Origin of the sequence: Desulfosporosinus youngiae DSM 17734, assembly GCF_000244895.1 — a bacterium.
GTDB classification, from domain to species: Bacteria; Bacillota; Desulfitobacteriia; order Desulfitobacteriales; family Desulfitobacteriaceae; genus Desulfosporosinus; species Desulfosporosinus youngiae.
Genome location: NZ_CM001441.1, coordinates 3,590,219 through 3,705,561, shown reverse-complemented (window position 1 = coordinate 3,705,561; position 115,343 = coordinate 3,590,219). Strand labels below are relative to the sequence as shown.

The following is a 115,343-nucleotide window of genomic DNA, read 5'->3' as shown; positions in this document are numbered from 1 at the left end:
CAATGCCGGTATTTTTGTAGGTAAAGAATCGGAATACCTTCAGTGGCTCGTCCAAACGGTCCAAGAAGCTACGGATGCTCCCTGTTGCTTAGATAGTCCGGACCCGGCGGCGATTCAAGCCGCGCTTTCTGTGCACAAAGGCACAGCAATGATTAACTCCATTTCGTTAGAAAAAGCTCGCTACGATGTGTTGCTTCCTGTTATCGCAGGAACTGATCTTAAAGTTATTGCCCTTTGTATGAGTGATGAGGGAATGCCTGAAACGGCGGATCAGCGGCTTAAGATTGCAGACCGCCTTATTAACGGATTAGTGCAAAACAATGTTCCCATCGGCAATATCTACGTTGATCCCCTAGTTCAGCCCGTTGCCACTAACAAAGATTTCGGAATTGAATTCCTCAATGCCATTGAAGCAATTTCTACTCAATTTAAAGGGGTCCATACCATGTGTGGATTATCGAACATCTCTTATGGATTGCCCAATCGTAAATTTATTAACCAGGCCTTTGCTATTATGGCTGTTGCCAAGGGCCTCGATGGACTGATTATTAATCCTTTGGATAAGCGAATGATGGCCAGCCTTATTACTGCGGAAACTTTGAACGGCCGGGATGATTATTGTATGAGCTATCTAAAGGCCCATCGTGCGGGATTAATGGAATTCTAGACCTCAATCTAAAATTGAAAAAACCACCAAAGAAATCGAGCGGTTCTTTGGTGGTTTAGTATTGCTTCCTTAAAATTTTTGAATGGGGTGATTCGATGTCCGGCAGTGCGTGGTTTTGGTTGCTCGTCGTAATTCTTGTCTTATGGGTAGTACCTATTGCTCTATTTCTTTACCAACCAAAACGGGACCCCGTTGGTCAAGAGGAATGGCAAGGCGTTCCCTATGAGCATTTAAAATTTGGAAAGCGGAAAGAAATCTTAAGCATTGCTTCAGTCTGTGTATTGACCAGCTGGGTTATTTGGTTCTGTGTCAAGGCAGGACTATTGGCTTGGAAATAATTCGAAACTTGCTTTCATTACTTTCTGTACTATCTGCAGGATATGAAAGGGGGGGATTACCATAGACAATAAACATGAGCGGGAGGCATTTACTTCCCGCATTGGCGGCCTAATGGTGGTAATCATGACCAGTCTGGGATTAGGAAACATCTGGCGTTTTCCCTATCTCTGCGCTGAATACGGAGGCGCTGCCTTTGTTGTCGTTTATCTGCTGGCTATTGTATTTGTGGTTAACATTGGAAATCAGTGTGAAATCTGTATGGGTAAATTTTCCCGGCGGGGAGTTATTGGTGCCTTCACCGCCATTGGCCGGCGCCGGATCTGGCGGATTTGCGGTATTATTATCCTATGCCTGAATGTAGTTGTGCTCGTTTATTACAATGTCATCATATCCTGGGTTGTCCGCTATTTCTTCACCAGTTTTTCCGGAGCAGTTTGGCAGGCGGCCTCACCCCAGGCTTTTTTCGATGTGTTTATTGATTCACCCCAGGTTATTTTTTGGGCCGTTTTGGTAAATGCCATTGCCTTCGGAGTATGCTGGTTTGGTATTGTCAACGGAGTTGAAAAGGCGGCTAAAGTCATGGGACCCGTCTTATTTTTAGTTATTCTGGCCCTGGTAATGAAGACCTTAACTCTGCCAGGTGTCGGGAAAGGCCTGGAATATTATCTGGTTCCGGATTGGAGCTATTTGTTCAGATATGATACCTGGATGCAGGCCATTGGCCAGGCACTTTGGTCGGGCTGTTTTGGCTGGGGGATAATGACCGCTATGGGCAGTTATATGAAGAAAGGCGAAGATACTTTTTCGACAATAACCCAGGCCGGTTTATTGGATGGAGCCATCTCATGGCTGGTCGGACTGGCAATTATTCCTGCCACTGTGGTTTTCAATGTGCCTTTGAATTCGGGCAGCAGTCTTTCCTTTTTGGTTCTGCCGGAGATGTTTAAGACTATGGCCTATGGACAAATCTATATGGTTTTGTTTTACGGCGCATTAGCCTTGTCGGGGCTGGGAGCGGCTATCGGTTGCCTGGAAGCCATCCTCACCCCCTTGATTGAAGAGTGGGGATTCAGCCGTAAGCAGGTGATTTCAGCAGTTTTTGTCTTATGGAATTTGGCAGCCATCCCTTCCTGTCTGAGCAAGAATACACTGGATTGGCTTGATCAGACGATAGGTACTTATGGCATTGACCTTGGCGGATTATTTATCTTAATCTTTGTAGGTTGGGCCTGGGGAGCTGATAGGGTCAGAAGGAATGTCTTGAATTATGGAGCGGTGATTCCGGTTGGCCGGTGGTGGAATGTCCTGGTTAAGTATATTGCTCCGGGATTTATAGTTTTTGCTTCCTATGGCTTTTTTAAAGCATGGCTCTTGCCTTCGGTACCGGCTTCTATTGCCTGGACCTTTATTATAGGAATTGCTGTCCTTAATCTGGTCATCATTTATTCGGCAATTAAATATCCTGTTCCGCAAGATATTGATGATGTGTCTCTTAAAACACCATTACCCTCTGATAAACTTAAGGTATAATGTAAGAAATGTAAGGCTGTCATTAACGGGTTACTTAATATCCCAAGCGGAAAGGAGTCTGTATGAAATGGAACCTGTAATCCTTCATCTTCCTTTTGAACTCTCAGAGGAAGAATTAATGGAAAAGCTTCGCTTAAAGGAAGGTCATCCCTATCGGAATCGGGTCCTGGAATTAGCAGAAGAAGCAAGAAAGATTGCTGCACCTAAGGTGATTTATAAGCATGCCTATGTGGATTCAAATGATGAACATAAGGTTATTATCGATGGAATAACCTTCAAAAGCCGGATTTTAAGTGTTAACCTGGAAGCTATTCATCGGGTCTTTCCCTTTGTGGTAACTAGTGGTGTGGAATTAGAAGCATGGGGAAAGGGAATTACAGATATGTTTGAAAACTTCTGTGCTGATACAATCCAGGAAATAATTCTTGAATCGGCTTCAGAAAATTTCAAGGGCATCCTTGATCAGGAATGCGGATTAGCGTCAGCTTCGAATATGAATCCCGGTTCGTTGCCCGATTGGCCCATCACCGAGCAAAAACCTCTTTTCCAATTGCTCGGTCAAGTTAAAGAACAAATCGGTGTGGAACTCACAGAAAGTTTTCTTTTGCTGCCGGTGAAATCCATTTCCGGGATTCGTTTTCCTAAGGAAGGAACCTTTGAAAATTGCCAGCTCTGTCCACGGGAAAAATGCCCCGGGCGAAAATCCCCTTATAACCCGGAGCTTAAGGCAAAGTATCAGTAAGATTTTTTGTACTGTCAGAAAGCATAAGGGCAACTTTAATTGGAGGGATTAAATTGGGGTGGATTTTAGGGATAGATACTGGCGGAACATATACCGATGGAGTTATTATCGATCCGGCTTCAAAGGAAATTATAGCTAAATCAAAAGCTCTTACAACACGTGAGGACTTAACCATTGGAATTCGCAACTGTCTGGCTAATTTAGGCGCAGCTGCCCTGAAGACATTGTCAATGGTTTCTCTTTCAACAACTCTTGCTACGAATACAATTGTTGAAGGCCGCGGTTGTGAAGTTGGACTAATCCAGGTTGGCAGCAAACCTGACGGAATTCTGCCGACTGAGCACGTCATCCTGACTCCCGGCGGACATGATATTAAGGGATGGCCCCTGGAGGATTTGGACCTGGACTTATTGCGGGAGCAGCTTCTTTCCTTTGAGGGTAAGGTTGAAGCCGTTGCGGTTTCCGGATATCTTAGTATACGTAACCCCGAACATGAACTTCAAGTTCGGGCACTCGTCCAAGAAGTGCTTCAAATACCTGTTGTGTGTGCCCATGAATTGACCACAACCCTAGGTCTATATGAGCGTACTGTGACCGCGGTACTAAATGCCCGGCTTCTCCCGGTCATCGCAGAACTTATTCAATCCGTTAAAAAGGTTCTTGCCGAATATGAGATAAACGCTCCCGTGATGATTGTTAAAGGGGATGGCAGTTTAATGGGTGAACAAGTGGCTCGGGAGAAACCCATCGAAACAATTCTGTCGGGTCCGGCTTCAAGTATTATTGGAGGCACATATCTTACGCCTGCGGATAATGCTTTAATCGTTGACATAGGGGGAACAACGACCGATATCGCCCTTGTCGAGGAAGGTATTCCGCGTTTAACCCTAGAGGGGGCCGTCGTAGGCGGGTGGTTCACTCGTGTCCATTCCGCAGAAATAAATACTTATGGACTAGGCGGGGATAGCCAGATTCAGATGACTAAAGACCGGAAGCTTCTCGTGGGACCCCGGCGTGCCATTCCTCTTTGCTATGTGGCTACCCAATATCCTTATCTGGAAAGGGAGCTCCTTCAATATGCATCAAAAATAGAAAACACTTCAATAATTCAGTCCGTCGATTGCTTTTTAGCGTTTCCTTGTCAAAACCGTGAAACGCTGTCTCCTTCAGAGCTTAAATTGCTTGACTTACTGGAAGCGGGTCCCCATTCTTTCTACTACTTAGCTGAGAAAATGGAAATAGACCCCTTTCTTTTCAGTACGGAGTCCTACCTTAAGAAACTTATAAATCTCGGGCTGATTGCCCGTGTCACTCTGACACCTACAGACATCCTCCATGTACGCGGAACGTTTACAGCTTGGAATGATAAAACTGCAAGGCTGGGATGCGAGCTTTTAGCTCGAAAAATGGGGAAATCTTTAGACGATTTTTTGGAGGAAGCCTCTGAAAAGATCATTGATAATCTTTGTTTTACAATAATCCAAAGTCTCCAAATGTATGAAGGCAACAGCAGCAATCCTCTGAACAATGAACAGGTTATGTATTATTTAAATAAGGCCCTTCATCCTAAAGAGAATGGTTTGCTTCATTGCCGGCTTCATGCGGGTATGCCGATCATTGGAATTGGTGCTCCGGCACATGCCTGGTTACCCCAGGTCGCTGAGCGTTTAAATACGCCATTGCTTGTCCCCGAGCATGCTGAAGTAGCAAATGCCGTAGGAGCAGCCGTTGGAAAAATTGTTGTAAACGTTGAGTCAATGATTCGGCCGGAATCAAATTTTGGCGGGTTTGTGGTTTATTCTTCAAAAGGACACCAACATTTCGATGAATTTGAGGAAGCGGTTGATTATGCTGAAAATGAAGCCCGGAAGCAGGCTGCGCGAGAAGCAGAAAAAGCCGGAGCCAGTCACTTCGAGCTTATGGTAAAACGTGAAGACATCTGCGTTGATATCAATTATTCTCCGGATCATCCTCTTTTTATTGAATGCAAGATTAAAGCTACAGCAATCGGAACTTCGGCTTGGTCATAAATTATAGGTTCCAAACAAGTGAAATGGTATTCTTTTCCTAAATAATTATCCGCGAAACAGCCATGAATGTTACTTCATGGCTTTAATTTTGCAAAAACAAATATCCGAACTTTATCTCGTCTGCACCTGTTCTGCATCTTGCTGGGGTAATATCTGTGTATCCAAACAAGAAAAGGGGCATGTTTAGATGAAAAAATTAATGATGGGTTTCCTGATCGGCATTCTTTTGGTGGGTCTGACTGCCTGCGGGAATACAACCGCGGAAAAGGATGTAAAACTTAAGTTTGAAAACAGCGTATTTATGGGAGATTCCATTACCGGAGGTTTTACCGTTCATGAAATCCTGCCGGAAGAACGGGTAATCGCTGGGGCGGGAGCCACAGCTGGTTTTAGCTATGATGACCTTGGTGCTTTGGCTGCCAAGAAACCGGATAAGGTCTTTATCATGTTGGGATCAGATGACATGCTCATGCCTGTGGATGATCCTCAGGAATTATTCAGACATGATTTAACCAAACTGATTAACAAGATAAAGGAAGAGCTGCCTGGCTGTGAAATCTATCTTCAATCCATAACTCCTGTAACCCGGGAGGCCTTACAACGAGAACCCCGCTATGCAGGAATAGAGAAATATAACGAGCTTTTGCAGGAATTGGCGGGCAAATTATCCGTTCATTATGCAGACATTGGAGTATTGGCCAAGGAAAACCCTGCTTTATTTGCCGAAGATGGTGTTCATTTTAAGAAAGAATTTTACCGGCTGTGGCTGAAGAAACTCTCTGAATCATTTTAGCGGAGGGACCTATGGTTTTCAGCAGCCTGTTTTTTACTTTTGCTTTTTTGCCGGTCACAGTCATGCTCTATTATTGCTTAGGAAAGCAGTTGAGGAATATTGTCCTGCTTACGGCCAGCCTGTTTTTCTATGCCTGGGGAGAACCTGTTTATGTGTTATTGATGGGCGTTTCTATCATGATTAATTACTGTCTGGGCACTCTCTTAGGCAGGGATGCTGCCGGCAGACGGAACCGGCGGCTTCTTTTAAGCATAAGCCTGGTTTTTAATTTAGGCTGTCTCGCTTATTTTAAATACTTGGGCATGATCATCACTACCATAGCAGCCCTGGGCGGCTGGAATTTGCAGGCGGGAACACCAGACCTTCCCCTGGGAATTTCCTTTTACACTTTTCAGGCACTGGCTTATCTGATTGAGGTATACCGGGGAAACATAAAAGCGCAGAAAAGCCTGATTCTTTTTGCTCTTTATATTGCTATGTTCCCCCAGTTGGTGGCCGGGCCGATTGTCAACTATGCAGACATTGAATCCCAGTTAGCGGACCGGAGGATGACTTTCAGAAAGTTTTACACCGGGCTGAGGCGTTTCCTGTGCGGTCTGGCGAAAAAAGTGCTTCTTGCCAATAATATCGGCCTGCTCTGGTCCGAAGTCAAAGCCATGCCCGGGACAGAAATTTCAGTGCTCATGGCCTGGGCCGGGATTGTGGCCTTTACCTTGCAGATTTATTTCGATTTCAGCGGGTATTCGGATATGGCCATCGGCTTGGGAAAAATGTTTGGCTTCCGGTTCAAGAAAAACTTCCGCTATCCCTATAGTTCTCAAAGTATCTCGGAATTCTGGAGGCGGTGGCATATCTCCCTGGGTGCATGGTTCAAGGAATATGTCTATATACCTTTGGGCGGGAGCCGGGCCGGCAAGTGGAAACTGCTGAGGAACCTGTTCGGCGTCTGGTTCCTCACCGGGCTCTGGCATGGTGCCAGCTGGAATTTTGTTGTATGGGGGCTTTATTTCGGAACGTTAATCTATGCAGAAAAAGTGTTTTTGCAGAAAAGCATGGCACGCTGGACAAAGGCTCTCCGCCATATATACGTATTGCTGCTGGTTGTTATAGGCTGGGTGTTTTTTGAATTTGCCAATCTATGGGATGGGCTGAGTTTTTTAGGGATTATGTTTGGAGTGAGCGGGAACATGCTTATGGATCACCAAGGAATCGGGAAGTTGCAAGCTTATGCTCACTTATATGTTGTTTGTATCCTTGCCGCTTCACCATTATTCTTAAAGAGAATGGCCTGCTATAGTTACAGATTAGCAGTAAACTTGTACTATTGTGCAATTATCATTTTATCAACCGCCTATATGGTTGCTTCAACCTACAACCCCTTTATCTATTTTCGATTTTAACGGGGAGGATTGATATGGGAATCAATAACCAAAACTATTGGGCTGTTATCCGGAATGTCTGGGGTCTGTTGCCGTTTTTATTGATACTTGCTATGTTTATATTGCATCTGGCCCTGCCGGATAAAATCTTTTCCCAAGAGGAGCGGCGTTATTTAGCGCAATGGCCTGTTTTTCATATTGAGACAGTCTTCAATGGCAGTTATGAGGCTAAAGTTGAATCCTATTTTTCCGAGCAGTTCCCTTTGCGAAACCTTTGGGTCCATATTCAGGAAAGCTTTAATCAGATTTTATTTAATAGGTGATTTTTAGTACGTCGCTCTGAACATCCTTCGGATTAACAGGCCGTTTGCAGTACGATTTTAATCCGCATTCAGAGGGTTAAAGTGCTCCAATTCCATAATTCTACCTGGTATTGCTGTAAACGGTGCTGTTGTACCGGAAGAGGTCGCAAATTGGCTTGAGACAATTGGATACGAATTATAAGGTGTTCCCATTAGTCGCTTGGATTCCCATTCTGGCCATTGTGCTAAAAGAATTGCTAATCATCGTTCGATATAATATAATTATCGTACGGAGTGATTGGAATTATGAACGATATAAACCATAAAGAACATCAAAAACCGGACAATATAATTACAGCCACCGAGCTTAAAAGCAATCTCGGGACATATTTGGATTATGTCATCAATAATAATGAAGTGGTTATTACCAAAAACGGTAAAAAAGCAGTGAGGCTTACACCTTACATTACAGACAGCGATCGCTATTTTCTCATGAAGGAGAAGGCCTTGGAGTACCAGTACAGAGGCCAGATAGTTTCCTATGAGGAATTTAGGGAAATCTACGAAAAAAGCGATTTGCGCATGGAATTCATCAACGGTGAAATTGTGCTGTTAAGCTCGCCAAGCATTATCCATCAAGAAATCTCGGGAAACTTATATGTCGGATTCAAGGAGTATCTCAAAGGGAAAGGATGTAAGGTATTTTATGCCCCTTTCGATGTACATTTCCGGAAAGAAGGCTTCCCAGACCCTGATGTAATGCAGCCCGATCTGCTTGTTGCTTGTGATGTGGCTGAGACTACCGATGAAAAAGGCCGGTATATGGGCACGCCGGTTTTGGTTGTTGAGATCTTATCGCCAAGCACCAGGTCCAAAGATATGGTGGATAAGCTGAATACCTTTATGATTTCCGGGGTCAGTGAGTTTTGGATTGTCGATCCTGATCAGGAGATTATACTGGTTTATGGTTTTAAAGATCTGGATATTGATCATTTTAGGATCTACAGGAAGCAGGAAACAGTTCGGTCGTATTGGTTTCCTGATTTGGAAATTGCAGGGGCTATGGTTTTCCCTTAAATCCTTTTATTACAGCACCATCTATCCGGTTTTGACTGGATAGGTGGTGCTGTGTTTCATGGGATTGGGTTCGGTAATAATCACCAGAAGGTTTGTCCACTGGACACCTATTACCGATCAAAGATCAAAGACTTTACAACGGCAAAATACTCCCTTAAGTAAACATTTGGTCTTAAATACCAAGGAGTCGCTGAAGGAACGCCTACGGGATTCAGTCCATTGCGCTTGGCCAGAATCTTCGAACGAAACATATGGAAATCATTCGTGATGACCAGCACAGGCTCAGCAGGTTCATAACCTGGCTGTTGCCCAAGAAGCTCCCGCGAATAACGGAAATTTTCCATCGTGCTTGTCGCCCGTTCTTCCTTGATAATTCGTTCCTTGGCGATGCCCTGCTCAACCAGGTAGCGCTGCATAGCTTCGGCTTCTGTTATCCACTCTCCTGGTCCCTTCCCGCCAGAAACCACAACTCTCATATCCCGATTATCCTGCAGAATTTTCAAACCCCTATCAACCCGTTCCCAAAGAGTCCAAGAGAGTTTATCTCCATTTAGCCCCGCCCCAAGAATAATTAGGTAATCCACTTGATTGGGTACCGGGTCTTGGGTATTATACAGAAGCAAACTCTCAATAAGAAGAAACGAAGCAAGGAGAGTCAAGATACCCAAACGAACGAACCGGCGAAGCCATATAAAGCGATCTTTAAGAAAATGTCGCTTTAAATAGTTTCCTTTAAATCTCCACAAGAGCATGGCAGCGCCAAGGATACCAGGCAAAAGGGTTCCAAGATTGATACCTCCATTAAATCCAAGAACGAAAATCGTATCTAGAATTCCCACCCATCCCAATAGAACAAAAACTATCGAAGCTCGCTTGTTTTCCAATTCCCCAGCCTCCCTATAATATCGTTTAATTTCCTTTGTTTTTCTATATAACCGGTACTTTTTTGCACCTGCGATAACCTCATTTCAAATCTGAATTCCCAAGGCAGATACACTGTCCAGGATCTCTTTCCACTCGGCCAGCATCTGGCCTAAATATTCCAAACCCGCCGGGGTGAGGCTGTAGTATTTGCGGTCCGGGCCGGTTACTGATTTTTTGGGGGTAATTTGGGTATGGCCTGTGGCGTTTAAGCGGCGGAGAATGGTATAGATTGATCCCTCATAAACATCAGGAAAAACCTGACGGATCGATTTCATCAGCTCGTACCCGTAAAGCTCCTTATCTTTCAGCCGGTACAGGATGCACATTTCCAGTATCCCTTTTTTCATTTGGGTATCCATAGTGCAGACCTCCTAGACATTGACGACAATGGTATCGGCCAGCATGTCGTGGAGCGTTTTATGCTCTTCGCTATATAAAATCGTCACCAGCGAGATCAGCGGTACCAGAGGAATGGAATTGATCACAGTTTTCATCAATAGTTCGCGGAGAAAAATACTGCCGCTGCTTACCGGACCGGTATCCGAACGGCGTACTTTAAGGCGCAGCAGTTTTTTGCCGACAGTTTGTCCTCGGAAGAGAAGAGTGGCCACCAAAGAATAAAGCAAATAAAAGGCCAGGGCAAACCAGGCGGCGGCAATTTTAACCGCAGTAGGTTTGGGGAAGTCCTTTTGGACCCTTTCAGGATTAGAGCCGCCTTCCCGGACGATTTCCCGGTTGGTTTCCGGTTGCACTTGGACTTCAACAGGATAGCTCTCAGTCGTTTTATATTCGCCATAGGCGGCATAGCTCAAAAAAACGGAGGCTCCGGAGAGGGGAGCGGGATAGAAAATAAACATATAAAAGGACATAATGGCGCTTCCTAAGAAAGATGTGAGAACCAGAACCGGCAGGAAGGCGATGGCAGCATCAATCAAGTAAGCACACAAGCGGCGGCCCGGATGGGCAATGTGTTTATCAGGCTTAACCGTCAGTCCATTTTCAGTTGCCGCTTGCCCCTCAAGTAATGATTTCGCCAAAAAAGCAGGCGATCCAAGTCCATCGGATATTTCATCATCCGTTTTTCCCTCTTCTCTGCCGGCGAGGAAAAAACTTTCGTAATCAGCCAAAATGTCCTTTACTGTTTCCGGTGCCAGTTTCCCCTCAAGGTTTTCCTTCAGCTCCCGCAGGTATTCGGATTGTTTCATGGTGAATCCCTCCTCTACGGATTATTAAATAGTATAGAATTAGGTTTAGTATATAGAACTACTGTTTAATAAACAATAGTGGGAGGATAAAAATTTTCTCTTTTATGGCAGAAAGAAGAGTACACGTGTAACTTTTCACAGCAAATCAGCACTAAAGGAATAAGAGAAAGAGCTTTACCTTTTATCCAGATATCACTGAGGTTGCAAGGCAAATTAACATTGAAGTCGAGGATGAAGGGCAGCTAAATATTTCCCAATGTTTCAAAGGGGACTTATCAAATCATGTCGAACTAATAATAATATTCGTTTTTCGGGGTATGCCATGAAACAGTTCTTGCTGCCCCTTCCCCACAGGGGAGCCCAAAAGATTTTCACTTTTTTCGCGAACGAGCAGCTGGGAAGCCTGCCGCTTTTCGTCAAGAGGATTTTGGTTAGGAGGTAAAACGATTGCTTAAAGAAAATATGCACAGCGAAGCAGGAGGCTCCCAACCATTGGATATCCGTCTGAGTCTATATAGAACGATTATTGCCGCAGGTGCAGGTTTAGCTATTTTTAGTATTGTTGGGAATTATATAGGGGGCTTCCCAGCGATCATCAATTATAAATGGGTATTTCTTTTTTTGATCTGTACCATTGCTTTTTTATTTTCAAAGAGCCCAAAATACACGAGCCATATGTTCGGAGTGTTCATATTTATAATTGGCTGTTTCCTGCCTTTTGCCTTTATAGATTCAGGCGGCAGCAAGAATAATGCTGTTGGCTATATTTTTTTGCTGCTGATTTCCATCACCTATCTTTTCTCGGGATGGAAACGTATTTTTCTGGTAATTATGCTGATCACAGTATTTATAAGCCTTTACATGCTGGAATTTTGTTTTCCTGATTTGATTCCCGTGTACGCCGACTCAAGTCAATTAATTGACAGCATGTTTCAGATCCCCCTGTTGATTTCTGCCTCCTTCTTGATTCTGCTTCGATTTGCCAAGGAATATGAACGGGTTAACCAAAAACTCGTTTTTTTCGCCAACTATGACGAACTGACGGGTTTATGCAATCGCAGAATGTTCAATAAAGCGATGGAGAAGGCTATGGAATGCAGAGACCAGCCCACTTACCTGGTACTGCTGGATCTCGATCACTTTAAAATAATCAACGACAATCATGGCCATCATAGAGGAGATGAAGTGCTGGTAGAATTGTCCGGACTTTTAAAACAACATTTTGATCTGAACCGGCAGGTGGTCAGCCGTTGGGGAGGGGATGAATTTGCAATTATTTACTCTGGTCCAAAAGATGAATTGGTTGGCCTTTTAGATAATGTCAGCGCTTTATTTTATACTTATGTCAAACGCTATGAAGAATCTGCGGGAGTCAGTACCAGTATTGTTTCCTTCAGCGACTTTGAATCAGAAACAGAGGCCCTGATTGCGGCAGACCATTTGTTGTATGCTGTAAAAAATGAAAAAGCTCAGCCTATCATCAACTGATGATAGAGGATCACTGCTTGATTACAGCTCAAATTCGGAATCGATTCCGAATTTGAGCTACACCCAGCATAGCTTACAATTAAAAGGGGTGTCGCAAAGCTATTAGATAGTGATTTGCGACACCCCTGGTTTGCCTGAAATTAGGAAAAAACATATTGACAAGAACAAAAACCTAGTGGTAATATTTACTTATTAAATGATATTGATAATCATAATCAAGTACTATACATAGTCGTTTGCTTTAAACGGCATCTAGCCGTCTGGAAAGATCAACGTGGACAGTATTTCAGGTAATCGAAACGATGGGGAGGAGACAAGAATGAAAGAAGAGTTGACTTGCTGGAATAACATGGTCACTTAGAAAGGCATAGCCGCCTGAAGGGAACAATCCTTCAGGCGGCTTTTCAGGCTTTGAAGTATTGGAGTGCAGATAAGGAGTTGTGACATGAGTTTAAGTAAAAAAATAATTATCCCCGTGGTTGCCGTGGTAGCTGCAGTGGTTTTTCTTCTAGGATACAGCATTCACGGAAGTATTAATGGAAACCTTTCCGGGTTTTATCAGGAGAATTTAAACAAAAAAGCAGATGCTTTTCAATCAGAAATAGACACAATGAAAACAAAGGCCTTGAATGGTGCGGACTGGTTTGAAAGTTCCGCCGATCTGCTCCAGGCCTATCAGGCGAACGATCGCCAGACGGCTATTGAACTCGGACAATTGGCAATGGAGTCTTTCGGACTGGACTATTTTCTGATTACGGACTTAGAAGGCAACGTTTTTGTCAGGGCTCATGAACCGGAGAAATTCGGGGATAGTATTGCCGGTCAAATCAATATTCAGAAGGCCGTCCGGGGAGAAAAAAATGTTGGGATCGAAGAAGGAAAAGAGGTCGGGCTTTCTATCCGGGCGGGTTGTCCACTTAGAAATGCCAACGGTGACATTACCGGAGTTATTTCCACCGGCTATGTATTTGCCAGCGAAGCCTTTGTCGACAGGTTCAAGAAATTGTTTAATTCGGAAATTACTGTTTTCAGTGGTGATGAGAGGTTAATGACGACATTGCTGGATGAAAAAGGGGAGCGGATTATTGGAACCAGACTGCAAAGCCAGCAAATAACAGATCAGGTGCTGAAGAAAGGACAAATATATTATGGTCAATCCAATATCGGAGACATCGAATATAGTGCTCTTTACCTGCCCGTGGTCGATGTAGACAATAAAATTGCCGGCATGATGTTCATTGGTGATAATACCGGATTGATCAATAGCCTGGTAGGGGAGACAACCCAAAAAATAGGACTGGCTTCTCTAGTTTTAGCTGTTTTCCTTATTCTTGCCCTGGCTTTGATTGTCAGGAGAGTGGTTATCAAGCCGCTCGGGGGGATACTGGCTGTTCTGAAAGGGGCAGCCGAAGGAAAAGGAGATCTTACCATAAGAGTTCAGGAGCAATCCAAAGACGAACTTGGTGAATTGGGCAAATATTTTAACCTGTTTGTAGGAGAAATGCAAGGATTGGTTAAGAGCATTGGCAGCTCCACAGGCCAAGTAAGCGCTTTTACAGAGCAGATGGCGGCTAATGCTGATCAAACCAGCAGGGCTGCTGAAGAGATTGCTGTAACCATCTCTCGTTTGGCCGAAGGTGCCAATACCCAGGCCTTGTCCGTAAAACAAGGAACAGATATGATTGAAGCAATCAATAAGGCAATTATAGCGATAAAAAATAGTACGGGCCATCTGGTTAAGGTCAGCGGGGAAACCCATAAAACCATGGAAACAGGATTCCAGGCCATTGCTACCCAATTTGATGCCATGGAAGAAAACAAAAAAGCTTCGACGGGCGTGGTTAATAAAATTAATGCTTTGGCCAATAAATCCGATGAAATCGGACAGATCGTCAATGTTATTAACGATATTGCTTCTCAAACTAATCTGTTGGCCTTGAATGCGGCTATTGAGGCGGCCAGAGCAGGGGAGCAAGGAAGGGGTTTCGCAGTCGTCGCCGAAGAAGTGCGCAAACTGGCGGAAAAGTCCACGGTTGCTACCCAGGAAATTGCCGGTCTGATCCAGGAAATCTTGAAAGGGATTTTTGAAACCGAGCAGGAAGTGTTGCTGGCAAGTCAAGCTGTGAGCGCTCAGGAATCAGCGATTAATGAAACCCAAGATTCCCTTCGCGATATCCAAGGAGCCGTCGAAAAGATTATGACGGAAACGGGCAGCATCTCTTTGGCCGCGATTGGGCTTGGCCGGGAAGTTAAAAACGTGGTACAGACGATGAACAGCGTTGCCGAAGTAGCGGAAGAGAGCGCCGCTTCTACCCAAGAGGCTTCAGCAGCTACACAAGAGCAAACATCCTCGCTGGAAGAAATAGCTGCCAACGCCCGGCAGATGAATAATGCGGCGGAAGATCTTAAAAATAAGGTAAAAAGATTCACCGTAGCTTGACGACCCCCAATATTCCGAAATTATCGAGATATTGTTGCCGGCCCACTGGAAGAAGAAGCATTTGCCTTTAATTGGTCGCCAATGGCGACTAAGCAAAAGCCAATAACGCTAATGATATTTCCAACTACAGAATATTTTCCGCCCTTTAATGTTAAAGGAGAAACATCAGGATCATCAGTTGCAATTTGGCAGTACCTGGCGACCGACACATAAGTAAAAATGATGCTTCCTATAAAGAATGTCCAGCTTGAGGCAGCAATAGTATAGGCAGAATTATCCGCTATGGATTCTTTATTAAATTCCTTAGCAATTATTTCCTTCTCAGCTTGGTAAGTTGAGATTAAGGCTATTATTGAAGCAATAACAAAAAGAATATCGCTTATTCGTTCATCTTTGACCAAGCTTAAATCCAACTCAAATTTATTGATAGCGGTTCTATCGTTTAAAGCAATCATTTTAAGAATTACCCTTCTGTTTTGATAGTCTATATTATGCTGAAGAAGGGAAGAGTGTTTGTTTTTCACAAAGAATTGAGAATCCGGGGACAGCGGAATGAGAAAATCCGGAGAATCAAAACCCTTGAGTTGGCAAGATACAAAGCAAAAACTTATAACCTTTCCGAAACGTTATTGTTAGGGAAGGTTTTTGTTTTGTTTAAGCTAGGTTACAATACTGAAATCAGGACCCTTGGAATAGTCATGATTTCAGTATTCATTTCCTATATAATAAAAGAAGAGGATTGAAAAGCTACTTCCTTTGAGGACATGACGGAAGCAGGTCAAACTAATGAAGTTATACCGTAATTATTTCAGAAGGTACAAAGTGCCCTTTTTGGCAGGGGTTTTGTGTGTAACCCTGGAAGCAGTCTGCGATTTGCTGGGCCCTACCCTGATGGCCCATATCGTAAACAACGGAATTGAACAAGGCTCTCTGAGCGGGGTTTATCACTGGGGCACCCTGATGCTGGCTGTAACCTTGATCGGGGCTTGTTTTGCCGTGACCAGAAATATTCTAGCCAGCCATGTTTCCCAAAGAATGGGGGCGAATTTACGGTCAGACTTATTCAAGAAAATCATCTCTTTTTCAGAAGACAGTGCGGATAAAATCGAAGCGGGTTCCCTGATCACCAGAATGACCAATGACACTGCCCAAATCGTCCAGTTCGTCAATGGCATTATGCGTATTTTTCTGAAGGCCCCCCTGACCGGCTTGGGCAGTATTATCCTGGCCAGTTTGCTGAACTTCCGGCTCAGTCTGATTATCTATGGGGTGGTAGCTGTGGTTACCCTCTTGATTTATATCAGTATGAAACTCAGCTATCCCAGATTTTATCAACTGCAAATGGCTATGGATCAGGTCAATTTGAAGGTGCAGGAATATTTAATCGGGGTCCGGCTGGTCAAGGCCTTTGGTACTTACGGTAAGGAGATCGAAAAGTTTGACGAGGAGAATCGGAACTTAAGGCAGCGGGGAATATCCTCTCAAATGGTGATTACCCTTATCACGCCTTTTTTAACCCTGGTCGTCGGGGTCGGAACCACGGCAGTGATCTATCTGGGCAGCAGATTGTTTATGAGGGACCTGGCCAATGTTGGGGATATGACGGCCTTTACCATCTATATGGCTCAGATCCTGATCTCCCTGATTATGATCACCAATGTTTTTACCATGTTCGTGCGTACCAAGGCTTCGACGGCCCGCATCAGGGAAGTCCTGGACAGTGGGGAAGATTTCGCCCCCAGCCAGGCAACCGGAAAACTGCAGGGCCGGATCACCTTTGATCAGGTGACCTTTGCTTACCCCAAGGGCAGCGGAGTTCCGGCAATCCGGGAGCTTTCCTTCACGGTGAATCCCGGAGAAAGCCTGGCGATTATCGGCCCGACGGGAAGCGGCAAATCAACCATTGCCTGGCTGCTGCTCCGCTTCTACGATGTGGACAGCGGTGCAATCATCCTGGACAATTCTAATCTCAAAGAGCTGGGCAGCGACGTAATCCGCAGCAATATAGCCATAGTTCCTCAGAAACCCATGCTGTTTTCCGGCTCTGTGGCGGAAAATCTCCGCTGGGGGAATCAGCATGCCTCTCCGGATCAGCTTAAGCAGGCCGCAGAAAAAGCCCAGGCTGACTTTATCGTGGAGATGGCGGAGGGGTATGACAGTCTGCTGGGCAGCGCAGGGGTCAATTTATCGGGAGGCCAGAAACAGCGGATTTCCCTGGCCAGGGCTATCTTGAAAAAAGCTCCGGTCCTGATTTTAGATGATGCCACCAGTGCTTTGGATGCCGTAACCGAAGCCAAAGTGCGGGAAAACCTGAAGCATCAAGAGGATCAGCAGACCGTCATTATCATCACCCAGCGCTGCGGAACAGCCATGTCCGCAGATCAGATTCTGGTCATGGAGAATGGCCGGAAGGTGGGCTGGGGAACTCACGAAGAATTGCTGAGGTCCTGCGAAGTTTATCAGGATATTTATCATACCCAGATCGAAAGCAGCAGGGAGGGATAAGCTATGGCAGAGCAATTTCGCAGTCGGCAGCCCAAAGCTCCGGCCCTGATTAACCGGCCGGGAGCGGGAGGCAGTCGTTTCGCTCCGACTGCCAAACCCAAGAATGCCAAAAGAACCCTGCTGCGGATTGTTAAAATCTATCTGCGCTGGGCTAAAACCATCTTCGCGGCGGTTTTTCTCACGGCCGTCTCTTCCTTGGTCGTCGTGGCGATTCCCTATTATGTGGGTAAAACCTTCGATACCTTCCACATCTCAGCCAGAACTGTGGATACGGACAGACTGGTTTCCCTGCTGCTGATTATCCTGGGTTTGTATCTGAGCAATTGGCTCCTCAATCTGATCAACGGGGCCATGATGCTGCGGGTCTCCCAGAAGCTGGTTTATACCCTGCGCCAGGAATTCTTCGCCAAGATGCAGAAGCTGCCCCTGGGCTTTTATGATACCCGCTCCCATGGGGATACTATGAGCAGAATTACCAATGACGTGGATAATATCAGTTCCACCATCGCCCAGACCACCACCCAGCTCATCTCCAGTATCTTAACTCTGGCGGGTTCGCTGGCAGTGATGATCCATCTGAATCTGCCCCTGACTTTCGTGGTTTTGCTGTGTGTGCCCCTGGTTTCCTTATTAAGCAAAACCATTGCCTCCCGAAGCCGGGCTTACTTTTTGGCCCAGCAGAGAAGCCTCGGGGCCCTGAATGGGGTCATTGAAGAGACTATTTTGGGTCTGAAAATGGTGAAAGCCTTTAACCGGCAAGAGGATGTCATCCGGCAGTTCGGGGAAATCAACGGAGGTTTAGCTGAAAGCAGCCAAAAAGCTCAGGTATGGTCCGGCTATATGATGCCGTTGATGAATGTCATCAATAATTTCATCTTTGCTGTGGTGGCCATCGTCGGCGGGGTCTTGTCCCTCAGCAATGGCTTGACCGTAGGGACCGTGGTCAGTTTTTTAAGTTATGCCAAGCATTTCGCTCAGCCCCTCAATTCCGTGGCCAGTATGTTTAATACCATCCAATCTGCTCTGGCGGGAGCTGAGCGGGTTTTTGAAATTCTGGATTATGAAGAAGAAACAGCGGATCAGGAAGATTCTCTGGCAATGAAAGATCCTGCCGGAGGGGTTGAGTTTCACCAGGTTAGTTTTTCTTATGATAAGACCCAACCGATTCTGAAAAATGTCAGCTTTCAGGTCAAGCCCGGTGAGGTCATTGCCTTGGTGGGAGAGACCGGCGCCGGAAAGACCACGATTGTCAATCTGTTAACCCGCTTTTATGATGCGGACAGTGGGGAGATCAAGATTGACGGGGTGCCGATTACCTGGATCAAACGGGCCAGCCTGCGCAGCTTCTTCTCCGTTGTGCTTCAGGATACCAGCCTGTTCAGCGGAACGATTATGGACAATATCCGTTACTCAAACGATGACGCCACAGAGGAAGAGGCGATTAAGGCGGCGAAAATTGCCCATGCCCATGATTTTATCGCTAAACTCCCCCAAGGGTATGAGACTAAAATCTCGGCAGCCACGGATAATTTAAGCCAGGGGCAGCGGCAGCTGATCGCCATTGCCCGGGCGGTTCTCTGTGACAGTCCGATCTTGATTCTGGATGAGGCCACCAGCAGCGTGGATACCAAGACGGAAAAAGCTATCCAGAAAGCTCTGGTCAGTCTCATGCAGAACCGGACCAGTTTTCTGATCGCCCATCGTCTCTCGACGATCCGGGATGCGGATCGCATCCTGGTGATTGGGGACGGACAGATTCTTGAATCCGGCAATCATCAGAGCCTGATGAGGGAACGGGGCCGCTACTATGAGATGGTCATGAGTCAGCTGAACAATAAGATATTAAAGAATTGTTCTCATACAGAACACATGAAGCTAACAAATCCAATTTATCAATGAATGGACGAAGCTGGAAGTGATGGTGAGGATTCTCTGGATTAGGCCCTCGCCATGGAGTTTGGTATTCAAACCTTGATGCTGGGTGGCTCTTCGTATGGCAAAAGAGGTTTATAAGCTTTAAATTCGTCACCAGTGTCGAATTTGACTTACACCCAGGCTCTCTTCCTGCTCAGCTGACAACCACCGAAACATTGAAATCACCGGGTGACGAAAACAGGCATCCTTCACAGCATGAAGGATGCCTGTTCTTGCATAATCCAGAGGTATTCCTTCTGTTTTTTTGCCTGAAATATGGCATAATATTAGAGGATTCCCAATTCTATCTAAGGAGACTGAATATGGAACATGAGTGTATCGAAATCATCGGGGCTCGTGCCAATAACTTAAAGAATATCAGTTTAAAAATTCCCAAAAAGAAGATAAGCATTTTTACCGGCGTGTCAGGCTCGGGCAAGTCATCCATTGTCTTTGAAACCATCGCCCAGGAAGCCGGCCGGCAATTGAATGAAACCTTCAGCAAATTTATTCAGGGTTTTTTGCCGAAGTATGGTCATCCCGATGTTGATGCCATTGAAAACCTATCCTTAGCGATTATTGTGGATCAAAAGAGAATAGGCGGCAACTCCCGCTCAACCCTTGGCACAATAACGGATATTAATCCCTTGCTCAGGCTGCTGTTTTCACGAATCGGGGAGCCCCAGATAGGGCCTTCCCATTATTTTTCCTTTAATGATCCCAATGGAATGTGCAAGACCTGTGAGGGTATCGGCAGGATGGTTACCCTGGATCTTGACAAAGCCTTGGATCAAGAAAAGTCGTTAAACGAGGGAGCGATTTTGCTGCCGGGCTTTACCCCCGGTACATGGCTGTGGAAAATGTATGCCGAAACCGGCTTTTTTGATGGCGATAAAAAAATTAAGGATTATTCGCCGGAGGAATACCACAAGCTGGTCTATCATCAACCGGAAAAAATCAAATCGGCCATCGTTGAAGGAATGAACACCACTTATGAAGGTCTGGTCGAGCGGTTTATCAGGCAGAATATCAAAACCCAGTATGAAAAATCCGAGGCATCACAGAAGAAAATTGCACCGTTTACAACGGAAAAACAATGCCATGACTGCGGGGGCAAACGCTATAACGAAAGTACGTTAGCGTCGAAAATCATGGGATATTCCATTGCCGATTTGACAGCTCTGCAGGTAGATGAGCTGCTGGAATTAATCCGAACGATCAATGATCATAAGGTAAAACCGATTATCAAAAATCTAACGGAGCGGCTGAATGATTTAATTCAAATCGGACTTGATTATGTCAGCCTGGATAGGGAAACATCCACCTTATCCGGCGGGGAATCCCAACGGGTTAAAATGGTCAAGCATCTGACCAGCAGCTTGACGGATGTTATGTATATTTTTGATGAGCCAAGCATCGGCTTACACCCCAGAGATGTGCACAGGCTTAACGAACTGCTGGTCAAATTGCGGGATAAGGGCAATACGGTGATTGTGGTTGAGCATGACCCTGATGTGATCAAGGTTGCCGATTATATTGTCGATGTTGGGCCTAAAGCGGGTACAAACGGCGGGAGGATCATGTTTGAGGGCAGCTATAGCGACTTGCTGAAATCCCAGACCCTGACAGGCGAATATATGGGCAGGAGCCTGCCGGTTAAGAGTAAGCCAAGGAGAAGCCAGGATTTCTTTGAAACGCAAAAGAGTACTTTACACAACTTGAAAAACGTCAGTTTAAGAATACCGAAAGGGATTTTCACGGTTGTGACAGGGGTTGCCGGTTCAGGCAAGTCGACCCTCGTCAACGGTGTCTTTGCCAAAGAATATCCTGAGGCCGTTATTGTTGACCAGTCCGCGGTCAGCGCCAATTTGCGTTCCAATCCGGCGACCTATACGGGAATCATGGATCAAATCCGTAAATTATTTGCGGATGAAAACAAGGTCAGCGCCGGATTATTCAGTTATAATTCGGAGGGTGCCTGTGAGGCCTGTAAAGGGCGGGGTTATATAGAAACCGATCTTTCCTTTATGGATTCAGTCGCAACCACCTGTGAGGAATGCGGCGGCAAACGGTTTAAGCAGGAGGTTTCAGCGTATAAGTACAATAACGGGTCTATTGTTGAAGTGCTGGCAATGACCATTGCCGAAGCCGTTGAGTTTTTTAGCCAAAAAGAAATCAAAAACAAGCTGAAGTATATCGTGGATGTGGGCTTGCATTATATGACCCTGGGGCAGCCTTTGGACACCCTTTCCGGCGGAGAGTGCCAGCGCTTAAAGCTGGCCAAGGAGTTAAGCAAAAAGGGCAGGATCTATATTCTGGACGAGCCGACAACAGGTCTGCATATGTCCGACATTACCGGCATTTTGACCATTATTGACCGTCTGGTTGACAAGGGCAACACCGTGATTGTCATAGAACATAACCTGGATGTCATTCGCAATGCCGATTGGATTATTGACGTAGGGGTTGAGGGCGGCAGCAAAGGCGGACAGATTCTGTTTGAAGGACCGCCGGGAGACTTGAGAAACTGCCGGGAGTCCATTACGGCAAACTACTTGTAACGAGTGGGGGTTTACGAATTACAAGACTAGGGACCAACAAGTTTTAGGAGGACTATAAATGCCTGATACCTATTTGAATTTTCAGGAGTTGAACTTGCATGAGCAAGAAGGACGGGATTATCAGATAAAAACCAGCGATAATTGGCATTCAGTCTTGATCATTGCTCCCCATGGCGGGAACATTGAACCCTATACATCTGAAATTGCACAATGGATAGCAGGGGATGATTTCGCGTGGTATGCTTTTGAAGGCATTAAGGATGCAGGTGTTCGGAAACTTCACATTACAAGTCATAACTTTGATGAACCTTCGCTGCTAAAAGGTTTGCGGCGAGCCCAAATAGTGTTGACTATTCACGGCTTAAAAAATTCTATTGACGAATTCATAATGATTGGCGGCTTAGATTTAACATTAGGTAACGAATTGCGAATTGCACTTCAACGCAGCAGTTTTCAGGTAAAAGAAAGTGAGCAAAAATATAGTGGTGTACGAGCCACTAATATATGTAACAGAGGATGTACCGGTAAAGGTGTACAATTAGAAATTAGTTTTGCCTTGAGAAAAAGAATCGTCCAAGATACGGAATGCAGAATTCGGTTTATTGATACGATCAAATCAATGATTAAAACCTGGGAACAAAGTACAAAAGTGGCCAAGTGCTAAGCACTTGGCCATTCGATTTAGGGAAGGGGGTAACGCAACCATCAACTTAAGAAGAGATTAAGAGTAAAGGCATCTCAAACTGTTATTATTGCATGCGGGCAATTGCTCAGGTTGCCGGTGATGTCTCTATTTTTGTGATGCTGTGGTTATGGAACGATAACGTTTTTATAAAACGAACTTTGCCTTTCATAGCCGGAGGGCTTATTTTGCAGCCAAAATCGAATTGGCCACCAAAGCCTTGTATTGAGCCTCCGTCAATTTGGAGTGATAGAATAACTCATAATAACGGGCCGCTTCTTTATAGAGATCATATTGGGCTTGTTCGGGATAGAGCAGCTGAGTAATCCAAATCATGCCCATATAGCGGTTGACTGAGGGAGGAAAGCCCATCCAGTTATAAGGTCCAAGGGGCACTTCGTAATACTTGCCATTCTGGATTGCCTTTAATGTCTGCCAGGACTTTTCCTGGGCAACAGTGCTGTAAATGCTGTCGGGAGCAAAGATGATCACATCCGGGTTCCACAGGATGATCTGTTCCAGATCCACCGGATTTCCTGTCCCTTTGCTGGAAATATCGTTTACCACTGCCACATTGTTGCTGATCTGATCAAGGATCTCGGCGTGGAATGAGTCTTTGGCCAGGACATTAAGTCCTTTGTCACCCAAACAATAGATGAGATTGGCTTTGCCGTCTTCCCCGACCTTTTTCATAATATCAGCGGTATTTTTCTTGATTTCTTCGCAGTACTGAGCAAGAACTTCGGCTTCTTTCTCCCTGCCCAGCAGCTTGCCCAGCATCCGGTAAGCATCGCCCATGGTTTCTGTAGTTGCGGTGATATGGACGGCGGGAATGCCCACCTGTTTCGTGAGAGCATCCATATCTTTCACGATGGTGGATTTGGGATCCCCCACGTCGATAATAACCTGAGGATTAACCTTGGCGATTTCCTCAAGATTCAGATCCTCGCTTCCGTACAGCTGGCCCAGAACGGGAAGATTGTAGTATTGAGTATCAAGATAGGGCTCGGCTGCCGGGGCCCATTTCCCGGAAAGCCCGACAAACATATCCGGGGCTAAGGCAAAAAGGACGATTTGAGCCATAGAGCCGGAAGGGACAACGCGGGTAATATTCTTAGGGATCTCAACGACCCGCCCGGCTGAATCCGTAAAAATGACCGTTGCTTTATCAGCCTCAGCGTCATTGACGGGCGCGGAGGCTGGCTGGCTGGGCCCGCCGGTGAGTTTGCCGCAGGCGGTTGTCATGGTCAGGGTCAGACAAACAGCCAGAAGCATTGCGACAAGTTTCTTTTTCATGGGAAGTCCTCCTTAATCTTCACTTTTTTAGGTTAAGAGCAAAACCGCTGCTGATCATCCTCTGCGATAATGCTCTTGGGAATACAGACTCTGGCTTTGTCTTCGTAGAGGCTCTGCAGCTCAACTTCTATTCCGTAGAGCCGCTGAATCAGCTCCTGGGTAAACACCTGGCAGGGGGGGCCCAGAGCCAGAATCCTGCCATCCTTCATCGCCATGACTCTGTCCGAAAATAAAAAGGTCTGATCCGGATTATGAGTGGATTGGATAATGGTATACCCTTCTTTAGTCAAGGATTTTATCTGAGTGAGGACCCGGATTTGGTTGCCGAAGTCCAGATTGGCAGTAGGTTCATCCAGGATCAGAATTCTGGCTTCCTGGACCAAGGCCCGGGCCATTAAAACCAGCTGCCGTTCTCCACCGCTGATCCGGGTGTAGCCCCGCTCCTTTAAATGAGCGATGCCAAGGCGTTCCAAGGCAGACTCCGCAAGTTTGCGCTGCTTGCTGCCGGGGCTGGAAATAGCGGATACCTGAACGGTGGTGCCCATGAGAACCATATCCAGGACCGTATAGTTAAAGGAAGGATAGTGGGATTGGGGGATATAGGCAATGACCTTGGCCATTTCCTTGATTCCAAAACTGCGAAGATCAATGCCGTTCAAAAGGGCTTGCCCTTGATACTTGCTAAGCAACCCGAGGATACAACGAAACAGGGTGCTTTTTCCTGTACCATTCGGCCCCAGGATAGATAATAATTCCTTGTCCCTGGCAACAAAGCTGATCCCATCGAGAATAAGCCGGTCCCCGTAGCTGAAACTTAGATTGGCAACTTCAATACTCAAAAGCTTTCCCCCTTTCGGGTAATCAAATAGATGAAAAAGGGCGCCCCGATAAAAGCAGTGAGTATTCCCAGAGGAATTTCGGTTGTAAAGAGATTTCTTGAGAAATTATCCACAAGCAAGAGGAAGATGGCGCCGAATAACATGGTGGCCGGCATAAGATGGTTAAAATTGTTTCCCACCAGCTTTCTGGCCAAATGAGGGATGACCAGGCCTACCCAGCCGATTACGCCGCTTACGGATACGCTGGCTGCCGTGACAAAGGTGGCGCAGATGATAATCAACAGGCGGATTTTCCGGGCATTGACGCCTATGGTCCTGGCATCATCGTCCCCTAAAGTGAGAACATTCAGCCGCCAGCGCAAGAGAAGCAAAGGGATAAGCCCCAGACTCATGGGGATTATGGAGAATAAAACATCCCTGAACTTTGCCCCTGCCAGGCTTCCCATCAGCCAATAGGTGATGGCGGGAAGCTGATCGGTAGGATCAGCCACCAATTTGATAAAGGATGTACCTGCGGAGAAGAGTGAACTGATCATGATCCCCGACAGAACTAAAGCCAGAATGGTTTTTCCTCTGGTACGCTGACTGATCAGATACACTAAAGCCACCGTCAAAAGTGAGAAGAAAAAGGCGCTAAGGGTAATAAGGGTGCTGTTGCCGTAACAGAGGATCGCCAAAGCAGCTCCAAAGGCAGCTCCCTGAGAGGCGCCCAAGACATCCGGAGCCGCCATAGGGTTTTGAAAAACCCCTTGATAGGCTGCGCCCGCAGCGGACAGACAGCAGCCTACCAGGCAGGCTAAAAGGATGCGCGGCAGCCTGATGTTGAGCAAAACAATTTCAACTTGTTCGGGCCAAAATTTCTCTATGGGGTAAAATTTCGAAAGCAGGATTCCCAGGAGTTCCTGGACAGGGATAGGGTAGCGGCCAAGCCGAATGGAGATGATGATTGAGAAAATAAGCAGAATGCCCAGACTCAAGACCACTACGTTATTCCGATTTAGTTTCCCCATATGTTTACCGCCTTCTCAAAAATCTGTTCTAAAAATGCACATGCAAAAGTAACATGCAGGGATTGGGTCCTTATAGAAGAAAGACGGCTGAAGATAAGGGATCGTCTGATTTGTTAAAAATTATACAAGGGGAGGAAAACTTTGTCAACCAACATAAGTAAATATAAACAAAAATAAACAAATAAAAACAAATATAAATAAACTGGACATGGGGCTGATAAATGTATAAATTAAATATAATGAATAACGACATAATAAAAACAAACATAACTAAATTGACGGAAACGGCAGGAGGTTGTTATGAAGCTGATCACAGTTGCGGGTCCGCCTTCTTCAGGCAAGACATCCGTCATACTTAAGCTGATCCAATGTATGAACCGTGCCCGAGGCAGCATCGGGGTGGTGAAATTTGACTGCCTGACTTCCTTTGACAATCTCAGCTATGAAGAGGCAGGAGTCCCTGTGCAAACCGGGTTTTCCGGAAAGGTATGTCCGGATCATTATTTCGTAAGCAATATTGAAGATGCGGTACAATGGGGAGTCCAGTCTGGTTTTGAGCTTCTCATTACGGAGAGCGCAGGTCTTTGCAACCGCTGTTCCCCTTATATTCAAAGGATTCCGGCGGTCTGTGTGATTGATAATTTGTCCGGAGTCAATACTCCCCGCAAAATCGGTCCAATGCTCAAATATGCGGATATTGTGGTTGTGACCAAAGGGGATATTGTTTCTCAGGCAGAACGGGAGGTCTTTGCCTTCAATATCCGGCAGGTGAATTCAGGGGCTAAGGTGATTTTTGTCAATGGGATAACCGGGCAGGGGGCCTTTATTCTGGCGAAATATCTGCAGGAGGCCGGAGAGATCCGGAGTCTCAGGGATATGAAGCTGCGCTTCACCACCCCTGCCGCCATCTGCTCTTATTGCACCGGGGAAATTAAAATCGGAACCCCTTATCAGATGGGAATGATGAAGAAGATGGAGTTTAAAGAAGTATGACGGCACAAGATTTTATGACCCTCCTCGACAGTAAATCCCTGCAGGAGGTTTTGCAGGAATACCCCATCGGCCGGGACTTCCTGGCGAATTTCCGGCTGAATAATTTAGCGAAAGAGCTGACTTTCTCCCAGGCCTTGCTGGAGGTGGACGACGAAGTCCTGGCTGAATTCGGCTTGGACCGGTTTGGGGCCTTACAGGATTTTTGTGTATTTCTTGAGCAGTTTACCCCCAAAGAGAATGTGCTGGAAGGGGTAAAGTCCCTGACAATCATCGGCGGCTGGAATAAAGCCAAGGCACCGGAAACGGTCAGTCTTACCATCTCAGCCGGGGAAATCATCAGCATTGTGGGGCCCACCGGCTCAGGGAAAAGCCGGCTGCTTAATGACATCGAGTGCCTGGCCCAGGGAGATACCCTCACCGGCCGGAGAATCCTGGTCAATGGGGCCGAACTGGAGGATCTTCAGCGCTTCGAGATGGAAGGGAAGCTGGTGGCCCAGCTTTCCCAGAATATGAATTTCGTCATGGACCTGACGGTTCGTGAATTTCTGGAAATGCATGCCAAATGCCGGCTTACTCCCAATGTCAGGGAAGTGGTGGAAATCTGTTTTCAGTGTGCCAATCAGCTGGCCGGGGAAAAATTCTCCGAAGATACGTTGGTAACCCAGCTCAGCGGAGGCCAATCCCGGGCCCTGATGATCGCGGACACCGCTTATATGAGTGACTCTCCCATTATCTTGATCGACGAGATTGAAAATGCCGGAATCAACCGGCGGCAGGCCATTGCTCTGCTGGCCAAACGGGAAAAGATCATTTTTGTTTCCACCCATGACCCGCTTTTGGCCCTGAGCGCTCATAAGCGGATCATTATTAAAAACGGGGGGATCGCCAAGGTCATCGAGATTTCCGATGAGGAAAAGGAGAGTTTGGGAATCATTGAAAATCTCGATAATACCATGCAAAAGCTGCGCAATGCTCTGCGGGCCGGGGAAGTAATCTATAAGAAGGATCTCAGCGAGTCACCTGGGGCGTGATTTTTCTGAGTAACTTAGTAAGTGGCTGAATCAATTTCATAATGACTTAAACCGCATTTACAAAGCTATATAGAGGAACTTTCAGAGAGACGCCATTATATAGTAGCCGTCCCATGCCGCTGACGCAGCACCAGAGGATGAAAAATATTGATAAAGGAGGTAAACAGATGTGGGAGTTATATGACGCCTTAATCCGAGGGATACCCGAAGATTATCGGGTGGATGAGCTGGTTTGCGGGTACCACTATACCTATGTCCGCAGCGGAGAAGGTTCCGGGGTGGCTGCGGGACGGCCTTATGATCAGCGGATGCCCATGTTCAACAAAAATCTCTTGGGATCGCCCCTGCGTGAGGTGGCGGCCTGTGTAAAATCATGGAACCTGATGGAGGCCGCTCTGGGTGCTGCAGCCCTGAACGCTTACTATAACAATCCTCAGGTGGCCAGAGCCAAGGGTGTGGAATTTTCCGATGCCAGACGCGTGGAAGACCGGCGCTATGATCCCTTTATCATGTCTCAGAATGAAGTCAAAGGAAAAAGGGTTGTGGTGGTTGGCCATTTTCCTTACCTGGAGAATCTTCTTGAACCGGTCTGCGACTTTTCCATCATTGAATGGGAGCCCTTAGCCGGGGACTACCCGATGCCGGCCTGTGAATACCTGCTTCCCGAAGCGGATTATGCCTACCTTACCTGCACAGCCCTGGTAGACAAGACTCTGCCCCGGCTTCTGGAACTGACGAGAAAGGCTGCCCGGGTCAGCCTGGTGGGGCCTGGGACCCCTTTAGCCTCGGAGCTGTTTGATTATGGGATTGATGAGCTGTCCGGATTTATCATTAAAGACAATGCTCAAGCCTTCAGAGTGGCCGCCGGGGCAGAACAGGTGAAGATCTTCAGGGCGGGGCAAAAGGTGGCTTTCAAAGCGGAAAGGCAGCAGGATCATGAATTTTGAATGGAATTCCCAAACCATCCGCTGGTATGAGGAGGCCAACGCCTATTCAGGGTTTTTCGGGAAGGTGGCGGGACTGATTGCTCCTATGCTGCAAGGTTATTCCACTCTCTGCGACATCGGCTGCGGCCTGGGTCTCTTGGATCTGGAGCTCAGCTCAAGCATCGGCAGCATCACCTGTCTGGATATTAACCCGAATGCGCTGGCGGCTTTACAGAAAAATATAGAGGCCAGGCAGATTGGCAACCTTGAGCCTCGCCTTATGGACTGCCGGGACTTGGAGGGGGAGTGGGATGTCATCTGTATTAGTTTTTTCGGCAGCAGAGAGATTGAAAATTTCCTCCCATACTGCCGTGAGCTGATTGCTGTGGTGGGGAAACAGCAGCAATCAGAGCTGTACCCGGAAAAATACCGGAAATTTTCTAAGAATACCGCTGAAAAGGTTGAGGAGGTTCTCAAGGAGAAAGGGATGGACTATGTTCTCAGGGAAGCCGCCTTTGAATTTGGTCAGCCCTTTCATTCCCAGGCTGATGCTGAAGATTTTGTCAGGACCCATTGCCCGGCAATCAGTCCCGAGGACTTGAGCAGTTTTCTGGAGGAGTCCCTCAAAGCAACCGGGGACTCTCAGTTACCCTGGGTCATTCCCCGCTTGAAATCCTTTGGGGTGTTCGAGATTAAAGGGGGTCTGTGAGGAGTGCATATTTTTCTGACCGGCGAAATCCAGATCGGCAAAAGCACAGTCATTAACAAGACCTTGGATTTATTAAAGATTACCCCTCAGGGTTTTCGGACTTACTTCGGACCTGACCGGGCTAATTCGGATAGGCTGCTTTACCTGAATTCTGCAGCTCAGCCCCAGACGTTTAATGAAGCAAAGGCTGTTGTGCGTTTTCGGGCAGGGCGTCCGCCGGAGGTTATAATCGAAAGGTTCGACAGGTATGGGGCCCAGCTGATTCGTGGGGCCAGGGCTGACTTGGATTCGCCCTTGATTTTAATGGATGAATGCGGCAGTCTGGAGAGCAGAGCTCTGGTATTTCAGCAGGAGATTTTGGCTGCCCTGGATGGTGCCAAGCCCATACTCGGTGTCATTAAGCTGGCCAGCAGCGGCTGGACGGACCAAATCAGAGAGCACGCCAAGGTGGCTCTGCTTACCGTAACCCGGGAAAACAGAGATCGGCTGCCCCGGCTGTTGGCTGATTCGCTCAGTAATTTTATAGAGCGTTCTGAATTATAGGGCATGAATCCAAGCCAGGGGAGGGGATTCATGTCCTATGGCTTTGTGGAGGGTAGAGGAGCATCCCCTGGAATACAGGAACTTTGAGGGGACGATTCCCAAAGGGGAATACGGCGGTGGTGTGGTCATGCTCTGGGATGAAGGCCGCTGGGAACCCTCCGGAGATGTGGCTGAAGGACTCCGTGCAGGGATGCTGAAGAGTCCAAAGGGCATAATCGTAGTTTCTGAAGATGCTCACGTACTCTAATCTTGTTTTAATAACGGTTTGGATATAGATATGTAGGTCTGTTTTGTTCTTCGTGTTAATTTTGGGAATGAGAAAAGACCCCTTCAAGAGAGGTCTTTTAAAAACATGCTAAGGATTATCGGATGGGCGGTGTATCCATCATCTCAGGTACTCTTTCGAGTGTGTCGGGAACCATTTCCGACCTCGATAATCCTATACAATCATTGTATTCACTTCCTATAATTATAATACATCAGTTGATGTATATCGTCAATATTGATATTTAGTAGTCAGTGATTTTTATAATTCTTCCACTATATAGTCTTCTGTTGAGTTTGGATTTTTGAATTTCATGCATTGTAGAAACATATAAATAATTTTTATCAGGGTCTAATTTTATTCCTATCAATATATTTTTATTGAACACTTTTATTAATTCAATGGTAAAGCCCTGCTCATTAGGATTAATTCCAATATAATCAGGATTATTAATAATAGCAGGAATATCATCTATATGTTTTAAGCAATTAAAGTGACTTCTCCTTATTAAATGTGCTAGTAAACCTTTTGAACGATATATCTTTTTCAATGGGATATTTGATCCTATTATATTATTTAACTCTTGATAAAACACTCCAACTTCAATGAGTTTTTCTTCATCCAAGATAACTCCCCCATTCCACCAACTTAATTTTCGACAGAAGAGAGGAAAATCCTTCATAACATGGAAATATTAATTATTGGCAAGACATTCCGCAAAAGGTGAGCTTTTCCGCCTTGCTGCTAAAGATAGTCTAACTACAGATATGTAATTTTGAAAAGCGGATATCGGATACATATAATTCAATTGGAAACAATAAGCCCAGAATTGTTTTTACTAAAGTCAAAGTGACCGGTCTCATGGAGGCCCTCAAAGCCGGCATCGAAAAGGCCAAAAAAGAGAAAGAACCGGAGTAATTTTATGACCGCAAAACTCAACGAGTACAACCAGAAAAGAAACTTTGCCAGAACCTTAGAACCGGAAGGCATAACAGAAATAGCCGAAGCGGATCTAAGGTTTGTCGTCCAGCACCATATAGCCCGCAGAGATCACTACGATTTCCGCCTGGAATGGGATGGGGCTCTCTTGAGCTGGGCAGTGCCCAAGGGCCCTTCCTATAATACCCGGGACAAGAGGCTCGCCATACAGGTAGAAGAGCATCCCCTGGAATACAGGAACTTTGAGGGGACGATTCCCAAAGGGGAATACGGCGGCGGTGTGGTCATGCTCTGGGATGAAGGCTGCTGGGAACCCTCTGGGGATGTGGCTGAGGGACTCCGTGCAGGGATGCTGAAGTTTGTTCTGAAAGGAGGACGGCTTAAGGGAAAGTGGGCTCTGGTGCGCTTGAAAAGAAAAGCGGGGGAGAAGCAGGAAAACTGGCTGTTGCTTAAAGAAAAAGATGAGTATACTAAAACTGACGATGGGATTTCCGGGTTTAACACCAGCATCAGAACCGGACGCACTATGAGGGAAATTGAAGAAGGGGAAGACGAAAAGATCGTGCGGAACCCCTTCAGCAGTACGCTTGTGCAGCTGGCTAAACTAGTCCATAGGGTTCCTGTGGGTGAGGATTGGCTCTATGAGCTGAAATACGACGGCTACAGGATACTGGCGTATCTTGAAGGCAACAGCGTCCGGCTGGTTACCAGGAACGGCCATGATTATACAACGCGGTTTCCGGATGTGGCCTCTTCCCTCAGGGATTGGGCTGAGGGAAGGGCGATGATTCTGGACGGCGAAATGGCCATCACGAACCCAGCGGGCAAGACGGATTTTCAGGCTCTCCAGAACTATATGAGAAACCCCCAGGCTCAAAACCTGACTTATATCCTCTTTGATCTTCTGGCCCTGGATGGAGCGGACCTCCGGGGACACCGTCTGATTGACAGGAAAGAGACCCTGGCAGCCTTGATGCAGGATGCTCCCAAAAATCTCCATTACAGCCGGCATATCAGAGGAAAAGGCAAGGAAAGTTTCGTTGCGGCCTGCAAGGCGGGCCTGGAAGGGATCATTGGTAAAAAAGCCGATTCCGTCTACAGCGGAACAAGAAACGCCGACTGGATCAAACTTAAATGCGATCAAAGGCAGGAATTTGTGATCGGAGGCTATACCCTTTCCCATAAAAAGACCGGCGGAGTAAGTTCCCTGCTCCTGGGTGTCTATGAAAGCGGGGAATTAGTCTATGCCGGCCGGGCCGGTACCGGCCTGAAGGAAGCCGACATGAAAGAGCTGGAGAAAAAATTTGCGGGTTTAAAGAGAACGGAGCCCCCTTTCCAACTCGCGCCCAAGCCCAGGTCCAATGAAAAGATCACCTGGCTTGAACCTGAATTAGTGGCGGAAATTAAATTTGCTGAGTGGACCGAAGATAATCTGCTAAGGCAGGCGAGCTTCAAAGGCCTGCGGAGGGATAAAAATCCTAAGGATATAAAAAGGGAAAAAGCGGACGATGAAATATCGTCCGCTAAAGAAGCGGGGAGACCTATGAAAGCCGACGCCAACAGCCTCATTATCGAAGGAATCAAGATCAGCAACCCGGACAAGGTGATCTTTGCCGACCCTGAAGTCACCAAGGGGGATGTGATCCGGTATTACGCTCAGGTAGCGGAGCGCATGCTGCCCTATGTGAGCCACAGGGTCCTCAGCATTGTGCGCTGTCCCAAAGGCATCTCCCAGACCTGTTTCTATAAGAAACATCCCGGTCCGGGCAGCCAGGGAATTGTCACAATTCCTGTTTCCTCCAGTAACGGAGAAACGGATGACTACTTCTATATTGAGAACTCAACCGGTCTGATTGCCGAAGCGCAAATGGGCACCCTGGAATTTCATATCTGGGGAAGCCGGGTAGATGAGCTGGAAAAGCCTGATCTGATGGTCTTTGATCTGGACCCGGATGAGGGAATGGATCTGAGCAGGGTGCGCCAGGGTGTGCGGGATATGAAGAATATTCTCAGCGAACTTTCCCTGAATTCCTATCTCAAAACCAGCGGCGGTAAAGGGTACCATGTGGTCGTCCCTTTAAAACCGGCTGTCTCATGGGATGGGTTTTACGATTTTGCCAAGCGCGTTGCCCAAGTGATGGAGCAGAAGTGGCCTGACCGCTACACAAGCAATGTAAGAAAGGCCAAGCGCACCAATAAGATCTTTATCGACTGGATTCGCAACGGCAGAGGCGCTACCAGCATTGCCCCTTATTCTGTCAGAGCGCGAAAAGGGGCCGGGGTGTCCATGCCCATTGGGTGGGATGAATTGGACACAGTGGCACCCGACGGCGTCAATATGGCAGAAGCGTTCCGGAGGATCGGCGGCAATGATCCTTGGCAAGGGTTTTTCCGGAATCATCAGCAGCTTAAATGAGCAGGTTCGTCCTTACGGTTTATTGACTCTCAAAAGGCTTTTTCTGCTTAGGGTTTTTATACAAATTTTCTAGGCTGTTCGTAGTTACCTTATAATTTAGAAGTTGCCTTATAATAAGGAGGTGAATCGATTGAATCGTTTGATAACTGTTTTGAAAAGTGCAATGTTCAGAAATGGCATGATTTGTTTTATTGCGTTGGTTCTAATTTTCTCAAGCATGAGATTACTTGCTGTTAATGTCCATGCTGAAAGACAAAATCCAGTTGATTCTCATGCAATATACAAAGATTACTTCTATAATCATTACCAGGATAATAGCTGCTCCGTAATATTCTCTGACTTAACCCATGATGGCAATGACGAAATGATTATACTGCAAATGCTGGAGGAAGACTCAACGCCTAAAAACATTCGCGATCCTGCCGTTACTGCTGAAGACTTTAAGGCCGCTGAACTCATAGTTTTACGGGCAAAACCTGATAACCGGATAAGTGAATTATCGAAAACCTATATTGCTTCTCAGCATAGCAATTGGGGACAAATCTATTTATATAAAGATAACGCCAACTATAACAGGGCTTATTTATTGAATTTCAATCCATATACCATGGGAGGTTCTTCCCACTATAGCTACAGCTTATATTATTTTTCTGAAAAAGGGAAACCGGTTATTTTCGATGAAAATAAGGTCAGCTTCGTTGCCGGCGAGAAGGATCGTGCTGGAAACAGGGAGAAGATCATGGGTTTTGAGCAGAGCGTGCAGGAATATATTAAAGTGTCAAAGCCACTCATTGTGTACGCTGAGGATGAAAACGGAAAAACCGTCTTTGATTATTTTGATAATGCACCAGAAAGTGCTTTTACAGAATAAAAGTTAATGGTTCAGCCTGAGAGAATAATGGATGAAAGATTATGGAGAGCTCAAGATGATACAAATATTAATTAATAAAATTTGTAAATTGACTTTTTTAAAAATTTAATGCTATAATGAGTCGAACTCAAGAAGCATGCTAACTTGAGAGAGGTCATCGGAGGGCTTGTAATCGTAATTACAATGCTGGATAAGATGTCGGGTGCGCCCGGTATTTTGTTCGGCATTTTTACGTTCAGGATGGTTTGGCGGAACTTCTTTTTACAAGAAAGGGGAGTACCTTAATAATATGAATTGGAAAAGAACAAATTTAGTTACAGCAATCATGTTGGTCATGTTTTTAGCAGCAGTTGAAGGAACAATTATTACTATGGCAATGCCTACCATTGCCAAGGAATTGCAGGGATTTGAACTGATCAGCCTGGTTTTTTCGGTTTATCTATTGACCTCAGCCATATCGACTCCTATTTACGGTAAGCTGGCAGACTTATATGGCAGGAAATATGTGCTTTCGATCAGTATCCTGCTGTTTTTAGCCGGCAGCTTTTTATGCGGTTTATCTCAGAGTATGGTTATGCTGATCGCTTTTCGCGCTGTTCAAGGGCTGGGCGCCGGCGGTATATTCACAGTCTCCTACACTATCATCGGAGATGAATTCCCGCTGGAGGAACGCTCAAAGATCCAAGGCGGGTTAAGCACGGTGTGGGGAGTCGCGACTCTTGTGGGCCCGTTCCTGGGAGGATTTTTAATTGACTTGCTTTCCTGGCACTGGATATTTTTCATCAATATTCCTTTTGGACTGGTAGCGGTTGTTCTACTGCAAAGATCCCTGCAGGAAACCTTTGAAAAGAAAAAACAGAGCATTGATTATGGGGGAATTATTACTTTATCCTTGGCGGTAATTGCACTTTTGAGTATTTTTATATTTGATCAAAACTCGAATTCCCAGGCTTATCCCCTCTTTGCCGGAACTGCAGTCACAATCGCTATTCTGATGATGCTGCTATTTTACAAAATTGAAAAAAAGGCAAAAGAACCGATTTTACCTTTTGGCATTTTTACCAAAACAAGTACCATCGTGAATCTGTTATCCTTCCTGATTTTCGCCGTATTGATGGGTATTGATGTTTATATACCCTTATACTTACAGAATGTTTTGGGATACCGTCCGACAATATCAGGACTGGCAATGCTGCCGATGTCGGTTTCCTGGCTGATCGTTTCGATCATCCTTGGGAAATTGCTGGTTAAGTATGGCGGAAAAGCTGTAACAGTGACGGCTAATGTCGTTATACTCATAGGCGCATTATTGCTGACCACACTGGGAACCGCTTCTCCGATCCTATTAGTATTAATCTATTGCTTCGTCCTGGGTATAGGTTTTGGCGGAGCGTCGACAGTTTTAACCATCATTATCCAGGATTCTGTCGATTACCACCAAAGAGGAAGTGCGGTTGGCGCCAATTCATTGCTCAGAACCCTGGGACAGACCATTGGCATCAGTGTTTTCGGAAATATCTTCAACTCCCATATCACCGGCTATTTTATCAACCAAGGGATTGAGGGAGTCAACTCAAGCAACCTTTATCAGCCTTCGCCGTCTGATCTTGCCCTTACTTCCGAACAGATAAGCTTAGCCTTGAATAGTTCTATGCATGTTCTGTTTATTGCCTTTGTCATCATCTCCGGCTTATCCTTGATTCTGTCCATGGCAATGCCCGGCAGGAAGGAAAAGGAAGCTAATTGTGGAATTAACCCATTGCAACATTAAAATTATAACTTTAACAAAGGATAATCTTGAGAAAGAGCATATCTGTTGTGCAATTTCAAATAACAAAGACTGTCAAGTCGCATCGAAAAAGCAGTGGCTTTCTAAAAGATTTGCCGATGGACTGGTTTTCAAAAAGTGTGACGTGCGTGGTAAATGTTTTATAGAATATATCCCTGCAGAAAAAGCGTGGTCACCCATTGAAGCTGATGGGTATATGTATATTAACTGTCTTTGGGTGTCCGGACAGTTTAAGGGGCAAGGGAACGCCGGTTTGCTTTTAGATGAATGCATCAGGGACAGCAAGGAAAAGGGTAAAAAAGGATTGGTTGCATTATCATCAAAAAAGAAATTGCCTTTTCTTTCTGATCCTAAGTTTTTAAGATACAAAGGGTTTGTATTAGCTGACACAGCGGAGCCTTCTTATGAGCTTTTATATTTGCCCTTTGAGGGAAATGCACCAAAGCCAGGATTTAAAGACCATGTGAAAACACCAAAAATCAGTGAGCAAGGCTTCGTTTTGTACTATACGAATCAATGTCCTTTTACTGCTAAATATGTTCCGCTTATTGAAAAAGAGGCAAAGCAAAAAGGGGTAGAGTTCAAAAGTATCCATATTGAAACAGCAGAGCAAGCACAAAATGCGCCGGCTCCGTTTACCACGTATAGTCTGTTTTACAAGGGTGAATTTCTAACAAATGAGATATTGTCAGAAAAAAAGTTTGAGAAGATCCTCTTCCTGTTGAATAAATAGTCTTTGCTTCTGCAGAGGCTATTTTTCTGTACTTATCGGTGTCAAAGGCTGCTCTCTTGTGACCTTCTTCGAACCCACGGCGGCGTGGATATTGTCAATGATAAGGAGGGGATTCACCAAATAGGCTCGTACCAAGAATCTTACGCGCGTAAGATTCTTGGTACGAGCCTGGGAGAAGGATCTCGTTGTTGTTGAGCAAACACTGGTTATGAGCATGATAGAAAGTTGAATATTGGCATCTTTTTGACCTGACTTTCCATGACCTTCATGACGTTTGTATTTTGTATTACATCCATTCCCCATACCGACGCACATACACCTTTTTGGCAAGCTGTACGCACAGAAGATATCCGGCCAGAATAATAGCCAGCCACGGGATTAACACGAGCGGCAGGCGATGCATATCAAGACCGATTGCAAAGTCTGTAAAACCGGTTGCAAGCGCGACCACTGCTACAACAAAGGTGGACAAGAAAAGCGGTATGGATGGCGTGCTTTGCAGGAACGGCAATTTAGCCGTGCGAATCATGTGGATAACCAGCACCTGAGATACCGTCCCGAAGACAAACCATCCGCATTGAAACAACGGCGACAGCTCTACCGTATTGGCACCGATAGCCCACCACATAACAGCAAAGCAGACGATATCAAAAACGGAGCTTAGCGGCCCCAAAAACGCCATAAACGACTTAATGGACTGTGTTTCCCATTTGCGCGGCTTTCTGATGTATTCCTTATCCACGCTGTCAAAGGGTATGCCCATTTGAGATAAATCGCACAGCAGGTTTTGCGTCAATATCTGCACCGGCAGCATTGGTAAAAAGGGCAGGAAGATGCTGGCCGCAATAACCGAGATCATGTTGCCAAAATTGCCGCTTGCCGCCATCTTGATATATTTGATGATATTCCCGAAGGTGCGGCGGCCTTCGATGACGCCCTCTTCAAGCACCATCAAATCTTTTTTCAGCAGGATGATGTCGGCGGTCTCTTTGGCAATATCCACGGCGCTGTCCACCGAAATTCCCACATCCGCCTGGCGCAGCGGAGGTGCGTCGTTGATGCCGTCACCCATATAGCCAACCGTATGACCTGCCGTTTGAAAAGCTCTCACCACCCGTTCTTTTTGAGATGGCGACAACTTCGCAAACAAGTCGCAGCTGGTTATCGCATCCAGTAATGCGGCGTCATCCATCTGCTCTATGTCGCGGCCTGTCAACAGACGGGAAGTATTCACACCTACCTTACCGCAAACCTTCACGGCTACGCCTTCGCTGTCTCCGGTGAGTACAACCGTTCGCATGCCGTGTTCACGGAGTGCTGTTATCGCTGCCCTGGCGCTCTCTTTAGGCGGGTCAAGAAAGCCTACAAAGCCGATTAAAACCATATCCCGTTCATCGGCCACACTAAAAGCCCCGCTGCCGGGAACTTCATTTTTCTGCGCTACGGCAATCATCCGCAGTCCGTCGGCATTGTACTTTTCGTAGGTTGCCAAGGCCAGGCGTCTGCTTTCTTCATCCATTGGCATAACGCGTCCGCTCATTTCCACAAAGGAGGAGATGGCGATGATCTCTTCCACCGCGCCTTTGGTAATAAGCTGCCGTTTCCCGCTTTTGTCCGTTAAAACCACGCTCATCCTGCGCCGGGAAAAATCAAAGGGGATTTCATCCACCAGGTTATAAGCGGCCGGCATAGTTTGCAGCCCGTTCTGCACAGCCCGGTTGATAATGGCCAGGTCAATGAGATTTTTGAGGCCTGTTTGGAAATAGCTGTTGAGGTAAGCGTGGCGGAGTATGCGGGTATCATCCTCGCCGTGGAGGTTCATGTACTTTTCCAGTACGATCTTATCCTCAGTCAGCGTTCCGGTTTTATCGGTGCAAAGCACATCCATTTCGCCAAAGGTTTGGATTGCGCCGAGGGTGCGGACAATAACCTTATGCTTTGACATGGAGACCGCGCCTTTGGCCAGTGTTGAGGTCATAATGACGGGCAGCATTTCCGGTGTAAGCCCCACTGCAATACTGATGGCAAAAAGCAGCGCACCCGCCCAGTCACTTTTAGCCAATCCGTTAATCAAAAATACGATGGGAACCATGACTAGCATCATTCGGACCAGAAGGCCGCTGACTGAATCTACACCGCGCTCAAAACTGGTTTTGGCCCTGTCGCCGGACAGGGATTTTGCCATTGATCCGAAATACGTGCTGTTGCCGGTCGCCAGCACCATGGCCGTCGCGCTGCCGCTCACAATATTGGACCCCATGAAACCGATGTTTCCTAAATCCGTCAGTCCGTCATACTGGTTGTTGCGTATGTCGCTGAATTTCTCTACGGGATTGGATTCGCCGGTCAAAGCCGCCTGGGCGACAAAGGTGTCCTTGGTTGTCAGAAAACGTACGTCCGCCGGGAGCATGTCGCCTGCCGAAAGACGGACAATATCCCCGGGAACGATCTCATCCATGGGAATTTCAGTCAGCTTTCCATCCCGCCAGGCATCTGCTTTGTTGGAAATCATTTTTGACAGCTTTTCAGCGGCGGCGTTGGAGCGCTGGCTCTGTATGAAGGCAACCAAGCTGGACAAAAGGACCAGGGATAAAATGATGATAACGGTGAGATAGTCGGGTCTTGACGACGCGACGACATCCGTAAAATACGTGATAATGGCAATAAGAAGCAAAATGAGGTTAAAAGGGTTGACGACTGCTTCCCTCAATCTATGCAGCAGCGTATTTTTATTTCCTACAGTGATTACGTTTTTCCCAAATTCAGCCTGCCTGTTTTCGGCTTCTTCACTTGTGAGACCCGCCTGTGTGGTAGACAGGTGTGAAAAAAGTTCCTCTGCCGTCAGGAAAGCATAGGAGTGGAGCTTTACTTCGGTGTCATGCTTGTTTTTTTGAATCTGCCTGCCCAGGCTTTTTCCGTTCATGAAGTTCACTGGAATCATTCCTTTCTTTCTTGAAATATTCCCCAGTGAAAACACAAAAAGCCAACAAAAAAAGCCGTCCAGATAGACGGCAGTATATGCGCAGGCAAATTAACCCATCAGTACAAATGCACAGTGAACAACAGCCCGCGAAAAACGCAGCCGACTACTTGGTCTATGTCATCACATTGGGGTTTGAAGCCTCTTAGCGGACTTCGGGGATCGCCGTCCATTGTCTCACTTCCTTAATGATAAAAATAAGCTGGATAGTTATTAATATCCAGCTTATTAAGGCTACCTGATGAAGGATAAAAAGTCAATACCTGATTGTTGGCTTTTGAGCTATCGTTATGTACCCGCCGACGCGGAAATTTTTCTTTCCAACAAGCTTGGGAAAGAGCGGCACAGGTCACAAACCGCTTTCATGTCCTGTCAGTTAAAATCAAAACCATTGAGACTGACCTTTTCTTGATAAAACGCACCCTCCGGAGTTAGCTTTTCTAACGGATTCTTAGGATTGCTCCATATGCCTTCCGACTCTAAAAACAAAAACCAACGATATTTCATGGGTTTTTGTTTTGTCTAAGTCGAGTTAACTATTGAATAATAGTCAGTGTGTAAATCTCATTTTCTTGGGAATTCAGACTCTTTGGGGCTTCTGCAATAAATCTTTAGTTCAGGCATTACAGCACCGTATTTTATATAGTTATTTCTTGCCCCGGATAAAGACAATCCATGATTTTGGTCGCTTGTCTCCTTTTCCGACTGAATAAAAAAATCAATTTCCCAAAAGCAGACAGGGCAGATGTAAGCGAGAGCATCCCCATCGTTCGGAATCGTGAAAAATTCGCAGCATGGGCAAGGTGCATTTCCTACGACTTCTGTTTCTTCGGATAGATTGGAGCAATTGTTGTCAGGAAGATATAATTTACGGCGTTTTTTCATTTTATCGTATGCTCCTTTTTTTATAAATAATCTGAAACCTATGCTGTACAACAAATTGGAATTTAAATCACAAGAGCTAACTGAATTATACCATTAGATAAACTCCTTCCTCAGCTCTTCTCCTTAGGAGCCCTTTTTCCCTGCAACCAGACTAAACATAATGGCCATCTGAAAACCTCACTGCCGGAGAGGGAAAGTACGTAAAAATCGCCAGGGCAAAGTCAAGTAAGCCGGAAAGCGGGGGAATCCCTCTCCGGAAAAACGATGCTAATCTGATCGAGATTATCGAGCAGAGCATAGGGGAGTTCTCCATCCAAGCCAATGACAGAAAGATTGCTTTTGCTAAAGTATGGTAGGACTCCTTTATTTTTCATTAGGGCTAAAATCTTGTCAGAAAAGCAGTCTTTGCTCGTATTAATTTATGAAGAGTTTTTGGGGGATTGAAGAGGGTGGCGGAACAAAGAATGGATAACCTGAATTTTATAGCGAATATAAAAAGGAAAAATAAACGGGCACTGGAATTTGTAGTGGATCATTACAGCAGCCTGGTTTACAAAGTGATACGCGGCGTGCTTCCGGCCAGTGACTGTGAAGCAATAAGCGAAGAGTGTATGAACGATGTCTTTTGGCTGGTGTGGTGTAATATCGATAGTTTTGATGAAACAAAAGGGGATTTTAAATCATGGATCGCAGCCATTGCAAAGTATAAGGCGATTGATTGCAGGAGAAAGCTGTACAAACAGAGTCAATGGGTAAGTTTCAGCGATGGAACTATGTATAAAGAGATCTCAACGGAAGAAATCGTTGTGACAAAGGAAAACAGAAAAGAACTTATGAATGCCATCAATGACATGAAGGATGAAGACAGGGAAATTTTTATCCGGCGTTACTTTCTGGGTGAAGGAATAGAGAATATAGCAAGGGCTTTTTCCGTGGACAGGAATGTGGTGGATAAACGGCTTTCCAGGGGCCGTCAGTATTTGAAGGAAAAGCTGGTATTTGGGAAAGGAGAAATGCTCTGATGTCTGATAAGGATCTGCCGCTGGAAGAAAAAGATATTTTAAAGCTGTTAAATTATTTCCGGCTGGATGAGGAAGAGTTGGATTCCGCAGGATATGAAGTGCCGGAATGGCAAAGAGAAAGAATCAAGAAAAAGCTCAAGGGAAAAATCAGAAGCATCCGGTCTTGGAAAATCCTGCGCCTCGGTTCCATAGCGGCCGTTATCTTGCTGGCAGCAGTCATTGCCCTGGAAACAACATCTCCCGTTTGGGCCAGGAACCTTCCTCTGGTTAATTCCGTTCTTCAGATGTTTAACGATAAATTCGGCTATCAGGGAGACTATGCGGCCTATTCCCAGCTGGTGGACAAAAGTGTGACCGATCAGGGCATCACGGTGACCATCAATGAGGCCCTGGCTGACGACACAAAGATTACTTTAGGTTATACCATTAAAAGCGGCGTCAAAATTGAGGCTAAAGATTTATGGTTGGCAGATTTGTTTGAGGCTACGAAGGTTAACGGCAGTAATTTAGGGGGGGGCGGTGCCAGAGGGGAGTTTATCGATGATTTTACCTACGTCGGAAGCAGTGAGTTTGATTATGCTCCTTCCGCATTCTTTAATAAGCTGAAGGTTGATATCAATGTCAAAGAAATATTGGGGGTAACGGGCAATTGGGATTTTGCCTTTACTGTGTCCAAAGATGAGCTGATCAAAAACAGCACGGTTTTTAATCCAAAGGTTAAGGTTGATCTGCCGGACCAGGTGCTCACCATCGACAAAGTGGTTTTATCCCCCATTGATACGACGATATTTTACAGCGGGGTCTATAAGGATCAAGATATAAACAACAGGGGATCTCATTACTCATGGATTGCTTTTGATGACCAGGGAGCGGAGCTTGCGCCGAAAAGCGCGAGCCAGGGGGGCATTGGCCCCTTTACAGGATCGATGCAGTTTGAAAAAACCAATGGCCTCTCGCGCTATCTGACCGTCATTCCTTACCTTCATAGTTTGCCCAAAGATGTTAAGGTTAGCTTGGAGCCTAAGGCCCAGAAGACTCAGGTAGCCCAAGTCATAGAAATTCCCAGCGAAAGCAGAGTTTTAGATGGCAAATTCCCACTGGAGCTTCCCCAGGGAAAGCTGGGCAAACTGATTATCAGGGACATTGCCAACGAGAAGGGAGAAACGATCATCCGGTACACGGCCGTAGGTAAAGCGCCGTATCATCAGGGTAAAGCCTTATACATTAAAGATGCTGCAGGAGAAAATGTGGCAGCCAAAAATTATGACATTCGAAGGGACGCGGCGCACCCGGAGGAATTTACGAAAGTATTCCCCCTTCTTGACCTCAGCAAAGGGTATTATGCCTGCACAAGCAGGTTTGAATATGAGGAGTTCCTGGGGAATTGTCAGTTTACAATTGAATTGAAGTAAGAGGCGGGGCCGTGAAATTCCTGCCGGGAAACAGGGAACTCTTTACTTTTCATTGAATATGACTCATGATAAAGCGGAGGAGTCAAACGGGAAGTTGAAAAAAATAAATTACCACTTATCGGCGGCAGTATGAGCGTAACGGGTACTTGGCAAGGTGTTGAGAAATCGGCACCTTTTTCTTGTAATTTTACCAGATGGGCCAAATCCCAGTTTAAATTTCACCGCGGCACCATAATAAAATAATTTGACTAGAATGGCACAAAACTTGCATTTAGATTTATGTGAGAATTCAAAATTATATAAGGTGAAGGATGTGGAAAGCTTTACATCCTTTGACTTAGGCTGTACATTTAGAAGACGAATTAAGCTACTAAATCCCCTTTCGAAAGGTAATGCAATATGATTGAGGTGAAAGCATGGAGACCAGGCTCAAAGAGTTCATAAATCAATATCCTTTTTTTTGTGACCTTTTAGAAATCCTTGACTCAGCTGTATACTTTTGTGATGTTAATGGCCGTCTGCTTTATATCAATAAAGTGGCAGAGGGACTGGATGGGTATGCCAACGAAGAAATTTATGGCCGCACTGTAGGAGAGGCCTATGGCTTAGATGAGAGAACCAGTCCGATGTTAATGGCATTGACTACGGAAAAACCCGTGGTAGATAAAGCGTTTCGCTATGTTGTTAATGGCCGGGAGGTTTATCAGATTTGTAATGCCCGTCCTGTCTTTTTCGAAGGGGAAAAAGTGGGCGCCTATACTATCCAAAAAGATGTGACTCAGTTAATGGAAGTTATAGAACAAAATATCAGTCTGCAAAAGAAAGTTTTCTCGCCAAAGGAGGATGATCTCGCGGAATCCCGCCAGGATATTGTTGGCGCAGACCGTCTCCTCGGAGAGCACCCTGTTTTCAGGGAATGCAAGGAAATGGCAATAAGGGCGGCTAGAAGCGATTCCCCAGTTCTTCTCGTCGGGGAAACGGGCAGCGGGAAAGAACTTTTTGCGCGCTGTATCCATCGCAACAGCAAGCGGAAAGACGGCCCGTTTCTGGCAATAAATTGCGCAGCTATTCCGGAAACCTTGCTGGAGAGCATTCTTTTTGGTACTTCTAAGGGTATTTATACTGGGGCAGTGGAACGGAAAGGTCTTTTTGAAGAGGCTGAAGGAGGTACCTTGTTTTTGGACGAAATCAATTCCATGCCTCTCTTTTCCCAGTCAAAACTGCTTCGGGTTTTGGAGGAAAAAGAAATTCAACATCTTGGCAGTAAAGAGCGAATTAAGATCAATGTTCGTATCATCAGCAGCAGCAACGTTTTTCCGGAGGAGGCAATCAGTAAAGAGCAGATTCGGGAAGACCTTTTTTATCGTTTGGCTGTGGTGAACATTATGATCCCCAGTTTGGCCAGCCGTAAAAGCGATATTCGTTTATTAACCAAACATTTTATTAAGCTGTATAATGAGAGATTCCAAAAACATATCATTGGCCTGGAGGACGAAGTTTTACGATTCTTTTTGGATTTCTCCTGGCCCGGTAATGTCCGCCAGTTGAAGCATTGTTTGGAAGCGGCCATGAACTTAGTTACCGATGACGATCTGAAAATCAAAATGAAGCATTTACCCGCTTATCTGCTTTCCGGAAATAATGCTGCCACTGGTGGTTACATCCAAAAAAAGCCGGTTGATGAAACTAAACATCTTAAATATCCCGAGCCGGAAAGTACCGGTGTATTTTCAACAATTTTTGAGAAAGAAAAAGAAGAGATTATCCAGGCTTTGCTGGAGAATAAAGGGAATGTTTCCAAAACCGCCAAACAATTAGGAATGCATCGCCAGTCTCTTATTTATAGGATTAAAAAATATAATATAACATAGATAACGAAGATACTAAATCCTTTCTGAAAGGTAGCGCAATAGGATTGAGGTGAAAGCATGGAGACTAGGTTTGAGGAGTTCATGAATCAATATCCTTTTTTTTGTGACTTTTTAGAAATCATTGGTTCAGCTATATACTTTTGTGATGTTAATGGCCGTATGCTTTATGTTAATAAAGTGGCAGAGCGATTGGATGGGTATACCAACGAAGAGCTTTATGGCCGCACTGTGAAGGAGGCCTATGGCATAGATGGGGAAACCCCGATGTTAATGGCATTGACTACGGAAAAACCCGTGGTGGATAAAGCTTACCGCTATATTGTTAATGGCCGGGAGGTTTATCAGATTTGTAATGCCCGTCCTGTCTTTTTCGAAGGGGAAAAAGTGGGTGCCTATACTATCCAAAAAGATGTGACTCAGTTGATGGAGGTTATAGAACAAAATATCAGTCTGCAAAAGAAAGTTTTCTCGCCAAAGGAGGATGATCTCGCGGAATCCCGCCAGGATATTGTTGGCGCAGACCGTCTCCTCGGCGAGCACCCTGTTTTCAGGGAATGCAAGGAAATGGCAATAAGGGCGGCTAGAAGCGATTCCCCAGTTCTTCTCGTCGGGGAAACGGGCAGCGGGAAAGAACTCTTTGCGCGCTGTATCCATCGCAACAGCAAGCGGAAAGATGGTCCGTTTCTGGCAATAAATTGCGCAGCTATTCCGGAAACTTTGCTGGAGAGCATTCTTTTTGGTACTTCTAAGGGTATTTATACCGGGGCAGTGGAACGGAAAGGCCTTTTTGAAGAGGCTGAAGGAGGTACCGTGTTTTTGGACGAAATCAATTCCATGCCCCTCTTTTCCCAGTCAAAACTACTGCGGGTTTTGGAGGAAAAAGAAATTCAACATCTTGGCAGTAAAGAGCGAATCAAGATCAATGTCCGTATTATCAGCAGCAGCAACGTTTTTCCAGAGGAGGCCATCAGTAAAGAGCAGATTCGGGAAGACCTTTTTTATCGTTTGGCCGTGGTGAACATTATGATCCCCAGTTTGGCCAGCCGCAAAAGCGATATTCTTTTATTAACCAAACATTTTATCAAGCTGTATAATGAGAGCTTTCAAAAACACATCGTTGGTCCGGATGACGAAGTTTTAAAATTCTTTTTAGATTTCTCCTGGCCCGGCAATGTCCGCCAGCTGAAGCATTGTTTGGAAGCGGCCATGAACTTAGTTAGCGGTGACGATCTGAAAATCAAAATGAAGCATTTACCCGCTTACCTGCTTTCCGGAAATAATTTTGCCACGGGTGGGTATCTTCTTAAAAAGTCTCTTGATAAAAACAAACATCCTGAGCCGGAAAGTACCGGTGTATTTTCAACAATTTTTGAGAAGGAAAAAGAAGAGATTATCCAAGCTTTAGTGGAGAATAAAGGGAATGTCTCTAAAACCGCCAAACAATTGGGAATGCATCGTCAGTCTCTTATTTATAGGATTAAAAAATATAATATAACATAAATACAAAGATAGATCCCTGGATTAATTACAAACTGCCTGTACAAATAAGCCTGCCTCTTTGGCGGGCTTGTTTTTTTTCTGAGGATTTATTCTCTAACAATTCCTCTACACAGAAAGACCTATACAATTTTAGACAATAATGTTGAAATATAAACGGTTGTAGTCAAAATATTTTGACTTAGGCGTGAAATCATAGTATAATTCACAATTTTTCTGATGGCATGAATATTGCGTGTATTAATGGTTGTAGTCATAACAATTTAAGGAGGTTGCAGTCATGCAAAGGTATCAGATTTTGTCTCAAAATGAAATTGAACAAATTCACGAGACAAGCCTGCGGATCATGGAAGAAGTAGGCGTGATTTTCAGCTATGCCCCCGCCCGGGAAATCCTGGCCAAAGGAGGGGCCAAGGTTGACGGACAAAAAGTTTATTTTCCCAAAGCCATGGTGGAACGGGAAATAAAAAAAGCTCCCTCTTCCTTTACTCTTTACGCCAGGAATCCGGAAAAGAATGTTCTGATTAATACTGAGAAAACAGCCTATGTGGGTCCTTATGGTTCACCCTTTGTCATGGATATGGATAAGGGCCGGCGTTTAGCTAAGCTGGAGGATTTTGTTAACATCTGCAAGCTGGAACACAAGATGGACAATATCGACATCATGAGTCACATTCCCTGTGAGCCTCAGGACGTGGATGCGGAGCTGCGCAGCCTGGAGATGGTTTATCAGACATTGAAACACAGTGACAAACCTTTGATGGCCACTGTTTTAGGTTATGAGATGACCAAAAGGAACCTGGAAATGGCGGCCATTGTTTTTGGCGGCTTGGAGGCAATCAAGGAAAAACCCGTTGCCGTAGGCATTCCCTGTACCTTAACCCCCCTGAGCTACGATGACAAAATGGCAGGGGCTATTATGGCCTATGCCGAATACCGGCAGCCCCAGTTAGTGAATTCCCTCTGTATCGCCGGGGCAACGACTCCTGTCACTGTGGCCGGCACTGTAGCCCTCCAGAACGCAGAAGTTCTGGCAGGTATCGTTCTTGCTCAGCTGGTCAGTGAAGGAACGCCTGTTATTTATTCCGCATCGTCTTCCAATGCCGAAATGAGCAACGGTTCTCTGGCGATTGGCACTCCGGAAGACGCGGTATTTTCACTTGTCAATGGTCAGTTAGCCAAATTCTATAATCTTCCTTGCCGGATCAGCGGCGCTCTTTCCGACAGCAAATGTGCGGATGCCCAGGCGGCCTATGAATCGATGCTTACCTTGAGTATGGCTCAAATGGCCGGCGGCAATTTCATTCTGCATAGTGCCGGCATCATTGACACCTATAACACGGTTTCGCTGGAAAAAATGATGTTTGATGATGAAATTATTGGTATGATTCGCCGTATTAATCAGGGCGTTGTCGTCAATGAAGAAACCCTGGCCTTCGATGTCACCAAGGAGGTCGGTCCTCAGGGTCAATTCCTCACTCATGTCCATACCTTCACCCATTTCCGCAAAGAATTCTACCGTCCAATCCTGAGTGATCGCAATAATCCTACCCAGTGGCAAGCTGAAGGTTCTCTCACTGCAGAAAAGAGAGCTAATGCCCGGTGGAAGAAATTACTTGCTGAATACGTAGAGCCTGTTTTGGATAAAGATGTTGATGCCGCTTTAAGAAAATATAAAGAAAGTTAGGTCAATTTACAGAAGCTGGAGGAAGTAATAATGAGTGATTTCGCTAAATTAGCTGATGCAGTTTTCAAGGGAGATTTTGGCGGTGCCGGTCAAATCACAAAAGAGTTCATTGATAATGGTGCGGATCCTTTAGCCATCATTAACCAAGGCTTAATCGCAGGTATGGATATCGTAGCACCTAAGTTCAAAGCCGGGGAAATGTTTGTGCCTGAAGTCATGATGGCGGCCAGAGCTATGGCAACGGGTATGGAATTGGTTAAACCTTTGATTAATGATGTTGATATTCCTTCCAAGGGAACCGTCATCATCGGCACTGTGGCCGGGGATCTCCACGACATCGGTAAAAATTTAGTAGCCATGATCCTGGAAAGCGGCGGCTTTAAGGTCATCGATATAGGTGTCGATGTCTCGGTGGAAAAATTCGTGGAGGCGGCCAAGCAATACAATCCCCAGGTCATTGGCATGTCTGCTCTGTTAACCACGACCATGGTTGCCATGAAAGATACCATTGATGCCCTTACGGAAGCTGGTTTACGCCAGAACTTAAAAATTATTGTGGGCGGAGCGCCTTTGTCCCAGGAATTTGCCGGCCAAATCGGTGCGGACGGTTATGCGGCGGATGCTATGGCCGCCAAGGAGCTGTGCGAGAAGCTGGCGGTTTAAGGGAGGGTTTTCTATGATGGCACTTGAAGCGATGGATAATGATTTAAAACAAATTCACAGGGCATCGATGCTTATTTTGGAGCAAACAGGTATGAGGTTCAACCATCCTAAAGTGGTGGAAATTTTAAAAGAAAACGGAGTCAAAGTTGAAGGTTCAACTGCTTTCTTTACCCGTACACAACTAATGGAATGGGTCGGCAAAGCCCCAAGTCAATTTAAAATGTATGCCAGAAATTCCAAGTATGATTTTGAAGTTGGCGGCGACCATGTAGAACTTTTACCCGGATATGGTTCTCCCTTCATTTGCAATGCAGATGGAAAAAGACGCGATGCTTTAATGAGCGACTATGTTAAATTCCTTAAGCTTTTCCATCAATCGGATCATCATAAGGGCAATGGCGGAGTATTGGTTCAACCTACCGATATCTCAAAGTCTCAGATTGTGGCAATGCTTTATGCCGCGCTAATGCACTCGGACAAGGTCCTTGTTTCGGGCTCGGGCAGCGCGGAAGATGTCGAGAAACTGATGGATATGCTCGCCATTGTATTTGGAGGTAAAGAAGCTTTATTAGAGAAACCAAGATGTCTGACGATAGTTAATACAAATTCCCCCCTCCAGTTGGATACCAATATGCTGGACACCATGATGGTGTTCAACAAATATAAACAGCCCATAATTATTGCCGCTTGTGCAATGGCTGGAACGACTACGCCGGTGACTCTTGCTTCAACGGTAGCTATTACTAATGCAGAAGTATTAGCGGGTATTGCCGTTGCCCAAATGATTAATCCGGGCACCCCGGTGATTTACGGTTCCCAATCAACGACTTCCGATATGAAAACAGGAAGTATTGCCTGCGGCTCTCCGGAAGGAGCGTTGTGTTATCAGTATGCTGCCCGTTTAGCGAAGGCCTATGGTCTGCCTTGCCGGGGCGGCGGTACTGTTAGTGATGCAAAGGCCTTGTCGGTGCAGGCTGGGTATGAAAGTATGCTGACATTTTTGGCAACCTATTCCGCGAAAATGAATATCATTATCCACAGCGCCGGGATTATGGACAGTTATAACGCCATGAGTTATGAGAAGTTTATCGTTGACCTGGAAATTATCGGGATGGTTAAACGTTATATTGCCGGCTTAGCGGTCAATGAAGAAACACTGGCGGTAGATCTTGTACAGAAGGTGGGGGTAGCCGGAGAGTTTTTAAGTTCGGAGCATACTATGAAACATTGCCGTAAGGAACCTTTCCTGCCCGACGTTAGCTTAAGAGGTTCAGTTACAGGTGATCCTGGTGAAAGTCTTCTCAATAATGTCAAGCATAAAGAAAACAAAATGCTTGAAAGTTACTGTAAACCCGAAATGCCGGCGGATATAAAGAATAAGTTAACAGACTATGTCCTTGGCTGCGGATTTAATGAACAACTGATCAAGGAACTTCAGGAATAAGTATCTCATTGATACGAGGAGGGAATTTATGAACGAGGCGCAAGGTTCCGCCAAAATAGATAAAAGAATATTCTTTCCCCCGTTAGTTTTAGTTACATTAATATGTGCCTATATTATTAAATATCCTGAAGCCGGAACCGCTACAATCAACAAAGTGTTTGCTTTCGTTACCGGGGACTTGGGATGGGCTTACGAGCTATTCGTCTTTGCCAACTTAGGGATTATTCTCTATTTTATCTTTGGCAAATTCGCCAATAAACGATTGGGAGATGAAAAACCGGAATTTAGTACCCTGACCTGGTTAGGCATGCTCTTTAGTGCCGGAACCACCGGGACGATTTTATATTGGAGCAGCATGGAATTTTACTTTTTCCTCACTGCTCCGCCTTTTGGGGCGGACCCACTCTCGGCGGAGGCTTGGAAGTATTCTTTGGCCTTTAGCTTCTTCGATTGGGGAATAAGCGCTTACGGTTTGTATGTAGCTGTCGGTGTGGTTTTTGGATACTTTTTCTACGTTCTCAAAAAAGACGTCTTTAGACCAAGCACTGCCTGCGAGGGTCTTTTAGGCAAACGCGTCCACGGTCCTTTAGGAAAAGTTATCGATATTTTCTACATGATCGGGATCATCGCCGGTGTTGCTACCTCCATTGGTTTAGGTACCCCGATCATCAGTGAAATCTTCACTAAATTATCCGGACAACCGCGTACTCTCGCAGTGGATGCTGTTATCATCCTGATCTGGACAGTTATTATTGCCATATCCGTTTATGGTGGCCTTGAAAAGGGGATCGCCCGCTTAAGTAATTTCCGGATTTATTTAGGATATGCTATCTTGGCTTTGGTGGTCATTTTAGGCCCGACGTCCTTTATGTTTAACAATACCTTCGACGCCCTTGGAGTTTACTTGAACGATTTTTTGAGGATGAGTTTTTATACTGACGCCCATTTGGGAACGGGATTCCCTCAAAATTGGCCGATTTTCTTCTTTGCCTGGTTTTTAGCTTTTGCGCTCAGCACAGGAATTTACTTGGCCAGGATTTCCAAAGGAAGAACGGTAAGAGAATTTACTTTAGGTGCAACATTCTCGGGAGTCCTCTGTGCCTTCTTGTATTTCGCTGTCCTGGGCAACTACAGCATCAACGTTTTCGTGAATAACAAAGTTGACATTGGCAGAATTGTTGAGGAATCAGGTGGTTTTAGAGCCGCCGTAGAAATATGGAGTACGTTGCCCTTCAGCAGTGTTTTTCTGGTAGCTATTTTGATACTCGTGTTTATTTCCACGGCTACTTCCATCAATAGCATTGCTTATACCCTTGCCATGGTTTCATCGACCAAATTGGAAAAAGGGCAAAATCCGGCGAAATGGAATCGCTTGTCTTGGGCCATAATCATTGGCGGTCTTTCTCTGACCTTAATGTTCCTGGGAGGATTGACACCTCTGCAAACGGCGGCAACAGCTGGTTCTCTGCCGACGATGATCATTATGGCCATCATATTGATCGGGTTTTTCAAAACTGCGGGGAAATCCTGGGGAGAAAAATCTGACAAACAGTAAGCCAGGCGTATCTGAGAAGATATAAACTATCATTTATCTTAACAAGGAGGAAAAACAATGAGTGATTTCAATAAATTGGCGGATACCGTCTTCCGGGGAGACTTTGGTGGTGCGGCACAAATCACCAAGGAACTTATTGACAGCGGTGCGGAGCCCTTAGCCATCATCAACCAGGGATTAATCGCCGGTATGGATATCGTAGCCCCTAAGTTTAAAGCCGGGGAAATGTTCGTGCCGGAAGTCATGATGGCGGCCAGAGCTATGGCAACGGGTATGGAATTGGTTAAACCTTTGATTAATGATGTTGATATTCCTTCCAAGGGAACCGTCATCATCGGCACTGTGGCCGGGGATCTCCACGACATCGGTAAAAATTTAGTAGCCATGATCCTGGAAAGCGGCGGCTTTAAGGTTATCGATATAGGTGTCGATGTCTCGGTGGAAAAATTCGTGGAGGCGGCCAAGCAATACAATCCCCAGGTCATTGGCATGTCTGCTCTGTTAACCACAACCATGGTTGCCATGAAGGATACGATAGATGCCCTTACGGAAGCTGGTTTACGCAAGAACTTAAAAATTATTGTGGGCGGAGCGCCTTTGTCCCAGGAATTTGCCGGCCAAATCGGTGCGGACGGTTATGCGGCGGATGCTATGGCCGCCAAGGAGCTGTGCGAGAAGCTGGCGGTTTAATCGATCTGAATAGGGTTCAGGCAGTAATGCAACTGCCTGAACCTTTTCCTTAAACTTACTGACCGGAAACTAAAAACTATTAGAAAGTGGGTTAGAAGATGTTAATTATCGGAGAACTTATCAATACGAGCAGAAAAGCCATTAAAGCAGCAGTAGAAACGAAAGATGCCGATTATATTAAACAGGTGGCTAAAGATCAGCTGGAAGCCGGAGCCAATTATATTGATGTCAACTGCGGAACCATGGTTAATAATGAGGCTGAGGTCATGGAATGGCTGGTTAATACGGTACAGGAAGCGGTTGAGGCGCCCCTCAGTATTGACAGCCCGGATCCCAAAGTCATTGAGGCCGGTTTAAGACTTGTTAAGTATGGCCAACCCATGATTAATTCCATTTCTGATGAGAAGGAACGTTTTGATAGCATCTTGCCCTTAGCCGTTAAATACAATGCTAAAGTTGTGGCCTTATGCATGGATGATACGGGAATGCCGGAAACCGGCGAAGATCGTGTACGAGTAGCCCAAAGCCTTTATCAAAAACTTACGGAAGCCGGTGTTCCCGACGAAAATATTTACTTTGACCCCCTGGTTAAACCGATTAGTGCGGTAGAAAAAGCGGGTGTTGAAGTATTGGAGTCCATAAAACTCATTAAACAATTATTCCCTAAGGTGCATTTTACCTGTGGTCTCAGCAATGTTTCCTTTGGACTGCCCAACCGCAAGGTATTGAACAGGCTGTTTGTTGTGCAGACCATGACTGTGGGGATGGATGGTTATATTCTTAATCCTACGGATAAAGAGATGATGGGAGTTATTTATGCTTCGCTGGCATTATTGGGCCAGGACTCCTATTGTATGAATTATTTGACGGCTCATCGTAAAGGCTTATACGAAGTTTAATAAGTAGAGGTGGCTTTTGATATAGGAATTTCCGGCAGGAGTTTAGCCATTTGTTCTTTGGGTAATCCCCAAAGAACAGTGGGTGCCGGTGTGATTTCCCGTATAGAGAACTTATCGACAGAGGATATCTATGAAATATATTGACAAAGATAGTGCTCAGACCATCCGGTAAGGGGGGCGGGTTATTTGATACTAGGAATCGACACAGGAGGAACTTATACCGATGGTGTACTCTTAGATTCCAAACAACGGGTCATTGCCAAAGCTAAAGCTTTAACCACTCATCAGGATTTAGCCATTGGTATTCGCAATTGCATTAATAATCTCCAAGAACGTGATTGGCAGCAGATCAGACTCGTTTCTTTATCGACCACTTTAGCGACCAATGCTGTGGTAGAAGGGCGCGGATGTGAAGCAGGATTATTATTAATAGGAAATGAGTTGCCTGGTGTGCTCCCCACTCAGAACTATGCAGTTTTGCAAGGCGGGCACGATATCTCCGGAAATCCTCTGGCTGATCTGGACATCCGGGAAATTCGCGCAGCGCTGACTAAATTTCAAGGAAACGTTGATGCTATGGCGATTTCAGGGTATTTAAGTGTCAGAAACCCTGAACACGAACTCCGGGTACGGGAGATTGTGGATGAAATTTTAGGTGTTCCGGTTGTTTGTGCCCACGAACTGACCTCTTCTTTAGGTTTCCGCGAACGTACGGTTACGGCCGTATTAAACGCCAAACTTATCCCTGTCATCAAAGAATTAATGGCTTCGGTAAAAGCAGTCTTAAGAGAATTTAATATTCAGGCGAGGTTAATGATCGTTAAAGGCGATGGCACCTTAATGACGGAGGAAGGGGCGATGGATAAACCTATTGAGACCATTCTTTCCGGTCCTGCTGCCAGTATTGTCGGTGCAACTTCTTTGACAGGCGCGGATAAAGCGATCATTCTGGATATGGGCGGAACTACCACAGATATTGCTGTTTTAAAAGACGGTGTACCCAAAGTGAACCCGGAAGGGGCTACCGTAGGGGGATGGTTAACCAGGGTACGGGCCGCAGATATAGTTACTTGCGGTCTCGGCGGAGACAGTTACATTAAGATAGATAGCAAAGGCAGATTGTCGGTTGGTCCCCAGCGGGTATGGCCATTGGCCATTGCCGCGGACAAGTACCCTTACCTTATTCAAGAGCTGCAGGATCAGATGGAAGCTGTTTGGACGGTTCCTTTTGCTCAGCCCACGGACAGTTATATTTTCCTAAAAGACAAATCTCCTCTAATCTTGAGTGAGGTGGAATTATCAGCACTGAAGACCTTGAAATCCGGAGCTCATACTCATTTATCCCTGGCTAAACAGTTAGGTATAGAACCGTATTTTTTAAACCTTCAACGCCTCGTGGAATTTGGTATGCTCGTTAAGGCATCTCTTACCCCGACGGATCTCCTGCATGTCCAAGGGTCCTATACTCCGGGGAATGTAAACGCTTCTAAGCTGGGTATAGAAATTATGGCCCACAGACTGGGTGTGTCTTCTGAAGAGTTTATCAAACTTGCCCTGAATCAGGTTACGGAAAATCTCTGTCTGGCCTTATTTGACAGTATGCTGAATCATAATGAAACCTCTCCGAATATCAAGCAGAATCTAAAAGCAGAAATTTTTTTGGATAAGATTTTTGATCCTTGCAGCGAAGAACCGTTTAATCTTGCAGTACAAGTGAACTATCCGCTGATCGCTATCGGTGCACCGGTCAAGGATTACTTGCCCAAGGCTGCCGAGAAGTTACGCTGTAAGTTAATGATTCCTGAACATTCCGAAGTAGCCAATGCTGTTGGGGCTGCTTCAGGCAAGCTGATAGAAACGATGGATGCTCTTATCCGGCCCAACGCCGGAGGTGGATTTATCCTGCATAGTCCTTGGGAGCGTAAAGTCTTTGAAAACTTGACGGAAGCCAAAGAATATGCCCGCCAACAATTCGAACAAGAAGCGAAACGTTCGGCTGAGAAAGCAGGTGTTGTTTATTACGATCTGACGGTGGATTTCCAAGATCAGTATTTAAAAACGAATACAAGTCAGACAAATGATTTGTACCTGGATACGAAAGTTCAGGCAACGATTCTCGGTCGTCCGAACTGGTTGTAGCCGGTTAGGTCAAGGAGGTATTGAAGATGGAGCCAGTGGTTCTGGATAATATTTTCTTCAAGGCAAATCTGCCAAGTCTTGTGGATGAGCTGCACGTGAAAAATTCTTATCTCAATAAGTTTAAAGAATTAGTTGAACAGGCTGCCGCCATCGCCAGACCCAAGGCTGTCTATAGAAAGGCCGTTGTGGAAGCAAGTGGGGACAGTTATGTGGTAATTAATGGGGTTAAGTTAAATAGTCGTGTGCTTAGGGTTAATTTGGATGGGGTAAGTGAATTCTTTCCGGCTATTGTTACCTGCGGTAAGGAATTGGCGGACTGGGCTGATTCCATTGATGATATGCTCTTAAACTTTTGGGCCAACGCCTTGAGTGAAAAGGCCATGCGTTTAGCCAAAGAAGCATTGGATATTCATTTGCAAGAGAACTATAAAATAGACTCAATTGCCCAGATGAATCCGGGTTCCGTTGTGGATTGGAGTATTCAGGAACAACAAAAGTTGTTTGCAATTATCGGTAATGTTAAAGACCTGATTGGTGCTGAGCTGACCGATAGTTCTCTGATATTACCCATGAAGTCAGTTTCCGGTATTTGGTTCCCCAGCGATAACTACGAGAATTGTATGTTATGTTCCAAAGAATGTCCCAACCGAAAAGCTGTTTATGATCCCAAAATGTATGATAGCATCTACACTGGTTTTTAAACTAAGAAAGTAGTTGGCTAGATAGTAACATCTAAGAATTCTGCTGAGGATTGTTTCTGCGCCCAACATCAAAGCCAAAATTGCAGAATGGGGGGTGTCTATGAAAAGTGTAAGCAAAGTAGATAAACCGATATTATGGAGTTCACTGATCATCTCGGCAGCATTTGTAGTTGCTGCACTGGTGGCTCCAAAGGGTGTTGCCAAAGTTTTTAATGAGATCTTCTCTTTTTTCACCAAGAACCTGGGTTGGGCCTATATGTTGTCTGCGGCTCTGTTTGTTGTTTTTTGTCTTGGTTTGGCAGTAAGCAAATACGGCAATATCAAGCTCGGTAAAGATGATGAAGAACCCGAGCATAGTCGTGGAAGCTGGTTTGCCATGCTCTTTGCCGCAGGCATGGGTGTCGGCCTGGTGTTCTGGGGTGCAGCTGAGCCGATTATGCATTTTGACACGTCCCCTTTCGCGGACAGCAAGACCCCGGAGGCTGCCGGCATTGCAATGCGTACGGTATTTTTTCACTGGGGGCTGCATCCCTGGGCTTTATATGCAATTGTTGCCCTGGCTCTGGCTTATTTTCAATTCCGCAAAGGTCTTCCTGGCCTGATCAGCTCCACTCTCTACCCATTAATTGGAGAGAAGGGCATCAGAGGACCTGTAGGCAAAATCATTGATGCCATTGCTGTTATCGTAACTCTCTTTGGAGTTGCAACGTCCCTCGGATTGGGTGCCCAACAGCTTACCACAGGAATGAACTACGAATACGGTCTTCCTAATACCACCACTGTAACGATTGTGTTAATCGCCATCATCACGGTTTTGTTTACCATCTCAGCTGTGACCGGAATTGATAAAGGTATTAAATTTCTCAGCAATACTAATATGGTGATTGCTTTCCTGCTGATGCTTTTCCTTTTATTCGCTGGCCCGACAAAATATATCCTGAATCTTTTTTCCGAATCACTCGGCAATTATCTGCAACACATCGTTTCTTTGAGTTTCTTTCTGGATACTCAGGGAACCGTTGCCAAACATACAGGTTATGACTGGATTGGCTCCTGGACAGTTTTTTACTGGGCCTGGTGGATCACCTGGGCTCCCTTTGTCGGAAGCTTTATCGCCCGGATTTCTAAAGGCAGAACCATTCGTGAATTCATGGTAGGCATACTTGTGGCGCCCACTTTGTTAAGCGCAATATGGTTTAGCATCGTAGGCGGCAGTGCTCTTAACATTGAGCTGTTTGGCAGCGGAGGAATTGGTGCCGCCGTTGCTGAAGATGTTTCCAGCGGTATTTTCGCAATGCTCAGTCATTTCCCCTTTAGTGGCCTGCTGGCACTGCTTACGATGATCTTATTGGCTATCTTCTTCATCACTTCTGCTGACTCCGCGACCTTCGTTGTCGGAATGTTTACTTCCGGCGGAGAACTTAACCCGGATGCCCGGCTAAAAATTGTTTGGGGTGTTGTGGAAGGAGCTTTAGCCGCTATGCTCCTTGTAGCCGGTGGGCTTTCCGCAGTTCAGACAGTGGCACTTATGTTTAGCTTTCCTTTCATGATTATTATGCTCCTCATGGTTGTGAGCTTGGTTAAAGCTTTAGGCCAGGGCAAGGCAGAAAGAAGATAAATGAGGATAGATTCTCAGCTTGACCATCTTTCCTCCCGATCTGCTGGTTTTTACCAAAACCAGCAGATCGGGTTTTGTCTTAGGGTGGTCAACTTTTTGGTTAACAAAATCCCTTTAAGTGGAAAATTTACCGAAAAAAGAGGCTGATTTTATGAAAAAAAGGGTTATTGGAGTAAAGGGGAAGATTCTCATATCTACAACCGCTGTTCTTTTGCTAATGTTGGCAAGTGTCAGCGGTATTGTCGTTTATCAAGTAAATAAACAGGCTTATGATGGTTATATTAGTAATTCCAGAGAACAAATGAAGACCGTTTCTCAGGCAATTAACATTTTTTATGAGCAGCTGGACAAAAATATCGATATGATGGCGACAAATCCTTTGGTCATGAAGGTCGATGACAGTATTAGAACCTATAAAAATACAACGGAGGCTGTTCAAATGAAGCCTTCGGTCAATGGAGGCATTGAACAGGCAATCTACGAAGTATTCAAGCAATATGCCGATAGTCACGAAGGGACAATGTATGTTTATCTGGGAACGGAAGACGGTAGATATATACAATGGCCGGAAGATAGTATAACAGCGGGATATGACCCTACCCAAAGGCCTTGGTACCGTGACGCCGAGCACAAAAACGGAAGTATTATCCGAACTGATCCTTACACTTACGAGTCTTTAATGCTGACCAGCAATGCCCGTTCATTTACGGACGAAAATGGAAAATTCCTCGGTGTCGTTGCTATTGATGTCCAACAATCGGCTATTAGCGATATGTTAAAGCAAATGAAGACCGGCGAAACAGGATATTCTCTGATTGTACATAATACAGGTGTTATCATGGCCGATGGACAAAAATCCGATAACAATTTTAAAAAAATCGAAGAAGTTGGGATTGAAGGATTAGATAAGCTTTTGGCTAAAGAACTAAAACCATTTGATGTCTTGATTGATGGTGAAAAGTATATTGTCAGTCCCTCTAAAGTGGAGGGAACCGATTGGATATTAGGGTCATTTATGACAGAAAAAGAGTTAGAGTCTAGTGCAAGGAAAATTATAAATATCATTATTTTTTCCGCAACAACCATCCTCATACTAACCTTTATGTTGTTATATTTTGTTTCGGGTAGTATAACAAAACCTATTTTAGCAGTTACAAGGAAAATACAAGATTTTGCCGGTTTGGATTTTTCCGCAGATGAAAAAGCATATGACGAAAAGTACTTGAACCGAAACGATGAAACTGGGGATATGGTGAGGGCGCTGGGAATTATGAGAGGTAATGTGGCTGAATTTATCCGCAAAACCGCCGGTGCCGCGGAACAGCTGGCAGCGTCAGCGGAGGAATTAACGGCTGCTTCCCAGCAAGCAGCTACAGTGTCAGATGAAATTACCAAAACGATTGGGGAAATCGCCGGCGGTGCCGGTGACCAAGCAAGAGATACCGAAACAACAGCCGGTCATATAAAAGAGTTGGGTAATTTATTGGAACAAGATTTCAATAATTTGCAAGAATTCAATATAGCGGCCGTGAAAATTGAAAAGCAAAAAGAAGAAGGTTTCTTAATTTTGGCTGAGCTTATTGATAAAACTCAGAATAATCATGAAGCTGCAAGCAATGCCTTTCAGATTATCATGAGCAACAATGAAAGTGCAGAGAAAATTGAAAGCGCCAGCACCATGATTCAAAGCATTGCAGACCAGACCAATCTTTTAGCTTTAAATGCCGCAATAGAAGCGGCCAGAGCAGGGGAAGCAGGCAGGGGTTTTGCGGTTGTTGCTGAGGAAATCAGAAAGCTTGCCGAGCAATCCGATAGCTTCACCAATGACATTAAAACGGTCATCAATGAGTTAAAGACAAAATCGCAAACTGCCGTTGATTTGATGCGGCAAACCCAGCAGATTGTTGAGGAACAAGCGGGAAGTGTTAAACAAACTGAAGGAAAATTTGCAGGGATAGCAGAGGGGATCGATACTATAAAAAACACCATTAATCAACTGAATTATTCTGCGGGCTTAATGGCAGAGAATAAAAACAAAATTATTGACTTGACGCAAAATCTGTCGGCAATCTCTGAAGAGAATGCGGCTTGCACGGAGCAGGCGTCAGCGGCTATGGAAGAACAGGCCGCTGCAATCGGAGAAATTGCCAACTCAGGGGAGAGCTTAGCGAGAATCGCGGAAGAACTAAGAGTATTGATCGAGAAATTTAGGGTTTAGATCCGATTTCCCTCAAATCCGGTTTGATTTCGTTTATCGGTATTTGCTGAACATGATCGATCATTTTATAACGGATTACAAAGGAGGGCAGATATATGCAAGCCGATACCGTGATACGGGAAAAAATGGTGCCAGGAGGCTGGACGCAAAAGAAAGCCGATGGTGCCATCGCTCTGGTCGCCATGGTTTGGGGCGCGTCTTATCTGTTGATGAAAGTAGGGCTCGAAGGGATTGCCCCCCTCAATATGATCGCCTTGCGTTGTTGTATCGCTTTTGCGGCAACCGCTTTGATCTTTAATAAAAAAGTAAGAAAAGCCGATGGGATTGTGCTTCAGTACGGGGCTGTTCTGGGGCTGGTCATTTTCGCTATTTTCGGTTTCATTATGTATGGCTTAAAAACCACCACGGCCTCGGCGGCAGGCTTTTTATGCAGCACGACCGTGGTGTTTGTCCCGATCCTGCAAATAATTATCACCAGAAAAAAAACGCAGCCAAAGGTGATGGCGGGGACGGTTTTCACCATTATGGGCATTGCTTTACTGACAATTCATGAATCTCTCAGCTTCGATACCGGCGCGGCCCTCTGCATCGCCGGTGCTTTTTTCTATGCCTGCCATATCATTCTTACCGACCGGTTCATCCGGAGGGTAGACGGCCTGCTCTTAGGTGTTTACCAGCTCGGTTTTGCCGGTCTCTATGGATTGATCGCCAGTTTTATTTTTGAGATGCCATCGCTGCCTGTGGGAGCGGCGCAATGGGGTGCTATTATGGGCTTGGCCCTTGTTTCCAGCGCTTTCGGATTTGTGATGCAGTCTATCGCCCAAAAGTACACCACCCCGGAACATACCGGATTGCTGTATGCTTTGGAACCAGTATTTTCCGCCCTTTTTGCTTTTGTCCTTTTGCGGGAAATACTTGCAATCAGGGGATACATCGGCGCGCTTATGGTGCTTTGCGGCATTCTTATTCCCAATATAAAATCGCGTGCCCCTGATTGAAATCGCAGGGAAGCCGTTAAGCGAAAGAAGTCTGCAGATCCCGTGATCAGTGGGGCAGGAAAAAAGCAATCAGTAATCGAAGAGTTAGAAAAAACATCCAGGAGGTTAGCATGAAAAAAGAAACCATCTGCGGATTAAACGGTTATCATATTCCTTGTGTGAATAATTTAAGAGGTGACGAGCGGACGGCTGTCATTATCAGCCATGGTTTTGGCAGCAGCAAAGAAAGTCCCACAGCTCAAGCCATCTCGGCGGCGCTGTCCGAACATGGCATAGGCACTTACAGCTTTGATTTTCCCGCCCACGGTGATAGTCCGGTGACAGGTGATTTGTTAAGGATAGCCAACTGTCTCAACGACCTGGCCGCCGTCGAAGCCCATGTACATAAACTCAGGCCCGCCGCAGAAATTGCTTACTTCTCCTCCAGCTTTGGCGCCTACATTAACCTGATCTATTTGGCGACGCGTCCTCATTTGGGTAAGAAATCCTTCCTGCGCTGTGCGGCAGTGGATATGCCGGGGTTGTTTAGAAACGGCACTTCGCCGGAGCAGTATGCTCAGCTAAGAGAGCAGGGCTACATTATCCTGGATCTTAACTATCTTCACCCGTTGAAGATCACCAGAGAATTCTACGATGACCTTGGGGACCATGACTTGTTCCAACTCTGCCGGCCGGATATGGCCGAGCTGGCAATGGTCCACGGTGACGCTGATGAGACCGCCCCGGTGGAGGCGGCAAGGCGCTTTGCCGAGCGGTTCGGTGCGGGACTCACCGAGATTCATGGTGCGGATCACCGCATTATGAATCCAGGCGGAAAAGAGCAGGTAATCAACTGTGCGGTGCAGTTCTTCAAGACAAAGTGAACAAAAGATATTGGGGTGCCAAGGAGTGAATAACATCAAAGATAAAATGATTTTTGATAAAATACAGTTTCTTTTCCATAGGCTGATTTTGGGTGTAATCTATTGGATAATAGTAAGTTTTTTTGTTTCATACCAACAATACCTTATAAAGCATTCTGATAATGCCTGGACTTTGCTAGTATTATATTTAGTACCATTGATGGTTTTTCTCTGGTTTATGAGAGTTAGTTGTGAGAAAAATCAATGGAAGCCTTTTGGAAAGCATTCAGATATAATTGGATTTATTATTAGTTTCATAGGCTGTTTAATTCCATTCTTAGCTTTTCCGTGTGTAATAATAGTCCAGCTCCTGCCCTAAACCATTGTGAGAAAGGCTAAGCAAACTAATAAGACTTCATAGGAAGCCCTCCACTAATCTGGATTAGTCATCTCAAACCGCCGAATTTTTAAACTAAAAGATGCAGAAAAACCCGTGGACGCCTGGTGCAAACCATAAACCCGGCGTGATAAGCACCGGAAATAGTGCTGGCTGTGGCCGCTTCTCCACTCATGGAATTGCTGACAACGGTTGCTAAAATGGCGGAGCCGAATGTCGCGCCGATGTTTTGGATGATGCGAGTGGACACGCTAATCCATCAGAGTTTATCGGGAAAAGGGTGTTATTTCACACAAGTTCCGTATAGAATAGGATAAAAACCTGGATTTTGATGGATTGATTTCCATAATTTCACCCGGGAGGTGTGAGCAAAATAAATAAGATCCTGATCGTTGAAGATGATCTATCCTTGAGCGAAGGGATAGTTCTGGCTTTTAAAGACAGTAATTTTGCCTTTGTACAGACCCGGAACTTAGCTGAAGCGAGACAAGCAGCTCGGAGTACCCCTTTTCAGCTGGTGATTCTGGATCTCAACCTGCCTGATGGCAACGGACTGGATTTTCTTAAGGAGCTGCGCCAAACTTCAGCCCTTCCGGTCATCATCCTGACCGCCAATGACCTGGAAACCGACGTGGTCAGGGGTCTGGAACTGGGAGCGGATGACTACATCACCAAACCCTTCAGCCTGATGATCCTGCGGGCCAGGGTCAACGCCAGGCTGAGAAACACCAGTACTTCAGCCGGCGACATGGTAGAGATTGAGGGGTTTTGCTTTTCCTTTGCCAAAATGGAGTTTGCCAAGAAGGGTGTTCCCATTGAGCTGAGCAAAACAGAACAAAAGCTGCTGCGCATCTTGTTGGAAAACCGCGGGCACACCTTGACCCGGGCTCAGCTGGTGGATGCCATTTGGACGGAGGGTGCCGAATATGTGGATGAGAATGCTCTCTCAGTAACCGTTAACCGCCTGCGCAATAAATTGGAGGACATGCCATCCTCCCCGCGTTTCATCAAGACCGTTTATGGTATCGGTTACACCTGGGCGGTGCCCTGATATGGATAAGTGGATCTGGGCAGCAGGGGGAGTCGCTGTTGCTGTAACTGTGACTGCCCTGGCAGCTATTGTAATTCTCTGGCAACGGAGAAAAATGCGGCGGCTCATGGACTCCTTAAATGCCATGCTGGACAAGGCTATCGAGGGCAGCTTCGCCGAAACCGCTTTCGATGAATCCCTCTTGTCGGCTACAGAGGCCAGAATGGCACGTTTCTTAGCGGTGTGTGCGGTGTCCTCCCGAAATCTGGCTGCGGAAAAGGATAAAATAAAGGGCCTGATCGCGGACATTTCCCATCAGACCAAGACACCCATTGCCAATCTCCTGTTGTATTCCCAGCTTCTTGAGGAGTATGAGCTGCCGGAGGAATGTTCCCTCTGCGTCAATGCGCTGTCAGCTCAGGCCCAAAAGCTGGATTTTCTGATCGGAGCCCTGGTGAAAGCATCCCGTCTCGAAAGCGGAATCATTGCGGTATCCCCCCGGCAGGGTGAGGTGCAGGCCTTGATTGAAGCAGCCATAGCTCAAATCAAATTAAAAGCCAAGGAGAAAGGAATCCGTCTTGAAGCAGAAAGGGCAGTGGGTACGGCCTACTACGATCCCAAATGGACGGTCGAGGCTCTATACACATCCTGGACAATGGGGTGAAATATTCTCCCCCGCAAAGCCTGATCCGAATCCGGGCTATTCCCTATGAGCTCTTTTACCGGATTGATATCTCCGATGAAGGAATGGGCATAGCAGAGGCAGAACAAAGCAAAATCTTTGCCCGTTTTTACCGTTCTCCGGCAGTGAGCGGACAAGAGGGCGTGGGGCTGGGGCTGTTTCTGGTCAGGGAAATTCTTGCCGCCGGCGGCGGATATATCAAGGCATCCTCTAAACTGGGGCGAGGCTCGATATTCTCGGTTTTTTTGCCTACTGAAAAACGCTGAAATCTTACAAAACTGTTAGATCTGAGAAAGAATAAGGAAAGATTGTTGTGTTATCCTGTCTGTATCAAGGAAGAATGTGATACAGACTTTTCTTTTGGAGGAATGATCATGGTTATTTTAAAAACAACGGACCTGCGCAAATATTACGGGGATGGTGATACGGCTGTCCGCGCCTTGGACGGGGTGAACCTGGCGGTGGAAAAGGGGGAATTCGTCGCTGTGGTGGGCACTTCCGGCAGCGGCAAATCCACTCTGCTTCACCTGCTCGGGGGACTTGACCGGCCCAGCGGCGGGACTGTTTCCGTGGATGGCAAGGAAATTTTCTCCCTGAAAGATGAGGAGCTGACGATTTTCCGGCGGCGCAAGATCGGCTTCGTCTTCCAGAGCTATAACCTTGTGCCGGTGCTCAATGTCTATGAAAACATTATTTTGCCCATCCAATTGGATGGCAACGAGCCGGATGAGGAGTATGTCACCCGGATCGTTCAAACCTTGGGTTTGGAAAGCAAGCTGCAGAATCTTCCGAACCATCTTTCCGGAGGCCAGCAGCAGCGGGTCGCCATCGCCAGGGCCATAGCCGCCAAACCGGCCATTATCCTGGCCGACGAACCCACCGGGAATCTAGACAGCAGAACCAGTCAGGACGTGATGGGGCTTCTCAAAGTGACCGGGGAAAAATTCGGGCAGACCATCGTCATGATTACCCATAACGAAGAACTGGCCCAGCTGGCCGACCGGATCATTCGGATTGAGGACGGTAAACTAGCGGGCGGTGGACAAATATGATCAAGGTGAAAAACAACCAAGCCATCCGCACTCTGGCTGACCGCAACTTCCGTGCGGCCGGAACCCGCAACGTGATTGCCGTTATTGCCATCGCCCTGACGGCCATTCTCTTCACCAGTGTTTTTACCATGGGCTTCGGCCTGGTAGAAAGCATCCAGCGGGCCTCCATGATCATGTCCGGCGGAGATGGGCATGCCGCTGTTAAATATGTCAGGGATGAAGACTATGAACGGATCAAACAGCATCCTCTGGTTAAGGAAATGGCTTATTGCAAAACCCTGAGCGATAGCGTGGATAACCAGGCCTTGATCAGGCGGCATACAGAATTCTGGTACTATGATGATGTGGGGCTGAAGTACGGTTTTGCGGAGCCCACAGGCGGGCGCAAGCCTCAGGCCGGGAACGAAGTGATCGCCGATACCAAAACCCTGGAGCTGTTAGGGGTTCCTCAGGAAGTGGGGGCACCGCTTACTTTGGAGCTCACGGTTCATGGCCAGCGGGTCTTGCGGGATTTCATTCTGGCCGGCTGGTGGGAAAGCGATCCTGGATTCAATATCGGTCAGATTTTTGCCTCACATGCTTATCTGGATGTCCATTCGGATGAGCTGCAATATACCTATGCCGAGGATAACTCTTTGACAGGTGCCGTCACAGGTTACATCAAATTCGCCGGCAGCCTGAACATTGCGGAAAATCTGGAGCGGGTTGTGACTGAAAGCGGCTTCTCCATGGAGGAGGGCGCCTCTAACTACCTGGCTACCGGCATCAACTGGGCTTATCTGTCCACAGGAGTGGGGATGGACGCCGGAACCATGACCGCCCTGGCCAGTGCCCTGCTCCTGTTTGTCCTGACGGGCTATCTGATTATTTACAATATCTTTCAGATCTCGGTTTTGCGGGATATCCGTTTTTATGGCCTGCTCAAAACCATCGGTACCACCGGCCGTCAGCTGCGGGCTATCATCCGCCGTCAGGTCCTGAGGCTCTCCCTGATCGGCATTCCGCTGGGGCTTCTGGCAGGATTCTTTGTGGGGAAGGCCTTGGTGCCCTATTTGATGGAGCGCTCCAGCTACGCCGGCAGCGGGGTTTCTGTATCTCCTGATCCCCTCATCTTCGCGGGCGCTGCTCTGTTTGCTTTATTTACGGTCTGGATCAGCGCTCATAAACCGGGAAAAATGGCGGCCAGAATATCCCCCGTGGAAGCGGTGCGCTATACGGATCATGAGCACAGCGGCAGCAAAAAGCTTAAAAAATCCCGCCATGGCGCTAAACCCTGGCGGATGGCCGTGGCTAACCTGGGGCGCAACAAACGCCGCACAGTGCTGGTTATCCTCAGTCTCAGTCTCAGCATTGTGCTGACCAACACGGTATTTACAATGTCGCAAAGCGTTGACCTGAATAAAGGACTGGAGAAGTTCAGCGACTCAGACTTCCTGCTCGGCCATGCCAATTTGTTCAAGAACCAATACGACGGTGAAAGCAGTGCCCTCAGCGAGAATTTTATCTCTGCTGCCGGCGCTCAGGAAGGATTTGAAATAGGGGGACGCCTCTATGGCTCCTGGGCCAGCTATCAGAGCAGGACTTCAGCTCAAACCATGAACCGGCAGCCGGACGGTTCCTTGGCCACTGCCCTTTATGGGCTGGAGGAATTCCCCTTTTCCCGCTTGAAGCTTGTGGACGGTGAGCTGGATAAGGAAAAACTGGCTGCCGGGGATTATATCCTGGAAGGTGTACAGGCGGATGATCAGGGAAAGGTGGAGACCGGCCGTTTTAATCACCAGGTAGGGGATAAGATCACCTTGAACTGCGGCGGCACAGAACGGGAAATGACAGTTTTGGGCCATGTGGTGGCCAATCCCCAGACCAATACCAATGGTTCCTGGATAGGCTCGGCCTTCTTTTTACCGTCTGATATCTACCGGGAGCTGACCGATAATTCCTTCCCCATGAGCTACGCCTTCAATGCTACGGAAGATCGGGAGAAGGGCCTGGAGAACTTCCTGAAAAGATATACTGCGGAAATTGAGCCTACTATGAACTATAGCTCGAAATTTACCGCCCTGTCCTCCCTGGAGGGCCTGCGGGACACCGCCGTTCTGATCGGCGGCAGCTTAGCGGCGATTATTGGGATGATTGGTATACTCAACTTTGTCAATGCCGTCTTGACCGGCATCTTGACCCGTCGCCGGGAATTGGCCATGCTGCAGAGTATCGGAATGACCCGCCGGCAGTTGGTTGGCATGCTCTGCAGCGAAGGCGGCTATTATGCAGCCTTGACTGGGGTGAGCTCCATCCTGCTGAGCTTAGGTTTCTCACTGCTTATCCTGCGTCCTTTGAGCGAACAAATCTGGTTTTTAAGCTATCGTTTCGTTTTCTGGCCTTTGCTGATTATTCTGCCCCTGCTCTTTGTGCTGGGAGCCCTCGTTCCCTATGTCGTTTATTATGCAACCACTAACCAAAGCATTGTGGAACGGCTGAGGATGGCCGAATGAACAGGAGAACGGCATCAAGGCAGGTCTTTTGAGGGAGTGATTTTCCGTAGATGGAAGTAAGAAGAGCTGTTTCGCTACTATTGCCATGGCGAAACAGCTCTTTTCTTTTTCCGCAAATAATTAGTTAAAGGTAAGAAGCTGGCTGGGATCTACATCAAGGGCTTTTGCTATCCTGTATAAGGCAATCATTGATATCCCATAATCAAATTGCTGGCCGTGCTGAATCTCACCAATGTGGGTTTGTTCGCCTGGTGCACGAGTGGGTACCATCTTGTTTTTGCGCTGTTTTATGCCATTGTCTATGGGCTGACGCCAGAGTGTATTATCGGATTGTCAGCTGGGGGATGTCTGAATGAGCGTTCAAATGGTGCACCGATGCACCATTTGAAACTACACCCGAGGGCTCATTTTCTTATATAACTCGATTGGTGTAGTAATCCTGAAGACAAATTTAAACCTATCGAAACTCGATAGGTTTAGAATACAAAGCAGGATAACTATGGCTCTGTATGACTGTGTATCTAAAACCTGCCCGTTTTTTTCGGCAGGTTTTTCATTCATGATGAATAGAACTATGTATTAATGCAACAATTCCTTTCGATCAGTTGTCTCTGGAATTTTTTCCAACCATTTATTTTCTATCATCAGTTTTGCAGCATCCTTAGATAGGTCTATAAGCTCGGTTGCAAAACTACGGTAAGCAGCAACGAGTTTTACATTTGGGCTATTGGGTATGGCAATTCCATATCCCGCAATGATATAGGCTATGGATGCTGTGGCATGACTCATCATTAATCGGTCACTATACGGTGACTTCACAGAGTCTGTAACATGATAATCAATTGCTGAGGGTTTCGGTAAGTGTTGGTTGTCTAAAAAAGATTCTAATTTTGCAATTTGTTTATCGGAAATAAGGATGGATTTTTTAAAATGATCTCTTACCGTGTTGGAACTAACAATTTGACTAAAAGCGATTGTTTGGAGCCTTATGAGTATCTTTGCTTCCAAGAGTGAAATCACATGGCTTAATTCTATGGCGTTTATAGGTCTCGTATTACCCCAAAGCAACGAACCGGCATAATCCGTATTTTCTACAAATTTTATGCTCTTTGGAATCTCAATATAAGGAGAATGAATCAATGCTTTTTTAGTTATTAGAAGATCTGTAGCCTTTTCGATTAGCTCTTGAGAGGTATCAATACACTCTTTAAAGTAGTTTCGAATATCAAGGCGAACGGAAAGCGTAAATGACTGACTATAATTGATCAGAACTAATTTATGCATTAAACGCGTATAGGCCAGTTTGAATTCATCATTAAACAAATTTTCGGAGCTAACATTAACATCCTGCTCTCCAAAAGCCGAAGGAATGGGATGATGAATGGCATTAAATATTGTTTCCATGGCATGTACCCTTTGGCTGGATAGATCAAGTGCCTGCTGTAATAATGCCCGAATATCGGGATCTCCTGTTTCCTGGACATATTGTTTCAGCATACAAACAGAAATTGTTTCCGCCTGGTAGCTCGTCCAGAGATGGCCGATTTCCGATGAATTGGGTAATGCCAAAGAGGGAATTCCTAGAGGCATTTGTTCTGATTGAGCCCTATTTACTTGTTGCTCCATAGTGTTTTTCTCCTTAATCTAGTTTATTTACTTCAGTATTTAAGCTTCATACTTTTGTTTATTCGTTTTAGCGAAAAAGAGAATTGACTTGCTCTTTGCAAATTAATACATAGATATATCCATAATGATCGTACCGATCAATCCACTTAACATCCATATATAAGTTTTGTTTTGCACTTTACCGATTTCTCTGTTGATCTTCATGTTTAAACTTAACTTAGTTCAGGTTTTCCAAATTAAAAAATAATAAACTGGAAATATTTATTGAGATGCTGCAGGCGGCCTTAATAAGCAGTTGGAGCCCCGGAGGCTATCCTTACACCGGGGCTGATTCAAAACATTTATGAAGTTAAGGCAAATGTCATCCGAAATAGGGATAAGGGCATGAATCCAAGTCAGGGAGTGGATTCATGCCCTTATTATTTTGCAAAATGTCGGCACAAGAATTTGATTTTACGATACGGATTGCTTAAAGTACTTCCCTTCACCCAAATAGAAGGCTTGCTTATCTTGGTACATTCGTTGGTCGGCCAAAGACAAAACAGCTTCCATCTTCTTTTCTTCACAGGAAGTAGCATAGCCCAGGCTTAAGTTTAATACCGCGGGGCTGTTCCTGGTGGGAAGCTTATTTTTGTCCTTGATTCTGTTTTCGATCATTTTTAGAACGGATTCCTGATAAGAGGTGAGAATCAGAAACTCATCACCGCCAAAACGGAAGACGAAATCGGTGTCCCTGACACTGTCTCGGATCGCGGCTGCAGCTTCCCTGATGATTCGGTCACCTTCTTCATGGCCAAAATGGTCATTAATATACTTCAGGCCATTAACATCAAGCATAATAAGTCCGTAGGGCTTGGAGTCCCTGATATAGCTCTGAATAATATCCTGGAAGAGATTGCGGTTATATAGTCCTGTGAGGAGATCGGTCTCGGAATTTTTCTTTAATCGTTCCAGGCTTTGCTCTCTTTCTGTGACATCCTTGGTGATAATCATTGCTCCGGCGAATCTATCCGGAATATTGATGGGGGAATAGGTATTTTCGATAAACTTGTGGGGAGTTCTAATCACTCTGTGCCATTCCATATTGGTAAATTGATTGAGTTTCTCAAGGACTTTGTGCTGAGTTTCTTTTTTATGACAGGAGAGAATGTTGTTATCAGGGAGGTTATAGTTCCACCCAAGCAATTCGCCGGCCAATTGATTGAAATAAATAATTTTTCCGGTATTGTCAACCAGAGTTAAACCAATATTTAATTCGGCAAGGATAGTATCCACGATCTCAGTTGGAATGGAATTGTTGTTCATAAAGGCCTCCCCTAATTCAGCATATTCGATAATTAAAGATTATCAAAATGGCGCGAAGTGTCAAGAAAAGAAATATCCTTAACTTTCCTGTGTGGAGGAGAAGGAAAGACTGTTGATTGTTACATTGGTATAAAAATCCCCTCGGATAAATTATTTATATGAATGTTAAAGTATGGTGTTAAACTGATATTATATGAGTAAGTTACTTCAATACTTATAAGAAAGGTGAGGCAGTTGTGGATAATAAAATAATTTGTGAAAGCAGGACTTATGCGGATGCCATGCAAACCCATGATCACAAATTTGTTCAGTTAATCATGCCGCTTCATGGGGCATTAAATATCAAGACCGACGCAAAGGAATTAAAGTTGGATGAAGCTCATCTGTTTTTGCTTCCCCCTTCCTGCCGGCACACCTTCTGGGCAAAAGATCGTAATAAATTTCTTGTCTTAGATATTCCCCAATTTATGTTTCAATTGGGGGAACTGGACAGATTTCCAGGGGGAAGAAACTATGAAATGGATGAAAAATGGAAAGCAATCAGATTCCTTCTGCTAAGTGAAGCTGATAATACCCTCGAACCATCAAGGATCAGTTCTCTCTTCCATTATTTTTATCCCATCTTAACAGTGAATAAGATTCCGGATTCGGCCAAATATATTCAGCAGCACTATAACGAAGATATAAGCTTGGAGAAGCTCGCCGCCTTAGAACATTATACTGTTAGCTACTTTTGTTCCTGGTTTAAAGGCCTTATGCAGTGTACTCCGATGGAATTCCTGAAAAAAACGAGAATTGAGAGGTCAAAACAACTCCTTCTCGGGACAAATCTTAATATTTTACAGATTGCCTGGGAAGTGGGATATGCCCATCAATCTTCACTAAACAGGATTTTTAAAGATATCGAAGGCATTACTCCGGCAGAATTCAGGCGGAACAATATGAAGAAGAGCTAAATTATATCCTAATTCCGGTAAAAACAACGATCTCCTTAGGTTTTATTATGGTTACAGACAAGAATTGCTGAATACCCTAAAGGAGAACAAAATGAAACAAAATGAGACTTTTTTTTCGATACTGGTACTGGCAGCGGCGATGCTATGGGGAACAACAGGCACAGCCCAGTCTTTCGCCCCACCCGGCGCTTCGCCATTATCCGTAGGATCTGTACGCCTGGCGGTAGGCGGAGCGGCTCTTTTAATTTTTGCCTGGCGGCGGGGAGCTTTGAAAGGAAAAACACTATGGCAGAAGTGGAATACATTTTTTGCTGCCGGATGTATGTCTGCCTATCAGCTTTTCTTTTTTGCCGGGGTTTTGAAAACAGGAGTAGCTGTGGGAACGGTGGTGGCCATCGGCAGCGCGCCGGTGTTCGCCGGCTTGATTTCTATGATTTTCCGCCGGGAAAATCCTGGACTGAAATGGGCTGCAGCCACCCTGCTCTCTGTAATTGGATGTGTTTTATTGATTACAGGCGGCAAGAAATTGGAAGTGAACTCCATTGGTGTTGTTCTTGCCTTGGGGGCCGGTGCTTCTTATGCACTTTATGCCGCCGTCAGCAAGGAACTATTGAAGTCTCACCCCCCTGAAGCTGTGACCGGGGTTGTGTTTTCCATTGGTGCATTATTCCTTTCTCCGGTTCTGTTATTTTACAATCTGGATTGGCTGAAGACCATTCAAGGTATCAGCGTTGCCCTACATTTAGGATTGGTTGCTACTGCCCTTGCTTATGTTTTATTTTCTCATGGTTTGGCAAAAATATCATTCCCTAAGGCAGTTACGTTGACCCTTGCGGAACCGGTTACTGCAGCTGCTCTGGGGTTATTTCTGCTGAAAGAAAAGTTATCCCTCGTTTCCCAGGTCGGGATGATTTTAGTTTTTGCCGGATTGGTTATCGCGTCTTTGGCAGGGTTGCGTAAAAAAGATAGAATCAGGAAAGCTTCAATCAGTTAAAATGGAGTTAACAAGTGAGCAGATTAAGGGGATCAATTTAGAAGAATCTGAATAAAGAGAGCACTGGCATGCAGAGAATTGCCGGTGCTTTTTAGTTGGTGTAGATATAAAAATTACAAAGTGTGATATAAAAGAAAAAAAATGTAAAAAGTTAGAGGGATTTTGCATCATATGTTGAAAGTAATATACAAGACAATTTTATAATTAATTCAAAAAAGTACAATCATTAAAAACATTCAGGAAATGACAGGATTTTCAATCGAGTAAAGAAAGGGATGATTATTGTGGGAGAAGAATGCAAAGGAAATGTTCTGGAAAATACCATGTCCGATGGTTGGAAGAATGAAATCCCCTTTAGTACATGTTGCCTTTCTAAGCCACGTTTAGCGTTAATCCAGGTCAATAAAAGTTCAGATGTCAACAGAAGAAGCTTCCTGAGAAAAACGACAACCTGCCAGGAAGACTGCAGGGCGTACCCGAATGCTATCAATCAAGGCTGTATTATGTTTGAGGGAGCAAGGAGGCGGAATACGCTCCAAAAGTATCGCCTGCTTTTTGAAAATTCACCGGATATCTTTTTATTAATTGATTTACAGGGAAATATCCTTGAAGGGAATAAAGCGGCATTAGAAGCCTATGGTTACACCCGCGCAGAGTTAAATACCATGAGAGTCCATGATTTAAGGGCAGCAGATTGCAGACATTTAATCAGGCGGCAAATGCATGAAGCTTATCACAAAGGAATTACCTTCGAAACGGATCATCTCCGGAAGAACGGAGAGCGTTTTCCCGTAGAAGTACGAGCCTTTCGATTTGAAACCTTATTATTAAGTTTTGTTCAGGATATATCCCGACGCAGGCAAGGGGAGCGGGAGGCTTTAAAGAATGAAAGCATTAAGGTTATCGGCAAGGTTGCCGCAGGTCTCGCTCATGAAATTAGAAACTCCATAACAGGTGTGCATGGATTTCTTCAACTTGCGGCGGATGGCATGATTACTCCGGAACGATTTTTGAAAAATGCCGGCTTTATGCTTAAAGAACTAAACTCAGCTGATTTCGTTATCAGTGAATTGATCTTGGTTGATCCAAACAGAAGTCTGAATTTGGAAATAAAGAATTTGAATCAAATTCTCTTGGCAATGTCTCCAGCCTTGCAAACTTTAGCAAGGTCTCAGGGAAAAACATTGGACATCCAACTGGAAGAGCTCCCGGAGATATGTTTAGATGAATTTGAGATACAAAAGTTAATAAAGAACCTCGTCAACAATGCCTTAGAGGCCCTCGACAAAGGAGGCAAGGTCACTATTGAGACTTGCCGGTGGATTAATAGTTTATCATTAATAATCAGAGATAATGGATCAGGCATACAGTCGGATATTATCAACCAATTGGGAACCCCGTTTTTGACAACCAAGGACACTGGAATTGGCTTAGGGCTGGCAATATGCAACAGTATCGTGATCCGCCATAATGCGTCGTTAACCATTGAAAGCGGTCATTGGGGTACGAATGTCTGTGTTACATTTAACATACAGCCGGCCACAGTGTAATCCAGAGAGGTCGCTAATGTTTTTCAATTCAGGCTTTCCTGGTCATTCATTGAAAATCCCTCTCGTTTAACATCGCTCATCGTTAAGGAGTCGTCTTTTAGTTCAATCTTCTTGAGTCTTTTAACGGCTCCATAGGCATCTTTCAAGGAAAGCTTATCTCCTTGCCCGGAAATAACCCATAAGGTTTTATACCCCTTGGGTATTGTCAGAAGCTTTTCTTCACCTTTGCCGTCCGTAAAATAGATTAACAAATTAACCTTATGCTGATTGGCATATTCAAAAACCGGGGTAAATCGGGTGCCCCCTCTGATATTGATTCGATCTTTAATATCCTTCACCGATCTGACCTTATACACCCGCCGGATTTCACTGTCACATTCGATCAGCGTAATTTCCTGATTATAATTTCTAACGATATCCAGGACTTCTTTAACGGCTTGATTAAACTCCTGATCACTGATGCTGCCGCTGATATCCAGGGCAACAAGGATTTTGGCTTTATGACTCCTAAGTTGACCTCTTATATCTAATCGCTCGGGCTGTCTTCTGTTTCGTCTGGTCATCGTCTTCTTTTGATTGCTTTCAACCGTTCCCATCAGCCGCTTAAGATATAAATTCCAGGGCAATTCACTTTTGCTGTTTTTCAGGGATGAGATCATGCTTGCTAAGTAATTGGGAATGCTGCCTTTTTGGGCATCAGCAATAAACTTCTCCGTAAATTCCTGAAGGGTTTTGTCATCCATATCCCTGGAGTCTGCCCAAAGGTCATGAGTTTTTTCAGGATGATACTCCGTTTCTATTGTTTCGTCCTGAGCGCGATCAGGTGCAGCATCCTCATCCTCATCCGCTTCCAGCAAGTCCAGGGCAGCTTGAATCTCTTCCACATAATATTCAAAGGGTTTAAAGGGCAGGAGGTCCAACGAATAAGTTAAATTGACCCATTCTAAGGTAACCGAATAGGGGGGGAGATGATCTAAATAGGTATTGACGACGATGTTCATGGCCAGATTAATGGCTAAGGTGCTGTAGGCGGCCTTAAATTCTCTGGCTCTGATTAAATGCAGGGATAAGATATGGAGTATTTCGTGTTTAATGGTACTTTCCATTTGCTTGAGATTAAGATTTAAAAAAATGACAGGGTTAAAATAGATAACATATTTAGCCCCTTTAAAATTCACGGCAGTAGGGCTGCTGATGTCAAAGCGTATGTCTCTGGCCATTTGCAGCAAAAAATAGCCATAGAAATTATCCTTGTCTTCCATAAGGCTTAAATTAACCTTATTAACAAGGCTGAAAAAATCGTCTTTAAACTCTTGGGGTATAGTTATTTTGGCATGACTATTTTTGCGCTTTGCGTTGAAGAAATTATTGATAATACTATCTGCTTTTTCGTAAAGCCTTTTAACCTGCTTATCAAAAAAAGTTTCCATGGCTGATCACCGGATTAAACCATAAGATTCAAAATAGGATTCGATAAACCCTTCATTTTCGATGGCCGGTTTGTAAACCTCAGGATAACTGTTTTTTATATCCTTCATGATTCCTATCTTTAAATCCACGGGATAGAGGTTTAAAAACTCAATCAGTCTGTCCACGTAAAAACCCGAATCATCACGATCATTGAAGATAGCTGCTTCTAAGCGTTTGAGAATATTTTTGGCGGCTAGATAAAGCCGGGTATGACTTTCCTTTTTTACGTTTTCTCTGAGGGATTCAGGCAGAAAATGTCCTGAAAAAACATCCTCATAAGAGATAAGCGGGCGATAATCGGATTCCACAAAGCTCATAAACTCTTCGGCTATTAAGCGTCCGACGTTTCCTTGGACAACATTTAAAAACACGGATCTGGGTATGGAATCGTTGTTCTCTTTATAGACCTTATAACTGCTGGAAATTCGCTCATAGCTTCTGGGCGTGGCTCTAAGATCATCTTCGTTGATCTTATGCAAATATTCGGGGAAGACAGAGATAAACTCGATAACCTTCTGCTCAATTCCGGCCTCAATGGCCCAAGTGATCCACTGATGATAATCAGGCTCCATGAATAACCAGACAAATCTATTTTCTTGAGCGGCATCCATATCGACCACCTGGTAATCAAAATCCGAACCGTATTTATTGGAAGGATTCATGGCTGCTAAGATTTTTACCCCTTCAGGCAGGTTATAGCCATTGATTTCTCGATTTAAGATTAGATTCATCAGTTCCTGCTGGACGGTATGTTCACAACGGTTGATTTCGTCGATAAATAAAAGAACGGTTTTGCCCCGCGCTATTTCTTCATCGATTTCCCGCAGCTTATGATGGACGGCATAGACTGTCGCCTTCTTTTCCACCGGGTCTGCTTTGCCGTTAACCCCTGAATAGGATTCTATGGTGGGCAGACCGCCGATTTCCCCTTCTTTAAGGAGATTCCCATTTATAACAATTAAACTCCAATGATTTGCCTGAGCAATTTCTCTGGCTAAGGCTGTTTTGCCGATGCCGCTTTCCCCAACGATTAAAGGAACTTCTCCTGTGGATAGCACTAAGTCAACACTTTTTAAGGTGTCTGTAAAATTCATGATGTCTCACTCCTACAGCATCTTCAGCTTTTCATCAACAGCTATTTTTTTCGCCTTTTTGCTTCCATATTTATAAATAAACATGACCTTGTCCATGGGCAGAAGGCCGCTGTTTTGATGGATATAACTGCAATTTAAAAAATCCCGGACATAGTTTTCGTCTACATCTTCCCTGGCTAGGACTTCCTTTAAAACTTGTTCTAATTCAGAGTTAGATAGTTTCTGCATAACATAGTTAATCACTAAACTATTGGTTTTCAGAAATTCTAAGATTTTAGGTTTATCTAAATTATTGATAAAGGTAATAGCCCTCTCGTTCTTCTTGATGGCCAGAAGCTCCGCTTGAGGGGTTGGAGACTTAATATATCTTAAGGCATCATAACTGATTTTTACAGCCTCTTCCTGGACACGCTCACTAGGCTCCTGGATAAACTTAATGGAATCGTAATTTTTTCGTACGGCTAATAACTGCAATTCCTCACTTGGATTCTGAACATATTTGATAGCCCAGCCGGCTTGATTGATGGCCAATTTGATTAACGGATCGGTTGGGCTTTCAATATACTCTAAGTTAACCCAGCTGTCATTGATTGCTTTGGTCATCATATCCTCGGTAGGGTTATTGATAAATTGAATCGCCCGGCTATTATTGTCCAGGGCTAATTTCTGCATCTCTGGAGTTGGATTTTCTATATATTTTAAGGTAAGTCCATTTTGTTGAACAGCCAATAACTTTAGCTCATCCGAGGGATTAGGGATGTAGGCTATGGCATTGGGGTTAGTCCTGATCATTTCCATAAGCTTTGAGGTTTTCATCAGTCCTTTACCCACTTGGCCACCACAAACCCAGGATTGCCTTCTTTTTTCTCCTCCATAGCCAGGGCTTCGGCTGTTGTTTGAACCTTGGGCGGGAAGAAGAGACATTCGCCGATTTCGGCAGGTACACCGATTTGCCAGGAGCTTATTTCTTCTTTGCTGTAAAGAGCAGCACGGGCGAAGACCGAAGCGGGATTGCTGCGGGCTGCCTCCGCATAGTATTCACTCCAAGCACTCCTGCCGGCGATGAGTCCGATCACCATACAGCCCCCGGGTTTTAAATGACTAAAAAGTTTTTGCAGGACCTTTTCCGGTTCCGGTATGAATTCAAAGGCGGTCATGGAAAAAATCCCATCATAGAATACAAGTTGATCCAGAATTTCTGTAATATCCGCATGACGCCAGTGAACAGGCTTAGCGTTTGCGGTGTTTTCCGCAAGGGCCGCTAGTTTCGTTTGGGCCAGAGCCATCATTTCAGCGGAAATATCCACAGCAGTGACTTCGTATCCCTCCTGCACAAGCCAGCCGGTATATTGTCCGGTACCGCAGCCGATCTCCAGAACCCGGGGCCCCGGTGCCTTAAACATGGATTGAGCCAGATGACGTTCAACTTGGTCCGATACGGAGCCAAGCTCTGTACCATACCAGGAATCATAATGTGCGGCGACGTGGTCAAAAAGTGCTTCCTTCATTTGCAATCACCCTCGTGTTCAAATTCTTATATTTAATTTGTAAGGTTCTGCTTTTGGCTTTTTAAATCCTCCTTCAGGGGGTTGGCAGGTCGAATTATGCAACGTTGCACAATTTGACCTGCTGATCATCAAATATTTTAGGACAGGTTATAAATCGAACAGACAATTTCCACCTTTATATCGTAAAATAATACAAATAATAGGTCTTTTCCGTGTTCTGACAGCTAAAAGGATAACTCATGCTGTCAGAACCTGAGTCTGAACTTTACGGGCTCACGGGGTTATGATTGGAAACGGTCTAACCTTCACTTTTGAGAAGGAAAAGCTGCGGCAGAAGAATGCCTTACCGCTGAAGATACTGATGCGGCTTGCTTTTAATTCCTCAAAGCAGGTCGCATTTTTATATATAAATAAGAAGGGAGAATAATATGAAGCAAAGTTTAAGCCGCAGTGAACAAAAAAGGCTGCTGAACCTTAAGCTGTTTGTCCTGTTAGGGGTTTTAATAGTCATTTTCATCGGCTCATTTAATTTTGGACGTTACAGCGGCATCAGCCTTCGCGAAGTTACCTTGATATTTATGAGTAAAGTGTTCCCTATAAGCCCTACCTGGCCGGATTCTTTTGAGACAGTTGTCTTTTATATACGATTTCCCAGAATCATTGCGGCAGTTTTGATCGGCGGCTTGCTGGCGCTGGCCGGGGCTTCTTATCAGGCCGTTTTTAAAAACCCTCTGGTTTCCCCGGATATCCTGGGAGCTTCCGCAGGGGCGTCCTTTGGAGCGGCTTTGGCTATTTTTAACGGCTTGGGAGCGGTCTGGATTCAGATTTCGGCTTTTGCCATGAGCTTGCTGGCTGTGGGCTGTTCCTGTCTTGTCGGCAGCAGGATTAAGCGCGACCCCGCTCTGGCCCTGATTCTTTCCGGGATTTTTGTATCCTCATTGGCCAGCGCTCTGGTGTCTTTGCTGAAATTCCTGGCCGACCCGCTGGACAAACTGCCGACCATCACTTTCTGGCTGTTGGGCACCTTGGCCAATATTACCATAACCGATATCGGCTGGGCGCTTATCCCCATGGTGATAGGAGCGGTGCCTCTGATCTTGCTGCGCTGGAGGCTGAATGTTCTTTCCATGGGTGAAGATGAAGCTAAGGCCTTGGGTGTTGAGACGAAACAATTGAGGATTGTTGTTATTGTCTGCGCCACCATACTGACTGCCGCGTCTATTTCCATTGGCGGCTTGATCGGCTGGGTTGGTTTGGTCATCCCTCATTTGGCACGCATGATTGTCGGACCCAACAACAAGTTTTTGCTGCCCGCTTCCCTGATTATCGGCGGTAGTTTCCTGCTCTTGGTGGATAATTTTGCCCGCTCCCTGTCCAGTGTGGAAATTCCTCTAGGTGTTTTGACGGCGATTGTCGGCGCGCCCTTCTTTATTTCCCTCATGCTGCGCGGAAAGGAGGCGGCCTAATGCTATTTGCCTTGAAAAATGGGGTTTGCGGTTATTCGGCGGACAAGCCGGTTTTAAGAAACATAAATTTCCAGGTTGCGGCGGGGGAAGTTCTGTGCATTTTAGGCGCAAACGGCGTAGGGAAATCCACCCTGTTCAAATCCATGCTGGGCTTGATCCGGATGTTAGGCGGATCAGTTACTGTTGACGGGGCGGACATCAGCCAATGGTCCAGAGCTGAAATTGCCCGGACTATCGGCTATATTCCCCAGGCCAATAATCCGCCCTTTTCCTATTCGGTGTTGGATGTGATTTTAATGGGCAGGACAGCCTATTTGGGAATGTTTGCCTCCCCGCAAAAAGAGGATGAAAGGATCGCAGAGGGTGTGGTTGAGCAGCTTAACATTGCCAGATTGATTGACAAGCGCTATCAGGAACTGAGCGGAGGAGAACGGCAATTGGTGCTGATTGCCCGGGCGCTTGCCCAACTGCCGAAAATCCTGATCATGGATGAGCCGACGGCAGCTTTGGATTTCGGCAATCAGCAGATGGTGCTGAACCAGATATACCGGCTTTCTGAGAAAGGACTCAGCATCATCATGGCCTCCCATTTTCCCGATCATGCCTTTTTGTATTCTCACAAAGCGCTCCTGCTGAAAGACGGGGGGATTTATTCAACGGGCAGCCCCAATCAGGTCATCACAGAGCATAGCCTGAGGGATCTTTATGCTGTTGAGACGAAAATCATCAACACGGGTATTCTGCCGCGTTCCGCCGTAACAGGCTCGACAGACATAAAAGTATGCGTTCCGCTGTCCTAGGGCGGAAAAGAGGAGGGAAGCAATAAGTTGCCAAATAATTGTGAACCGGCAGATGCCTAGGATATAAAATTTTACCATGGTCATTTAAGAGAGGAGAAATTTGTCATGAACAAGAGCATAAAAGTAATTAGTATCGTTTTGGGGTTTCTAATGATGTTTTCCGTAGTGGGCTGCAACAATGCACCTCAAGCTGCCAATGGAACGGCAGATAAAGCTGCCGGGCAGGAATCCCAGGTTGTCACCAAAGTGGATATGGCCGGAAACAGTGTTACCTTACCCGCCAAATTGAATAAAGTGGCTATCACCTCCTGGATGGGTTCCTTTGGCGCAGTTGCCCTGCTGGGAAGAGTGGATTTGGTGTCTGCCATGGCGGATACCAGCCGTTATGCCTGGATGCGGCATGCCTTTCCCCAGATTCTCAGCATTCCCGATTATGGCAGCTTCGATAAAGTGAACGTTGAAGAAATGCTGAAATCCAACCCGGATGTTATTATCTCCCCTAATTCGGCTGCTGAAGCCAATAAGAAAATGAAGTCCCTGAATATGCCTGTGTATATTGACGGGATGATGACGCCCAACTCCGATGACGTGTTTGAAGGCTGGCACAAGGAATTGCTGGGGGTTGCCGATCTGATTGGCGAGACGGAGAAAGCAGAGCAATACCTGAAATATACCAATGATATCCTGGCGATGGTGAAACAAAGGGTGGACGGGATTCCGGAATCCCAGCGCAAGACAGCCCTTGTCGTCCGTACCACTATGCTTGAGGTTTTTGCCAATAATATTTCCTGTGGCTGGGCTGTGAAGGCGGCAGGCGGTATTAACGTAGCGGCCGAGGCAGGCAACCGTTACTTCACGACCAGCGCGGAAAATATCACCCAGTGGAACCCGGACTTTATTTTCCAGACCATTGTCACCACACCTTTTGATGAAAAAATGGCTGCCTATTATGACGAGTGGAAGGCGGATAAACGCTACCAGAATATTAAGGCAATCCAAAGCGGGGACGTTTATATCATGCCCATGGGGGTCACCCAGTGGAACGGGGATGTGGAAATGGCCCTGGGAGTGCTGCAGATGGCCAAGATTATGTATCCCGAGCAGTTTAAAGATATTGATGTTAAAGCAGAGGCGGAAAAGTTTTATAAGACCTTTATGAACTATGATCTCGGCGCGGAGGATTGGAAGATTATGGCTCCCAATTTCAACCATGCCAAGAGCAACGGACTTTCCTGAAAATAATGATCAGGAACCGGTAAACGTTGAATCGCTGAAAATATCCTTCTGCGCGGATTAAACGCAAGAAGGATATTTTTTTAGAGTGCTTAACTATAATCTGCTTATTGCTTGTGCATAAGAAAAAATAAGACCATCTACCCGGATACAAATAATGGTACTAATGGTACATAAAATATAATGTAAACAAAAAGCAAGCTATTTATCTTTTTATTAGTTTGTGTTATGTTATGTTGTGTAGTGTAGTGTAGTGTAGTGTAAGATAAACAACTCTTAATAACTGAATATTTAAATCCGAGCTTTTTATTCTAAAGGAAGCTGCCCATGAATACTAAGCCTAAACCGGAGGGTTTACGGGGTTAGACAGGAAACGGTCTGGCCTTCACTTGTGAGAAGGATGATGCTTAAAAACAGAGAAATCTGTTTTTAAAAAGCGTGTCCTTTTAACCGGCTGGTTTATTTCCTGATCCAGCCGGTTTTTTCTATTGTTGGTTTTGGAAGAAATTGCCCCCCTCCGGAGATAAGATGCGGAAGGGTAAGGGGAACAGCGGGTTCTTAGGAGGTGAGCCGATGAAAAGCGAAAAACCATATCAGAAATACCTGGCACTCATCAAAGACCACCCGCTGTTCCGCGGATTGAGGGAGGAAGAGATTCCCGGTCTCCTCGACTATCTTTCAGCGGCAGTGGAGACCATTGAGGCAGGAACACCGATCAATACTGTGGGCAGCCGTGGCGATGATTCTGTTCGCTCCTGCTGTATCCTGGCCGGCTGCGCTCAGCACATCAAATACGACGTCCGGGGTAAATGCTCGATTTTGGAGTATATAGTCTCCGGCAGCCTGTTAGGCTGCAGCCAGGCTTTTGCCGGCATGCCCTGTCAGATAAGCAGTATTGTAGCGGCTGAGAAGTGTATCTGCCTGTACCTGGATCTGAAAAAGCTGGATAGGGGGAATGGTGAGAGTTGGGATAGTCTGTCCCGGCTGAGTTTAAATCTGATCCGGATCTTGGCGGAGCAGAATCAGCGAATGCTCCAAAAAATGGATATCGTGGCTCACAGAACCCTGCGGGAGAAAATCCTCACTTATTTGTCCCAGGAGCGGGATAAACAGCAAAGCGATACTATCTATATTCCCTTCAGTCGGCAGGAAATGGCAGATTTTCTGTATGTAGAACGAAGTTCCTTGTCCACGGAGCTGGGCAAGCTCCGGCAGGAAGGCCTGCTGAAGTTTCATCACAATCACTTTCAGTTTACGATTAATAAATAAAGGGCGGAAGGGAAACGCTCCGCAGAAAATTTCCTCAGATAAGGAGTACATAAAAATGATCAGAGCAGCAATTTATGGCGAAGGGAGAAACAGATATGAGTGAAAGAACGGATTTTTCCGTCACCAGAGCGGAAGCCTTAGAGTTATTGTTAAAAGCTTGGAACCCGAAAGATGAAGGAGAATGGATTTCCTTGGAAAAGGCTTTGGGACGGGTCACGGCAAAGCCCCTCTATTCCCGAAATACTATGCCGGTTTACCGCATTTCCCAGGCGGATGGAATCGCCGTCCGCTCCGCTGATTTTATCAACGGACTGCCGGATACCCTCCGCTGGGTGAAGGGTGTTGACTATGTTCAGGCCGATACCGGGGATGATTTCCCCGATGAGTTCGATACCATCATCCCGGTTGAGGAGATCTATTACGACAGCAACAACCGGCTTGGCCTGGCCGAGGGCTTTATTTTTAAAAAAGGGGACTGTGTGGGAGAGGCGGGGACTGCGGTTCGGCAGGGGGATCTGATTGTGGAAGCTCATGTCCGGCTGACTCCCCTGCACCTGGCCATGCTGGCCCTGGGCGGAATTTATCAATTGGAAGTTATCAGAAAACCCAAAGTCATTTATATACCTACGGGAAGCGAGCTGATCCATGCCGGAATCAAACCGGAGCGGGGCCAAACCATCGAAAGCAACAGTCTGATGGTTGCTGCCCTGCTGGAGCAATGGGGAGCGGAGGTGGCATGCTATCCGATCATCAAGGACAAACCGGAAGAATTGGCGGAAGCTCTGGACAAAGCCTTGATGACAGCCGATCTGGTTCTCATCAACGGCGGCTCCTCCAAAGGCGTCGAGGACTTTAATACCGGCCTGCTTGAGAAAAAGGCCGATCTTTTCCAGCACGGTATTAAGGCCGTTCCCGGAAGGCCGGTGGGTATTGCCATGATTGGCGGTAAACCGGTGATTAACCTGCCCGGCCCTACTTTTGCCGCTTTTCTGGCTATGGACTGGTGTGTATGCGGACTGGTTCACCATTATTACGGCCTGCCGGCGCCCCGGCGCCCGAAGCTCAGAGTCAGCTTGACCAAGCCTCTCCAGAAATGGCCGGATTATGAAACCTATGTCAGGCTGATTCTGGCCAGGCGGGACGGGAGCTATGAAGCCACCCCCTTGGGTTGGGATCAGAACCTGCCCGACTCCCTGCTGAAAATGAACGCCCTTTTTATCGCACCTATAGGTGTCTCAGAGTATCAAGTCTGCGACGAAGTTGAGGCGGAGCTGTTATGCGGGCCTGAGCATTTAGTTTAATTTCAAATATAAGGCGGAAGCACGTTCTCAAAGTGCTTCCGCCTTAACAATGGTTAATATGTCTGATAGTAATGTCTTTTAGTGCAAAGCCATTTGGGCTGTGATCAGGCCAGGTCGAAACGATCTGCGTTCATCACCTTGTTCCAGGCGGACACGAAATCATGCAAGAACTTATCCTGAGAGTCGTCACAGGCATAGACTTCTGCAATGGCCCGAAGCTGGGAGTTGGAACCGAAGACGAGATCGACACGGGTGCCGGTCCACTTCAGTTCGCCTGTTCCGCGGTCGCGGCCCTCGAAGATATTTTTATCCTCGGATGCGGCCTGCCAGGCTGTACCCATGTCCAGGAGATTCACGAAGAAGTCATTGGTCAGTGACTCCGGTTTTTTGGTGAAGACACCGTGCGGAGACTGTCCGTAATTGGCATTCAGGACGCGCATGCCGCCAAGCAAAACCGTCATTTCGGGAGCGGTCAAGGTCAGCAGTTGGGCACGGTCAAGCAAAAGTTCTTCCGCCGATACGGAAACTTTGGTTTTCAGGTAGTTGCGGAACCCGTCTGCTTTGGGTTCGAGTACCGCGAAGGAATGCACGTCGGTCTGTTCCTGGGTTGCATCTGTGCGTCCCGGTTTGAAGGGAACCAATACATTGTTGCCGGCATTTCTTGCCCCTTGTTCGATACCTGCACAGCCGCTCAGGACGATCAAGTCGGCGAGAGAAACCCTCTTTTGGCCGGACTGGGCGCTGTTGAATTCTGTTTGGATTTTTTCAAGGGCCTGCAGCACAGTATTCAGCTGACTTGGCTGGTTGACTTCCCAGTCCTTCTGGGGTGCCAGACGGATGCGCGCCCCGTTGGCCCCGCCGCGTTTATCAGAGCCGCGGAAGGTGGAGGCCGACGCCCAAGCGGTTGTGACAAGCTGGGAGACAGACAGGCCGGAAGCCAGGATTTTCCCCTTGAGATCCGCAATATCCTGTTCATTAATCAATTCGTAATCCACTGCAGGCACCGGGTCTTGCCAGATCAGTTCCTCCCCGGGAACTTCAGGACCGATATAGCGTGAACGAGGCCCCATGTCCCGGTGGGTTAGCTTGAACCAGGCCCGGGCGAAGGCGTCGGCGAATTCCTCAGGGTTTTGCAGGTAGCGCCGGGCAATGGGTGCGTAGACCGGGTCGTAGCGAAGGGAGAGATCTGCCGTGGTCATCATGGGCCGGTGCCGCTTGGACGGGTCGTGAGCGTCAACTACCATGTCTTCTTCGGCCACGTCTTTGGCCAGCCACTGATGGGCACCGGCCGGGCTTTTGACCAGTTCCCACTCGTATTTGAACAGTACCTTCAGATACCCCATATCCCATTGGGTGGGGTTCGGCTTCCAGGCACCTTCAATGCCGCTGCCGATGGTATCCCCGCCTTTGCCGCTGCCGAAGCTGCTCTTCCAGCCGAGACCTTGTTCCTCAAGGCCGGCGGCCTCGGGTTCCGGACCGACATGCGCCGCATCCCCCGCGCCGTGACACTTGCCGAAGGTGTGTCCGCCGGCGACGAGGGCGACTGTCTCTTCATCGTTCATGGCCATGCGGGCGAAGGTTTCCCGAACATCATGGCCGGAGGCGACGGGATCAGGGTTGCCGTTCGGCCCTTCCGGGTTCACGTAGATCAGGCCCATTTGTACGGCGGCCAGGGGATTCTCGAGATCCCGGTCGCCGGAGTAGCGCTTATCGCCAAGCCACTCGGTTTCAGAACCCCAGTAAATATCCTCTTCCGGCTCCCAAACGTCCTCACGTCCGCCGGCAAAGCCGAAGGTTTTAAGTCCCATTGACTCAATAGCGCAATTGCCGGCCAGGATCATCAGGTCTGCCCAGGAAATTTTCCTGCCGTATTTCTGTTTGATGGGCCAGAGCAGACGGCGCGCCTTGTCGAGGTTCACGTTGTCAGGCCAGCTGTTAAGGGGCGCAAGGCGCTGGGAACCGGATCCTGCGCCGCCGCGGCCGTCGTTGGTGCGGTAGGTGCCTGCACTGTGCCAGGCCATCCGGATGAAAAGCGGCCCGTAGTGACCGTAATCCGCGGGCCACCAATCCTGGGAGTCGGTCATCAGGGCATATAAGTCCTTTTTCAAAGCTGCCAGATCGAGCTTCTTGAATTCTTCAGCATAGTTAAACTCTGGAGTCATCGGGTTACCTAAGCTTGAGTTCTGATGAAGAATCTTGAGGTTCAACTGGTTTGGCCACCAGTCCCTGCTAGAGGTGCCACCGCCTGCAGCGGCATTTTGCGTTCTTCCGGTTACCGGGCATTTGCTTCTTTCATCCATAAACTTCCTCCTCATAATAAAATCTTGAATAGGTGCTGCATATCTGGATTGTCAAGGGAAGGGCAGAGATTTTCGGCGAAGGGGAAATACTGTCTCCGACCTTGACAACGATGCCGGAAATTCATAAGTTTGTTACATTTTTAATGACTGCCTGTCAAACATATTGAGATCTAATAATGGGTATGTAAAATTGTAACGATTATAATTTTTATTATATAGTAAAATAAGAAAGATGACAATAAGAATAAAAGTTATGGAGTTCAAAAAAGTCATTGTTTTCTTGTTCTTTAATTGTACACGATCTGCCATTATTCGTGAATTTTTAACTTTTTCGTAAGGAATTTTAAATAGTTTGTAAAGCACTGAAACTCAAAACTTGGTAAGGTGAAAAGGAAGGAATGGCTATGGCGTGATGAGAAGAATCTTAAGCCAGGCACAAGTGGAGAGTGAAAGTAAGATGAATTGCAGCAAGAAAACGAATCAATCGAATTTACACCAAAGGAGATTGCGGGCGGGTTCCAGCGGCTATATGCCCGGATTGGACGGACTGAGAGCCTTAGCGGTGTTTGCCGTGATTGCTTATCATCTCAATCTGAGCTGGGCGCCGGGAGGGCTTTTAGGGGTAAGCCTTTTCTTTGTGCTGTCCGGCTATTTGATCACCAATATTCTGCTTAAGCAATGGGAGCACTCCGGAGCGATTGATTTGAAAGATTTCTGGCTGCGCCGGGCCAGGCGGTTGCTGCCGGCCCTTTTTTTAATGCTGGCAGGCGTGATGTCCTGGATGATGCTTGGGGCTCCGGAACGCCTGACGGCCTTGAAGCAGGAAGCGCTGGCTGCGGTATTCTATACCAGTAACTGGTATCTGATCTTCCATCAGGTATCCTATTTTGAAAGTTTCGGTCCGCCGTCTCCGCTGGGGCATCTCTGGTCTTTAGCGGTAGAAGAACAATTTTATCTCTTCTGGCCCTTGCTTTTGGGATGGGGACTGCACTGTTTCCGGCAGCGCAAATGGCTGATCGGGGCCACAACTGCTGTCGCTCTGACTTCCGCTGCAGCAATGGCGCTGCTTTATATACCGGGGCATGATCCCAGCCGGGTCTATTATGGAACGGATACCCGTGCTTTTGCTTTGCTGGCGGGGGCCGTTCTGGCTATGGTATGGCCCAGCAGTAAGATGAACCCGGACTTGTCCGGCAAAAAGAGACTGGCGCTGGATGGGGTGGGGAGTCTGGGGTTATTGGTGGTCCTTTTGATGATCGGGAAAACCAGCCAATACCAGACCTCTCTCTATCAGGGCGGACTCTTGCTCTTCTCTGTGGCGGGAGCTTGTCTGGTGGCGGTTCTGGCTCACCCGGCCAGCTATCTGGGGCGGTTCTTCGGATGGGGCCCCTTGCGCTGGCTGGGAGGGTGTTCCTATGGAATTTACCTGTGGCATTACCCGGTCATCATCCTGACTAGTCCGGTTGTCAATACGGAAGGCTTTAACCTTTCCCGCACACTCTGGCAAATTGCCTTAAGCATTATCCTGGCTGTCCTGTCCCGTTACCTGATCGAAGACCCGATCCGCTACGGACGGCGCAAACCGGTGCGGAGGCGGAGACCATTGGCCCACGGTGCTAAAATTATGATGGGTATGGTATTGATGTTTCTGCTGGTGTTTGTGATGCCGAATGAAGGGAGGCAAACTTCAGCAAAAGCTATAGCGCAGAGCTATGAGACGGCAGAACAGACTCAAACTCAAGCTCAAGCTCAAAATCAAGAGTTGGACAAAGAAGATAGTGCCGCCAAGGGAAAACTTACCGGGACAGATCAGCAGAGCGGGCTCAAGGGGGATGACATTACGGTCATTGGTGATTCCGTAATGATCAATGTGGAGCCTGTTTTCCAGGAACGCCTGCCTGGGATTGTCATCGACGCCCAGCTCGGCAGACAGATGTATCAGGCCCCGGATGCCATTGCCAGGCTTCGGGAAGAAGGTAAGCTGGGGAAAATCGTGATTATTCAATTAGGAACGAACGGTTCGTTCAGCGAAAAACAACTACAGGAGACTCTGGAGTCCCTGCAAGGAAGTGCGAAGATCCTGCTGGTCAATACCCGGGTCCCCAAGCCTTGGGAAGGAGAGGTGAATGAGACCCTGAGACTAGCAGCCCAGTCTTACCCCAAGACCAGACTGATCGATTGGCATTCAGCCAGCAGCGGCCATAAGGATTATTTTTATGCAGACGGAGTTCATCTGACTCAGGTCGGGGTGGAAGCCTACGGGGAAATGATGGTCGAAGCTTTGCTCTCAGACTAAAACGATAAACCAAAATCGTCCTGACTCACTCAATGACGGTTATACTTGCAGAATTAGATATGCTGCAATGATGGAAATCAAGACGGATAAGACTAAACTGCCTTTCAGCCAGGAACAGATACCGGCTGCGATAATGCCGGCAACCGTAGCCAGTCTCATGTCCGGAGCAGATTGCATGATCCCCCGTACAATCAAAGCACTTAAAGCTGTATAGGGTATATATTGCAGGAATCGCTTGAGAACAGGGGGCAGAGGTCTTCCCGTCATAATAAGCAGCGGCAGTAACCTGGGCAAATATGTGACAACCATCATCCCGGTAATTAAAAGGAGATAGCTTTTCATGGGGATACCACCTCATCTTTTATAATAATAGCGCCGATTCCAGCCGCCAGGATGACAGACGCAATAAAACACCAGGAGGCGGGCAGGAGCTTAAAGTATGATGCAGTCAGGTAAAAAATCCCGGACATAACCGCCAAAAACAGAACAGAAAAGGATTTCTTGACCTCAGGTGCCAATAAGGCCATAAACATAGCGTAAAGGCCTACCCCCAGACTGAGCTGAACAGCCTCCGGCAGAAGGGTGCCGACAAGATACCCGGCAATCGTACCAGTCACCCAGGATATGTAGGGTGCAATTTGCAGAGTAAGCAAAAATGGAAGGTTTAATGTTCTGTTTCTTAAGGAGATCAAGGAGAAAGCTTCGTCGGTAATACCAAAAGCAATGATAAAAAGCCAATGTTTTTTAATTGCCTGCAGTCTTACCGACAGGGAAGCGCTCATAATAAAATGCCGTAAATTCAGCAGGAAGGTGGAAAGGATAATGCTTCCCGCTGAAATGCCATCTTTAATCATATCCAAGGCCATGAACTGACTGGCCCCGGCAAAAACCATCAGGGAAAACAAACTGCTGTCCTGCAGCGAAATACCAACATTTTTGGCAAGAAGTCCGAAGGCCATAGCCACGGGGAAAAAACCAAAGATAAGGGGAAGAGCAGAGATGATTCCTTCTTTGATACTGCCTGTAATCTGATTTCTGTCCATTTTCTCCCTCCGATGCTCTGTGGTTATCTTTTATAAACCACAATGGTATAATGAAAAAGCATATATCCCACTTTCCTGTATGTTATAATGGCTTTTTGTGTACAATATAACATACAGGAATTATATATGACCGGGGGAGAAGATACAAGGGGGAAGACCTACTTGAGAGATTTGAATCAGATTGTTGCCAATAACTTGAAACGAATCCGGGAAGAAATGAAATTAAGCTTGGATAAGGTATCTGATATGACCGATGTCAGTAAAGGGATGTTAAGACAAATCGAGGCAGGTGAGTCCAGCCCCACCATTAAAACCATCTGGAAGATTGCCTCGGGTTTGAAAATACCTTATACCTCAATCATTAACATTCCCCAGCCGGATACCTTCCTTGTCCTGGGAGAGGATATCGAACCCCAAGTTGAGGACGAGGGGAGATATAAGGTATACTCGATCTTTCCCTCGGAAGACGGACGAAAAGTGGAAATCTATAGGATCGAACTTGAAAAAAACGGTTCATTTTCTTCAAATACTCATGGAGAAAAGACTCAGGAATTGATTACGGTCTACGAAGGTGTTTTAACCATTCGGGTGGATGATGAAGAATATGTTATAAAAGCAGGGGACTCGATTAAATTCATGGCGGATAGGCCCCATGCATATTTCAATAGATCTGATCAATTAACCCGGGCTAATATGGTCATTTATTATTCAATTTAAATTAGCGTCTGCCGAACCCATATTTCCCTATAAACATACCTTATAGGGGAGGTGGGAAAATGTTAAATGGAGCACAAACGACAAGTCCGGTGACTCAATGTTTTACAAAGTGGCAGAGGAAGGGCAGCTGTCTGCAACTTCGCCTTCGTCCACTTCCGTTGTGAAAGCTCCAAAACCAAGTGCTAAAGATTAGAGAGGATAGCCCTGAGGGGAAGGTGTTTTAGCCGGCCGATAATATAGAGAAGCGAGTACAGTTCCGGAGAGAAATTGCATTCGCTTTTTTGGTTTCTTGAGGGTGGACTGGGTTTGAATCATGAACGAACCCAAATAGCCTTGACATTCCCCCGGAAAAAGAATTAACTAGAGATGAGTTTCACCGTTAGTTCAAATGTCAGGGACGATTCATTGTTACCGGAGATGATAAAAAGTGCACAAGCGCAGATGGATTGATTTTACCGAAATGATCAGCCATTACACGAAATTGATGGAAAGAGCCGGAGAAAACCTGTTGCTTGCCTCCGTCAGGCGGGGGCTGATTTTAATGATCCCCATCGTGTTGATCGGTTCGATCGCGCTGTTGTTTACCAGTTTCCCCATACCCCAGTACCGGGATCTGATGGCAAAGGTGTTCGGATTGGACTGGGAAAACTTCTTTACTTATGTGCATGATGGTACGATCGGCATTTTATCCCTGGCCACGGTCATCTGCATCAGCTATTCTTTGGTCACCGAGTTGGAGAACAGGGACAAACTCAGAATCAACCCCATCATCGTTTCCTCAGTAGCGCTGTGCTCCTTTATCGCGCTCTTTGGAATCAGCAAAGACGAGTTTGAAATCACCAATTACGGGGTTACAGGCGTGTTTGTGGCCATACTGGCGGCGGTCACCGCCACCCTCTTGTTCTACAAGCTCAGTTCGATCAAGGCACTGAGGATCAGGCCCTTTGCGGACGGGGATTCCCTTAGCTTCAGCAACGCCGTAGCCGCCATTATACCCGCGGCAATCACCATCGCTCTTTTCGCCGCCGCCAATCAAAGTTTATTCGCCTTTTTGAACATATCGGATATCAACGATTTCCTTGCTGAAGTGCTGTATAATTGGTTTTCCAACATCGGCAATTCATTCCTGCGGGCGTTGCTGTTTATCTTTTTGATTCACTTCCTGTGGTTTTTAGGCATTCATGGCAGCAATATGCTGGAACATGTGGCCCAGAGCATTTATGTTCCGGCCCTTGCCGTCAATCAGAATCTGATTAACGCCGGAGACGCGCCCAGCCAGATTTTCACCAAGACGTTTTTTGATACCTTTGTGCTGATGGGGGGCTGCGGCAGCACCATATGCCTGATCATTGCTGTTTTCATGCTCAAAAAAAACAGAAACCAGCGCCGGATCGCTAAATTTTCGCTTTTTCCCCTTATCTTCAATATCAACGAGCTGATTGTCTTTGGCTTTCCGCTGGTGCTGAACCCGATTTATTTGATTCCCTTTATTCTGGTTCCGCTGCTTCTGACGGTGACCTCATTTGCCGCTCTAAGTCTGGGGCTGGTCCCCTTCACAGTGCAGACGGTGGAATGGACCACGCCGGTTTTTATCAACGGATATTATGCAACGGGTTCTGTGAGCGGCTGCTTATTGCAGCTCTTCAACCTGATTCTGGGGACTTTATGCTATATTCCTTTCGTTAAGCTGTCCCAGGCCGTTTCGGCCTCCAAGATGAAAAAGAACTTCGAGGGTGTGTGTGCGGAATTCAAGAAGATCGAAAGAAGCAACAAACGGCATAATCTTTTGGACCGTCAGGATGTGATCGGAAGCTTGGCCAAAGCCCTGGCAGAGGATCTGAAAAATGATATCCGGAAAAAAAGGATGGTGCTGTTTTATCAGCCTCAGGTGGATTATGAGGGCAATGTATTCTGTGCCGAAGCGCTGCTGAGATGGAAACACACCAATTATGGCTATGTTTACCCTCCCCTCGTCATTGCCCTGGCCGAGGAGTATCAGCTTATTGATGGACTGGGTTTGGAGATCATTGAGCAGGCCTGCAGCACCCTTGGGCAAATGAAGGCCCTGGGGTTCCGGGATATGGCCATTTCAGTGAATATAACCGCTTCTCAGCTTGAAAACGAAGAATTTCCCCCTAAGCTTAGGCAGCTCATTAAAAAATATCAGATCAGCCCTAAGGCCCTGAAGATTGAGATTACGGAACAGGTGGCCTTGGAAAATGACAAGAGGATCAAGGATGCGCTGGGCGCCATCAAAGATATGGGAATGGAGCTGGAGATGGACGATTTCGGGATGGGCCATAGTTCCCTGATGTACCTGAAGGAATACAACTTTGATACGATTAAGCTGGACGGCTCCCTGGTGCGCGAAATCTCTGCCAATGTCAACTGCCGTGATATCATCTCTTCCATCATCTATCTGAGCAGATCGCTGAATTATGCGGTTCTGGCTGAATTTGTGGAAACTGAGGAACAGCGCCAGATCCTTCATGACCTGGGCTGTGACCGCTATCAGGGCTATCTGTACAGCCCGGCGATTCCGTTGGAAGAACTTCTGGCCTATATTGAGGGCAGCAAAGGGCATTATAAGAAGAGTGCGATGATAAAGGAAAATGACTGGGGGAAACGTTTATGAGTTCTTGTTCATGGCCCGGAAAAAATCAAACAATGCAGCAATATCATGACAACGAGTGGTGTGTGCCAAGTTATGACGATGTTTATATATTTGAAATGCTTATCTTAGAAGGGGCTCAAGCCGGATTATCCTGGAATATCGTTCTCTCCAAAAGAGAAGAGTATCAAAAAGCGTTTCGACATTTTGACATTGACTATTGCGCCAAACTGACGGATGAAGAATTGGAGACAATCAAAGACCAATATAATATTATAAAAAATCGAACTAAGATAAATGCTGTCAGAAGCAATGCTATAGCTGTCCTCAACCTGCAGAAGGAATTTGGAAGCTTTTCAACCTTCTTATGGAATTACGTCGATGGTCAGCCAGTGATAAACAGTTGGGTATCCGAGGGGCAAATACCTGCTCAGACTCCTTTGTCGGAACAAATTAGTAAAGATCTGAAGAAAAGAGGCTTTAAATTTGTCGGGCCTGTAATAATCTATTCATTTATGCAGGCAATCGGCATGGTGGACGATCACATAAGAACATGCTCTTACCATTCCAGGAACAGATGAGTAAATTAAGGTGAAGTGTGCTGGCTCTATATAGTGACTTATGTCAGCTGGGCAAAGGTTTGGCAGAAGGAAATCAGTAGGCAGGACTGTCAAGGGGGTAGCCTATGACCAACCCGCTGGTGCGGGAGCGAGGGATAGTGGGTGGCTGTGGTGGTGGATATGTTTCCGTGGGCGGTGCATGTGGAGTGTATAATAATGATGACGTATTGTGGTCAAAAGAGATAAATAAGACGTTTTAACCACAACATATAGTGGTTTGGAGCAAAAAATGAGCCAAAATCGAGGCAAAAAAGTCCATTTTTTAAGCCGTTTTTTTGGGGCATTTCATAGATGACATGGAGGGTCAAAGAAAATTCAGTATATTAAGGCTAAGAGGTGGATCATTTAATAATCTACAACTTAGCTTTTTTATGTACCGATATGAAGCAGGATAAAAGGTATGGAAGAGTCCATTAAAAGTTGCGGTGCTCATATTTATTGCATTAAAGATTGTACTATTATAAAGGATAATGAGATTATTCCTTTGTCGTAAGCTGTCAGAAGGTTATTCTTGCTTTCTATCACTCGTTGTGTTAGAAGTGATAGAAACTGATAGAGATACTGGTTCAGATACTTTTTACACGGTCTGGCCACGATTTTAGGCAAAAAGATGCCATGCGCTCGAACTCGCATGGCATCAGCATTTTGGGGGTAATAACCCCGTTTTTACACTTTAAAATCGGAGATAAAATTGGAGTTTTTGGACACTCTGGAAGGAGTGGAAACCCGGCTAGGCTTACAGAAAATGCACTATTGACAGCTTGATTTTTTATGCTATAATCAAATCATAAGTAGTAAGTGATAAGTATTAAGTACTAAAATAAAGGGGGATAAAGCAATGAAAAATTTGTCCATCACTCAAGAATACGTATTGTGCTCTTTAAACAAAAAAGGGAATTTCCCTACGCTTAGTATAAAAATTCCGGTTTGCGTTGTAGCAAGCGGGTTAATTGAGTTGTTGCTGAATAATTGTATTAAAATAGACGAGAATAAGAAGCTTTGTGTGATAAGCGATTTAGGCGCGGAACAAGTCTATTTGAAATCTCTTTATGACTCGCTCAATAAGCCAAAACCAATAAAAATCCAAGAAATAGCCCTGGAGTATAACTTGTCATTTACCAGTAAGAAGCTGAATGTATTGGTCGCTGATATTGGCAATTCTTTGGCTGACAGAGATTGCGTGACCCCTGAAAAGGGCGGTATTTTTGGCAATGGATTTTATTTTATCCCCAATCCGGACGAAGTTGACCGTGTGATACAAAAAATAAGAGCGGAGCTGCTTGAAAGCGGAACTGTGTCTGATGAAACAATAGCATTGGTTAGTCTGCTGGAAGAGGGCGGGCAGATCAAGAACTATTTTTCCAAATATGAATCTGAACAGTTAAAGGTTCGTCTGAAAGAAATTAAGAAAGCTCCTTCCAATCAATTGCTAAAGCAAATGCTGGATTATGTTGATTCTTTTATGATTGGATTAGGTTAACTCTTTTATATAAGGAGAGTTGTGCATAATGTCAAGGCAAAGAAGTATGGAAGTAATAGAGAACTCTCTATACGTTACGATTGGAGAGTTGGTAAGATTAACAGGAATGAGATACAGCACGCTTAAATTTTATACCGAAGAAGGCATGCTGGATTTTGAACAAGCAGAAGAAAACTTAACGAGAAGATACAAACGTGTCGATACGATACAGCGTATTTTCTACATCAAAAATTTGAGAGAGGAAGGCAAAACCGTTCCGCAAATTAAAGATATTCTCAATCAAACAAAATGAGCATAAACTGAGAAGGCGATCAGAGCCAAAACTTTGCTAGCGAATACAAAGCAATAAAGGATATTGATTTTGCACCAATCTTTGAGGAACTAATATCGAGAGACAGAGATGCGTGAAATGACATCATTTTCGCCCACTCAAGGCTACAGCATCGGTTTGCTTAATTGAGCAAGCATAAAGCCTTGCAGATAAAGGTTTTACCGGGAATTAAATGAAGCATCTGGTTTAGCCATGGAATTCTTGGAGGACGGGAGCAATGCTTTTCGGAAATTAAGAAAGAGTTACGGCTTATTTACCAATGTGCGTTCAGTTATATTGGTGAAAGGGAACAAAGAACTCAAAGATTTGAAAGAAAGAATTGGCTATTACGGAGAAGATTTAGTTCTTGCTATAACTGATTTAGGTTTGGGAACCTGCTGGGTCGGAGGCACCTTTGACAAGGACGAATTAATTGTTGATGGCAGCGAGGAACTGGTTTGTGTTGTCTTAGTAGGTAAAGTGGCAGCGCCCTCACTAACGGAAAAGATGATACGGTCAGCTACACATAGAAACGGAAAAAGTATGGCAGAAAGAATCATCAGCGATCAACCTTTGCCTCAATGGGTACAAAACGGAATGAAGGCTGCGTTACTTGCCCCAAGCGCTAAAAATACCCAAAAAGCAATGTTTAAGTATCAGAACAATATCTTAAGCGCTCAAATTGCGGACGACTATTCCATGGATTTGATTGATTTAGGTATTGCAAAGAAACATTTCGAGATAGAGACAGGAGGAACATTTGAATTTGGGAATGGCGGAGTTTTCCGTTTAAGTTAGTAGTATATGTTACCGGAAAGCACACTTGCCGCCAAGGCCCTATCAGGCTCAGGCGGCATTTTTTTTGACTGTTTAAGGCACCTGGAGACCGGCCGTTTTTGAGTTTGACTAAGCCAGCTTAGTCAAACTCAAAAACGGCCGAATTTTTATTTAGAGTACTTTTAATAGCATTTCATAAGTTGTTGACAAGTTTCTGTGATATAATTTCGTTGTGGTGCGAACTGTGAAGCAGTACGCGGATGCGTGGCATTTACGGATTTCCGTCAGGAGATGGTCGGGAATTCCCTTCATTGATTTCCCGACCATACCATTTTTATGGTAGTAAAATCAAAAAATGGAGTGAACATATTGATTAAAAAAAGGAACCAAAAGAAAAAACTTAAAAGAGTTTTTATTATCTTAGCACTGTTGATTGCAGGAGTCCTCGTCGGGAGGGCGGCATTTGCCGTTTTCTATTCTGGAGAGGAAGGACTATCCGTTGAAAGACTAGTCGGCGTCAGTGCTGGCTTGAACAACCGGGTCAGCTTTCTTTTGATTGGAACCGATAAAAGGCCGGGGGAAAGTTCTTATAATGCGGACTCGATCATCGTGGCCAGCTTTGACCCGAAGACGAAACTCATTTCCCTGCTGTCCATTCCCAGAGATACCCGGGTAACCCTGCCGGGATCAAAAAACTATTATAAAATCAACGCCGTTCCGATGTTAAAAGGGATCCCGGAGCTGGAAAAACAGGTTACCGGGCTGACCGGCATCAAGCTGGACGGCTATGTATTGACGAATTTCGCCGGGTTCAAGGATATTATCGATACGTTGGGCGGGATCACCATTGACGTGGAAAAAGACATGCAGCACGTGACCGGGGACAAAGAGGACGGCTATATCAACCTGAAGGCCGGGGTGCAGGAATTGGACGGTTCAAAAGCCCTGCAGTATGCGCGCTACCGTGACAGCACAACGGCTGACATCGGAAGAACCGCCAGACAGCAAAAAGTGTTGACAACTGCAGGCAAAAAAATGCTTGAACCCGCCACAATTCTTAAACTGCCCAAGCTTGTCCCGCAGTTAATGAAAACAGTGGAAACGGACTTGTCTCTGAAAGATCTCCTAACACTTGCCGGGGCGGCAAAATCATTTGACGACGCCACAATCGTAACCCAAACACTGCCCGGAGATGCGATTATGCTGGACGGGTTAAGCTATTGGGAAGTAAACCGGGATAAAGCGAAAGAGGTGGCCGGCAATCTTCTCCTGGGCCAAACTGCCGATGATATCTGGGACAGCTCGGTGCTGGCCTCCTTAGATCCGGAAGTGAAAGCCCGTCTTGCTGCTCCGGCGAAGGAAGATGTTATCGACATACCCGAAATACCAGGAGTTATTGTCCCCAAAGAGGGAGAAACACCCCTGACAACCATTCAAACCGAGCAGTATGCGGGGACGGTCACCTGGTTGCCTGCCGATGCCATCTTTCTTGCAGGTCAGAAATATACGGCGACGATTACCCTGGTTCCCAAAGCAGGGTATACCTTAAAAGGTGTCGCTGCGGACTTCTTTGCCGTACCGGGAGCATCCACCACCCGGAATGCTGCAGGATCAGGGATAATTACGGCCGTGTTCCCGGCGTTGCCGTCTGAGCCGGCAGAACCGGATGAGTCGGCGGAACCCGCAGAACCGAATGAACCGAATGAACCAAATGAACCAAATGAACCAAATGAACCAGCGACAGCAATCAGCCTTTCGAAAGTTAGGGGGGTTATACCGCCTGAATCGGGAGCATCACCTGTAAAAACGATTACCGAAACGGAGCAGTATATTGGGACGATCAGCTGGTCGCCTGCCGACGACCCCTTTGTCGAAGGCCGGGAATATACGGCAACTATCACGCTGGTTCCCAAAGAAGGATATACCTTGGAAGGGATTGGCAAGAATTATTTTACAGTGCCGGGCGCAGCAGCGGCAAATCCAGCGGGATCGGGGGTTGTAACAGCGGTATTTCCGCAAAAAGATAAGAAATTACCCGGTACCGAATAACTTTGGATCCGTTTAATATTATTTTCCCTGGACTAGATGCTTGGCGTAAATTTTTAGGATTTCCATCGTTTCGCAATTTGGACAGACATTAATTTCTTCTCTAGAATTTGCATTATCGTACTCCTGCTCGCATTTCGGGCAGATAGGGCATTTCTGATCGTCACTCATTACACATTCCCACTTTCTTATTTCATTAAATAACTGTACATGTAATCCATGAATCATGATTTATAATAGGAAGTTTTTTGTACCTCTAACTATAGTATGCATCAATAAGTGATTCACACCCACAACAATGAAGGGAAAAACTATAACAGCGGCAAGATTGTAGTTATCACCTCCGTCAATCTCTCGTCAATTTTAATGCCAAGCTCCTGTTCAAAACGCTTTTTGAACCGATAATAAAGATTGACCGCTTTACTTCGCATCCCCTGGGACATAAACAGCCTCAACAATTCCAGACAGATAGTTTCGTTATACGGTTCCAGGGCCAGGGCGAGTCTGAGAATTTCTTCGGCATGGCTCAGCTCTCCCTCTTGGATATAGATCAGGCCAAGTTTCAGACAGGCATCTTCAAAGATTACCTTGCACCTTTCCCGCTCCAGAAATACCAAATCCCCGTAATCACTGCCCTCCAGCAGCTCGCCTCGGTAGAGAGAGACCATTTGCTGCAATAGTTCCAACCTTTTGCAGGTTTCATCCGGGTTGTTTTTTGCCGGGCCGGTCAGCTCCCGGTTCAGGCGCAGAAACTCGACAATATCCAGCTCCAGGATATCGTTATTTATAATTTGCAAGCCCGTAAGGGTTTCATGGATAAAGGCATTATTTCCGGAAACCCTTACGTTGTATTTGGCCAGGGTTTTTCTGAGCTGATACAAGGCTGTGCGCAGGGATACCATGGCGGATTTGCCGTCCGACTCGGGCCAGAAGATATCCAGCAGGGTCTCCTTCGATACCGTCTTGCCGCTGTGTAAGAGCAGGTATTCCAGCAAGCCCTTTACTTTTTTGGTCTTCCATTCGGAGTCCGGGATCTTGACGCCGTTTACCGCAATTTCCGGTTTGCCGAAAAGGGCAGCTTTGACAAGATAAAGACCTTCCTTCTGATCGGGCTTGTATTGGGATACAAAATCATTGACAAAGGCCGTAATCCGGCTTTCGTCAATGATTTTTATTTTTTCTGCCAGGTACTTGACCGTAGAGCCGTCGTAGAACCTCCCCAACAGTTCCTCGGCAAAGCCGGTGCCATAGCCGTAGCGCAGGCAGCGCAGGGTCATTTCGGTGAGGGTGGGGATATGGATATCCCAGAACATAAAATACCTGTTCTTTGCGGCCAGTTCCATAGCCTGCTTCAGATAACCATGTCCCTTTTCCTTGTCCCCGTTTCCGAAGTACAGCCCGGCAAGGTGGAAAAAAGAGCCGCAGAGCACCTGATAGGCTTTTTTCGCTTTGGCCGAACGGACGGCTGAGAGCAGGCTGCGCTCTGCCAGCTGAAAATCCCCCGACCTTCCGGCAATGGCTCCGAGGATGCAGAGCGATGTCTCGCAGACCATCATACCGGGCCTGGCTTTCCTGATCACGGCCATGTCCCGGCGGGCTTCCCCGAGATCCGGGCCGGCACCGCCCGGCCGGATGGACCAAAGGCTCCGGAGGAGCCTGCAGGCTGCGGCCATGACTTTATTGTTCATCCGGCGGTAGTGAAAAACGGCGTAATCCAGCATCTCGATACAGGTTTCCCTATCAAAGGATAAGTACCGTTCAAAGGCGGCCAAGCGCCTCCCGTTAGCCGACAGGTAGTCATAATCGTATTTCTCGCCGATGGCGATGACTTCGGATAGGTGTGAAGGCAGACGATCCTTTTCATTTTTGAGGGATAAGGCGATGGACAGAAAAAGCAGGATAAATCCTCTGGCGGGCTCAACCTTTTTGAAGTGATGCAAGGCCAGCGCAGTTTCCATGCAGCGCTCCGCCTGGTCAAGCTTGCCGAGACAGTGATAAATGATGGAGGAGAGGATTAAATACAGCCATTGGCTGTCTTCCGGCAGAAGGTCATACAAGATGCTTTCGCTTTGGGCCGCCGCTGCAGGAAATCGTTCTTTTGCCATGGATTGCACCATATCAAGGATAGCCAGGGTGTTGTTCAATTCCGGCGAAGGGTTTTCCAGCCGCCAGGAAAGGCCTGTGGTCATTTCCTGCAATCCCTTCATATCGTTGCTGCAGGTTAGGATATAGATGAGAACCGTTGACACATTAAAATACATCTCAGGCTGGTTATCCTGCAGGGACAGCTGCAGCAGCCTTTTGAGGGGTTCCACCATTTCCCCTTGCCTGTTGTTGGGCAAGAGCTGCGCTTTATACATGAGGAGAACCGGATTGTCCCTGATCATATCCTCCGGGAGCAAATCCAGCCAGATCTTCAATTGCCCGGTCTCGCCGATTAAAAACTTATTAAAACCCACTTGGGTCACCATATCCCTGGCCAAAACAGCATTTTCGCATTTGGCCAGGTGTTCGGCGGCACGACCGTAGGCTTCCTGCCTGATATACCAGGCGGCGGTTTTCAGGCGAAGCCCGGCAACCTGCTCACCGGAGCAGCGGCGTTTCAGAATATAGAGCAGAAATTCCCGGAATAAAGAATGGAAACGGTAAACGACGGGATCCCCGTGAATCCTCTGGATGAAGATGCCGAACCCCATGCTTTGGGCCATCAGTTCCTGTATATCGACGATCCCGAATAGTTCCAACGCTTCCAGTTCGGAAAAATCCTGGAGCAGTGCCAGCCGGGCTAGAGCATCCTGAGTAGCGGCTTCGACTGATTTAAACACTTCCAGAGACAAATACCGGAACAGCGTCTCTTCGTGCACCAGCCCGCTCCCCTCAAAAGCGGCGATATCGGAGCCCTTGTTTTGGATAGCCTGGCATAAAATGATGACGCCTGCTATCCAGCCTTCGGTCTTTTTGCGGATAAAATCGGCTGTTTTCTGATCTAAAACGGGCTGTTTCATGTGAAACATATAATCGTTGATTTCAGACGGACTGAAAGCCAAGTCTTCGGCGTCGATCTCCAGTATCTCTTGCTCCAGTCTTTGCTTTTCGGTAAAGACTTTAAAATTTGTCCGGTTTAAGATGAACATGGTACAGGAGGGAGGAAGGTTATCCAGCATAAAGGCTGCGACATCGCATAGTTCCGGGGTTTGGGTCACGTTTTGAAAATCGTCCAGCACCAAATAGGTTCGGGTCTTGGAATGGCTGTGATGAGACCACATTTCCTGGCAGATCATGGCGATGGCATGCTGGGGCTGCAATTCCACATCGGCATATTCCTTCAGGGCTTTCCGGGATTCGGAAAACAAGGCGGCGTCCGAGGGGAATACCGCTTCCGCAAGGTGGGCGATGAACACCGGGAGATTCCTGTCCTCCGGGTCCAAACGGTACCAGCATATCCTGAAAGGCAGGGCAGCCCGCCGGCTGAAATACGAGACGGCCAGGGTTGTTTTCCCGTACCCGGCAGGCGCGCAGACACTGACTACCCTGGAGGAATCCATGGCGGCGTAAAGTTTTTCCAGCCGGTCCGTCAACAAAAAGTTTGCGGGTAAATCCGGCATAATGAGCTTGCTCTTTAACACGGGAATATGATTCATGCCATCGACCTCGTTTATGCATTTTCTCATAAGTGCATTTATGCTATTTCAACCTTATTAACCCATCTTATTTTCTTTATTTTACCATGAATCAAGGTGTAAGCGATAAACATCCTAATAGTTTCATTTCATATTTTTTTCATAGCCGTAGGGTAAGATGGTGTCGGAACGAAAGGGCAGTAAGGGAAAAGAAGCAACGGATCAAAACAAGAACCTGCAAAGCGGGTGAAACAGGAAGGAGAGGAGAAAAAAGATATGAAGAAAGTGCTGATTTTTATCCTGACCGTTGCATTGGCCGCTTCCCTTGCCGGCTGCAAAAGCCCGGCGGAAGCGGCGACGGAAAAGGCCGCCGAGAAGATCTTTGAAAATACCACCGGATCGAAATTGGACATCGAAGGCGATAAAGTGAGCGTTACGGGAAAAGACGGCAGCCAATTGATCGTTGGGGAAAATAAATGGCCCACGGATAAGGTGGGCAGGGAAATCCCCGCCATGGCCTGCGGAAGGGTAGCTTACGTCTACAATGATGATAAGTCCTGCAACATCATCCTCCAGGAGGTGAGGGAGAATGACGTGGAAGATTATCTCGCCGTGATCCGGGCTGCGGGTTTTTCCGGTGACAAAGCGGCATACAGCGACGATATCAACAGCATTTATCTGGCCGATAACGGCCAGGGTATCAACATCCAGCTCGGCTATAACCATGAAGAAGAGCAGTTAAGCCTTACCGCGATCAAAACGCAACAATAAATTTCTCGAAAGCCAAATTTTAAGTTGTTAGAGGTGGGAAAACAATGAAATTAAAAAGGAAGGAATCTGTGAGGATCGCCATAATGCTGGCGGGACCGGCGTGATGACCCAGGTTTTGGCCAGGGATGAAGAGGGGAAGTGGCTGCTCAATGAAGTGCAATTGATCTCCCTTGCCAAAATCATAGTGTCAAATATGTAAGCTGTGGGTCTGGGCTTTAACTGAACCCATGGAAAATATGCCTCTCCTTTGGCAGAGGAGGTACAGAAAGCCGTTGGGTGCATTAGAAGCCGAAAAATAGGATAAGTGGAGGAAGACAGGAACAAAGAAAGGAGCATTATTGTGATAAGTTATTCAAGAAAAAGCAAGGGACTTGCCCTTGTTCTGGCTCTGGCCATGCTGCTGGCGCTGTGGCCGGGAGCGGCCTTGGCGGCGGAGCCGACGATTACCGGTGCCGGGATGGAAGAGACAGGCATTGACGGCGAGGAAATTTTCTACTTTTCTTTACTTGAGGATGGCATCGCTTCCTCGACAGTAATCGATATAGCCATGAAGACTCAGCCAACGGATCTGGAGTATACCTCCGGGCAGAGTCTGGACTTAAGCGGCCTGGTGGTGACCCTGACCTATGACGACGAGTCAACCTTAGAAGTAGGCTATGAGGATTTCAGCTACATGGACATCAGCACCAATCCGGCCCATGGGACCGTGCTGTTGGTGGCGGACCACCACAATCAGCCGGTGGAGGTAAGCTGCAACGGACAGACGGCCTACACGGATAACCTGACGGTGACAGAACCGGCAGACCTGCAGGTAACCGGCATAACCGTTAAAACCCAACCGACTGATCTAACCTACACCGCCGGGCAGAGTCTGGACTTAAGCGGCCTGGTGGTGACCCTGACCTATGATGACGAGTCAACCTTAGAAGTAGGCTATGAGGATTTCAGCTACATGGATATCACTGCCAATCCAGCCCAGGGGACCGTGCTGTCGGTGGTGGGCCACCACAATCAGCCGGTGGAGGTAAGCTGCAACGGACAGACGGCCTTCACGGATAACCTGACGGTGACAGCATCGACAGGCCGGCAGGTAACCGGCATAACCGTTAAAACCCAACCGGCCGATCTAACCTACACTGCCGGGCAGAGTTTGGACTTAAGCGGTCTGGTGGTGACTCTGACCTATAACGACGAGTCAACCTTAGAAGTAGGCTATGAGGATTTCAGCTACATGGATATTACCGCTAATCCGGCTCAGGGGACCGCACTTTCGGTGGCGGGTCACCACAATCAGCCGGTGGAGATAAGCTGCAACGGACGGACCGCTTATACCAATAATCTGGCGGTAACAGCTTCCGGTGGCGGAGGTGGCCGAGGAAATGACGGCGGTTCGAGCGGCACAAATAATACTTCGGCTGGATATGTTCCCAATCCATCCATCGCGACTGGGGGCGACCAGGTTACGGTTGACCTGGCTCCCAACGCCACCAGAGTTTCCCCGACCCAAACCAATAACCTGATCAAGGCCAACCAGGAGAGCGCGGTGGTCATCCAGGGCGATCAATATACCATTACCTTTGCCCAAGGAACCATGCAGGCGGTGCCCGGACAGACAGAGTACGATTTCGGACTTCAGATGAACGCCGGACCTAATTACGGCGCAATTGCGGACCTGGCGGAGGGCAGCCTGACCCTCGTAGTCAGCTATAACCACAGTGGCCCCCTGCCTGCGGAAGCAGCCATCACCTTTAATGTGGGAACTTCCTATGAGGGCCAAACCCTTTACTACTATTACTATAATGAAGCCAACGGGCAGCTGGAATACGTTCAGTCCGCGGTGGTGGGAACGGACGGGACGGTCACAATTCGCCAGTCCCGCTGCTCAGACTATGTCTTCACCGAGGGGAGATTAACAGGTGAAAACGTAATAGGGCAGTCCACCCGCATCTTCGGCGAGGATCGTTACCAGACGGCGATAAAGATCAGCAAAGCCTATTTCGGCAAAGGGGCGGACACCGTTGTTCTGACCCGGGGGGATAGCTCTGTGGACGCCTTGCCGGCCGTGCCGCTGGCCAAACAGTACAATGCTCCCCTTCTTCTCACTCCGCCCGGCAATCTCCCGGAAGAAGTTCTGAATGAAATCAAAGAGCTGGGCGCAAAAAAAGTTATCATTATCGGTGGACCAGGGGCTGTGAAACCGGAAGTTGAGAATACCCTGAAAGCCGACGGCCTTGAAGTGGAACGGATTTATGGCCGGACTCACTATGACACGGCTTATGTGATCGCCGGAAAGCTGGAAGGTAAAACCGGCCAGGCCGTGCTGGTCAATGGGGACAAATACAGAACGACCTTCCCAGATACTCTTTCCATTTCTTCCTGGGCCGGCTATCACGGAGTGCCTATTCTCTACGCGGATAGTACCGCGGATCGGCTGCCGGAAGAAACAGCAAAGGCTTTGGCCGAACTGAAGGTCACGCGGACCATTCTGGTTGGAGGGCCGGCGGTGGTCCCCAACCGGCTGGAGTCCCTGGTGCCTGACCCCCAACGGTATGGGGGAGCGGACTGCTATGCCACTAATGCAGAAGTATTGCAAGCACTGCAGCCCAATCCGGAGAAAGTATATGCTGCCACAGGCAAGGACTTTGCCGATGCCCTGGCGGGCGCGGCAGTAGCGGCTCAAACTAACGCCTGGCTGATCCTGACGGGGGAGGCCGGAAAAGGCCAGAATCCCAGGGGTTTGACGGCTGAACAGGAGCAATTGCTTAAATCAGCGAAAGGAAACGTCAGGGAGGTCAGCGTTTTTGGCGGCCCGGCGGTGGTTTCCGAGACCACCTGGGAGGCGGTCAGGACGCTGCTGGAATTGGATTGAAAGAGAAAAGACGCAGTTAAGGAAACGACGAATAGAGAGCTTAAACTAAATTCGGCTGAAAAAGATCCGGGCAAAAACAGAGTCAGACAGCTTATTCTGCTGTCTGACTCGTCAACATATCCACGGTTCATATGGTTAAGAAAAGCGATATTTTAATATTTACGCAGCACAGTCTTATGAGCTGCATATTCTCCCAATACCGCTCCGCCGATAATCAGGACAGCACCAAGGATTTGAATAGCCTGCATCGTCTCCTGCAAAAGCAGGACAGAAAAGATAACAGCCGACAGCGGTTCCAAGTAGCCGCAGATTGCCACTGTCTGCACCGGCAAATGACCAATCGAAGAAAAATAGAAATAGCAGCCGATACCTGTGTTGAGAAGACCGAGAATCAAAATTGACACCCAATCCCTGCTCGCCACCGTTAATACAAACCCCTGCTTTAATCCAACAAATGTCGCAACGGTCAAAAAGCTGATGAAAAGTTGAAGCATAGAGTTTTCCAAGCCTGTGATATTCTTAGCCTTCTTATTAAAAATTACCATAAATGCATACATTACAGCAGACATTCCCCCGCAGAACAATCCCCATCCGGTTTTGTCCCCCTGAAACGCCTGACCATTGACGAGAAATATCCCGCATAAGACCACTATAAATCCTGCCACTTTCGGCGGGGTCAATTTTTCACGGAACAGAAGCGGAGAAAGCACCATTACAATAACCGGTCCGCAGTAGTAAGCCAAAGATGCGATACTGACACCGATTTGTTGATAGGCTTCGTAGAGAAATACCCAACTTGCGCCCATCGCTATGCCGGATATGGCCAGAAATAAGAATTGCCGCTTGTGTTGCCAAAACGTCAGTTTTCCTCTCGTCAGCATAAAAATCGCAATCAACAAAAGACTGCCAATCAGCGTCCGCAGCAATACGATTTCATAACTGGTAAGCGAAATGTGGCTGGCTACGATTCCGTTGGAACCAAATAGCAACAGCGCAAGAAGGTACTTCAAATATGTATATTTCATAAGCATACTCTTTTTCTTGAACTATTTGTGAATATAGTGTACCATATCTCCATCAATCACAAAAACGAATATTTAGCATAGATAAGATGATTAAAACAGATACTAAGAGGGTGGCGCTGTATGGATATGAACATTCAAAAATATATGGCGTTTATCAAAACCGTTGAGTATGGCAGTTTTACAAAGGCCGCCGAAGCGTTGTCTTATTCACAATCCGGCATCAGCCGCATGATTAACGATTTGGAAAAGGAATGGAGAGTATCTCTATTGGAACGCGGACGTGCCGGGGTGCGCCTGACCTCCGATGGTTTGAAGCTGCTGCCCTACGCCCAAAGCGTCTGTAGTGAATATCAGAAGCTGCAAATGCAAGTAGACGAACTAAACGGGCTGCAATCCGGTCTGATTCGCATCGGCACCTTCTCCAGTGTGGCAACACACTGGCTGCCGAACATCATCAAAGAATTTCAAAAGGTTTACCCAAACATCGACTATGAATTGCTTTTAGGCGATTATACGGAAATTGAAGATTGGATTTTGGAGGGGCGTGTGGATTGCGGTTTCCTGCGGTTGCCTACCCACCCGGATTTAGAAACCATTTTTTTAGAACAGGATAAGTTGCTGGTCATTTTACCGGAGAACCATCTTTTGGCGAATTGTGAACGATTCCCGGTTACAGCCCTGTGCAACGACCCGTTTATGCTGCTGGAAAAGGGTGCGAAGGCTGAAGTCTCAGAGATTTTTGAGCGCTGCAATGTAACCCCAAAGGTACATTTCACCACTTGGGACGATTACGCCATTATGTCTATGGTAGAAAGTGGTCTGGGCATTAGCATACTGCCGCAGCTTATCTTAAAGCGAGTCCCTTATCGCATTGTGGCAAAAGAACTGGATACACCCGCTTATCGCCAGATCGGTCTTGCTCTGCGGGATAAAAAAACCGCATCCTTAGCTGTCAAACGGTTTATGGATTATTTACAATATCGATAAAGAGACGTACCTGCTTTACCCCCCTTGTGCGGCAGTCTCAATGGCAGCCTTTTCATTAGAGCAATTCCATTTTCGTGTCTGTTGCTGAAGGAGATGGCCAAAATAAAAAAGCAACTATAAAACAGATGGGAGAATTAAAGATGGGGAATACCGATATCTTTGATAGGATGGCTGATAGATATGACACCTTGGAAAGAATTCAAATGGCCAAGTTAATGTCAGATGCTATTCGTGAATACTCGGTCGACGCTGATCATAAGAGTGCTATTGATTTTGGATGTGGAACCGGTCTTGTTGGAATGAACTTGTTAAAGGATTTCAAGTCTATGCTTTTTTTGGATACATCTCAGAATATGATTGATCAGATAAAACAAAAGATTATTGACTTTAATCTTCAAAATGTAGATACCTTATGTTTCGATTTCGAAAAAGAAAGTTTATTGGATTTACAGGCAGATTATATTTTTATGGCTCAGGTTTTGCTGCATATTAATGATGTGGAGTTAATTTTATCGAGATTATATGATGTTTTAAATGCAGGAGGGCATTTAATAATCGTCGATTTTAATAAAAATGAAGAAGTAGTCTCAGATATGGTTCATAACGGCTTTGATCAGGCAGAACTTAGGGAGCTTATGACTAAAATAGGATTTAAAGAAATTCAATCCAAGACTTTTTATACTGGAAGTAAACTATTCATGAATCATGATGCATCATTATTTATACTTAATTCACAGAAATAAGTTTTAAGACGGACAAGTCCAGTCTTTTGGCTTGGACTTGTCCGTACTCATTGGCGCTGCTTGGTTGAATCTTGAACTGATGAAAAATGCTTTTGAACTTGGTTATTCCCGTGGACGAGTGGTTCACGGGATTTTTTCTTATGAGGATAATGCTTGCTCAATTTCCCCGGAGATGGGGCTCACGCATAACAAAATACATAATATCACATAATAAGGTGTCTAATCCAAATTAGGAAGTGTTAAGCTATGTTCTTTCGCAAGAAAGATGAGAAAAAATTAACCCCAGACCTTGAGGCAAACATCAAACTATTCAAAGACATTTTTACGAATGATGATACGTTGATTGTCAGGAAGTTTCAGAATAAGTATTTAAAGGCTGCAGCCTGCTGCGTTATCTACATTGATGGCATGGTCAATACTGAAGTGATCCATGAGAATATTATTCAGCCTATTTTGGGCGGGAATTTAAAGGAAGAGATTTCGAACGGCAACCTGCTGGAAGAATTACAGTATAAAGTGATCCCCTCCAGTGATGTCAAAGAATCCGCCGATATTTACGATCTGGTGGGTTCCGCAATCAATGGGGATACTGTTTTATTGGTGGAGGGTTACAAGAAGGCCCTGATTGTCAGCAGCAAAGGCTGGCAGACCAGGCCCATCGATGAACCGCTGGCTGAGCGGGTCGTGCGCGGACCGAGAGAAGGTTTCGTCGAGTCTTTAATCACAAACCTGTCTTTAATCCGCCGGAAAATCAAAAATCCAAATTTGAAGTTTCAGTTTAAAGAATTAGGCTTGACCACCAAGACCAAAATTTGCATTTGCTATGTTGAAGGGTTGGCCTCCGAAAAAGTTCTTCAGGAATTGATGCACCGGCTGGATAAGATCAAAATTGATGGAATTCTGGATTCCGGCTATATCCAGGAACTCATCAAAGATGCTCCCTTGTCGCTTTTGGAAACTGTAGCTTCCACTGAACGTCCGGATAATGTGGCCGGAAAACTGCTGGAAGGAAGGATTGCAGTTGTCGTTGACGGAAGCCCCTTTGTGCTTACCCTGCCGTTTTTGTTTGTTGAATATTTTCATGCCGATGAAGATTACTATAACGAATCCCTGTTTGCGTCGGTCAGCAGGAGCTTTAGGATGATTGGTATGTTTTTAGCAATTCTTCTCCCGGCAATTTATGTATCCCTGACAACCTTTCACCAGGAGATGATCCCGACACCCCTTTTATTAAGTATTACAGCTGCCAGGCAAGGCACGCCTTTTCCGACCATCGTGGAAGCTGTGATCATGGGTTTTTTGTTCGAAATACTGAGGGAAACCGGGACGAGAATGCCTGCGCCAATCGGACAGACCGTAGTTATTGTGGGGGCATTGATCCTGGGGGAAGCAGCAATTGAATCAAGATTTATCAGCGCCCCCATGGTTATCGTCAGCGGCTTGACCGGAATTACGGCGCTCTTGACCGTAAAGTTTAAAAGCTTTCCTATAATTCTCAGGATGGTATTTTTACTTCTGGCCTTTCTTATGGGTTTGTACGGAGTTATCTTCGGTTTGATCGGACTGGTTATATATTTTATGGGGATGCGCTCTTATGGCGTCCCCTATCTGCTGGGGACTACTTCCTTTGATGAGGCTAACATCAAAGATACGGTTATCAGAGTACCCTGGCGGCAAGTGTATTTTCGCCCCAGGGTCTCGGTCGCGGAGAATCATGACGCAGATCATAGAAAACAGAGGTAAGCAGATCCATGAAACATAGGTGTAAAATTCTATTTTTGATCTTGATTTTAACTAATGCCCTGCTTTTAGCGGGTTGCTGGAACTACCGGGAGATCGATATGCTGAGGGTTGTGGCAGGGCTGGCCATCGACAAAAGCGAGACCGGTGATCAATATCTGTTAACCGTCGAAACCGTAGATATTAAGGGTGGCAGAGAAGCAAACATGGTTTCCAATACTATTACCGTGGCAGGCGATACGCTGTCTGACGCCAAAAAGAATATGGATTCTATTTCCGGGAAAGAATTGTATGTTGCTCATGCCAGGGTCGCTATTTTAAGCCAAGATGTAGCGAAAGAGGGGGCAGTAAAAGTTATTGATTGGTTAGCCAGGAATGTGGAGCTCAGGGAGGATATTGAAGTTCTGGTATCCAAGGAAAGCACTGCCCAAGAAATACTGGAAACCGGAAGCAAAACGGATCAAATCATTTCCTTTGAACTGGATAAGGTGTTGAAAAATGAAAAAAGGATAGCCAATGCCCCGGAGAAAGAGTTATGGAAGTTGATCAGCGAGTTAGGCGGAGACGGGATTTCGGCGGTCCTTCCGGTGGTGTCGCTTAAGAAAGTAAATAGCAGAACCTTGCCTTCGGTGATGGGAACGGCTGTATTTAAAAAAGATAAGCTGGTTGGCTTATTAAATGACGATGACACGAAAGATTTGCTTTTTATTCAAAACAAGGTGTTTGGCGGGTCACTGGTCCAGAATGGGGACGGTGCAAACAGCCCAAAAGTTTCGTTAAAAATATTCGATAATACGACGAAGCTAAAACCTGTTGAGAAGGATGGCAATGTGGAAATCACCATCGATATTAAAACTACGGTTGCCCTGGATGAGATCGAAGGCACGGAAAACTATATCGATGAACCCGGGAGACTTAGGCTGGAGCAAAGTGCCGAAGAGACTATGAGAAAGAGTATTGAAAATGTAGTCAAAGCAGTACAAACGAAATACAACAGCGATATCTTCGGGTTTGGAGCTAAAGTTAAAGAGGATATGCCAGGTACCTGGAAAAAAGTCGGGACAATGTGGGACGATAAATTTAAGGATGTGAAGGTTTCCGTCTATCCGGAAATTACCATCAAAAACAGTTCCACATTCTCTCAACCCCTGAGAATTGGAGATTAAGATATGGTTGCTATAGTCATTTTGGCCTACGCAGTGATTATCTACTTGGACTTGATTCCTTTATACAGGAAAAAGCATTGGCGGGATTTTGGGGTGAATATGGCCCTTACCCTGTTTACCTTGGGGATCGCCCTCTTAATCAGCTTTGATGTGTCCATACCCAGCCCGGCCTATCCAATCAAGAATTTAATAACTTTAATCATTGGGAAGCAGGTTAGTTATGAATAAGGAAATGATTACCCATAAACAAGGGGTTTACCTGTTAATCTTGTTTATGATCGGCAGCAATCTGTTTATGGGATTGGCCCCAGGGGCCAAGAGTGATGCCTGGATTGCCGTTATTGTTGGAATGACTATGGCGGTGCCCATGATCTTTATCTACGCCAGGCTGCTCTCGCTTTTTAAAGGAATGGATATATTTGATATTCTGAAAATGGTTTTTGGCAATGTTTTAGGAAAAATAGCAGCGCTGGTGTATATTTGGTATCCGCTGCATCTGGGAGCAATGGTTATCAGAAATCTTGGCGAATTCATGAACACGGTGGCCATACCGGACACGCCAATGCTTTTGCCCATGCTGTTTGTTGGTTTCTTATGTATTTGGGTGGTCATGGCAGGAGTGGAGCTTCTGGGGCGCTGCAGCAAGGTTTTCTTCCCAATCGTTATTATTATCATGTTGATAACGACCTTGCTTGTCATTCCATATTTGAATTTTGCCTATCTCAAACCGGTAATGTATGACGGGATTTCTCCTGTCCTAAACAGTGGTTTTAATATTTTTTCCTTTCCCCTTGCGGAAACGGTACTTTTCCTGGCTGTTTTTTCCGCTTTGAAGACCGATAAGTCAATTTACAGGGTTTATTTTTCGGGACTGTTTATCTTCGGGGCAATTGGTGTTCTGCTTACCCTAAGGAATCTGCTGGTTCTAGGCGGTGATATTGTGGGCGAGATTTATTTTCCCCTTTATGTTGAAGTAGGCCGGATAAGTATTGGTGAGTTTATCCAGAGAATTGAAGTTTCTGTTGCTACCACATTTATAATTACTGCATTTATAAAAGTGAGTGTATGTTTGTATGTCACCTGTATAGGAATCAGCAAGTTATTTGGGCTGAAAAGTTACAGGTCAGTTGTGGTTCAGACCGGTCTTTTAATGGTTTTCTTTGCCTATATCATTTATGAAAATATTATGGACATGGTCTTTTTTGCTTCGCTATATCCTTATTATGCCCTTCCGTTTCAGGTGATTTTACCTGTAATCCTCCTTGTTATTGCTGAAATAAGAGTAAGAACGGGGCAATTGCAAACAGGAAGAAGATATTGAACCTGGAAGTGATAGATTTGGTTGTGATTGCCTTTTTTATGGCAATGGCTCCGGGATCGTAGATGTCTGTATCTCTCATGGGGTGGAAGTTTTTTGCAAAAGGCTTTTTTGAATATCAGAAGGAATTCCTGTAACAAACGAAATGGAGGTTTGAAAAAGAATAGCACCTCTACAGCTTAGAAAAAATATTTGCCCCAGCAGTATAGTATTTGCAGATTATGCATACTATGTATTGACAATGTAAACGAATATGCGCACAATGTTAGTGCGGAAAGGGGGCGTTACTATGGCAACAACGAGCATTACTATTCGCATGGATGAAAACCTAAAAAAGCAAGCGGAAATACTTTTTGAATCCATGGGCTTGAATATGACCACAGCCTTTACTATTTTCACAAAGGCGGTTGTTCGGCAGGGGAAAATACCTTTCGAAATCACCGCCGACCCGTTTTACGGAGAAGCAAACCAAGCGCGGTTAATGAAGTCTATCGTCCAGCTTGAGGCCGGTAAAGGTACGGCGCATGAGTTGATAGAGACAGACGATGAATAAGATATGGACTGATGAAGCATGGGAAGACTACCTTTATTGGCAAACGCAGGACAAAAAGACGTTGAAGCGGATTAACCAGCTAATACAGGACATTGACCGCAACGGCAACAACGGTATAGGAAAGCCGGAAGCTCTGTCCTACAGCCTTGCGGGTTTTTGGAGCCGGAGGATTGACGAAACAAACCGGCTTGTATATCGCATCAAAGGCGGACAATTAGAAATAGCCTAATGCCGCAACCATTACGGTGACAAATAGCCGGTTTTTCAGCTGGTTTTTTATTGGGAAGAATCCCTGCCTGAACAGCGCCCTTGACGTAGATTTCGCTCAGGGAACCGCAGGGAGAGAAGGGCTGAAAAGGGTCAGTCCCGGCGTCTATGTAGGGCAGAGCAACTATACCTTTTTCAGTGAGAGTTTCCCTTGATTTTCATTGTCTCAATATCCATATCGAGAATGAATTGCGCCCGTTCCTCTTTTGGGACACCTAAAAGCAGGACAGCTTGTCTCCTCAAATTCGGATTCGAATCCGAATTTGAGGAGACAAGCTGTCCTGCTCCGTACTCTATGAAGATACGCATCAGTTTATTGTGGCCCTGCTCTCGGAGAAATCCACCGGCTCTTCCAGCCACTTGCTCCATTCTCCATGCTCGGCACAACTTGTCGTTTTGTGAAGATTCCTGGATCCTACGCGAAACGACAAAAAATTACAGTCCGTTAGCATGTTTCGCTGAGTATGGATATTGGATAAATGAACCTTGATAGCTGGCACCTGAACACTGATTATAGCATCCTGAACAGCATAGCTGTGATGAGTCCATGTGCCAGGATTAATAATTAAAAAGTAATCCGGCCCCATACTATAAATCCACTGAATTAACTCTCCTCCGAAGTTGGTCTGCTCTACCCGGATCGGAATTCCCGCAAAGCCTCAAATCCTTGCGACTCAAGGGCTAGAGGCTCTAGTGAACAAATCAACGTGTGTCTACGTTTTTGAACCCAGGGTCTTAATCTCGTTCCTTCTGTGTATCTCTGACTGCAGATGGTGAAGTATATAGTTTGTTTTGGCTATTCAAAAAGGCCATGGTTTCGCCCGCCTGGAACGAAAGCCATGGCCTTTGGGGTTACAAGCCAACTTAACTTCTGCTAGGAAGTCCTCTCTCTATTGTGAATAAGCTTATCATCAAGAAAATAGCAATCAATTCACCAACTTAACAAATGGTGAACAAGTTTAATAGTATATGTAAAATGCCAATATTTTGCTGAAGTTTTGCACTTATCAAAACACCTGAAAATCTCAGTTAAAAAAGTAATAAAAAAACTAAAAAAATCAAATAAAATGGAGCGTTGGCATGGGGAAACTCGTCAAAGTAAATTGGAAACATGCTCCAAAATTATGGTTATTCGATCAGGCGTTTAGAGGAGTGCAAAACTTTAGGTAATAAATTTATAAATATGAGGAGAATTTTCTATGTTCGAATTAACTACCGGATTGATTGAAAATCCCCCTGTTGGCGGCTTACGACCAACTGTGATATTTACAATAAAAATATCTAATGATGATTCAGCACCAGTCGAGGTTTCAATAATGGGGTATTTCGTGACAGGGGTAACAAAGACTATGTATGTCTTGGAAAACTTTGTTTTAGGAGTTGGAGAAGTCACGGAAAGAAACTATTTTGCAAATTTAAATGTATTTGAGTTTCAGTTTATTACAAACTCAGATGCAGTAGAAATATCTGCCTGGGGTAAAGATGTAGATGGGAGGTTGGTGGCAGCACATCGTGTGTTACCAGCGGAGTTAGATCGAATCGGCTCTGAAAGTATAACGGGAGCGACAGGTGCGACAGGCGACGCGGGAGCTACGGGAGCGACAGGTGCGACAGGCGACGCGGAGCTACGGGAGCGACAGGTGCGACAGGCGACGCGGGAGCTACGGGAGCGACAGGTGCGACAGGCGACGCGGGAGCTACGGGAGCGACAGGTGCGACAGGCGACGCGGGAGCTACGGGAGCGACAGGTGCGACAGGCGACGCGGGAGCTACGGGAGCGACAGGTGCGACAGGCGACGC

General features: G+C 46.0%; 92 protein-coding genes, 3 pseudogenes and 2 riboswitches (1 of these 97 cut by a window edge). Of the genes and pseudogenes, 71 read left to right on the top strand and 24 right to left on the bottom strand.

Going from position 1 to position 115,343, the window contains the following annotated elements:
* From DESYODRAFT_RS17310 to DESYODRAFT_RS17270, 9 genes are all read left to right on the top strand, one after another.
* Positions 1-667, top strand: partial view of a methyltetrahydrofolate cobalamin methyltransferase gene (locus DESYODRAFT_RS17310; protein WP_007785057.1) — the 3' portion only. It extends 131 nt beyond the left edge of the window; only the last 667 of its 798 coding nucleotides appear in the window; the start codon falls outside the window, past its left edge; its stop codon occupies positions 665-667.
* 95 nt (positions 668-762) lie between these two features.
* Positions 763-1,005, top strand: coding sequence for a hypothetical protein (locus tag DESYODRAFT_RS17305; protein ID WP_042338757.1), 243 nt, complete (start codon positions 763-765; stop codon positions 1,003-1,005).
* 55 nt (positions 1,006-1,060) lie between these two features.
* Positions 1,061-2,536: a sodium-dependent transporter gene (locus tag DESYODRAFT_RS17300; protein ID WP_345788224.1), complete on the top strand. Its 1,476-nt coding sequence runs from the start codon at positions 1,061-1,063 to the stop codon at positions 2,534-2,536.
* 67 nt (positions 2,537-2,603) lie between these two features.
* Positions 2,604-3,278 (top strand): vitamin B12 dependent-methionine synthase activation domain-containing protein, encoded by a 675-nt coding sequence (locus DESYODRAFT_RS17295; RefSeq protein WP_007785054.1) that lies wholly within the window; start codon positions 2,604-2,606, stop codon positions 3,276-3,278.
* A gap of 53 nt (positions 3,279-3,331) precedes the next feature.
* The gene (locus tag DESYODRAFT_RS17290; RefSeq protein WP_007785053.1) at positions 3,332-5,308 is read left to right on the top strand and encodes a hydantoinase/oxoprolinase N-terminal domain-containing protein; all 1,977 of its coding nucleotides are present in this window, start codon (positions 3,332-3,334) and stop codon (positions 5,306-5,308) included.
* Positions 5,309-5,495: 187 nt separating this feature from the next.
* Positions 5,496-6,101: an SGNH/GDSL hydrolase family protein gene (locus DESYODRAFT_RS17285; protein ID WP_007785051.1), complete on the top strand. Its 606-nt coding sequence runs from the start codon at positions 5,496-5,498 to the stop codon at positions 6,099-6,101.
* Between the two features lie 11 nt (positions 6,102-6,112).
* Positions 6,113-7,501, top strand: a complete 1,389-nt coding sequence (locus tag DESYODRAFT_RS17280; RefSeq protein WP_007785050.1) for an MBOAT family O-acyltransferase — start codon at positions 6,113-6,115, stop codon at positions 7,499-7,501.
* Positions 7,502-7,515: 14 nt separating this feature from the next.
* The gene (locus DESYODRAFT_RS17275) at positions 7,516-7,803 is read left to right on the top strand and encodes a hypothetical protein (protein WP_007785048.1); all 288 of its coding nucleotides are present in this window, start codon (positions 7,516-7,518) and stop codon (positions 7,801-7,803) included.
* Between the two features lie 285 nt (positions 7,804-8,088).
* The gene (locus tag DESYODRAFT_RS17270) at positions 8,089-8,859 is read left to right on the top strand and encodes a type II toxin-antitoxin system Phd/YefM family antitoxin (RefSeq protein ID WP_007785047.1); all 771 of its coding nucleotides are present in this window, start codon (positions 8,089-8,091) and stop codon (positions 8,857-8,859) included.
* Between the two features lie 110 nt (positions 8,860-8,969).
* Here DESYODRAFT_RS17270 and DESYODRAFT_RS17265 read toward each other — a convergent pair whose 3' ends face one another.
* From DESYODRAFT_RS17265 to DESYODRAFT_RS26690, 3 genes are all read right to left on the bottom strand, one after another.
* Positions 8,970-9,743: a YdcF family protein gene (locus DESYODRAFT_RS17265; RefSeq protein WP_007785045.1), complete on the bottom strand. Its 774-nt coding sequence runs from the start codon at positions 9,741-9,743 to the stop codon at positions 8,970-8,972.
* Positions 9,744-9,827: 84 nt separating this feature from the next.
* Complete coding sequence (locus DESYODRAFT_RS17260) at positions 9,828-10,142, bottom strand: PadR family transcriptional regulator (protein WP_007785043.1); 315 nt, start codon at positions 10,140-10,142, stop codon at positions 9,828-9,830.
* A 12-nt stretch (positions 10,143-10,154) separates the two neighbouring features.
* Positions 10,155-10,988: an RDD family protein gene (locus DESYODRAFT_RS26690; protein WP_007785041.1), complete on the bottom strand. Its 834-nt coding sequence runs from the start codon at positions 10,986-10,988 to the stop codon at positions 10,155-10,157.
* A 447-nt stretch (positions 10,989-11,435) separates the two neighbouring features.
* Between DESYODRAFT_RS26690 and DESYODRAFT_RS17250 the strand changes: the two genes are divergently transcribed.
* On the top strand, positions 11,436-12,476 hold the full coding sequence (locus tag DESYODRAFT_RS17250) for a GGDEF domain-containing protein (protein ID WP_007785040.1): 1,041 nt from the start codon (positions 11,436-11,438) through the stop codon (positions 12,474-12,476).
* Between the two features lie 445 nt (positions 12,477-12,921).
* Positions 12,922-14,916, top strand: a complete 1,995-nt coding sequence (locus DESYODRAFT_RS17245) for a methyl-accepting chemotaxis protein (RefSeq protein WP_007785037.1) — start codon at positions 12,922-12,924, stop codon at positions 14,914-14,916.
* A 20-nt stretch (positions 14,917-14,936) separates the two neighbouring features.
* Here DESYODRAFT_RS17245 and DESYODRAFT_RS17240 read toward each other — a convergent pair whose 3' ends face one another.
* The gene (locus DESYODRAFT_RS17240) at positions 14,937-15,371 is read right to left on the bottom strand and encodes a hypothetical protein (RefSeq protein WP_007785035.1); all 435 of its coding nucleotides are present in this window, start codon (positions 15,369-15,371) and stop codon (positions 14,937-14,939) included.
* Positions 15,372-15,702: 331 nt separating this feature from the next.
* Between DESYODRAFT_RS17240 and DESYODRAFT_RS17230 the strand changes: the two genes are divergently transcribed.
* The 4 genes from DESYODRAFT_RS17230 (at position 15,703) to DESYODRAFT_RS17215 (ending at position 22,560) form a co-directional block, all read left to right on the top strand.
* On the top strand, positions 15,703-17,421 hold the full coding sequence (locus DESYODRAFT_RS17230) for an ABC transporter ATP-binding protein (protein ID WP_007785032.1): 1,719 nt from the start codon (positions 15,703-15,705) through the stop codon (positions 17,419-17,421).
* Between the two features lie 3 nt (positions 17,422-17,424).
* Positions 17,425-19,320, top strand: a complete 1,896-nt coding sequence (locus DESYODRAFT_RS17225; RefSeq protein ID WP_007785030.1) for an ABC transporter ATP-binding protein — start codon at positions 17,425-17,427, stop codon at positions 19,318-19,320.
* Positions 19,321-19,658: 338 nt separating this feature from the next.
* Entirely contained in the window at positions 19,659-21,896 is a 2,238-nt protein-coding gene (locus tag DESYODRAFT_RS17220; protein WP_007785029.1) for an ATP-binding cassette domain-containing protein, read from the top strand.
* A gap of 58 nt (positions 21,897-21,954) precedes the next feature.
* Positions 21,955-22,560: a poly-gamma-glutamate hydrolase family protein gene (locus DESYODRAFT_RS17215; protein ID WP_007785027.1), complete on the top strand. Its 606-nt coding sequence runs from the start codon at positions 21,955-21,957 to the stop codon at positions 22,558-22,560.
* Between the two features lie 201 nt (positions 22,561-22,761).
* Here the strand turns inward: DESYODRAFT_RS17215 and DESYODRAFT_RS17210 are convergent, their stop codons facing one another.
* The 3 genes from DESYODRAFT_RS17210 to DESYODRAFT_RS17200 are packed head-to-tail and all read right to left on the bottom strand — an operon-like array spanning position 22,762 to position 25,723.
* Positions 22,762-23,874 carry an ABC transporter substrate-binding protein gene (locus tag DESYODRAFT_RS17210; RefSeq protein ID WP_007785025.1) on the bottom strand — a complete coding sequence of 371 codons (1,113 nt, stop codon included), beginning with the start codon at positions 23,872-23,874 and terminating at the stop codon, positions 22,762-22,764.
* A 32-nt stretch (positions 23,875-23,906) separates the two neighbouring features.
* Entirely contained in the window at positions 23,907-24,713 is an 807-nt protein-coding gene (locus tag DESYODRAFT_RS17205; protein WP_007785024.1) for an ABC transporter ATP-binding protein, read from the bottom strand.
* Positions 24,710-25,723 (bottom strand): FecCD family ABC transporter permease, encoded by a 1,014-nt coding sequence (locus DESYODRAFT_RS17200; RefSeq protein ID WP_007785023.1) that lies wholly within the window; start codon positions 25,721-25,723, stop codon positions 24,710-24,712. The genes DESYODRAFT_RS17205 and DESYODRAFT_RS17200 overlap by 4 nt, the downstream gene beginning before the upstream one ends.
* Before the next feature lie 300 nt (positions 25,724-26,023).
* Here DESYODRAFT_RS17200 and DESYODRAFT_RS17195 point away from each other — a divergent pair, with 300 nt between their 5' ends.
* From DESYODRAFT_RS17195 to DESYODRAFT_RS17170, 6 genes and pseudogenes are all read left to right on the top strand, one after another.
* Positions 26,024-26,716: a GTP-binding protein gene (locus tag DESYODRAFT_RS17195; RefSeq protein ID WP_007785020.1), complete on the top strand. Its 693-nt coding sequence runs from the start codon at positions 26,024-26,026 to the stop codon at positions 26,714-26,716.
* A complete protein-coding gene (locus tag DESYODRAFT_RS17190; RefSeq protein ID WP_007785019.1) occupies positions 26,713-27,747 on the top strand; it encodes an ATP-binding cassette domain-containing protein in 1,035 nt (344 codons plus the stop codon). Before DESYODRAFT_RS17195 ends, DESYODRAFT_RS17190 begins: the two co-directional genes overlap by 4 nt.
* Before the next feature lie 167 nt (positions 27,748-27,914).
* Complete coding sequence (locus DESYODRAFT_RS17185) at positions 27,915-28,694, top strand: DUF364 domain-containing protein (protein ID WP_007785017.1); 780 nt, start codon at positions 27,915-27,917, stop codon at positions 28,692-28,694.
* Positions 28,684-29,382 (top strand): class I SAM-dependent methyltransferase, encoded by a 699-nt coding sequence (locus tag DESYODRAFT_RS17180; protein ID WP_007785016.1) that lies wholly within the window; start codon positions 28,684-28,686, stop codon positions 29,380-29,382. The genes DESYODRAFT_RS17185 and DESYODRAFT_RS17180 overlap by 11 nt, the downstream gene beginning before the upstream one ends.
* A 3-nt stretch (positions 29,383-29,385) precedes the next feature.
* Entirely contained in the window at positions 29,386-29,925 is a 540-nt protein-coding gene (locus DESYODRAFT_RS17175) for a nucleoside-triphosphatase (protein ID WP_007785015.1), read from the top strand.
* A 49-nt stretch (positions 29,926-29,974) separates the two neighbouring features.
* Positions 29,975-30,124, top strand: a pseudogene (locus DESYODRAFT_RS17170) (DNA polymerase ligase N-terminal domain-containing protein); the annotation flags it as partial.
* Positions 30,125-30,434: 310 nt separating this feature from the next.
* On the opposite strand, the gene DESYODRAFT_RS17165 reads toward DESYODRAFT_RS17170, so the two are convergent.
* A complete protein-coding gene (locus tag DESYODRAFT_RS17165; protein ID WP_007785012.1) occupies positions 30,435-30,815 on the bottom strand; it encodes a PBECR3 domain-containing polyvalent protein in 381 nt (126 codons plus the stop codon).
* A gap of 297 nt (positions 30,816-31,112) precedes the next feature.
* Between DESYODRAFT_RS17165 and ligD the strand changes: the two genes are divergently transcribed.
* The 4 genes from ligD (at position 31,113) to DESYODRAFT_RS17145 (ending at position 36,938) form a co-directional block, all read left to right on the top strand.
* The gene (ligD, locus tag DESYODRAFT_RS17160) at positions 31,113-33,545 is read left to right on the top strand and encodes a DNA ligase D (protein ID WP_007785010.1); all 2,433 of its coding nucleotides are present in this window, start codon (positions 31,113-31,115) and stop codon (positions 33,543-33,545) included.
* Positions 33,546-33,675: 130 nt separating this feature from the next.
* Complete coding sequence (locus tag DESYODRAFT_RS17155; protein ID WP_007785008.1) at positions 33,676-34,416, top strand: hypothetical protein; 741 nt, start codon at positions 33,676-33,678, stop codon at positions 34,414-34,416.
* A gap of 289 nt (positions 34,417-34,705) precedes the next feature.
* Entirely contained in the window at positions 34,706-36,187 is a 1,482-nt protein-coding gene (locus tag DESYODRAFT_RS17150; RefSeq protein ID WP_007785007.1) for an MDR family MFS transporter, read from the top strand.
* Positions 36,183-36,938, top strand: coding sequence for an N-acetyltransferase (locus DESYODRAFT_RS17145; RefSeq protein ID WP_042339825.1), 756 nt, complete (start codon positions 36,183-36,185; stop codon positions 36,936-36,938). The genes DESYODRAFT_RS17150 and DESYODRAFT_RS17145 overlap by 5 nt, the downstream gene beginning before the upstream one ends.
* Positions 36,939-37,224: 286 nt before the next feature.
* Here DESYODRAFT_RS17145 and mgtA read toward each other — a convergent pair whose 3' ends face one another.
* Complete coding sequence (gene mgtA, locus DESYODRAFT_RS17140; protein WP_207636347.1) at positions 37,225-39,879, bottom strand: magnesium-translocating P-type ATPase; 2,655 nt, start codon at positions 39,877-39,879, stop codon at positions 37,225-37,227.
* A 603-nt stretch (positions 39,880-40,482) separates the two neighbouring features.
* Complete coding sequence (locus tag DESYODRAFT_RS17135) at positions 40,483-40,803, bottom strand: CPCC family cysteine-rich protein (protein WP_007785003.1); 321 nt, start codon at positions 40,801-40,803, stop codon at positions 40,483-40,485.
* 464 nt (positions 40,804-41,267) lie between these two features.
* Here DESYODRAFT_RS17135 and DESYODRAFT_RS17130 point away from each other — a divergent pair, with 464 nt between their 5' ends.
* The 16 genes from DESYODRAFT_RS17130 to DESYODRAFT_RS17055 all read left to right on the top strand — a co-directional run bounded on the left by DESYODRAFT_RS17130 (position 41,268) and on the right by DESYODRAFT_RS17055 (position 62,080).
* Positions 41,268-41,825 carry a sigma-70 family RNA polymerase sigma factor gene (locus tag DESYODRAFT_RS17130; protein WP_007785002.1) on the top strand — a complete coding sequence of 186 codons (558 nt, stop codon included), beginning with the start codon at positions 41,268-41,270 and terminating at the stop codon, positions 41,823-41,825.
* On the top strand, positions 41,825-43,237 hold the full coding sequence (locus tag DESYODRAFT_RS17125; protein WP_007785001.1) for a DUF4179 domain-containing protein: 1,413 nt from the start codon (positions 41,825-41,827) through the stop codon (positions 43,235-43,237). The genes DESYODRAFT_RS17130 and DESYODRAFT_RS17125 overlap by 1 nt, the downstream gene beginning before the upstream one ends.
* A 416-nt stretch (positions 43,238-43,653) precedes the next feature.
* The gene (locus tag DESYODRAFT_RS17120; protein WP_007784998.1) at positions 43,654-45,108 is read left to right on the top strand and encodes a sigma-54 interaction domain-containing protein; all 1,455 of its coding nucleotides are present in this window, start codon (positions 43,654-43,656) and stop codon (positions 45,106-45,108) included.
* A 57-nt stretch (positions 45,109-45,165) separates the two neighbouring features.
* Complete coding sequence (locus DESYODRAFT_RS17115) at positions 45,166-46,608, top strand: sigma-54 interaction domain-containing protein (RefSeq protein WP_007784996.1); 1,443 nt, start codon at positions 45,166-45,168, stop codon at positions 46,606-46,608.
* 277 nt (positions 46,609-46,885) lie between these two features.
* Positions 46,886-48,292, top strand: coding sequence for a trimethylamine methyltransferase family protein (locus tag DESYODRAFT_RS17110; protein WP_007784994.1), 1,407 nt, complete (start codon positions 46,886-46,888; stop codon positions 48,290-48,292).
* Positions 48,293-48,322: 30 nt separating this feature from the next.
* Positions 48,323-48,955: a cobalamin B12-binding domain-containing protein gene (locus DESYODRAFT_RS17105; protein ID WP_007784993.1), complete on the top strand. Its 633-nt coding sequence runs from the start codon at positions 48,323-48,325 to the stop codon at positions 48,953-48,955.
* Positions 48,956-48,968: 13 nt separating this feature from the next.
* Positions 48,969-50,399 (top strand): trimethylamine methyltransferase family protein, encoded by a 1,431-nt coding sequence (locus tag DESYODRAFT_RS17100; protein ID WP_007784992.1) that lies wholly within the window; start codon positions 48,969-48,971, stop codon positions 50,397-50,399.
* Between the two features lie 28 nt (positions 50,400-50,427).
* Positions 50,428-51,954 (top strand): L-carnitine/gamma-butyrobetaine antiporter, encoded by a 1,527-nt coding sequence (gene caiT, locus DESYODRAFT_RS17095; RefSeq protein WP_007784991.1) that lies wholly within the window; start codon positions 50,428-50,430, stop codon positions 51,952-51,954.
* A 57-nt stretch (positions 51,955-52,011) separates the two neighbouring features.
* Complete coding sequence (locus DESYODRAFT_RS17090) at positions 52,012-52,644, top strand: cobalamin B12-binding domain-containing protein (RefSeq protein WP_007784990.1); 633 nt, start codon at positions 52,012-52,014, stop codon at positions 52,642-52,644.
* Positions 52,645-52,742: 98 nt separating this feature from the next.
* Positions 52,743-53,543, top strand: a complete 801-nt coding sequence (locus DESYODRAFT_RS17085; RefSeq protein ID WP_007784989.1) for a methyltetrahydrofolate cobalamin methyltransferase — start codon at positions 52,743-52,745, stop codon at positions 53,541-53,543.
* Positions 53,544-53,729: 186 nt separating this feature from the next.
* The gene (locus tag DESYODRAFT_RS17080; protein ID WP_007784988.1) at positions 53,730-55,682 is read left to right on the top strand and encodes a hydantoinase/oxoprolinase family protein; all 1,953 of its coding nucleotides are present in this window, start codon (positions 53,730-53,732) and stop codon (positions 55,680-55,682) included.
* A 26-nt stretch (positions 55,683-55,708) separates the two neighbouring features.
* Positions 55,709-56,383 (top strand): hypothetical protein, encoded by a 675-nt coding sequence (locus tag DESYODRAFT_RS17075; RefSeq protein WP_007784987.1) that lies wholly within the window; start codon positions 55,709-55,711, stop codon positions 56,381-56,383.
* Between the two features lie 100 nt (positions 56,384-56,483).
* A complete protein-coding gene (locus DESYODRAFT_RS17070; RefSeq protein WP_007784986.1) occupies positions 56,484-58,001 on the top strand; it encodes a glycine betaine uptake BCCT transporter in 1,518 nt (505 codons plus the stop codon).
* A 151-nt stretch (positions 58,002-58,152) separates the two neighbouring features.
* Positions 58,153-60,219 carry a methyl-accepting chemotaxis protein gene (locus tag DESYODRAFT_RS17065; RefSeq protein WP_007784985.1) on the top strand — a complete coding sequence of 689 codons (2,067 nt, stop codon included), beginning with the start codon at positions 58,153-58,155 and terminating at the stop codon, positions 60,217-60,219.
* Positions 60,220-60,314: 95 nt separating this feature from the next.
* Positions 60,315-61,217, top strand: a complete 903-nt coding sequence (locus tag DESYODRAFT_RS17060) for a DMT family transporter (protein WP_007784984.1) — start codon at positions 60,315-60,317, stop codon at positions 61,215-61,217.
* 110 nt (positions 61,218-61,327) lie between these two features.
* A complete protein-coding gene (locus DESYODRAFT_RS17055; RefSeq protein WP_007784983.1) occupies positions 61,328-62,080 on the top strand; it encodes an alpha/beta hydrolase in 753 nt (250 codons plus the stop codon).
* A 446-nt stretch (positions 62,081-62,526) separates the two neighbouring features.
* On the opposite strand, the gene DESYODRAFT_RS27815 is transcribed toward DESYODRAFT_RS17055, so the two are convergent.
* On the bottom strand, positions 62,527-62,706 hold the full coding sequence (locus DESYODRAFT_RS27815) for a hypothetical protein (RefSeq protein ID WP_207636346.1): 180 nt from the start codon (positions 62,704-62,706) through the stop codon (positions 62,527-62,529).
* A gap of 114 nt (positions 62,707-62,820) precedes the next feature.
* Here DESYODRAFT_RS27815 and DESYODRAFT_RS17045 point away from each other — a divergent pair, with 114 nt between their 5' ends.
* The 4 genes and pseudogenes from DESYODRAFT_RS17045 to DESYODRAFT_RS17030 all read left to right on the top strand — a co-directional run bounded on the left by DESYODRAFT_RS17045 (position 62,821) and on the right by DESYODRAFT_RS17030 (position 67,712).
* The gene (locus DESYODRAFT_RS17045; RefSeq protein WP_007784981.1) at positions 62,821-63,507 is read left to right on the top strand and encodes a response regulator transcription factor; all 687 of its coding nucleotides are present in this window, start codon (positions 62,821-62,823) and stop codon (positions 63,505-63,507) included.
* 1 nt (position 63,508) lies between these two features.
* Positions 63,509-64,434, top strand: a pseudogene (locus DESYODRAFT_RS17040) (sensor histidine kinase).
* A 108-nt stretch (positions 64,435-64,542) separates the two neighbouring features.
* Entirely contained in the window at positions 64,543-65,220 is a 678-nt protein-coding gene (locus tag DESYODRAFT_RS17035) for an ABC transporter ATP-binding protein (RefSeq protein ID WP_007784977.1), read from the top strand.
* Complete coding sequence (locus DESYODRAFT_RS17030) at positions 65,217-67,712, top strand: FtsX-like permease family protein (protein WP_007784976.1); 2,496 nt, start codon at positions 65,217-65,219, stop codon at positions 67,710-67,712. The genes DESYODRAFT_RS17035 and DESYODRAFT_RS17030 overlap by 4 nt, the downstream gene beginning before the upstream one ends.
* A gap of 579 nt (positions 67,713-68,291) precedes the next feature.
* On the opposite strand, the gene DESYODRAFT_RS17025 is transcribed toward DESYODRAFT_RS17030, so the two are convergent.
* Together DESYODRAFT_RS17025 and DESYODRAFT_RS17020 are read right to left on the bottom strand one after the other, a co-directional pair.
* On the bottom strand, positions 68,292-69,338 hold the full coding sequence (locus DESYODRAFT_RS17025; protein ID WP_007784975.1) for a DUF3231 family protein: 1,047 nt from the start codon (positions 69,336-69,338) through the stop codon (positions 68,292-68,294).
* Between the two features lie 453 nt (positions 69,339-69,791).
* Positions 69,792-70,643: a diguanylate cyclase domain-containing protein gene (locus DESYODRAFT_RS17020; RefSeq protein WP_007784974.1), complete on the bottom strand. Its 852-nt coding sequence runs from the start codon at positions 70,641-70,643 to the stop codon at positions 69,792-69,794.
* 236 nt (positions 70,644-70,879) lie between these two features.
* Between DESYODRAFT_RS17020 and DESYODRAFT_RS17015 the strand changes: the two genes are divergently transcribed.
* From DESYODRAFT_RS17015 to DESYODRAFT_RS17005, 3 genes are all read left to right on the top strand, one after another.
* Positions 70,880-71,599, top strand: coding sequence for a helix-turn-helix transcriptional regulator (locus DESYODRAFT_RS17015; RefSeq protein WP_007784973.1), 720 nt, complete (start codon positions 70,880-70,882; stop codon positions 71,597-71,599).
* A gap of 91 nt (positions 71,600-71,690) precedes the next feature.
* Positions 71,691-72,593, top strand: a complete 903-nt coding sequence (locus DESYODRAFT_RS17010; protein WP_007784972.1) for a DMT family transporter — start codon at positions 71,691-71,693, stop codon at positions 72,591-72,593.
* Positions 72,594-72,868: 275 nt separating this feature from the next.
* A complete protein-coding gene (locus DESYODRAFT_RS17005; protein ID WP_007784971.1) occupies positions 72,869-74,143 on the top strand; it encodes a two-component system sensor histidine kinase NtrB in 1,275 nt (424 codons plus the stop codon).
* 23 nt (positions 74,144-74,166) lie between these two features.
* On the opposite strand, the gene DESYODRAFT_RS17000 is transcribed toward DESYODRAFT_RS17005, so the two are convergent.
* From DESYODRAFT_RS17000 to DESYODRAFT_RS16985, 4 genes are read right to left on the bottom strand one after another with little or no spacing between them, the layout of a single operon-like run.
* A complete protein-coding gene (locus DESYODRAFT_RS17000) occupies positions 74,167-75,573 on the bottom strand; it encodes a vWA domain-containing protein (protein ID WP_007784970.1) in 1,407 nt (468 codons plus the stop codon).
* 6 nt (positions 75,574-75,579) lie between these two features.
* Positions 75,580-76,707 (bottom strand): ATP-binding protein, encoded by a 1,128-nt coding sequence (locus DESYODRAFT_RS16995; RefSeq protein WP_007784969.1) that lies wholly within the window; start codon positions 76,705-76,707, stop codon positions 75,580-75,582.
* Between the two features lie 12 nt (positions 76,708-76,719).
* Positions 76,720-77,523 (bottom strand): hypothetical protein, encoded by an 804-nt coding sequence (locus DESYODRAFT_RS16990; RefSeq protein ID WP_007784967.1) that lies wholly within the window; start codon positions 77,521-77,523, stop codon positions 76,720-76,722.
* Positions 77,523-78,215 (bottom strand): class I SAM-dependent methyltransferase, encoded by a 693-nt coding sequence (locus DESYODRAFT_RS16985; protein ID WP_007784965.1) that lies wholly within the window; start codon positions 78,213-78,215, stop codon positions 77,523-77,525. Before DESYODRAFT_RS16985 ends, DESYODRAFT_RS16990 begins: the two co-directional genes overlap by 1 nt.
* Positions 78,216-78,411: 196 nt before the next feature.
* A riboswitch (molybdenum cofactor riboswitch) is annotated at positions 78,412-78,553 on the top strand.
* A 90-nt stretch (positions 78,554-78,643) separates the two neighbouring features.
* Between DESYODRAFT_RS16985 and DESYODRAFT_RS16980 the strand changes: the two genes are divergently transcribed.
* The 5 genes from DESYODRAFT_RS16980 to DESYODRAFT_RS16960 all read left to right on the top strand — a co-directional run bounded on the left by DESYODRAFT_RS16980 (position 78,644) and on the right by DESYODRAFT_RS16960 (position 84,284).
* Positions 78,644-79,681 (top strand): FecCD family ABC transporter permease, encoded by a 1,038-nt coding sequence (locus DESYODRAFT_RS16980; RefSeq protein WP_007784962.1) that lies wholly within the window; start codon positions 78,644-78,646, stop codon positions 79,679-79,681.
* Entirely contained in the window at positions 79,681-80,481 is an 801-nt protein-coding gene (locus DESYODRAFT_RS16975) for an ABC transporter ATP-binding protein (RefSeq protein WP_007784961.1), read from the top strand. Before DESYODRAFT_RS16980 ends, DESYODRAFT_RS16975 begins: the two co-directional genes overlap by 1 nt.
* A gap of 105 nt (positions 80,482-80,586) precedes the next feature.
* Complete coding sequence (locus DESYODRAFT_RS16970; RefSeq protein ID WP_007784959.1) at positions 80,587-81,717, top strand: ABC transporter substrate-binding protein; 1,131 nt, start codon at positions 80,587-80,589, stop codon at positions 81,715-81,717.
* 280 nt (positions 81,718-81,997) lie between these two features.
* Positions 81,998-82,129, top strand: a riboswitch (molybdenum cofactor riboswitch).
* A gap of 158 nt (positions 82,130-82,287) precedes the next feature.
* Entirely contained in the window at positions 82,288-82,983 is a 696-nt protein-coding gene (locus DESYODRAFT_RS16965; protein ID WP_007784957.1) for a Crp/Fnr family transcriptional regulator, read from the top strand.
* A 95-nt stretch (positions 82,984-83,078) separates the two neighbouring features.
* Positions 83,079-84,284: a molybdopterin molybdotransferase MoeA gene (locus DESYODRAFT_RS16960; protein WP_042339817.1), complete on the top strand. Its 1,206-nt coding sequence runs from the start codon at positions 83,079-83,081 to the stop codon at positions 84,282-84,284.
* A 104-nt stretch (positions 84,285-84,388) separates the two neighbouring features.
* On the opposite strand, the gene katG is transcribed toward DESYODRAFT_RS16960, so the two are convergent.
* The gene (katG, locus tag DESYODRAFT_RS16955) at positions 84,389-86,584 is read right to left on the bottom strand and encodes a catalase/peroxidase HPI (RefSeq protein ID WP_007784954.1); all 2,196 of its coding nucleotides are present in this window, start codon (positions 86,582-86,584) and stop codon (positions 84,389-84,391) included.
* A gap of 457 nt (positions 86,585-87,041) precedes the next feature.
* On the opposite strand from katG, the gene DESYODRAFT_RS16950 reads away from it, so the two are divergent.
* Positions 87,042-88,880 (top strand): acyltransferase family protein, encoded by a 1,839-nt coding sequence (locus tag DESYODRAFT_RS16950; RefSeq protein WP_042339815.1) that lies wholly within the window; start codon positions 87,042-87,044, stop codon positions 88,878-88,880.
* A gap of 39 nt (positions 88,881-88,919) precedes the next feature.
* On the opposite strand, the gene DESYODRAFT_RS16945 is transcribed toward DESYODRAFT_RS16950, so the two are convergent.
* Both DESYODRAFT_RS16945 and DESYODRAFT_RS16940 read right to left on the bottom strand, forming a co-directional pair.
* A complete protein-coding gene (locus DESYODRAFT_RS16945; RefSeq protein ID WP_007784950.1) occupies positions 88,920-89,222 on the bottom strand; it encodes an AzlD domain-containing protein in 303 nt (100 codons plus the stop codon).
* Positions 89,219-89,923 (bottom strand): AzlC family ABC transporter permease, encoded by a 705-nt coding sequence (locus DESYODRAFT_RS16940; protein WP_007784948.1) that lies wholly within the window; start codon positions 89,921-89,923, stop codon positions 89,219-89,221. Before DESYODRAFT_RS16940 ends, DESYODRAFT_RS16945 begins: the two co-directional genes overlap by 4 nt.
* A 162-nt stretch (positions 89,924-90,085) precedes the next feature.
* Between DESYODRAFT_RS16940 and DESYODRAFT_RS16935 the strand changes: the two genes are divergently transcribed.
* The 7 genes and pseudogenes from DESYODRAFT_RS16935 to DESYODRAFT_RS16905 all read left to right on the top strand — a co-directional run bounded on the left by DESYODRAFT_RS16935 (position 90,086) and on the right by DESYODRAFT_RS16905 (position 98,487).
* The gene (locus tag DESYODRAFT_RS16935) at positions 90,086-90,640 is read left to right on the top strand and encodes a helix-turn-helix domain-containing protein (RefSeq protein WP_042339814.1); all 555 of its coding nucleotides are present in this window, start codon (positions 90,086-90,088) and stop codon (positions 90,638-90,640) included.
* Positions 90,641-91,067: 427 nt separating this feature from the next.
* Entirely contained in the window at positions 91,068-93,275 is a 2,208-nt protein-coding gene (locus tag DESYODRAFT_RS16930; RefSeq protein WP_007784946.1) for an EAL domain-containing protein, read from the top strand.
* Positions 93,272-93,832, top strand: a complete 561-nt coding sequence (locus tag DESYODRAFT_RS16925; protein ID WP_007784943.1) for a DNA-3-methyladenine glycosylase I — start codon at positions 93,272-93,274, stop codon at positions 93,830-93,832. Before DESYODRAFT_RS16930 ends, DESYODRAFT_RS16925 begins: the two co-directional genes overlap by 4 nt.
* A gap of 877 nt (positions 93,833-94,709) precedes the next feature.
* Positions 94,710-95,351 (top strand): GOLPH3/VPS74 family protein, encoded by a 642-nt coding sequence (locus DESYODRAFT_RS16920; RefSeq protein ID WP_007784938.1) that lies wholly within the window; start codon positions 94,710-94,712, stop codon positions 95,349-95,351.
* A 28-nt stretch (positions 95,352-95,379) separates the two neighbouring features.
* The gene (locus tag DESYODRAFT_RS16915) at positions 95,380-95,643 is read left to right on the top strand and encodes a helix-turn-helix domain-containing protein (RefSeq protein ID WP_007784936.1); all 264 of its coding nucleotides are present in this window, start codon (positions 95,380-95,382) and stop codon (positions 95,641-95,643) included.
* Positions 95,644-95,856: 213 nt separating this feature from the next.
* A pseudogene (locus tag DESYODRAFT_RS16910) lies at positions 95,857-96,459 on the top strand (nitroreductase family protein); the annotation flags it as partial.
* 339 nt (positions 96,460-96,798) lie between these two features.
* On the top strand, positions 96,799-98,487 hold the full coding sequence (locus tag DESYODRAFT_RS16905) for an LCP family protein (RefSeq protein ID WP_242833475.1): 1,689 nt from the start codon (positions 96,799-96,801) through the stop codon (positions 98,485-98,487).
* Positions 98,488-98,795: 308 nt separating this feature from the next.
* On the opposite strand, the gene DESYODRAFT_RS29285 is transcribed toward DESYODRAFT_RS16905, so the two are convergent.
* The gene (locus tag DESYODRAFT_RS29285; protein WP_007784931.1) at positions 98,796-102,125 is read right to left on the bottom strand and encodes an AfsR/SARP family transcriptional regulator; all 3,330 of its coding nucleotides are present in this window, start codon (positions 102,123-102,125) and stop codon (positions 98,796-98,798) included.
* Positions 102,126-102,380: 255 nt separating this feature from the next.
* Between DESYODRAFT_RS29285 and DESYODRAFT_RS16895 the strand changes: the two genes are divergently transcribed.
* Positions 102,381-102,875, top strand: a complete 495-nt coding sequence (locus DESYODRAFT_RS16895) for a DUF6591 domain-containing protein (RefSeq protein ID WP_007784929.1) — start codon at positions 102,381-102,383, stop codon at positions 102,873-102,875.
* A 340-nt stretch (positions 102,876-103,215) separates the two neighbouring features.
* Positions 103,216-105,744, top strand: coding sequence for a cell wall-binding repeat-containing protein (locus tag DESYODRAFT_RS26685; RefSeq protein WP_007784927.1), 2,529 nt, complete (start codon positions 103,216-103,218; stop codon positions 105,742-105,744).
* Between the two features lie 152 nt (positions 105,745-105,896).
* On the opposite strand, the gene DESYODRAFT_RS16885 is transcribed toward DESYODRAFT_RS26685, so the two are convergent.
* Positions 105,897-106,769 carry a DMT family transporter gene (locus DESYODRAFT_RS16885; protein WP_007784925.1) on the bottom strand — a complete coding sequence of 291 codons (873 nt, stop codon included), beginning with the start codon at positions 106,767-106,769 and terminating at the stop codon, positions 105,897-105,899.
* 120 nt (positions 106,770-106,889) lie between these two features.
* On the opposite strand from DESYODRAFT_RS16885, the gene DESYODRAFT_RS16880 reads away from it, so the two are divergent.
* The 8 genes from DESYODRAFT_RS16880 to DESYODRAFT_RS16845 all read left to right on the top strand — a co-directional run bounded on the left by DESYODRAFT_RS16880 (position 106,890) and on the right by DESYODRAFT_RS16845 (position 113,505).
* The gene (locus DESYODRAFT_RS16880) at positions 106,890-107,756 is read left to right on the top strand and encodes a LysR family transcriptional regulator (RefSeq protein WP_007784922.1); all 867 of its coding nucleotides are present in this window, start codon (positions 106,890-106,892) and stop codon (positions 107,754-107,756) included.
* 140 nt (positions 107,757-107,896) lie between these two features.
* Positions 107,897-108,499, top strand: a complete 603-nt coding sequence (locus tag DESYODRAFT_RS16875) for a class I SAM-dependent methyltransferase (RefSeq protein ID WP_007784920.1) — start codon at positions 107,897-107,899, stop codon at positions 108,497-108,499.
* 246 nt (positions 108,500-108,745) lie between these two features.
* Entirely contained in the window at positions 108,746-110,242 is a 1,497-nt protein-coding gene (locus DESYODRAFT_RS16870; protein ID WP_007784918.1) for a spore germination protein, read from the top strand.
* 35 nt (positions 110,243-110,277) lie between these two features.
* Positions 110,278-111,405, top strand: a complete 1,128-nt coding sequence (locus DESYODRAFT_RS16865) for a Ger(x)C family spore germination protein (protein WP_242833474.1) — start codon at positions 110,278-110,280, stop codon at positions 111,403-111,405.
* A gap of 3 nt (positions 111,406-111,408) precedes the next feature.
* Entirely contained in the window at positions 111,409-111,633 is a 225-nt protein-coding gene (locus DESYODRAFT_RS16860; protein ID WP_007784914.1) for a hypothetical protein, read from the top strand.
* Entirely contained in the window at positions 111,626-112,726 is a 1,101-nt protein-coding gene (locus DESYODRAFT_RS16855; protein ID WP_007784913.1) for a GerAB/ArcD/ProY family transporter, read from the top strand. The genes DESYODRAFT_RS16860 and DESYODRAFT_RS16855 overlap by 8 nt, the downstream gene beginning before the upstream one ends.
* A 286-nt stretch (positions 112,727-113,012) precedes the next feature.
* Positions 113,013-113,276, top strand: coding sequence for a type II toxin-antitoxin system RelB/DinJ family antitoxin (locus DESYODRAFT_RS16850; RefSeq protein WP_007784911.1), 264 nt, complete (start codon positions 113,013-113,015; stop codon positions 113,274-113,276).
* The gene (locus DESYODRAFT_RS16845; protein ID WP_042338734.1) at positions 113,269-113,505 is read left to right on the top strand and encodes a Txe/YoeB family addiction module toxin; all 237 of its coding nucleotides are present in this window, start codon (positions 113,269-113,271) and stop codon (positions 113,503-113,505) included. The genes DESYODRAFT_RS16850 and DESYODRAFT_RS16845 overlap by 8 nt, the downstream gene beginning before the upstream one ends.
* A gap of 173 nt (positions 113,506-113,678) precedes the next feature.
* Here the strand turns inward: DESYODRAFT_RS16845 and DESYODRAFT_RS26680 are convergent, their stop codons facing one another.
* Positions 113,679-113,903, bottom strand: a complete 225-nt coding sequence (locus DESYODRAFT_RS26680) for a DUF3102 domain-containing protein (protein ID WP_007784910.1) — start codon at positions 113,901-113,903, stop codon at positions 113,679-113,681.
* Positions 113,852-114,184, bottom strand: coding sequence for a type II 3-dehydroquinate dehydratase (locus DESYODRAFT_RS27445; protein ID WP_427854327.1), 333 nt, complete (start codon positions 114,182-114,184; stop codon positions 113,852-113,854). Before DESYODRAFT_RS27445 ends, DESYODRAFT_RS26680 begins: the two co-directional genes overlap by 52 nt.
* Positions 114,185-115,343: the final 1,159 nt, after the last annotated feature.

Bases quoted from the DNA above. Each gene is read 5' to 3' on its own strand.
- DESYODRAFT_RS17305 (WP_042338757.1), top strand. From the start codon at position 763: ATGTCCGGCAGTGCGTGGTTTTGGTTGCTCGTCGTAATTCTTGTCTTA.
- DESYODRAFT_RS17295 (WP_007785054.1), top strand. From the start codon at position 2,604: ATGGAACCTGTAATCCTTCATCTTCCTTTTGAACTCTCAGAGGAAGAA.
- DESYODRAFT_RS17285 (WP_007785051.1), top strand. From the start codon at position 5,496: ATGAAAAAATTAATGATGGGTTTCCTGATCGGCATTCTTTTGGTGGGT.
- DESYODRAFT_RS17280 (WP_007785050.1), top strand. From the start codon at position 6,113: ATGGTTTTCAGCAGCCTGTTTTTTACTTTTGCTTTTTTGCCGGTCACA.
- DESYODRAFT_RS17275 (WP_007785048.1), top strand. From the start codon at position 7,516: ATGGGAATCAATAACCAAAACTATTGGGCTGTTATCCGGAATGTCTGG.
- DESYODRAFT_RS17270 (WP_007785047.1), top strand. From the start codon at position 8,089: ATGAACGATATAAACCATAAAGAACATCAAAAACCGGACAATATAATT.
- DESYODRAFT_RS17260 (WP_007785043.1), bottom strand. From the start codon at position 10,142: ATGGATACCCAAATGAAAAAAGGGATACTGGAAATGTGCATCCTGTAC.
- DESYODRAFT_RS26690 (WP_007785041.1), bottom strand. From the start codon at position 10,988: ATGAAACAATCCGAATACCTGCGGGAGCTGAAGGAAAACCTTGAGGGG.
- DESYODRAFT_RS17245 (WP_007785037.1), top strand. From the start codon at position 12,922: ATGAGTTTAAGTAAAAAAATAATTATCCCCGTGGTTGCCGTGGTAGCT.
- DESYODRAFT_RS17240 (WP_007785035.1), bottom strand. From the start codon at position 15,371: ATGATTGCTTTAAACGATAGAACCGCTATCAATAAATTTGAGTTGGAT.
- DESYODRAFT_RS17230 (WP_007785032.1), top strand. From the start codon at position 15,703: ATGAAGTTATACCGTAATTATTTCAGAAGGTACAAAGTGCCCTTTTTG.
- DESYODRAFT_RS17225 (WP_007785030.1), top strand. From the start codon at position 17,425: ATGGCAGAGCAATTTCGCAGTCGGCAGCCCAAAGCTCCGGCCCTGATT.
- DESYODRAFT_RS17220 (WP_007785029.1), top strand. From the start codon at position 19,659: ATGGAACATGAGTGTATCGAAATCATCGGGGCTCGTGCCAATAACTTA.
- DESYODRAFT_RS17215 (WP_007785027.1), top strand. From the start codon at position 21,955: ATGCCTGATACCTATTTGAATTTTCAGGAGTTGAACTTGCATGAGCAA.
- DESYODRAFT_RS17210 (WP_007785025.1), bottom strand. From the start codon at position 23,874: ATGAAAAAGAAACTTGTCGCAATGCTTCTGGCTGTTTGTCTGACCCTG.
- DESYODRAFT_RS17200 (WP_007785023.1), bottom strand. From the start codon at position 25,723: ATGGGGAAACTAAATCGGAATAACGTAGTGGTCTTGAGTCTGGGCATT.
- DESYODRAFT_RS17195 (WP_007785020.1), top strand. From the start codon at position 26,024: ATGAAGCTGATCACAGTTGCGGGTCCGCCTTCTTCAGGCAAGACATCC.
- DESYODRAFT_RS17190 (WP_007785019.1), top strand. From the start codon at position 26,713: ATGACGGCACAAGATTTTATGACCCTCCTCGACAGTAAATCCCTGCAG.
- DESYODRAFT_RS17185 (WP_007785017.1), top strand. From the start codon at position 27,915: ATGTGGGAGTTATATGACGCCTTAATCCGAGGGATACCCGAAGATTAT.
- DESYODRAFT_RS17180 (WP_007785016.1), top strand. From the start codon at position 28,684: ATGAATTTTGAATGGAATTCCCAAACCATCCGCTGGTATGAGGAGGCC.
- ligD (WP_007785010.1), top strand. From the start codon at position 31,113: ATGACCGCAAAACTCAACGAGTACAACCAGAAAAGAAACTTTGCCAGA.
- DESYODRAFT_RS17150 (WP_007785007.1), top strand. From the start codon at position 34,706: ATGAATTGGAAAAGAACAAATTTAGTTACAGCAATCATGTTGGTCATG.
- mgtA (WP_207636347.1), bottom strand. From the start codon at position 39,879: ATGATTCCAGTGAACTTCATGAACGGAAAAAGCCTGGGCAGGCAGATT.
- DESYODRAFT_RS17135 (WP_007785003.1), bottom strand. From the start codon at position 40,803: ATGAAAAAACGCCGTAAATTATATCTTCCTGACAACAATTGCTCCAAT.
- DESYODRAFT_RS17130 (WP_007785002.1), top strand. From the start codon at position 41,268: ATGGATAACCTGAATTTTATAGCGAATATAAAAAGGAAAAATAAACGG.
- DESYODRAFT_RS17125 (WP_007785001.1), top strand. From the start codon at position 41,825: ATGTCTGATAAGGATCTGCCGCTGGAAGAAAAAGATATTTTAAAGCTG.
- DESYODRAFT_RS17120 (WP_007784998.1), top strand. From the start codon at position 43,654: ATGGAGACCAGGCTCAAAGAGTTCATAAATCAATATCCTTTTTTTTGT.
- DESYODRAFT_RS17115 (WP_007784996.1), top strand. From the start codon at position 45,166: ATGGAGACTAGGTTTGAGGAGTTCATGAATCAATATCCTTTTTTTTGT.
- DESYODRAFT_RS17110 (WP_007784994.1), top strand. From the start codon at position 46,886: ATGCAAAGGTATCAGATTTTGTCTCAAAATGAAATTGAACAAATTCAC.
- DESYODRAFT_RS17105 (WP_007784993.1), top strand. From the start codon at position 48,323: ATGAGTGATTTCGCTAAATTAGCTGATGCAGTTTTCAAGGGAGATTTT.
- DESYODRAFT_RS17100 (WP_007784992.1), top strand. From the start codon at position 48,969: ATGATGGCACTTGAAGCGATGGATAATGATTTAAAACAAATTCACAGG.
- caiT (WP_007784991.1), top strand. From the start codon at position 50,428: ATGAACGAGGCGCAAGGTTCCGCCAAAATAGATAAAAGAATATTCTTT.
- DESYODRAFT_RS17090 (WP_007784990.1), top strand. From the start codon at position 52,012: ATGAGTGATTTCAATAAATTGGCGGATACCGTCTTCCGGGGAGACTTT.
- DESYODRAFT_RS17085 (WP_007784989.1), top strand. From the start codon at position 52,743: ATGTTAATTATCGGAGAACTTATCAATACGAGCAGAAAAGCCATTAAA.
- DESYODRAFT_RS17075 (WP_007784987.1), top strand. From the start codon at position 55,709: ATGGAGCCAGTGGTTCTGGATAATATTTTCTTCAAGGCAAATCTGCCA.
- DESYODRAFT_RS17070 (WP_007784986.1), top strand. From the start codon at position 56,484: ATGAAAAGTGTAAGCAAAGTAGATAAACCGATATTATGGAGTTCACTG.
- DESYODRAFT_RS17065 (WP_007784985.1), top strand. From the start codon at position 58,153: ATGAAAAAAAGGGTTATTGGAGTAAAGGGGAAGATTCTCATATCTACA.
- DESYODRAFT_RS17060 (WP_007784984.1), top strand. From the start codon at position 60,315: ATGCAAGCCGATACCGTGATACGGGAAAAAATGGTGCCAGGAGGCTGG.
- DESYODRAFT_RS17055 (WP_007784983.1), top strand. From the start codon at position 61,328: ATGAAAAAAGAAACCATCTGCGGATTAAACGGTTATCATATTCCTTGT.
- DESYODRAFT_RS17035 (WP_007784977.1), top strand. From the start codon at position 64,543: ATGGTTATTTTAAAAACAACGGACCTGCGCAAATATTACGGGGATGGT.
- DESYODRAFT_RS17030 (WP_007784976.1), top strand. From the start codon at position 65,217: ATGATCAAGGTGAAAAACAACCAAGCCATCCGCACTCTGGCTGACCGC.
- DESYODRAFT_RS17025 (WP_007784975.1), bottom strand. From the start codon at position 69,338: ATGGAGCAACAAGTAAATAGGGCTCAATCAGAACAAATGCCTCTAGGA.
- DESYODRAFT_RS17020 (WP_007784974.1), bottom strand. From the start codon at position 70,643: ATGAACAACAATTCCATTCCAACTGAGATCGTGGATACTATCCTTGCC.
- DESYODRAFT_RS17010 (WP_007784972.1), top strand. From the start codon at position 71,691: ATGAAACAAAATGAGACTTTTTTTTCGATACTGGTACTGGCAGCGGCG.
- DESYODRAFT_RS17005 (WP_007784971.1), top strand. From the start codon at position 72,869: ATGATTATTGTGGGAGAAGAATGCAAAGGAAATGTTCTGGAAAATACC.
- DESYODRAFT_RS17000 (WP_007784970.1), bottom strand. From the start codon at position 75,573: ATGGAAACTTTTTTTGATAAGCAGGTTAAAAGGCTTTACGAAAAAGCA.
- DESYODRAFT_RS16995 (WP_007784969.1), bottom strand. From the start codon at position 76,707: ATGAATTTTACAGACACCTTAAAAAGTGTTGACTTAGTGCTATCCACA.
- DESYODRAFT_RS16990 (WP_007784967.1), bottom strand. From the start codon at position 77,523: ATGAAAACCTCAAAGCTTATGGAAATGATCAGGACTAACCCCAATGCC.
- DESYODRAFT_RS16985 (WP_007784965.1), bottom strand. From the start codon at position 78,215: ATGAAGGAAGCACTTTTTGACCACGTCGCCGCACATTATGATTCCTGG.
- DESYODRAFT_RS16980 (WP_007784962.1), top strand. From the start codon at position 78,644: ATGAAGCAAAGTTTAAGCCGCAGTGAACAAAAAAGGCTGCTGAACCTT.
- DESYODRAFT_RS16975 (WP_007784961.1), top strand. From the start codon at position 79,681: ATGCTATTTGCCTTGAAAAATGGGGTTTGCGGTTATTCGGCGGACAAG.
- DESYODRAFT_RS16970 (WP_007784959.1), top strand. From the start codon at position 80,587: ATGAACAAGAGCATAAAAGTAATTAGTATCGTTTTGGGGTTTCTAATG.
- DESYODRAFT_RS16965 (WP_007784957.1), top strand. From the start codon at position 82,288: ATGAAAAGCGAAAAACCATATCAGAAATACCTGGCACTCATCAAAGAC.
- DESYODRAFT_RS16960 (WP_042339817.1), top strand. From the start codon at position 83,079: ATGAGTGAAAGAACGGATTTTTCCGTCACCAGAGCGGAAGCCTTAGAG.
- katG (WP_007784954.1), bottom strand. From the start codon at position 86,584: ATGGATGAAAGAAGCAAATGCCCGGTAACCGGAAGAACGCAAAATGCC.
- DESYODRAFT_RS16950 (WP_042339815.1), top strand. From the start codon at position 87,042: ATGAATTGCAGCAAGAAAACGAATCAATCGAATTTACACCAAAGGAGA.
- DESYODRAFT_RS16945 (WP_007784950.1), bottom strand. From the start codon at position 89,222: ATGAAAAGCTATCTCCTTTTAATTACCGGGATGATGGTTGTCACATAT.
- DESYODRAFT_RS16940 (WP_007784948.1), bottom strand. From the start codon at position 89,923: ATGGACAGAAATCAGATTACAGGCAGTATCAAAGAAGGAATCATCTCT.
- DESYODRAFT_RS16925 (WP_007784943.1), top strand. From the start codon at position 93,272: ATGAGTTCTTGTTCATGGCCCGGAAAAAATCAAACAATGCAGCAATAT.
- DESYODRAFT_RS16920 (WP_007784938.1), top strand. From the start codon at position 94,710: ATGAAAAATTTGTCCATCACTCAAGAATACGTATTGTGCTCTTTAAAC.
- DESYODRAFT_RS16915 (WP_007784936.1), top strand. From the start codon at position 95,380: ATGTCAAGGCAAAGAAGTATGGAAGTAATAGAGAACTCTCTATACGTT.
- DESYODRAFT_RS29285 (WP_007784931.1), bottom strand. From the start codon at position 102,125: ATGAATCATATTCCCGTGTTAAAGAGCAAGCTCATTATGCCGGATTTA.
- DESYODRAFT_RS16895 (WP_007784929.1), top strand. From the start codon at position 102,381: ATGAAGAAAGTGCTGATTTTTATCCTGACCGTTGCATTGGCCGCTTCC.
- DESYODRAFT_RS16885 (WP_007784925.1), bottom strand. From the start codon at position 106,769: ATGAAATATACATATTTGAAGTACCTTCTTGCGCTGTTGCTATTTGGT.
- DESYODRAFT_RS16880 (WP_007784922.1), top strand. From the start codon at position 106,890: ATGGATATGAACATTCAAAAATATATGGCGTTTATCAAAACCGTTGAG.
- DESYODRAFT_RS16875 (WP_007784920.1), top strand. From the start codon at position 107,897: ATGGGGAATACCGATATCTTTGATAGGATGGCTGATAGATATGACACC.
- DESYODRAFT_RS16870 (WP_007784918.1), top strand. From the start codon at position 108,746: ATGTTCTTTCGCAAGAAAGATGAGAAAAAATTAACCCCAGACCTTGAG.
- DESYODRAFT_RS16860 (WP_007784914.1), top strand. From the start codon at position 111,409: ATGGTTGCTATAGTCATTTTGGCCTACGCAGTGATTATCTACTTGGAC.
- DESYODRAFT_RS16855 (WP_007784913.1), top strand. From the start codon at position 111,626: ATGAATAAGGAAATGATTACCCATAAACAAGGGGTTTACCTGTTAATC.
- DESYODRAFT_RS16850 (WP_007784911.1), top strand. From the start codon at position 113,013: ATGGCAACAACGAGCATTACTATTCGCATGGATGAAAACCTAAAAAAG.
- DESYODRAFT_RS16845 (WP_042338734.1), top strand. From the start codon at position 113,269: ATGAATAAGATATGGACTGATGAAGCATGGGAAGACTACCTTTATTGG.